The sequence below is a fragment of the Cyclobacterium roseum genome, assembly GCF_010119225.1.
GTDB lineage: Bacteria > Bacteroidota > Bacteroidia > Cytophagales > Cyclobacteriaceae > Cyclobacterium > Cyclobacterium roseum.
Genome location: NZ_WNKF01000008.1, coordinates 57672 through 173014, shown reverse-complemented (window position 1 = coordinate 173014; position 115343 = coordinate 57672). Strand labels below are relative to the sequence as shown.

The following is a 115343-nucleotide window of genomic DNA, read 5'->3' as shown; positions in this document are numbered from 1 at the left end:
ATCCCCTATAATGATCTGACTGCTTTGAAAGCAGCCCTGACTGAAAATCCGGAGACGGTGGCCTTTCTGATCGAACCCATACAGGGCGAGGCGGGCGTCAACACTCCGGATGAAGACTACATGATGCAGGCTAAAAAACTGTGTCAGGAACATCAGACCTTATTGCTGGCGGATGAAATCCAAACCGGCATCGGAAGAACGGGATCCCTGCTGGCGGTCTGCGGTAATTGCAGCTGCGAGGGCCACTGCGAAAAACAGGAAACCTATGTGGAACCGGATATATTGATCCTGGGCAAGGCACTTTCCGGAGGATTTTTCCCGGTTTCAGCCGTTTTGGCCAATAATCCCATCATGGAGGTCATTCACCCTGGACAACACGGGTCTACCTTTGGAGGCAACCCCCTGGGTGCCAAAATAGCCATTACTGCCCTGGAAGTGGTACGGGATGAAAAACTGTCCCAAAACGCCCGGGCCCTGGGCAAGGTATTCCGGGAGCGCATGGAACTGCTTGCCAATAAATCTCCCTGGGTAAGTCTGGTTCGAGGCTGGGGCTTGCTGAATGCCATCGTAATCAATGACAGCCCGGACAGCAGCACGGCCTGGGACATTTGTGTTGCTTTAAAAGACAACGGCTTACTGGCCAAACCCACACACGGTAATATCATTCGTTTTGCTCCTCCGCTGGTTATGAGCATGGAAGAGTTGCACAGCTGCTGCGATATCATCGAAAAGACCATTCTGGCATTTGAAAAAACCGAAGTAGAATGAAGGAGCAGGCCATCATTTTCGATATGGACGGTGTGATCTGTCATACCAATCCTTTCCACTCGGAGGCGTTTCGCGTGTTTTTTGGCAAACGGGGCTTGAATCCCAGCGAGGAAGAATTTGCCCGGCACATGTACGGCAAAAGTAACAAATACATCTTTGCTCATTTTCTGGGCAGAGAGGTGGTCGGGACTGAGTTCACGGCACTGGAGCAAGAGAAAGAAGGTCTATTTCGGGAAATTTATGCCGATAAGGTAGAGACACTACCCGAATTTCTACCGTTTCTCCAGTCATTAAAAAAAGAAGGCTACCGAACCGGAGTCGCTACCTCTGCCCCCCGTGCCAACCTGGATTTAATTATGGGGCATTTGGGTTTCGGGCCCAGCATGGAGTCGGTTATGGCCAGCGAAAATGTAAAAAAACACAAACCCGACCCGGAAGTGTACCTCAGTTCTTCCAGAAACCTGAATGTAGACCCGGCCCGATGCCTGGTCTTTGAGGATTCTCATTCCGGTGTATCCGCCGCCCGAAACGCTGGCATGCGCGTGGTGGGAGTGCTTTCTTCCCATAGCAAGGAGGAATTACCCCCTTGTGATCATTACATCCGGGATTACCGGGACATAGATCTGGAGATGGTTTCCGGATTATTTTCCTGATTGAAAAACCAGCCCTATTAGCCCACCTTCAGTTTACTCCTATAGTATACATCTTTCCAGAACCCTATTCACCATGCTTAGAAGACCCCGAAGAAACCGAAAATCTGCCGCCATTCGCTCTCTGGTAGAAGAAACCAGGCTCTCCGTCAGCGATTTTATTTTTCCGTTGTTTCTGATCGATGGCATCAACCAAAAAGTAGAAGTAAAATCCATGCCGGGTATTTACCGGTATTCGCTGGACCTGATGCTGGAGGAAATTGACTCCTGCCTGAGGCTGGGGATCAATGCCTTTGATATTTTCCCAGCCTATCCGGAAGACAAAAAGGACCGCTTTGCTACGGAAAGTTACCGGGAAGATACCTTTTATTTAAAGGCCTTGCGAACCATCAAGCAGAGCTTTCCCCAGGCCTGCATCATGACCGATGTGGCCATGGACCCTTACAATTCGGACGGTCACGATGGCCTGGTAGAAAACGGTAAAATCCTGAATGATGAGACGCTGGAAATTCTGGGCAAAATGACCCTGGCTCAGGCAAAAGCCGGGGCAGACATCATCGGCCCCTCCGATATGATGGACGGCCGGGTGGGCTATCTTCGTAAATTGCTAGACGAAAACGGCTACAAGGAAGTCTCGATTATGTCCTACACGGCCAAATACGCCAGTGCCTTCTACAATCCCTTCCGGGATGCCCTGGATTCCGCCCCAAAATCCGGAGATAAAAAAACCTATCAGATGGATCCGGCCAACAGCCAGGAGGCCTTGATTGAAGGGCAATTGGATATGGAAGAGGGAGCGGATTTTCTGATGGTCAAGCCTGCCCTGGCCTATCTGGACATCATCAAACTGCTTCATGACCGTTTCCCCCTACCCATTGCCGCCTATAATGTGAGCGGTGAATATGCCATGATCAAGGCTTCGGCAGCCAATGGCTGGCTGGATGGAGAACGAGCCATGCTGGAATCCCTGCTCAGCATCAAGAGGGCCGGTGCGAAAATCATTTTGACCTATTTTGCCAAAGAAGTGGCCCTATTGGAATCCTGATAAGGATTTAATTTTTCAACCCATTCCGGACGTCTATTGGAATCATAACAAGCACCTGATATTTTCCGAAAAGAAATGTTTTTACAATTTTTTTGCTCAACTAAGCAAAAAAATAAATATTAAGAAAGTCCTTTTTATCAAAACCATTCCATCCTGTTTTAAAGCACCAAAAAAAGGTATATAAATCCGTCTTTTTGTGCATTAGTAATTTATTTCACTTATTTTTCAAAAATTTACCTTTTTAAATACGGTAATAAAACCTGTTGCAATCTATTATTTTTATTTGCAACCGGTTTATTTTCAAACCATATAATTTAACTTAATTTGAATTTTATTCAATAGTCCACAATTATTAACCTTTTGTCAGGTACTAAATACATTATTTATGTTATAAGAGGTTATTTTTTTACCCATTATTGATTAGATTTGATTCAGACGCTTAAAATAAAGTAGCATTTCTAACCATAACCCTTTAATAATAGGTTCCTATGAAAAATATTGTCTCGCCTTTAACCCAGGTAAGCACCGATGGAGTCGATCTGGCTGATGCCATTGCACAAAACCTGCTTACTACGAATAACGTTTGGATGATGCTGGCAACAGCACTGGTATTTATCATGCACCTCGGCTTTGCCGGGGTGGAAGCCGGTTTTGGTCAGGCCAAAAATACGGTTAACATCCTTTTTAAAAATACGGTCACGCCCATCTTAGGTATTGTGACTTATGGGCTGACGGGATTTTTTCTGATGTATCCCGGATTTGAGCAGCCGGGTTGGCTTGGTTTTGACGGGCCCGGTTGGAGCATGTTTTGGTTTAGCCCTGCTGATGCAGACGTTACCACAGCTTATGCCGATGGAAATTACACCTATTGGACTGACTTTCTTTTTCAGGCCATGTTTGCAGCCACTGCCGCCACCATTGTATCCGGTGCCATCGCTGAAAGGGTGAAATTATGGTCCTACCTGATGTTTACGGTTGTTTTCGTAGGAATAGTTTACCCCATTATCGGAAGCTGGAAATGGGGTGGCGGAGCACTTGACGACATGGGGTTTTATGACTTTGCCGGATCTACACTGGTGCATTCTGTCGGCGGATGGGGTGCGCTGGCCGGCGTAATTATGGTGGGCCCCAGGATCGGTAAGTATATCAATGGAAAAACGATCGAAAAACCAGGTTCCAGTGTTCCCCTGGCCGTGATAGGGGTATTCCTTCTTTGGTTGGGCTGGTTTGGCTTTAACGGCGGTTCTGTCCTATCTGCTGACCCAGGCCTGGTATCCTTTGTATTGGTTACCACATCGCTTGGAGCCTGTGCGGGAGGCTTGGGAGGATTCTTTGCCGCCTATTTCGCCTTCAAACGATTAGACCTCGGAATGGTTCTAAATGGCATTCTGGCTGGCCTGGTAAGCATTACGGCAGGAGCCGATGTAATCAATCCTATATTTGCACTCTTAGTAGGGTTCGTGGCCGGCATCCTGGTGGTATTGTCTGCCATATTCCTGGATAAATTGAAGCTAGACGATGTAGTAGGGGCCGTATCTGTCCACCTTACCTGCGGGGTCTGGGGAACCCTGGCCGTGGGCATCTTCTCTTCCAATCCGGATCATTCCTTCATTACCCAACTGCTAGGTGTACTTATTTGCGGTGCCGCTGCCTTTATTTCGGCACTGGCCATCTTTTTTGTGCTGAAGAAAACAGTGGGCATCAGGGTATCCGAAGAACACGAACGGTCCGGTTTGGACAGCCATGAACATGGTATTAGAGGATATACCATTGTTTATGACGAATAAATGCACCTGATTTGATATTCAACCAGTTTCACCACCCTTGCCCAACGAAAGGCTTCGAATTCCTTTCGGTTTGGGCAAGGGTTTTTATTAGTCGCCTAGATAATGCCCAATGCAATAGCTAATTCCTGCCCAGGTTATTAAACACACCGCTTTTAACGTCAAATCTCGTATCATTTTTAGCTGCCACTTTTCAAAAGGAAGGGTCTTTAACGCCCTACTTGTACTAAAAAATTTTCAGGCATTGATCCTGTATTCAGGTAGTCACACCCAAATTTTCAGAAAAAAAATCCAGAAGGGTTTACGCCTGAGTATCCCTATACAAGACACTGTATTACGGCGTGTTACCGAAACAAACGCCCCCTAATTCTGATCAGGGCGTTATCAACCCCTATTGGAACCGATTGGAGGAATGGTAGGCATTTGAAGGTTCCATGTTCAATTGGATTCCAGTTTGCACCGCTGACAAAAGGCGCACCATTCAGCAGGCATACACCGACTATAAGTTAGGGGGATTGACGAGCGTCAATAGCAAAAGAAAGTAAAACAGGGTCTGCTTGAAAAAAATTTCTCCCATGCTATTGCTTATACCATACGAGAATGGGAGAATTAGCCCACATGGGAATTTAGATTTACCTGCACCTTCCTGATTATTAAGCCAAATCAAAGTCAGAAATTCCCAATCAAAATCCCATAGCACCGGTCCCTTTACCATATTGGGTAATTACCTGATTGGCTTTTTCTTTACCTATTTCAGTGCGGGGACTGATGGAAAGGGAAAAAAAGCATGCTTCAGGAATCTGCAAACCGGACTCCCAAACGGTCGTTAAACCCAATCTACTACAGAGCATACCTGATGATTCAGATCACCCCGTGCTACACAAAAAAAGGAGACCGTCAAACAGTCTCCTTTTTTAATGCAAATTTAGTATACGTCTTAGAAACTAAGACCTGTAGTAACTTTGAAAAAGGAATCATTTCCCTCCACCAGATCGCCGCCGGCAGATAGTCTGGCAAACGCCTTTCCATTAGGATCGGAAAACTGAATATAGGGGCCAATCCACTGATAAACGTCTGTAGATTCAGACACATTGGAACCTCCAGAGTTAATCAAGTGCTCATAGTGCACTCCCAGGGAAAAGAAATCCGAAGCCTTCACCCCGAAATTAGCCCAGTAGTGAATATACGCCAAGGTAGTACCACCGTCAGGGGCCAGGTCTCTCAATGGGGAGTACAATCCAAAATAGATCTCACCTTCTGTTTTTGCCTTATCCAATCCAATGGTCAGGTTGGGAACCAAACCATCCCCAAAAACACCGGGACCTGCGGTACCAGAAGAAAGCAAGTTCCCGCCGGTCACACCAATCTGCGGATTGATACTCAAACCATCTGCAGCATCGAAGCTATACCCCACACCAAATTCGGTCCAGTTGCCCCAGCCTCCGCCAGAACCCTGGTTACCACCTGTACCACCAGACCATAAGATGCCATAGAATGTAAATGCTGAGGTTTCGCTAACGGCATAGGAACCGGAAAAGAATGGATAAAACCCGAAAAACTGATCAGAATTTACGGTGATGGTATAACTGAATTTCTCATCTGTTTCACTTTGTGCTGACGCAGTACTTACCGCAAAGACAAAAAACAAAGAAAGCGCAATAATGCTTTTCATTAAAGTTGGAATGTTAATTTTTCTCATGATTTTGATAATTAAGGTTAATTTTTAAACTGAAACTTATTCAAAATTTAATTTTAAAATAACTAGGGGTTATTTTCAGATTCAATATTACCCTATATTTATCAATTTTGCAATAAAAAAATTATTATTGGTTACTTTTTTTACCTCATTTAGCTTTTACTACACTAATTTTGAATATTTAAGGTCTATTATTAGATAGTATTAAATGCCATAACATTTTACTAATCCTACATTATTACCGGATTACCGGATAGTTAAAAATATAAATAAGATATTTATACATAGTTTTAGTATAAAAAATAAAATTTTATTCGTTTTAGATACTGATAGAATAAAAATCAATTTATGAGGTAAAATATTAAAACTATGCCGATATGACATTAAAAATTCACGAACCTGCCCAATGAAAAGCTGCAACAGCCATTTGTCAGGGCATATGGACAGGCATGTAGATTAGGTTCAGAGAGCCACTGGTAAGGAATTTCGGTAAATATTGAAATTAAAGAATTCGGTTCGGCACTACTTAAAAAAAAAAACCACAGCAGGAATACCCACTGTGGCTTTAGAATCGAGGATTAAAAAAACTACAAATCCTCCTCCCTCTCCAACATCAAGATGGCATTTTGAGGGACGATGTAATATTTTTCTCCTTCAAACATAACTTCGAAGGCTCCGTTCATCAGGAAAACGGCCAAATCACCTTCTTTTGCTTGCAGGGGAATGTATTTTACGTTCTCTCCGTGATCTTTCCAGGGCTCCTCCTCTTCCACCGGAAGTGGAATGGGGTATCCCGGACCTGCCTTAATTATGTACCCTTGCTGCACTTTCTCCTTTTCCTGGACACCAGGTGGCAGGTACAAACCGCTGGAGGTCTTTTGATCCGGTTTCTTCAATTTGATCAACAAGCGATCCCCCACGATAATAATTTTCCGTAACTTATTTTCAGAGGTCAATTGCATACTTATACATATTTAGGCTAACATTAACTTGTCCTACTTGGACTAAAAATAATGGCATCCCCACCTCGGTGAAGACGCCATTATATCATGTAATCGTAAACGTTGAGGAGGAATTATTTTTTATCTTCCTCATTCACTTCTTCGTAATCTACGTCAGACACCCCATCTCCGGAGGCAGCATCGGCTGACCCACTATCTTCAGGTCCTCCCTGGGCAGCACCACCCTGGGCTCCTTCGGATGCGTTATACATCTCCTGAGATGCGGCAGTCCAAGCGGTGTTTAACGCTTCCATTCCTGCGTCGATTGCCTCAAGATCCTGGCTTTGGTGTGCCGATTTCAATTTTTCCAATGCTTCATTCACTGCGGTTTTATTGCCTTCAGAAAGTTTCTCTCCGAATTCTTTAAGCTGCTTCTCGGTTTGGAAGATTAGGCTATCTGCCTGATTAATCTTATCGATTTTCTCTTTTTCAACCTTATCAGTGGCCGCATTGGCTTCTGCTTCTTTCTTCATTCGGTCAATCTCTTCCTGAGAAAGCCCGGAAGAAGCCTCAATCTTGATCTTCTGCTCTTTACCAGTTCCCTTATCCTTAGCGGACACATTCAGAATACCGTTGGCATCAATATCAAAGGTTACCTCAATTTGCGGAACTCCCCTTGGAGCCGGTGGAATGTCGGTCAACTGAAACCTACCTATGGCTCTATTATCCTTCGCCATGGATCTTTCTCCCTGAAGCACGTGGATATCCACTGCTGGCTGGTTGTCTGCCGCCGTAGAAAAAACCTCCGACTTTTTGGTAGGGATGGTCGTGTTGGATTCAATCAATTTGGTAAAGACACCGCCCATGGTTTCGATACCCAATGAAAGCGGGGTAACGTCCAGAAGCAACACATCTTTTACCTCTCCGGTCAAAACACCGCCCTGAATGGCCGCACCAATGGCAACCACCTCATCCGGGTTTACGCCTTTAGACGGCTTCTTACCGAAATATTTCTCTACTTCTTCCTGAATTTTTGGAATTCGCGTAGAACCTCCTACCAAAATCACTTCATCAATGTCAGATGGCGATAATCCTGCATCCTTGATCGCTTTTCGTACCGGATCCATGGACCTTCGAACCAGGTCATCGGAAAGCTGTTCGAATTTCGCCCTGGAAAGGTTTCTTACCAGGTGCTTGGGTCCGGACTGCGTTGCGGTGATGTACGGAAGGTTGATTTCCGTGCTGGAAGAACTGGAGAGTTCAATCTTGGCTTTTTCGGCAGCTTCTTTCAAGCGCTGAAGTGCCATGGGATCATTCCTTAGGTCTATATCCTCTTCTGCCTTAAATTCATCGGCCAACCAATTAATAATTACCTGGTCAAAATCATCTCCTCCCAGGTGCACATCTCCATTGGTCGATTTCACCTCAAACACACCGTCTCCCAATTCCAAAACCGAAATATCGAAGGTACCACCACCCAGGTCATACACGGCGATTTTCATGTCCTGGTTTTTCTTATCCAGACCGTAGGCCAGTGCGGCGGCGGTTGGTTCGTTAATGATTCTTTTCACGTCCAAGCCAGCAATCTGACCGGCTTCCTTAGTAGCCTGACGCTCTGAGTCATTGAAATAGGCCGGAACGGTGATCACCGCTTCGGTTACCTCTTGTCCCAGAAAATCTTCTGCCGTAGATTTCATTTTCTGAAGTATCATGGCAGAAAGTTCCTGTGGCGTGTAGGACCGATCACCAATTTTTATGGCCACGGTGTCGTTCGGACCCTTATCCACTTTATAAGAAGCATGCTTCCGCTCTTCCGAAATTTCGGTGAATTTTTTCCCCATAAATCGTTTTACAGAAGAAATGGTATTCGCCGGGTTTGTAATGGCCTGCCGCTTGGCAGGATCCCCCACTTTTCTTTCCCCATTTCCGTTGTCCAAAAATGCCACGATAGAAGGTGTCGTCCTTCTACCTTCACTGTTTTGAATGACCACGGGCTCACTACCTTCCATTACTGCGACGCAAGAGTTGGTCGTTCCCAAGTCTATACCAATAATTTTTCCCATAATTATATTTATTTTATCGTTTTCGTTTCGTTTTCATTTTGCTTACGGAAACAAGAACAACAACCAATGTGCCAAGTGGATGAATGCAAAAATAAATGCCACATTGTCATAATTCCTGACAGTTTTCAGATTCGATTTGTCAGCATTTATCCCTACTTTCCGATCTGGTATGCAGCCACCACCAAATTACTATCGTATGAGAATCTCAGAACTCCACATCTATCCCATCAAATCCCTTGGCGGAATCTCTTTATCAGAAAGCCAACTCGGAAAAGCCGGATTGCAATACGACCGGCAATGGATGCTAGTGGATCGCAACGGAAAGTTCCTGAGCCAGCGAAGCCTACCCCAAATGGCCCTGTTTCAGGTGGCACTCAAAGGCGATCAGTTGCAGATCACCCACAAAGGAGAACACTCGGGTAACGGGATTCAGATTCCCGTTTCCGCTGATTCCGGCGAACTAAGAAGGGTTAGCATCTGGGAAGACGAGGTAAATGCATTGGCAGTAGCCCCCCTCGCCGACGAGTGGTTTTCAGACATGCTCCGCTCCCCTTGCAGCCTGGTGAAAATGAGTCCTCAACACAAGCGGTGGTTAAAGAAAAAGTATCAAATCAACCGGGAACATGTGGGGTTTGCCGATAGCATGCCTATTTTACTTATTGGCCAATCCTCTTTGGAAGATTTAAACCAGCGGCTCCAAACACCGGTACCCATGTCTAGATTTCGTCCAAATATCGTATTTACCGGAGGGCCAGCTTATATGGAAGATACCTGGGATCGATTTACCATCGGGTCGGCCTCTTTCAAAATCACTAAACCTTGCGCCCGTTGCGTAATGATCACAGTGGATCAGGAATCAGGAGAAAAAGGCAAGGAACCGCTATTGACGTTAGCTCAATACAGAAAACAAGGAAAGAAGGTGATGTTCGGACAAAACGCCCTTGTCCTTCAGGAATGCCAGGTGAGGGTTGGCGATTCTTTACAGCCTGGATAAGGAATTTATTGTTGTGTAAACCTTATACAAATTGTGGGTTAAATTTACAGATTACCCAGTTTTTTTTCTTTAATGCTACATGGTAATGTATCTGATAAATTTTTTTTATGGATTAGATGATAGTATTTTAAATACATTTTTATTATTATTAGGTGCTGAAAAATAGGTTTGAAACAAGAATCGCTCTTTTTCAGTTATGCTAAGAACCAAGGAGGTTTGGGTTGGGTGGGTGCAATTAAAAACAATTCTTACCTTTGGCATGAATTTTAAAAGCTTGAGGCTGAAGTCTACCAACTTAATTACCCAACTGGCTACTAATGGCTAAATACTCAAGTATTAAATAATCACATTTCGCAGGGGAGATTTTTGATGAAGTTTGATGTGTTATTTCAAACCAACTAAGATAACTATGTTCGTTTCAAACGGATGAAGCATCAAATAAAAACGATATAAAAACCGAATAAATCAACCACCAACTAAATTAAGTTTAAATGAATACAGTTTTATACAAAGTAATCCTGTGTTGCACATTATTATTGGCTGGATCATCTGTTGACGCAGCCAATTATTACTTCTCCAATGAAACTGGAGATGATTCAAGAAGCTTCGCCCAAGCTCAGAATGCAGCCACTCCCTGGAAAACAATCAATAGATTAAATGCAATCATTTCCAGTTTAAAACCCGGTGATAAGGTTTTATTCCGCAGAAGCGAGTCCTTTTATGGTACGATCCGGATACACATATCCGGAACCGCTGGTGCTCCCATCACTTTTGGTGCTTACGGCTCCGGACCGGACCCGATCATTACTTCTATGGTCAGACTTTCCAATTGGCAATCGGTAGGAAATGGTGTATATGAAGCTTCAGATAGCCGTTTGCCCTATAACAGGGTAAACATGGTGGCTATTAACGATAATCCCCAGGAGATGGGAAGGTACCCCAATTCCAACACTTCCAATAAAGGATACCTAAACTATGAATCCCATTCGGGAAACCGTTCGATTACTGATTATCAACTTTCGTCCAGCCCGAACTGGTCTGGTGGGGAAGTGGTGATCCGAAAAGTCTATTGGATCACCGACCGACACCGGATCAGCTCCCATTCCGGCAACACCTTGAATTATGCCTCCAATTCGGATACCTCTTACGAACCAAAAGCTGGGTATGGATACTTTGTCCAAAATCACCCTGGTACATTGGACCGATATGGAGAATGGTTTTACAACCCATCGACGAGAAAAATGCGTGTGTATTTTGGAAGTACGCCAGGCTCAAACCGGGTGGAGGTAAGTACCCATGACTTCATTGTGCAAAAAATTGGTCCGGCCAGACACCTCACTTTCGAAAACCTGCAATTTAAAGGCGCAAATCGAAATGCGTTTCAGTTTGAAGGAGGAAACGACATTAAAATCATCAATTGTAAAGTCCATCTTTCAGGTGAAGACGGTCTTTACCTGGCTGGGATTTCGAATTTAGTGGTGGAAAATTCGGAAATAAACCACTCTAATAATGTAGGAATGAATATCAAAATTTCCGATGGAGCGCTAATTCGAGGAAATACCATACAAAACACCTACGTATTTCCAGGACATGGGAGAAGTGGTGACAATGTAGGGTTAGCGATATTTTCAGACGGAGATGATAATCTCATAGAATACAACGAGATCAAAAAGACTGGCTATATAGGAATTCGTTTTAGTGGAAATAACACCCAGGTCAGCTCCAATTATATTGACGGATTCTGCATCACAAAGAATGATGGGGGAGGAATTTACACCTATCAGGGAAAATACAGCAATTTTAAAAACAGAAAGGTCACGAACAACATCATTATCAACGGTGTGGGGGTAAAAGAAGGCACGACCATCGATAATTATACCTCCAAACCGCAGGCGGAAGGAATTTACCTGGATGACAATACGACAGATGTGGAAGTATCAGGAAATACCATCGCACATATCACCTCTAAAGGCATATACCTACACAATACTGACAATATTCGGGTCATTAATAATACGGTTTATGACGCAGATAACCTGATATTATTAAGGAATGATCTGATGGGAAACCCTCTTGCAAACACAACGATCGAGAACAATAAACTGCTGGCAAAGGATGCTTCCCAGAACTTTGTTTACATATACTCCCTGTTCGATAATGTGGCAGAAATGGCGAAGTTCAATAATAATCAATATTCAGCCCCGTTTTCAGATAATTTTAGATTCAAGGTACGATATAATGCCAACTCAAGTAATGAAGCCAATAAGTTTTTTGACTTGAAAGGTTGGCAGCGTCGATTCAATAATGACTGGAATTCCAAGACAGGACCTCAGGTCGACAACAGGTACCAGATTTCGAAAAAAGTCGGGTCCAACCGCTACTCGAACGGTTCATTTGACCAAAACGCCAATTACATTAATTGCTCAGACTGCAGCAGCTCCTGGGATAGTGGAAAACTGGACGGAGGCTCCTTAAAAATCAGCACCAAAGGCATCAGCCAGACTTCATTAAAGGTTGGGTCTCTTAAAAAAGGTAAATATTACCTCTTAAAATTCAATGCAATTGCAAACAAAACCATTCCTGTTTCATTCTACCTGCGTCAGGATGGTTCCCCCTGGCATACGCTTTCCGCAGAGCATAATGTAGGTATAGACTGGCAGAAAAGCGACAATGAGGTATTGATCCAATCATTGACAGATATGGAAAGCGCACGCCTGGTAATGAAAATTGGCACTGGAGAAAGCGGTGACCTATGGTTAGACAACCTTGAATTTCATGAAGTGGAGGCCAATGTGATTCAGCCGGAGGACAAAGTGCTTTTCGAAAAGAACCCTACCAGGCAAGAAAAAAGTTTTTCTACTTCAGGAGGCTTCGTAGGCCTGGTGAATGAATGGTTATCACCAACGTTGAAGATTGCTCCCTATTCTTCCTTGCTATTGCTTAAAAGCGGAAGTGAGGTAATAGAGCAGGAGCTACCACAGCCCTCTGTGAGCCTTACCAAACCAGAATCCAACCAGAGCAGCGAGGAAGGCCAAACGGTTGTCATTGAAGCAAGTGCCGAAGTTCAGGATGGAGAAATCGCTCAGGTTGATTTTTACAACGGTTCCGAGAAACTAGGTTCTGCAGACTCAGCCCCGTTTACCTTTGCCTGGGAGAAGGCCACTGCGGGAACGTACAACTTGTCTGCCGTTGCGATAGCCGATAATGGACAGCAAGCCAGTTCGCAGACCATTAGTCTTTCGGTCACGCCTACGACTACCTCAACCCAACCCGAAGAAACCTTCTCCACTTATTACATCAATGCGGGAGGCAAAGAGGACACGGATTGGAATTCCATGAGGTTTTCCGGAGAAAATACCACGAATAACTTTTATAATTCTTCTAAGGTATTTGAGGAGGCAACCGCAAGTTCCTACTCTTTATTTCAAACGGAACGCTATGGTGAAAACCTTTCCTATGAGATTCCGGTACCAAACGGCACGTATTACGTCTACACGCTACACAATGAACTTTGGTTTGGAAAACAAGGTCCAAGTGACCAGGAAGGACAACGGGTTTTTGACATCAGCATAGAAAACACCAAGGTAAAAGACGATTTTGATTTGTATAGGGAAAACCGAAATCAACCCATTGCGCTTTCTTTTGAAGGAGTCAAGGTAATGGATGGGATATTAAACATTGATTTCTCCTCATCTGCTGATAACGCCTCCGTTTCAGGTATCGTCATTAGTGAAAAACCAATCAGCATTCCTGATGAACTGGTAACTGACCTTACTCCTTCCGATTCTGAAAAAAGCGGATACAGCGATTACCTCATGATCAATGTCGGGAGCCGGGATGATACAACATATGATGGAAAACAATTCCTATCTGACTACAAAACCAATTATTTTAATAGCTACTCGGCCAATTCCAACTTCACGGTTTCGGGTCAATCCTTATTTCAATCAGAACGGTACGGCCGAAATATGAACATCCGAATTCCTGTAGAAAACGGCACCTATCAGGTCAAAACCTATCATAACGAACTATGGTTCGGTTCTTTTGGCCCAAGTGCAGGAGAGGGTAAACGGGTTTTTGACATCGCTATCGAAGGGATACTGAAAAAAGACAACTTTGACATCTATGCCGAAGAATTCAATTCCCCGACAATCCTAACCTTTAATAATATCGAGGTAACAGATGGTTGGTTAGAGTTGGACTTATCTGCAAGCACGGATAACGTCACCATTTCCGGCTTGTACATCGGAAAAGCTGGCGGAACTACCCCATCAGAATCAGTCAAATCCCAGCAGGAACCCATATTCCTTAATGCAGGCACCTTCGATGAAACCACCTATAATGGGCAGCTTTATGTGGGTGACCGAAATACTGACTATGCAAATAGCTCCAAAGTTAATTTAAACTTTTCGGTCAACGGTTCCGAAATGTTCCGTACCGAAAGGTACTCCAGAACCCTGGATTATAGCATCCCTGTGAAAAATGGGACCTATACCGTCATCACCTATCACAATGAACTTTGGTTTGGATCATACGGTCCTCCGGCTTCCTCTGGCAACCGGGTTTTTGATATCAACATCGAAGGAAATCGCGTTAAGTCAAACTTTGACATCTACCGGGAATCGGGTAACAAACCGACTACCTTGACCTTTAGATCGGTTAAGGTTGGGGATGGAATGCTAGATATCTCCCTGATCGCCACCACTAATAATGCCACCGTGTCAGGTATCGCAGTGATACCAGAAGGAGATTCCTTCGCATCCAACTTGAGAATGGCAACGGATGAATCCGCCCAGGCTCAGTCGGCTATGGAGACCGATACAGGGCAGGGGCCTGGCACAAGCGTCTATCCCAATCCGGCTTCCTATCAAGCTACGGTATCCATAGGTGAGGACGTAAGCGTAAGAGAAATCTACATTCAAAGTACGTCCGGAGCCCTGGTCAAAAGCATTGACCCCAAGTCGGCTTCCGATGGCTTTGGCACCTACGCACTGCCTCTGGAAGGACTTCAATCGGGAATTTACATTGTGACCGTGTCGGATGGCGGCAATTGGACCAAAAAAATGAAACTGATTGTGGAATAGCTTTCCAAATAACAAAGCCAAAAAGCCGGACTTGATCACAGTCCGGCTTTTTTTATTTAACCCGGCCAATATCAAGTCGGAGCATCACTCAAAAGGTTACTTTAGTTTTTTGTTTGCCTGATGCCTATCCTTATCACGTAAATCTTTTTTCTCAAAATTTTTCTCCAGTGCTTTTGTCAGGTCTACGCCGGTTTGATTAGCCAGGCAAATCAATACCCACAATACATCCGCCATTTCATCGGCCAAATCCTTGTCTTTTTCACTTTCCTTAAAGGACTGCTCCCCATATTTTCTTGCCATGATCCGGGCCACCTCTCCTACTTCTTCGGTCAGGATAGCCATGTTGGTAAGCTCGTCAAAATACCGGACCCCTGTGGAATTGATCCATGCATCTACCTTTTCCTGTGCTTCAGATATTGTCATCATTTCGTGGTTAATTCACTAATTTTTCCTTGATTTAAAGCCAAAACCCTATTTACCCCGGCCGGAACATCCTCTTCGTAATGGCTAACAAATAAAAGAGACATTCCCGTTTCTTCACAGAAAAATGAAATGGCTTGCCGAAAACGAATCCGTTGCTCTTCATCCATGCCCTGGGAGGCTTCATCCAGCACCAGAAGCCGGGGGCTTTTGATCATGGCCCTGGCCAGCAAGCAGAATCGCTGCTCCTCCAAACTAATTCGGTGAAAATTTAAATCCGCTACATGAGGCAACCGAAAGGCCTCCAGCCAGGCATCTGCCAGTGCCTCCTGAGATGAAGTTGGTTTTTTGAATAAGCCCATGGTGTCGAATAAACCAGATAACACTACCTTTTTGCAGGTCTGATTAGAAGGGAAATACCTTCCTAACTCCGGAGAAACGAAACCAACCGGCCTCTTGACATCCCATATACTTTCCCCGGTGCCCCTTTTCCTGTCAAATAATACGATATCATTGGCGTAAGACTGGGGATTCTCTCCCAATACCAGGCTAATTAAGGTAGACTTCCCAGCACCATTGTGCCCCCGGATAAGCCATTTTTCACCTGGCAACACCTTCCAGTTGACACCATCCAATAATACGCTGTCCTGGTACCGAATTGTAACGCCCCGCATTTCAATGACAGTAGAAATCCCAGATTCCTGAAACACCTTTTTTAGCAAGCCCCTAAATGCTTCCTGCTGCACCAGCCCTTGCATTAGCGAACGATTCTCCCATTCCATCAGGATATTGGGGTCTTCTACTGCTACCAACTTACCCTGCCCCAACCATCCATAACGGCTGATACACGAAGGTATTTCCCCGGCAGTGCAGGTCATCACCACCTGAATGCCCGATTCAATAATCGCACCTATTAGTTCGTTAAAATGGCTGCGGGTTTGCACATCCAGTCCTGTCATGGGCATGTCCATCAAAAAAAGGCGGGGGTTTTTCAATAGTGCCAGGGCCATGGCTAATCTCCTGGTTTCCCCGTTGGACAATTTAATCAGGGATTTATCTTTGAATTCATGCAGGTTAAATAAAGAAATTACTTTTTCCAGGGTCCAGGGCCCTGGAATGTTGCTCTCTGCCTGTTTTAAGTACCTTGCCACTGTTTCGGTATCTTCCGATTCCGAACTGTTGAACCGCTGTTGGTAATAAAAATTCTGTTGGCTGGATTTATTTCTAAAAGTGTATTTCTGGGAAACAAAAGCGATTAAATCCCTAAAACTGTTAACGATCCCTTTACTACTTTGCTCCTTTTGGTAATCTGCCGCAAAGGGTCTCTTAATGCTTCCCGCCACCAAAGTGGTTCTTCCCATCAGCGTTTCAAGAAATGCGGTCCGCTCCTTTCCTGAAGTACCCAAAATCACCCAGGATTCTCCATTCATTAGCGTAAAATCCAGCTGCTGGAACAGGGTCTTTCCTTGATCGAGCACGGTCGCCTGCTTGATGACTAAAAAATCATCTGCAGGCCGTTGGGTAACTTTCGGTTCTTTATCAATCAATTTTATAACGTGTCTTTTACTTTAGCAGAAACCCTATTAATGGGGGACATACAAGGATTAGACTTTATTTTTAGAATCAAGGAGAATGGTCACCGGACCATCGTTTATCAGGGAAACCTGCATGTCTGCACCGAATTCACCCGTTTCTATAGGTTTACCCAATTGTTGGCTCATTTCTTTGATACATGACTCATACAAGGGAATCGCGATATCCGGTTTGGCTGCTTTGATATAAGAAGGTCTGTTTCCCTTCTTGGTACTGGCATGAAGGGTAAATTGACTGATTAGCAATACCTCTCCATTACAGTCCAGGATACTCCTATTCATTACGCCTTCCGTATCTGCAAAAATCCGCATCTGTATCGTTTTACGGCTGATCCACTCCAGGTCTTCCGTTCCATCAGCTTCTTCGATTCCCAGCAGTACCATCAGACCAGACCCGATGGCAGCACGTTCCCTGCCTTCAATATGTACTGCTGCCTGAGAAACCCTCTGAATAACTGCTATCATACACCCATGCCATGCATTTCGGAAGACGTAATCGTCTCGTTACCTGTAATATCTGCTTCACCATCTTTGACCAGCATGGCCCGGGCTACCTGATGACCGTAAATGGGTTTGTATTTTTTCAATATCCCAAGAAAAGTAATTCCTTTCATCAGTATCTTGCCTACTTCCTCCCCAAGGCGATTTTCGTTTCGCTCTCCCAGCAAAAGGGAGGGTTGAAAAATGCCCAGGTAGGTAAAGTCCATCCGTTTCAGGTCGTTTTCTACTTCTCCCTTTACCTTACTATAGTAAATAGACGATCCTGCATCAGCGCCAAGAGCACTCACGTAGTAAAATCGTCTGGCACCGATTCGCAACACCATGCGTGCATAGCCTATTACGAAGTCATGGTCTATCTGATAAAACTTTTCTTTGGAACCGGCTGCTTTAATGGTCGTCCCCAAGGCACAAAATGCCGAAAGTTGTGCCGACTCCGTTTCCAGACTTTTGATCAAAGGCTGAAAGTCACCTCCACTGTTTTGAATGCGAATTGCTTCTATGACATTTACGCGGTCCAACTCCTTAAAATCTACCTTGATTTGAACCAGTTTTGGGTGCTTGAGAGCTAGGTCCCTTCTACCGAAAGATATGACCCAGTCGTAAGCGGCGTTTTGAAATAACTGATGCAACAATTGCATCCCTACCAATCCGGAAGAACCGGAAACCAGTGCCACCTTGCTCATAATTGCCGGTCGTTTTCCCATTCCAGAAAGCGCTCAACATCTGATTGGATGCTCTTAAAAATGGCTAATAAAACGGTAATGTCATCCACATACCCGATAAATGGAATAAAGTCCGGGACCAAATCTGTAGGAAGGGCAAAATAAAAGAGACCCAAGACCAACAAGCCCAGCGAGCGGCTGGAAAGACCGGTGTATTGTTTATTGAGATGCGCTCGTATCATCCTGATGAATACTTCTACCTGGTATTTCACCTGTGCAAAGGTGGGGTTTTGCGAAAGCTCCTGCCATTTTTGGCTGGCTTTTGCCAGCAACGCACGTAATCTTCGCTCCGTGGTAGCAATATGCATGGCCCGGTTAAGGTAGATTGCTTTTGCCCTTTCAAAGAAGCCTTGCTCTTGAGTGGATTTTTGCATAGTTATGTATACGATTTGTACGAGTATTAGTAATACACTCGGATTTCATCCTTGATTCTTTTTAGTGCCAGGGCAATAATATCCTTTTCCTGCTCTAATGCAAACTGAAATATTTTTTTTGCCAGTTCCAGGCTTTTTTCGTTCCCATCTACTTGCTGGTAAGACCGATTGATGAGGGAAAGCGTCTGCTCCACAGCCGTTCGAACGGACTCCCAGGTGTCGTCCGAAAAGTATACCTGCTGAGATAGGTTATGATTAAATTCATTCCTGACTTCTTCTACCAGTCTGCTGTGCAGCTCTCCGGCGGTGAATCCGGGTTCGTTTATCCTGCGAACCAGATTATTTGGCGAAATGCGCTCCATCAGCAGACACAACCGCTCCCCTGCCTGCAAACGCATGGGAAGCAATAATTCCGTATTTTTTGTTTTTAAATCAAGCCATTTCATTTCTTTTTCCTTCTTCAAAAATGATACCGCAATGATAAACATACCATAAATTACCAATCCGGCAGGAAGGACTATACTCGCTATCTGTATCAGGGATTCCATTCGATGCTGTTTTAAATCACAATATCCAAAATATTGTCAATTTATGCTATGTCCGTCTGCATTTCTCTGGTATTTTTGAACCATTCTCAAAAGTTTGGCATTTTCTGAACATGCGGATACCGATTCACATTACATCCCGGGCACTGAGTGAGATCAAAAACATCATCACCAACAAGAATATCCCTGAAAGTTATGCTTTACGGGTAGGGGTCAAAGGCGGGGGTTGCGGAGGTGTATCCTATGCACTGGGTTTTGACCAGAGCCGGGAAGGAGATCAGCAATTTGACGTGGAGGGGCTCTCTGTATTAATTGAAAAAAAGCACGTCATGTTTTTAATGGGCATGCAGGTAGATTTTCATGAGAGCAATGAGGCCCGGGGCTTTGTATTCACCAATCCTGAGATACCCAAAAGACACGATGCCTAATTTGAATGGCTAGAGACTTTCCGCCTTCAACCTAGTCCTTCAAAGCCATATTGTGCCTGTGACCAAAAGGCATCTAATCCAATGATACGTGGCTTCAAAAAAGAAATGATTTCAGGCCAATCGTTTTTATCCAACACATTCACACCCGGCAAGCATTTTTCCACCTTATAACCAGCATCTAACGTGTCTGCTTCCCTGGAAGGCAGCCAGGTCCAGGATTCATCCAGTTCATTTTCCAGTAATTTCCGTAAAGAAAGAAGCTGTTCAAAAAAGATTTCTCCGATGTCCGGGTCAGGATGCCGTATTTCGATGGCAACACAAGCCCCATCCCTCTCGGCAGACATGCGGAAATAAATGTGGCGTACTCCAGTTTTATAATTTTTCCAATTTACAGGTGTACCTTCAGCAGAGGGCACCGGCTTCATATATCCACCGAATGCGGTCCAGAACTCCTGCTTTAACTTGCTGACCTCGTTTTTGGTGTACATGCAATTTTATTGGTAGTCCTGTGGATAGTTAACTTCTACCACCGAGTAGTTTACCACTCCCCCAAGTGCGGGATTGTGCTTTTTTATGATCACACAGATCTTTGTGGTGTCCGGATACACTTTTAATATATCCTGAATCATCAAGTGGGCCAGGTGCTCCAGTAATTTTACAGGGACCTGCATGTGACCTTTTGCGATCTGATAAAGTTTAAAATAATCCACGGTTTTCTTCAGGTCGTCATGAAGCATTGCCTGACGAAAATCCGTTTCCACATGCACGTCTACTGTGAAACGGTTGCCCAATTTTTTTTCTTCGGAAAAAACACCGTGATAGGCATGAAACTCAATCCCTTCCAACGAAACCTTACCCATCAGTCAAACTGGTCAAAAAAAGATCCTGACTGCTTCTTTTCGGTTTTGTCTTCGGAATCGTTTCTTTCCCGAACGGGATCTTCCTGCTGACCTGGAGATTTGGGCGGTACCTCTGAGGAGTCTATTTCAGAAGGTTCTACATCTTGAGCTGCCGGGGAGGCTGGTTCTTTCTTGGAAGCATCGGCAGGAACGGGTTGCTGCCAGGAGTAAGTTGAAGAAGTTTCCTCGCTGCCTTCAGATGGACTAGCCCTTTTAGACTCCCTGCTCAGGGAGGAATAATAAGAATCTTTCCGTTGCAGATCCTTCACCATCCGCGTGTGGGCTCCGGCATCAATTTCACTAAAATCATCTTGTACCGTTTTCACATTTTCCAGGGTTTCCGCAGCCGTTTTTTTAAGGTTTTTCAATAGATAATCTCTTTGAGATTGCAATTTCTCGTAATTATCCACGAGCAATTGCACATCTTCTTTCAGATCTTCGATGATATTTTTGGCTTGGGACTCCGCCTGATCAACCACGTTTCTCGCTTTATTTTTAGACTCTGCATTGAGTGCATCTGCATTCATTTGGGCCTCTTTCAGGATAAGCTCTGCTGTTTTATTAGCTTGTTCGATGATACTGGCACCAGTATCTTCAGCAGTTTTGAGGGTTTTAAACAGGGACTGCTCCACTTCCCGTAACTTGGACGCTTCCTTTTCTGCCTGTTCGTATTTGGCTTTCAGCGCATTTTTTTCTTCTATCAGTTTTTCCCATTCCTGAGAAAGGTAATTCATAAATGCCGCTACTTCCTCTTTGTCGTATCCTCTGAAATTTTTCTCAAAGGTCTTTTGGCGGATATCCAGGGGTGTTATTTTCATCTCGTTGTTTTTAAATCCGCTGCGTTAACGGCGGAATTCATTGGCTAATGTGTATATCCCAAATCGATATGGTTTTATCATCGCTGATAGCAACCACCTGATCCTTATAGTCCGTCCAGATTACTTTATTTATCGAAGTACCATGCCCTGCATGCCTGGCCTTATCGATTACTTTTAGCAATTTATATTCGGATGCGTCCCAAAGTTTGATCGATTTATCCATGCTACAAGTTACAAAATACCTTCCGTCTTTTCGAAAAGACAGGTAATTGATGGCATACATGTGGGCCGCCACACTGGACAGCTGGCTAAAATCAGTGGTATCCCAGAATTTAAGTGAGGCATCCCTGCCCCCACTTATCAGGGTTTTGCCATTCGGGGCATAATCCAGGGCAAATACCGAATTGCTATGTCCTTCCATTTTGGCAACCGGCTTCCATTCTCTCCATTCAAACACCGTTACCTGATGATCACTGGCCCCCACACTGAACTGCCGGCGAAGCGGATCTACCGATAACACCCGTAATGATTTATCACTGATTTTCAAATGCTTAAGGGGAGAACGGGCCTCAATATCTAAAACCACCAGCACGCCATCCCCAGTGGCAACCAAAAGCATGTCATCTACCACCTTTAAATCAAATATCGCACTGGAGGTGATTTTCAGGGACCAAGCCTCTTTATTATTTGTCAGATCTATCGCATGAACTCCTTCAAAATTATGGCCAATAAAGAGTAAGTTCCGCTTTTTGTCGATGGCAAGTGCGTAAACAGAATGGGGTAGTTTTGCTAATAAAATTCCATCCTTTGGCTCTCGGAGATCCCATCCGACCACCATACCATCCCCCGAACCCGTGTAAAAAAGCTCCGGAGACACCCCCTCGCACAGGGCAAAGACAGAATGGTTATGACCTCGTAATGTGTGGAGTTTATTTACTTGAATTTTTGGCATATATTGCAATCTATCTTTATCACCCAGCTCATTTTGAGTAACCATGCAAACAAAAATAGAAAAAATTAGCCCTTTATCTGCTTTTGCTGTCAACAATATTCAGGAATCCAGTACCCATCCAATGGACTTTTTAAGCTTTCGTGAAAAACTTTCCCTGGCCAATATTAGCCACCTCCAAAAAAAAATGGAATGGAAAGGAGCGAGACTGGCCATAAAGCTTGCCCTGGAAAGCATTCAACTCCCTTATCCGGGCTTTTACAAAGACTCCCATGGAAAATCACACACCATGGACGGATATGGTTTTGTTTCCCTTACACACCATGGCGATCTGGCAGCCGCCATCTTTCACAAGGAAATGCCGGTGGGAATAGATCTCGAAAAGGTGCGGGAAAAAACCGTTCCTCTTGGAAAAAAATACCTGGACCCGAAAGAAATGGATTTTTTAGGTAAGGACCCTTACTTGTATTCGCTGGCCTGGTCGGTGAAAGAAACCATTTTTAAATGCCAGGGCAGGAAGGGCATCAGCCTACGCCAAAACATCTTGCTGCAGCCCTTTACCCGAAACGAATCCGTGATCAAAGGAAAGATATACGGGACCGATTTTGCGGACCACCACTATTCAGTCAAAGTCATCTCCGAAAATGATATCATTCTTACCTATACCATCTGGTGATTTTTTTTATCTTTGTTTAATTAAAAAACTTGTTCCATGCGACGTTTTGGATGTTTTCTGGTTTACTTTTTTTGTGTTTCCCTGGTCTGGGGACAGAGAATGGCTAGCATAGAACTGATAGATGCCTTTTCAGGACAGCCTGTGTCCATATCGGAACAAAGTTCCGCTGCGACCATGGTTTTTATCGTTAACAGCCTTAATTGTCCCTATGCGAAGCTATATGAAGAAAGAATTCTAAACCTGCATCGGCAATATTCAGGGGAAAATGTGTTTTTCGCTCTTGTTAATCCCCATTCCTGGATGGAAGAGGAAAATCAGCAACGCATGCAACAGCTAACCTGGGCCCGAGATGCAGGAATTCCATTTCTAATGGACAGCGAGCAGGAATTTACCCGGCAAACGGGTGTAAGAAAAATTCCCGAAGCCGTGGTCATCTCCTCCGGGCCGACGGGCTATTCTATCGCTTACAAAGGTGCCATTGACAACAACGCGCAGTCCCCGGCTAGCGTTTCCGTTCAATACCTGGATAATGCAATCGAAGCCGTTTTGTCGAGAAAAAGGCCCGGACCGGCCGTTACCCGGGCCGTAGGATGCAACATCCGAAGCATCCTCTAATCCCTATCGAGAATTTCAAGCAATCCCTTAATTTCCTTGCTCTTATCAACCTCGCCAATTTTATCAAAGGCAAACACCAGGTTTCTTAGCATTCTTCGGATGATATCCGTGTTTTCACAGGGCTCATAATAGGCTGGCTGAGGTTCCAGTTTAAGGTGTTCCAGGTAATTATTAATATCCTGCCGGGTAAAAATCAGCCCTTTGTTAAAGGCGTTTATATAAAATTTGAATTTACCGGATTTATACGTTAGCACGAAAAGGTTTGGAAGATTGACACCATAAATGGGTAATCCGAGTTTTCTGGCCACCAATAGATAAACGGAACAGAGACTGATGGGATTTCCCTTCTTGGTTTCCAAAACAGTTTTAATCATGCTGTTTCCAGGACTATGAAAATTCTTGGTGTTCGCTGAAAACTTCAGGTCATTGAACAATACATTGTTGATTAGCTTAATTTTATCATAAACCGAAAGCTCATTTTTGAAATTGGTCCAAACCTGAAAATAAATTTGCTGCATGATGGCATTTAACTGCTCGAACTCCAATTCGGGGTACAAATAGGTGTTGATGATCCAGAGCCCTTCAAGTAGTTCTTTTTCCTCCGAGTTTTTCCATTCTTCCAGGCGTTGCCGAAGCAGGTTTATCTGCAGTTCGTGTACCAGTTCCTCTATTTCTTTTTGCAACTCGGGGTTAAAAGAGCTTTCCCATTTGTTTTCCAAAAAGGGGATCACATCATTCCCCAGTGAAATGATCTTTCCCCTGACGTGATCCTTGATTTCCTGGTCGTTATCATCCAATAAGGAAACCAGCGCGTTTAATTCCTTGTCTGTTAGCTGACTGTCCATCAAATAAAGTACTTCTAAATTTTACTTACCCAAGGTACTATTTTTTCTTAATTTCTCCTTGGGTCTGCCCTTCTGGCCGTCCTGATAGCACTCCCATTTTACAGGGATTCGATCTCTTCTTTGTAAGCTTTGATCGCACGGAAAATGCCGGATGCAACATAGGTTTGGCCGCTTTTACTGTTTAGATAGCGCTCCTCACTATTATTGGAAAGGAAACCCGCCTCGATCAAAACACTGGGCATGCTGGTGGTCCACAACACATAAAAGGGTGCTTGCTTTACCCCCCGGGAATGTCGATTAACACGTGTGGAGAAGTCGGTTTCAATTTTCTCGGCCAGGGATAAACTGTTGGAAAAATAAGCTTTTTGCATCAGGTTAAACATCATATAGGATTCAGGAGACTGGGGGTCAAAACCCTCGTAATTCTCCTGATAATCATCCTCCAGCAAGATCACCGCATTCTCCCGTTTGACAATTTCAAAATTGGCGTTGAAATTTTTGTTTCCCATAACAAACGTTTCCGTGCCATGAACCCGGGAAGAAGAGGTGGCATTGCAATGGATGGAGATGAAAAGATCAGCCCTGTTCCGGTTGGCGATATTGGCCCGCTCCTTCAATTCGATAAACCTGTCTGTGGTACGCGTATAAATCACTTCTACCTCCGGCAATAATTCCTCCACGTAGCCCCCCACTTTAAGTGCCAGGGCCAGGACGACGTCTTTCTCCCGGGAAATAGAACCGATCGTTCCTGGGTCTTTTCCTCCATGCCCCGCATCAATAACGATTCTTCGAAGTTTAAACTCTGTTTTTTTCTCTCCTACCCTGGTAAAAGCGCAAAAAACAAAGGCCACAGAGAGCAATGAAATTAAAAGAATATTTTTCAACCTGGTTCGTTCCATAAACGTTAATAACCTTAACTTTACGCAAAATTTAGAAATTTTTAAAGCAAACAGAAATTATCGGTGCATTATCTTACCCGCGCTTTTCTTTCCATAGGTATCCTTACGCTTTTTGGGCAGGCGGTGTTTGGTCAGGAAACCGAAAAAGGCAGCTCCGGCGAATTGGAACTAGCCGCACCAGATAGCCTGGGACGACCAACAGTGGAATCCGATACCCTGCTTCCTACCCTTCCCGATAGTATCCTTCAGATATCCCCCGAAGAACTGGACGCTGCCATCCAGGAAGAAATCGGAGATATAACTACCACTATCAATTATTACGCCGAAGACAGCATTATTTCTGATTTTGCCCAAAACAAAGTGTTTTTGTATAAAGGAGCCTGGTTTGAATACGGCAATATCCGGCTGGATGCCGATTACATCATCATTGACTGGGAAAATTCAGAGTTGTTTGCCTCCGGTCTGGAAGATAGTACCGGAGTAGCTCAGGGAAACCCTGTCTTTAAAGAAGGCAACAGCACCTACGAGATCCGAAAGCAGATGCGCTATAATTTTAAAAGTCAAAAAGCCATCATATCCGATGTGGTGACCCAACAGGATGAAGGGCTGCTACGTGGAGAAACCGTAAAGAAAACCAAAGATGGATCCGTATACCTGAGCAATGGTTTTTACACAACCTGTGATCTGGTCGAACCGCATTGGCATATCTCCTCTTCCAAAATCAAGTCCGTTCGCGGCAAACACGTGGTTTCAGGACCTTTTAACCTCTATTTCAATAACATTCCGACTCCTTTGGGACTTCCTTTTGGGGTCATTCCGGATACGCCGGAAGAACAAACCTCCGGGATTATCTTCCCCTCCTACGGAGAGGAACAGCGACGTGGCTTTTTCCTTAGGGACTTTGGGTACTACTTTGCGTTCAATGATTACGTGCATACCCGGGTGACGGGAGAAGTCTTCTCTAAAGGAGGCTATGGACTGAAAACAGCCTCCGTTTATAATAAAAGGTACCGATATAGAGGCGGGCTGAACATCGACTACCAGAAATTTCAGAGCCCTGAAACAGCCGAGCAACCACTGGAATACGACGCCTTTTGGTTTCGCTGGAATCACAACCCAGAGACAAGAGGCAATTCCCGCTTCTCGGCATCCGCTAACTTTGGAACCAAATCGTATAACGATAATATTTTGAATCAAGGGAATTTTCAGCAAAACCAGCAATCTGACTTCTCTTCCAATATTTCCTATAGCAAAACCTTTACCGGCACCCCCTTTAGCATGTCTGCTAACCTCCGGCATTCTCAAAATCAGGTAACCGACGAAGTAAACCTACTGCTTCCGGATGTGGCAGTAAATATGAACCGGCAAAACCCCTTTCGAAACATTCGCTTCGAACCCCTGAAAACCTTGAATGTTGCCTGGAATTTTAATGCCCAAAATTCGATTAACAACCGGATTACACCGGAATTGGGAGTGGACCCCAACTTGCAACAACAAATTGAGGAGCTGGGACAACCTACTGCTCCGGATGTACTGCCTTTTACCTTTGCCAATCTCCCGCAATTGCTCCGTGACGCGGACAATGGCTTTCGACATACCGTCCCCATTTCTTCTAATTTCAGTCTCTTCCGCTTTTTCACAGGAACAGCTTCCATGAATTTTACTGAAATCTGGTACCTTGATCGGATAAATTACTACTATAATCCTGCCGAAGAACGGCTGGATCGCATACTCGAAAACGGCTTCAACCGGATTAATTATTACAATTCCTCCTTTAACCTGTCAACCAATGTTTATGGCTTCTACACCTTCAAGCCGGGTTCAAAAATCGAGGCCATCCGTCACCACATGCAGCCTACTTTTGGCTTTACCAGTACGCCGGATTTTTCGGATCCCAAATACGGATATTACCAGGAAGTGCAAACCAACAGCAGCGGCCGCATGCAACGACTTTCCCGCTACCAGGGCTTTATTTACGGAGGAGCCCCCATGGGTGAATCCAAGGCCTTGACTATCAGTATCCGGAATGTGGTGGAAGCCAAGGTGAGAACCGAAAGCGATACGGCAGAAGCCGAAACCAAGAAAGTACCCATCCTTCAAACCTTAAACGTGTCGACCGGGTACAACTTCGCCGTGGATTCCTTCAATCTGGCTCCGTTGAATTTCAACACCCGAACCTCGCTTTTTGACAAGAAATTATCGGTAAACCTGAATGCAAACTTTGACCCTTACGCCACCAGAACTTTCACCAATGGAGAGCAACAGGTGACGCGCCGAGTCAATGAATTTGCCTGGAAAAGAGGACAAGGTCTGGGTACCATCCGCAGTGCCTCCCTGAATATCAATGGCAGCCTCAACCCCAGTAAAACAGAACAATCCCCGGGAGAGGTTCGGGACGAACTTACCAATGAATTTTTAAATCAGGGAGGACAAATGGATGAATTTGTGGAAAACGAAATCAACCGGATCGCCAATGACCCCAGCCAGTATATTGACTGGTCTATCCCCTGGAACATGAACTTCAGTTACAATCTTAGTTACCGCAAAGCTACTACCGGGTCAACAAACATTACACAGGCAGTCAATTTATCCGGAGATCTGAGCATTTCGGAAAAATGGAAAATCAATTTCAACTCCGGCTACGATCTGGCCGCAGCCAAGATCACCCAAACCATGATCGGTATTGCCAGGGATCTGCACTGCTGGCAAATGAATGTCAATTGGGTACCTTTCGGCAGATTTACCTCCTACAATATCGACATACGCGTAAAATCCAATATATTGAGAGATCTAAAAGTATCCAGAAGACGGTCCTTTTTTGATAATTTTTGAGAAATATTCCGCTTTAGTGCCAGAATTGATCCTAAAGATCGCTCCTACCAAAAGCCAATTTTTCCTGTTAACTGAGTTCGATTTTAATATTGGACAATTTGATTCGTTTGAACGGCTTTGTACTTGATTCCGGGCTTTTAGAAAAAAATGTTCAACCCTCCAAGATGGAACTGCCATTCCGTTTTTCAATTCCAATATGGCCTGTCAACCCACAGGATTTCTGCTGATAGGCATACTCATGCACCTGGGGCCTCCCAAACCACGGGATAACTCCGAGGAAGGCATTTCCAGCACCTCCACGCCAAATTCGCGTAGGGCCCTATTCGTATGCTTGTTCCGATTATAAGAGATCACGGTTCCGGGCGCAATGGTAAAAACATTTGCGCCATCAAACCATTGCTCCCGGAGTGCATATTCCTGGTTTACCTTATCTGTTCCAATAATCTCCAGACCATGAATCTCTCTTTTTAAAATTTCCCGTAAGGGTTCTTTGACATGCTGCCGCTTGATATGCACCTTGTTTCCATCGTCTTCCTTTCGGGTATACAATAGTATCTGCTGTACGGATTGAATGGCATCGGGGTAGGTCAACACTTTGTTTTGATCCAGAATGGTAAACACCGTATCCAGATGCATAAAATTCCGTTTTTTGGGAAGGTGGACTTCATAGACGCGCTCCACACTACCGGAAGCAATGAGCTTTTTAGCGACATGGTAAATGGCCTTTTCTTCTGTCCGTTCGGAACATCCTATCGCTACGGCCTTTTCATTTAAAATGATGACATCTCCCCCCTCCAGCGATGCCGGGCTGTTGTGTGTAGTTGGTGGATAGCATTTTTTGATTTTGTCCTTGAACAGGGGGTGATTTTCAAAAATCATGCGAACCATGTTTGCCTCCCGTTGTCGTTCGGGTAGTCTCATCGAAGAAAATAGCACCCCGCCGGGTACGATGGCAGCGGTATCTCGCTGAAAGTACAAATTGGGGCAGGGAGGAATCAGGAATGCTACATCCAGTAAATCTACCAGCGAACGGGAACTCAACTTACCCCTAACTTCATGTACCTTGATACCCGAAATAAGGGCCCGGGTACAGTCGGCCACCGACAAAACGCCCAGCAAATCACTGGCGAGGTGTTCCAATCGTGAGGCGGCCAGGGCCTCCCGCATCAATGTCTGCAAAAGTTCCTTTTGACTCAGAATATCGCCCAACAAATCTTCGAAAAAATAAATCGTTGCCCCACAACTGTCTCGAATCAGTCGGGTAAACACATCGTGCTCCCGCTGCATCTCCTCCAGGTAGGGAACCTCCTCAAACAATAACAATTCTTTGTTATAAGGGGTCAGCCGGTCAATTTCCTTTCCGGGACGGTGCACCAATACCTCCCGAAGGGATTGGAATTCTGAATCAATGTTCAACTGCATATTAATAAAATTACAAAAAAAATCGAGGTAATTTTATCAATCGGAAAAAATAGCGGCTTATTAATCCTTTAAATCTAAAATATCTCTGATTTTGTTTGCTTCGTTCATTTCCGAATTCAATCCGGTTTCGTCTCCATCTGCAATGAGTTGACGAAAGTGAGAGAGGTGTTGAATGTAACTGTCCAAAGCCTCTAATACATTCTTTTTGTTTTCAAAAAAAATGGGTGCCCACATATCCGGGGAACTCTTAGCCAGGCGGACGGTGGAAGCAAAACCACTGCCAGCCATATCAAAGATGTTTTTTTCGTCTTTGGTCTTATCCAATACGGTTTTTCCTAGCACGAAGGAAGAAATATGGGAAAGATGAGAAACGAAAGCCAGGTGCAGATCATGTTCCACCGGATCCATAAACCGAAGTTTCATGTTCACTGCTTCGAAAACTTCATACGCCAGGCCCTTCAGGTGTACATCTGTCTTTTCCATTTCGCAAATGATCAACACCTTGCCATCAAACAAATTGACTTCGGCAGCCTTAGGACCGGAATTTTCAGTCCCAGCAATGGGGTGAACCGCCAGGTACTGCGCCCTTTTGGGATGGCTGCTCATCTTTTGGCAGAGTTCATCCTTGGTAGAACCGAAATCCATTACCAGGGTACCCGGTCCTACCTGAGCCAATGTTTTGTCAATCAGAGAATACAAGGCATCTACCGGAGTAGCGACGACTACCAGTGAGGTATCTGCATCAGGCGTTTCGAGCTTTTTACTGATCAACCCCATTTCGTAAGCGGTATTCAGGTGTTCCGGATTCTGGTCAAATCCTGTCAGTTCCCACCCGGGAAGGGCTTTTTTTATTGCCAGGGCAAAGGATCCTCCTAGTAATCCAAGGCCAATTAGGTGTACTTTTTTCATTTTGCTTCTAATTTGCAAGTCTATTCAATGCTTCCTTTATGTTTTCTTCTTTAACGCAGAGCGAAAATCGAACATAATCCGTTCCCCTGCTTCCAAAAATCTCTCCCGGACTGATGAAAATATCTTTTTCGTACAATAGCCGATCCACCAGCTCGAGTGCGGAAACGGATGTAGGAACTTTCGCCCAAACAAACATGCCGGCACCTCCCGGCTGCACCTCCAAGCGCAAAACGCTTGCCATTTCCAACACCAGCTTCTTTCTTGTTTCGTAAATGACGTTCATAGAAGTAATCCAGGCCTCGTCCAGATTTAAAGCGGCAATGGCCCCTTCCTGAATTCCCAGAAACATACCGGAATCCATATTACTTTTGACACGCAATACGGCCTGCAGGTAATCCCGCCTTCCCGCCAACATGCCTACACGCCAGCCCGGAATATTGAACGTTTTACTGAGAGAATTTAGCTCTATTACCTGGTCTTTAGCCCCGGGTAATTCCAGCATACTTTTCGGTTGATCATTCAGAATAAAACTATACGGATTGTCGTGAACCAGCAGTATGGAATTTCTTTTGGCAAAGTTGAGTAGTTTGCCAAAGAGCTCCCGGCTGCCACTTGCACCGGTGGGCATATGGGGATAATTGACCCACATCAGCTTTACTTTCGTTAAATCCATGTTTTCCAATGCCTCCCAGTCAGGTTCCCATTGATTGTTCTCCAGCAGGTCAAAATATACCGGCGTAGCATTTAGAAGCCTGGTTACGGAAGTATAGGTAGGATAGCCCGGGTTCGGCACCAGCACTTCATCGCCTTCATTCAAAAACGCCAGGGAAACATGCATGATCCCTTCTTTCGAACCCATTAACGGGAGAATCTCAGATTGCGGATCCAGCGAAACACCGTAGTTCCTGGAGTAAAATTCCGCCATGGCCTTTCTCAACCGGGGAATACCCTGATAGGATTGGTATCCGTGGGCTTCCGGTAGATCTGCTGTTTGTTTGAGAGCCTCAATTACCCGAGGGTCGGGCGGTAAATCAGGGCTTCCGATTCCCATATTGATTATAGGCCTGCCTGCTTCCCGAAGCTGCTGTACTTCCTTGAGCTTTTTGGAAAAGTAATATTCCTGAACTTCTCCCAGCCGGTCCGAATATCCCTTCATCATTTTCTGTTTTGGTATTCACCTAAGATTTTAACTGCTCCGTACTTTGCCTCTATCTGCTTCATGGCTTCGCCGAATTGATTTTTATCAGCAATGAGGGTATCTATAAAGAAGGTGTACTCCCAGGGCTTACTCATGACTGGAATTGACTGGATCTTGGTTAGGTCCAGATCGAATTCACTCATCACGGTGAGCAGTTTAGCCAGAACACCTTTTTTATTTCGCACGGTTATTTTCAGGCTTGCCTTGGTAGGAGGCGTTTTCAGTACCGGTTTTTCCTTTGACAAAATTATAAAACGAGTGAAATTGTTGGCAACGGTTTGGATATCCCGGGCCAATATTTCCAATCCATAAAATTCAGCCGCTTTGGTACTGGCCACCGCAGCCAAACCGTTGATTTTTTGTTCGGCGATTACCTTGGCAACATAAGCAGTATCCACATCGTCTACCGCTTTGATGTCAGGATGCAAGGCAAAAAATTGCTTACACTGCAAAAGCGCCATGGGATGTGACCGGGCTTCCCGAATAGCTCCCAATTGCTGGCCGGGAAGTGCCATCAGATTGTGCGAAATGGGCAGGTAATGTTCGTCGATTACAAATAAGGCATGCCTGTCTATAATATCGTAGTTAGGTAGAATAGCTCCTGCAATGGAATTTTCTATGGCCATTACCGCATAGTCTACCGTACCCTCTTCCACGCTGCGGGCAACTTCCTCGAACGTATGAAAACCAGCCACTTCCAATTGCTCGCCAAAATACTGTTGGGCAACCTGATGATGAAAGGAACCCAACACACCCTGAATGGCTACTTTTACTTTTTTCTCCAAAACCTGTTGTTTTTTTTTTGACTGTTTAATAAACTATAATTCCCTAATAAAGAAAGCTTCAGAAAATGCCTAACGCAAAATACTTTCGTTTGGCCCATAAATCCCATGCTACTCTCCGATAAGGGGCTGTATCCCAAGTAGTTCGCAATGTTTCCAAAAACTCGGATAGGATTTGTTAACCACTTCCGGATCTTCAATTTTCAACCGTGTTCGGGTCATCAAAGGCATAAATGCCATGGCCATCCGGTGGTCATCGTAGGTGTGTATGTTCACGGTTTCCGGTATTTCCCGAGCAGGTAGCAGCGTAAACACATCGGATTCCTTTTCTACGAGTTGGGCGCCGATTTTTGCCAGTTCCTGCTGCAAGGCATAAATTCGGTCTGTCTCCTTGATTCTCAAGCTCTCCAATCCCAAAAAATGAGAGGTTTGTCCTGTCAACGCACAGGTCACGGCCACGGTTTGGGCCAAGTCCGGGCAATGGGCAAAATCAAACGACGGTAAGCCCAACACCTCTGTTTTTTGCAGGCGAACGCCTCCATCTTCAAAGGTGCTTTTTACCCCGAGCTGCTCCATAATTTCCACAATCCGGGCATCTCCCTGCAGGCTATCCGCTTTTAATCCTTCCAGAAACAACTCCCCTGACCCGGCAACAGCTAGCAGGCTAAACCAATAGCTGGCTCCCGACCAATCACTTTCCACCGAGAAGGAAGTAGCTTGGTATGACTGAGGGTAGATCTGAATTCGATTTCCTTCAAACGAGTAAGCTACCCCAAAGGCTTTCATCAACTCCAAGGTCATGGTGATGTAGGTAACTGATCCCACTTTACCTGTCAGGTTCAGGGTCAACCCCTGGGGAAGCAAGGGAGCGTTCATGAGCAAAGCCGATATATACTGGCTGCTCACATCTCCCCGAATACTGATTTCAGTAGCTTTTTGCCCTTCAAACCCCTTGACTCGTAAAGGTGGGTATCCTTCCTTCCCAAGGTATTCGATTTCAGCGCCGATTTCCCGCAAAGCATCCACCAGAATTCCAATCGGACGCTCACACATTCTGGGGGTGCCGGTTAGGGTCTTTATTTTGCCGTTCAGCGCTGCATAGGCAGTTAAAAACCGCATGGTGGTACCTGCATCCAACACATCGTATACTTCGGGATCCATATTTAGCAGGCGAATCATGGTCTGGGTATCCCTGGCCTCTGCCAGATTGGAAAGGATATTTTTACCCTTTGTCAGGGCATCAATGATCAATACCCGGTTGCTTTCACTTTTGGATGATGGCAGGGGGATTCGGATTTTTCCGAAAGCGTTTTTTAAGGGTAGTTCTATCGTTTTCATTTATGAAATGCGGTCTGGTAGGAACAATTAAATAACCGGTTACTAAATAGTTAATTATCCAAACTATTGTAATACTCCAATGCTTCTATTACGGCTTCCTTGCCCACCACTATATTGAAGTCACAGGTACCGATTCGTTTTAATAAGGAAAAGTTTAATGATTCACCATCATTCTTCTTATCTTGAAAACAGCGCTTAATGATCGCATCAAAGTCTGCATCTGCAATCGAAATTTTCCCATAAATTGCCAACAACTTCTGCTCTATGCTCTCCAGATCTTCCTTCGGCATGCGTAAGAATTTGTGAGAAAGAAATGCTTCTGTCAGCATGCCTATGGCGATGGCTTCGCCATGCAGCAGATGATAGGGTGAATCCAGGTAATGAGATTCAACGGCATGACCGATGGTGTGCCCAAAATTGAGAATCTTTCTGAGTCCATCCTCCTTGGGATCCTTGTCCACTACCTCCCGTTTGATCCCTACGGACACGGAAATAATGTCTTTCCACTGCTGATTTTGCCAATTTTCAGTTTTCAGGCTTTGAAAGTAGTTTTCATTTCGAATCAGTCCGTGTTTGATCACTTCTGCATATCCCGAACGCAATTCCGCCTCGGGCAGGGTTTCTAAAAACTGATCACTAATCAATACTCCTTCCGGTTGATTGAAAATACCGATGTGGTTTTTAAACCCGTTGAAATCTATGCCGAGTTTTCCTCCCACACTGGCATCCACCTGCGAAAGAAGGGTGGTGGGTATATTGACAAATCGGATCCCTCTTTTATAGGTGCTGGCACAGAAGCCCCCCATGTCACCGGCCACCCCTCCGCCGATATTAACGATCAGGGATTTCCGGTCCAGATTCGTTTCCGTCATCCATTGCCAGATGCCCTGACAGCTGTCCAGATTTTTATACTTCTCTCCCGCCTCAAACGCATACATGGAATGCGTGGGGAGTTCATCAGATAGAATAGGGTAGCAGTGATTGATGGTATGGCTGTCCATAATCAAGCCCAATTTCGAATATTTTTTGGTGCTCAGATAGCGCTGTAAATCTTGCGCAATGTTGGAAGAAAATATAATTGTTTCCAAGGCTGGTTTTTTTGGTAAAGATAAAAAATTAAACCCGTTTTATTTTCCAGAAATTAATACATCAAGCTTGCGGGCTGACACGGATATTCCTATTCGCGTTGCCGAACTACTTTCAAAAGCCAAATGCACCCTTTCTCCTAAAATAAAACGGGTTTAACCGCTAAACAGACTTTCCGGAAGGTTGTTGTTCCCTGAGTTTTTTCTCTTGCCGTTTTACCGATTCTTCGTGAATGCAATAAAGTAACTCCTTCATAAACTTCTCGCTTAGATTTTTGCCCATTCCCTTCTGAGTTCTGGAATCCATCACCTGTTTCCAGCGGTCTGCCTGAAATACGGTCAGGTTATGCTCGCATTTGTGAGCTCCTATCTGGTCAATAATGGAAAAGCGTTCTGCCAACAAGTCCAAAAGCTGATCATCCAAATGGTCAACCGCATTTCTCAGGTCCTGAAGCTTTTCGGTAGGATGTTCCCTTTCAAGGGTATGCTTGAAATCAATCTGGTCAAGAATTTCCCGAAGTTGACGCGGAGTAACTTGCTGCTTGGCATCACTCCAGGCATTGTCCGGATCGTGATGCGTTTCGATCATTAGTCCATCCAGGCCAAAGTTAATCGCTCGTTGTGAGGTTTCCAGAATCCCGGTTCTGTTTCCTACAATATGACTCGGGTCGTTGATTACCTGCATCCCTTTCCATAACCTTTTTAGGTGAATGGGCATGGACCAGTTGGGCTTATTACGAAACTTTTTGTCATAAGCATCACTGAAACCCCTGTGGATCGCCGCCAGTTTGTTGACCCCCACAGCTTGTAGTCTTTCCAACGCCCCTCTCCAAAGCTCCAGATCGGGATTCATGGGGTTTTTAACCATTACCGGAATGTCCACGCCTTTCAAGGCATCGGCGATTTCCTGCACGGCAAAGGGATTAACGGTAGTTCTGGCTCCAATCCAAAGGATGTCAACGCCGTGTTTCAAGGCGGACTCTACATGAGCGGCATTTCCTACTTCTGTGGTGATGGGAATATTGAGCTGATGACGGACAATTTCCATCCATTTCAACCCGTCTTCTCCGATACCTTCAAAACTTCCCGGTCTGGTTCTGGGTTTCCAAATCCCGGCCCGGAATACATCCGGAACAGCGTTGGCTTCTTTCATGTCTACACAAACCTTTTCGATTTGTTCGGGAGTCTCTGCACTACAGGGTCCGGCAATGATCAGGTGCTCTTTGTCCAGGCCCAGGCCCCAGTCTTTCGTTTGTAAGTGATTTTCCATTTTTGATTTTTAGTTAATAAAAAAGCCCGACTCTCTCGAATCGGGCTTTAAGTTTGTTTATCTTTAGTTATATTTTTTCAAGACAATACGCAGCTCCGATTCGGCCTTGGGGTCGAAAGTAAAAGTAAAAAAAGCTAAAATAGGTAGCTGCAAATTTTTTCATGCGTCAAATGTAATCTTTCCCAATTTAAAAATCAAACAGTTATTCTTTTTTTTAACGCCAATAATTGAATTTTACGCCACTTTATTCCATGCCCAAACTTTTGCACTATTTCTATTTCCGTGAAAGCAGGTAATACAAGCTTTTGAAATGGGCCCCAGAAACCTCCACCATCCCTTTTTCGAATATCAGTTGCCTATCAGTAACCCTTCCGTCGTGATCTAAAATCCAAATATCATAATCCTGTCCTTCAGGCAAACCAAGCCTGAGATCTACCGGCTCCAGCAATAAGGGAGAAGTGCCTTTTGCCTCTAATACATCCCCCGACGCGTTGTATTCCATACCGGTATTTCTCGCCCGGGCGACCGTAGTCAGCAAAATACTATCCGCTTCCTGAAGGTCTTTATTTGCTTGCAGGCTGGTAATGAGAATCACGGCAAACTCGTTGGGGGATTCAATGGTCCAACCTCCCAGTGATACGGAGGTATCCGGCATAAATCCAACCAGTCCCTTGCTCCCCGGAGCATCTATCGTAAAATAACCCGTATCGAAATTCCATGCCAATTCCCCCGTTACTGATAACAGCATTTGTTGGAGACTATCCCTATAAAGCGATAAATCAGGAAGCTGCGTATCCTCCGGCACATCCGTAAACTCCAGAGGCACTTTTCCTATGGCAAGTGAAGCAGGTGAAAGGGATCCCGAAAAACGTTTGTCATCATAGCCCTGCGCTACTTTTTCCACAAAACCCGGCATTTCATTTTCAAGTGAACAAATATGCACTTTCCTACTGCCCAGTACCGGACTCTCCTGAAGATCCCCGCGATACACCATCCGGGACAATGCTGGATACAACCCCATGTGAAGCGGGCTGGTTGCGTTGTATACTCCGTGATTGGCTGATTCCAGAAGTAGAGAAAACCGGGGAATATCCACGGCAAAAGAAAAGGATGCATCCCAACCCTGCAACCCCATGCCATAGGCCGCCACAAGGGGTGCTGCTTCTGCTGTCCATTGATTAGGCACCAAACTCATCCATTCGGAAAAGGAAAAAGGCCGGTCGCGGACCTGCTGCATGCCAGTGGACAACAGGCCGGAACCGGGATTTTTCAGCATGGAAGTGTTTTTAACCGGACCGGTTGCTAATTGGTGCCCTCCGGCACCTCCACCAAAATAGTTGTGCCGGTCGATCATCCCAACCAAATAATCCGCATGCACATTATAGAGATGGGAGATTCCGGATCCAGCTTGCCAACAAGAGCCCACAATTACGCCCTTGTAGCCCGTGTCCCTAACCGCCTTTTCAAACTTCCGGTAATAGGCCACTTGCTGTTCATATAAAAACCGCATTTTGTCCATTACATGCACGGGCATTTGTTGTCCACTTTCTAAGGCGGTTTCATATTCCTTGCTGAAAAAACTATGGTTGGGTTGAGGATAAATGTTCTGCTGTTCCAAGGATTCACTTTCGGGAATAGTTACACTCCCCCAGGCTTTTTCCAGTTGCTCCTGAGTACCGTATTTGGCTTGTAGCCATTGGGAAAATTGCCGGCACAGCAAGGCCCTGTAAGTGGGCGCCTGCTCCAGGGATCTTTCAATGGCACTCCAAAAAATATTATCCTCATTCTGAAATTCCACAAAGGCCAAAGCGGGATCCTCCGCATACCGCAGGCCGGTGTAAGGGTTGGTGCGGTTCAGCATGTTTACGGTCAGTGCAATGTTTAACTCCTGAAGATCCGGAGCAAAATTTACCAGGCTGGAAGTGCTCCCATTTAGATGCGACCAGGGGTAGCTCAGGTTTTTTACCTCCTGGTAGGCTAGCAGGCTACTGCTATCTCCGGGCAATACCCGGTGGCCATAAATGGCTGACCATCCCGTGTAGATGCCCTTTTCCTTTAACCGCGCGTGAAAATAATCCAGACGTTCAAATTTCTCAGGCTGAGGAATTACAGAATACTCCTCGTCGGTCGCATTCCAGGTAAATTTGTGAAATCGAACCGCGTTAACACCATATTTGGCAAGGAAATTAGTGAAATCATTTGCGGCTCCCCGGTTTGGAAAAGCATTGCTACCATTAATGTTGGTCCCCCAAAATTTAATAGGCTTACCGTTTTCAAAGACCAGTTGCTCCTTCTCCATCTGAACGAACCCATGTTTTCCCGCCGGAGCATCCAACCAGCTTTCCATGCCAATAACCCCTGATGCATGGGTATTTTCGGGCACAAAAGGAAACCAATCCGTCTCATTACCCACCTGCTTGTATCCCCAGGAAAGGTGAATGAGTGCCCCGATACCCAGCAGGCCTAAAACGAAGATTACTGTTGTCCTACGATGCTTCTTCATCTGTTTATATTTATTTTTCAGATGTCACATGCCCGCCCGGATGACGCCAGTCGGACGGGGAATCTCGCATGCTATAATCATCCCTCTGTGTGTCGATCTCGTCCTGCCTGTCTGCCTCAGGCAGGCTTAATTTCATGTTTCCCTTCTAGTTATAATCAAAGCGAATCCGATCTCACTTTTGGTTTAAAGGCAATTCTAATTCAGAAAACAACCCATCACCTTACTTACCTTCGCGCTTCATTTTCAAAAAAACCGCCAGCGGACTGGCTACCGAGCTAAGGTATACGGGGTTTTGTGAATAACCCTCAGGGTTAAAACACTCGTAAGGGGCTCCAAAAGCAGCTCCTTTTCGGAAATCATTTTCCTTCAACTCGGCTATGTATTCACTCACCAGTTTCCTCGCTGCTTCAGGGTCAACCTGATGAACGGCATGGGCCACCCAACCGACAGGTGTTCCCCAGTAGGCACCGTTTTGGTACTGATTTTTGGGAGCCATCGATTTTTCCCATACCCTATCGGCATCAAAATCATGACTGGTAAGGACATGCCGAATATTCCCCCGGTAACTCAAGGTACCGTTTTCATAAGCCTCCGCCAAAACACGGCAGGCAGTATCCCTGGCTTCCCCCTGCAAGAGTCCTTCGTATACGGCAAGTGCGGTCCCCCAGACATCGGGCTGATTACTGCTCCCCGAAGAAGCTCTTAACAAGCCACTGGGATCCTGAAAAACCGCTGGAACGGCCTCTTGAATGCTTACTGCTATTTGGAAATAGTTGCCGCTCATTGCCTTATTCCCTATTCGGTCGAAAATATCCGACAGTTGCTTTGCAGCCCTGAATTTTAAAACAGAGGGATACAACAAATCTCCTGTAATTTGGATGGCATCTCTGAATCCAAAATCCACCCCTCGCAATGACTCAGTACAGAAAACCAGGTGATTTTCCTCCCGGGCAGGAGAGACATGAAAAGCCATAAGCAGGCGATCCATCAGGCTTTTGCCTTTAACTATTTCCTCAAGTATTCCTTCCTCGTTTTGGGTCCGGATCAGGTAATGAGCCATGTGAATGAAAAGGAAAGCGTCTCCTAAAGGTGGCAGGATTCCCCATTCTTTGGTACCCTGCAATTCATAGCTGTAGGTACCCGGAAAATAGATTGGTAACCCGTCATCGATTCGAATATGGTCAGGTATGGAACCTAAAGGGATCAAACTCCCCCCGCTCGTTATCCAGCTCTGATCTGCCTGCGCTGCGGCGGTAAGGAAAAGCATGTGTTTTTGTTCCTCCAGGGAAATCATTCCCGTCTCCAACGCCATGGCATAATCCCGGACCCAAAAAGAGGGATAGGCATCTCTACCTCCAGGGCGGATCAAGGTGCCTCCGGTTCCATTTGCCCCAAAATTATCTGACACTACCTGGTTGGGGTAAATTCTGGACTGTTCCAGCACATCTCTGGTCATTGCTGTTAAAAAATTCAGATCGGCTGCCGAAATAAGCGAACGATCAGGAGTGGACTGTGCCATTGTACCGACTGAAAATGAAGGATACAGCAATACTATAACAATGAAAATCGTAGCCCTGATAAAAACCGAAGCAAACCATCGTTCCGCTTTCCTCCTGCTGCGGAAAAGTGTCGTATGATTTTCCTGCAAGCCCTTGGGCATTTGTTCCAGATAGGTAGGGAGCAATCCGCAGGGTATTATTTGAAATGGATGTGTTGTCATCTTGATTCAGATCGCTTTATAAACACTTTTAGTAGTAGGATTCCTTTTCCCACAAGTACTCTCTTTCTTCGGTCCACCTCTGCCTAAATGTACGATGTCTTTGTCCGGGCTAAAGGATCGTTACAAATTAGGTCAATTATCTATGAAAATAAAGCGGAAGGCTTAAAGGATTCGATGAATTTGAAAACACAAATTCCTGTTCCTAGCTGTTTTTTTGGTATCTTTGCCGCTTATTATGGATAAAAAACCTGCCTTTTCTTTAGATAACCTGGAGACCGCCTTTGCCCACCTTTCGGACAAAGAACTGAAAAAAACGCAAAACTTGTTTCGATTGATGCATTATCCTGTATGGATAAAAACGGGTCTTTGGTTGAGCAACCTGGCCTTTACGCTGGGCTTGCCGGTGAAAGGGTTTATCAAAAAAATCGTCTTTTATCAGTTTTGCGGGGGAGAGACCATTGCTTCCTGCCGACCGGTCATGGCATCGCTGGATAAGTTTGGAGTGAAGTCCGTACTGGACTACTCGGTAGAAGGAAAAAAGGAGGAAGCAAAACTAATGGCAGCCGCTGAAGAAATCGAACGAACCATATCGGAAGCCGGAAAAAACCCCCACCTTGCCTTTGCCGTTTTCAAGGTTTCGGGAATCGCCGATACAGAACTGCTGCAAAAGGTACAGGAGCAAAAGCAACTATCGGAATCTGAGAAGCAATCCTTCCTTAGTGCCAGGGAAAGGTTCATGCGCCTATGCGATCAAGCTGCTCAACAAAAGGTAAGGCTATTGGTAGACGGAGAAGAAAGCTGGTTTCAGGAAATAATCGACCAGTGGGTACAGGAGGCCATGAGAACGCACAACAAGGAAGGGTCCATCGTATTCAATACCTTCCAGATGTACCGTAAGGACATGTTGCGCAGGCTCAAAGATGCGCGACATGACGCGGTGGCCCAGGGGTATTTCCTGGGAGCCAAACTGGTAAGGGGTGCCTATATGGAAAAAGAAAGGGCGAATGCCGAACAAAGAGGGGAAGAGGATCCCATCCACCCCACCAAAGAGGCCACGGACGACGCGTACAATGAGGCGCTTAAGTTTTGCATCGACAATAAACAACGAGTCTCATTGGTCAGCGGTTCGCATAATGAATGGAGCAATACTTTGCTGGCGGAATTGGTCGACCTACACGGGCTTTCCCGATCCGATGAACGAATCTACTTCTCACAACTGTATGGCATGAGCGATCCCATTTCCTTTAACCTGGCTAAAGCGGGCTTTAATGTGGTTAAATACCTGCCTTACGGCCCTATAAAAGAGGTACTTCCCTACCTGTCTCGAAGAGTGGATGAAAATTCAGGAATCTCCGGACAAGCCAGCAAGGAACTAGAACGAATAAATCAAGAATTGCGGAGGCGAAAAAGCCTGCCCAAACTTCCAACGATAGCATAACCATCTTTACACACATGCAATTACTGAACGAACAGGAGATAGAACGAAGAAAAGACAGAGAGGCGTTATTACAACTGGGCATCGACCCCTACCCCGCCCTTTCCTACCCCATCAATGCCAGCTCGGCTGATATTCATAAAAACTACGAAAACCGTAAAAACGACTATAAGAATATCAGCATCGCCGGAAGGCTCATGAGCAGACGCATTATGGGCTCGGCAAGTTTTGCAGAGATTCAGGATAGCTCCGGCAGGCTGCAGATTTATGTGCGAAGAGACGATATTTGTCCCGAAGAGGACAAAACCCTTTACAATACCGTTTTTAAAAAGCTGTTGGGAATCGGAGATTTTATAGGTCTCAAAGGATTTATTTTCACCACGCAAACGGGGGAAATTTCCCTCCACGTTCAGGAATTTACCTTATTGTCCAAATCCGTAAAACCCCTACCGGTGGTAAAAAGGGATGATGAAGGCAATGTGTACGATGGCTTCACCGATCCGGAACTCCGGTACCGGCAGCGCTATGTAGACCTGATCGTCAATCCGGAGGTAAAAGCTACGTTTTTCACACGGTCCAGGGTAATCTCTTCTATGCGCAGGTTTTTTGATGACCATGGCTGGCTGGAAGTAGAAACGCCTATTCTTCAGCAAGTTCATGGCGGAGCAGCCGCAAAACCCTTTGATACCCATCATAATGCATTGGATATCCCCTTGTTTTTACGAATTGCCAACGAGCTTTACCTAAAGCGTTTGATCGTTGGGGGCTTCGAAGGGGTATACGAAATAGGGAAAATGTTTCGGAACGAGGGGATGGACCGGACCCACAACCCGGAGTTTACTTCCATGGAAATCTACGTGGCCTACAAGGATTACGTATGGATGATGGAAATGGTGGAAGAACTCCTCGGGCAGATTGCTAAAAATGTATTGGGTACCACACAGGCAAAAGTCGGAGATCAGGTCATTGAATTTGCGGGTCCCTACAGACGGCTTTCCATGTTCGAAGCCATCCAGGAATACACGGGCATAGATGTCAGTAGCATGGACGAGACCGGTTTACGAAAAGTCTGCGCTGACCTGGAAATTGAAGTGGATGACAGCATGGGAAAAGGAAAACTCATCGATGAGATTTTTGGTGAAAAAGTGGAAGACCACCTGATACAGCCCACCTACATCACAGACTATCCGATAGAAATGACCCCATTGGCTAAAAAGCATCGGGATAAACCAGGGTTGGTGGAGCGTTTTGAGCTTTTTGTCAACGGAAAGGAAATCGCTAATGCCTATACCGAGCTGAATGACCCGATCGATCAGCGGGAGCGATTCGAAGAACAACTCAAACTGGCTGAAAGAGGTGATGACGAAGCCATGGCCATGGATGAAGATTTTCTCCGGTCATTGGAATACGGCATGCCTCCAACTTCGGGGCTTGGCATCGGTATTGATCGGCTTTGCATGCTCCTGACGAATAAAAGCACCATACAGGAGGTTTTGTTTTTTCCTCAAATGAAGCCTGAAAAGAAAGTGAAGGTCGCTACCGATGAGGACTTCATAAGGGTAGGAATCCCTGTGGAGCTTATTCCGGTTATACGTGAATTGAATATTCACACCATGGAACAGCTCAGGGCACAAAACCCAAACAAGTTTTTTAACGATGTTTGCGGAAAACGGAAAAAACTAAAACTAAACGCGTCAAACCCCACCAAGGAAGAGGTGGAAAACTGGATCAATGCAGAATAAGAAAAAGCCCGAAGCTTTGAAAACTTCGGGCTTTTTCTTGCCCAGGTTCACTACTGCTAAAACCGACCTGGTGATTCACTGAACCCCGGATTACCGTTCCCAAAAATTAGGAGGAACGATCCCCAGCGCACGCAGGTACACATACCCTTGGCCCCGGTGATGAATTTCATTATCGATAAAATAAAACAAGGTGCAGTAGGCTTTGTCCTCATACTGATCAAAAGCAATTACTTTTTCTTGAAATTTCTCCGGATCAATTTGGGGAAACCAACGCTCAATTTCCTCCGTAGTCTGATCCCAAACCTCCAGGAGTTTCTCTTTATCCTCTCCCATATTGAGGTTTTCATCCAGTTTGTTCCATTCTCCCGTTGCCAGGCCTTTTACTCCCGGTCCGGCGATGGCGATTAATTCCTCGACCATCGGGCCAAAGGGGCGCATTTCTCCAAGGGTGAAATGAAATAACTGCTTCTCAGGAAAAGCGTCGATTACCCTGCGGGTTAGTTTACGGTGACCTTGCCAATGCTCCTTCAATTGGACCGGATTGATAACGATGGCTTCAGTTTTGGTGTTCATGGTGCTTTTTTTTAGAGGTTATTCATGCTTGTTTGGTTCAAAGGTAAAAGCAGGCAGTGACAACCCTATGTCAGTAGCTAGTGGAGAATTTAGCCTAAATCAATAAAAAATTTTATCTTTAATTTGCCTATTTTTACTACTTCCCTAAAGCAAATGAACCGACTAGACAGACTTACGGCTATTCTCACTCAGTTGCAAAGTAAGCGGCAGGTACGGGCGCAGGAGATTGCCGATCGGTTTTGCATTAGTCTACGAACGGTATACCGAGACATCAAATCGCTGGAGGTAGCCGGAATCCCCATTTCGGGTGAGGCGGGCCGGGGTTATACGCTGGTGGAGGGATACCGGTTACCCCCCGTAAGTTTTTCCAGGGAAGAAGCGCTTTCTCTGCTGGTTGCAGAGAAAATTCTGGCCAAGCATACAGACAAAGAGAGTGGCAATCATTTCCAATCGGCGCTTGTCAAAATCAAGGCGGTCTTAAAGGAAAATGAAAAGACTTTGATGGAAAACCTCGATGAACAAATCGCCGTGTTTCGAAATAACAACTTACATGCCGACGGAAAAGAAGGGGTCATGCAGTCCATTTTAGACGGACTTTCTACGCAACAGGCCCTGCAACTTGACTACACCACTTTTATAAAGGAGGAAACCAGTTCCCGGGAAGTGGAACCTATCGGTTTGTATAACTCCTTCGAACAATGGTACCTCATTGCCTTTTGCAAATGGAGGCAGGATTACCGAACATTCAGGCTCGACCGAATCAATTCCATCCGGATAACGGATCAAACGTTTACGATGCACCACCCTTCCCTGAAGCGTTTTTTAGAAAAAATGGCGGAAAAAGAAGACCTAACTCAGGTTGTTATTCGAATCGCTTCCCGTAATTTGAAATTCCTACGAACCCAAAAATACAATTATGGATTTGTCCTACAGGAAGAAAAAGGCGACAAGGTAGAACTAACCTTTATGACGGGAAGTCTGGAAGGTTTTGCCCGCTGGATCATCTGCATGGCCGATCTGGTAGTGATTCTCAAACCGAAAACACTTCGGACCAGGGTGAGAAACCTGCTTAAGTGCATGCTGGAAAATAATACTTCTGAACCCAAACTAAATCCTACGAAATGAAAGCCACCCTTCCGACACTAGCCCTTACCTTTCTTTTGACGCATTTATCCCTCTCACAGGATTTATCGGTGCTGGTACTGACGGGTGGACATGGTTTTAATCGACCTGCCTTTTTCGAAATGATGGATGCCCTGCCAGGGATTCGCTATACCGAAATGGCTCATCCCGAAGCACGCCAATACTTTTTAGAGAAGCACCATGGGGAATTCGACGTACTGGTATTTTACGACATGATCCAGGACATTTCTCCGGAAGAAAAAGAAGGCTTTGAAAAATTGGTCCAAAAGGGTATTGGACTCGTTTTTCTTCACCATGCGATTGTATCTTACCAGAATTGGGACTTCTATCGAGACATCCTGGGCGGGCGCTATATAGAAAATGAAGGCGATCCGGCCATTCAATCCAATTATAAGCATGAAGTTGGCTTTAAAGCCCGCATTGTAAACAGAAGGAACGACATTCTAAATGGGATCAAGGATTTTGACATTTATGACGAAATCTATGGTAACGTATGGATTTCAGAAACGGTCAATCCGCTGCTTTCCACCAAGCATCCAGGTAGCATGCCCATTTTAGCCTGGACCCAACAGCCCTCCCGTCACACCCGTTCCGTCTATATTCAGCCGGGGCACGGGCCAGAGGTGTTTTCTCATCCCATGTACCGAAAACTACTGGCACAAAGCATTTACTGGGCATCCGGCAAATGAATACCGGAAATAGAATGATCGCTTATAATAAAAAAAGTGATCCAAGGGTAGGCTGCCATTATCCCTGGGCAACTTACACCAATAATTTGCGACAATGTTCCAGGCAATTTTGCACTTCTTTCACCGCATCGGAACCTTCCGGAACCTGATACTCCAATTCAATGGTTGCGGGAAAACGAAACTTCTCATCCCTGATCAGATGTAAAATTTCCTTGAGCGGCGTGTCCCCTTGGCCCCAGGGCAGGTTTCCCTTTCCATTGGCAGGGGTCTGCCGGTCTTTGGTATGCATGCTCAGGATTCGCTTGTGCTGTTTTTTGAGCAATTCCATGATATCCGTATGGCCGGCGGCAATGTAGTGGCCGGCATCAAAATTCAACCCGTTCGCCGGGCTTTGGGCGAGCGCAGTATCCCAAAAATCGAAGGTTTGCTGTTCGTGCCCATGATAGCCTACAGACATCCGATGTGTTTCTCCCATCTTTCCTAACTTCTGGGTATGCGCATCATCGGAGGGATGTTCCAGCGTCACATGCGAAGCCCCCAGGGCTTTGGCAGCTTTCATTCCATAAGCGATTTCAGCGTCGGAATTCCCTTTTCCGAAGGCAGCAGGCTTAAACGCATAAATGCTGACACCGGCATCTTTATACATTTTCCTAAATTGCTCGAAGGCCTTAAAATCAGTCTTGGACCGCCAATCGGACACCAGTTTCCCATAAGCCTCCGATTCCTTTTGCAGTTCCTCCAATTCCTTGTTTTCATCCGTGCTTAACGTTTCGCCCCTGCGTTGCTTGCCCATAAGCTGGTAAAACTTCCTTCTGTCAATCGTGGACTCCGGCATGCCCGCAAAGCTCTCGGCGGGTCCACCCATGAGCTCAATGGCGTTGATCCCACTTTCGGTAACATAATTAAGCGTAGCTTCTGCACTTTGATCAGCCATCGAACGGAACGAATAGGTAATACAGCCAACCTGTACCCCGTTAATTTTTGAATTCGGCTTATTGTAATTCCTGATGATCGCCGGCGCACCCTGAAGCCAGGCTGGTGAAACACCTACTCCTACGATTCCTAGAGCAGTTTTGATTAAAAAAGATCTTCTGTTATTCATGGGTCTTTGTTTTTGAATTGGTAAGATAGTTTGGCGTAATCAAAAAAGGAATTTTTTTTCGATTATTCTGAGCAATAGAAAACCAGGATCAAATAAAAAACACTGCTGCCTCATCAGGCCCATACTCATTTTAAGAACGGATCCATACACCCCCTGCCATTTACATTTTAGGCTGATAGGTTTTTACAAGCGCATGGGCATAGTTATCGATGGAAGCTTCTAGTGAAGATTTTCATTTTTTTTGCTTTTTACGGACCTCGTCGAAAATCCCTTGCAATGTTTCCCGGTTAGCTTCCAGATCCAGCCCAACCTGGGCGGCAAGGGCTTCCAAATCCGGTTCCTTACCCGAATTCATATCGGGCATTGCCAAAGCTAAAAATTGATTGATTTTATCCAATTCTTCCTCCGTTTGCGGATCCACCTCTTTTTCAAAGAGCAGTTCCAACGGTAGGAGTTCAATAGGCCTTTTCAGGATCTCTCTGGCTGCCGTCAGCATGGATGGACGTACGTAGATATCTGCGAAGTCGGATACCTGTATACCCTGTTTTTGAAAAGCAGCGACCAATTTGGCATATCCCTTTTGAGTCATGGCTGTTACTTGCAAAAACTGCTCCTTGCTATCATAATAAGCCACGGCAAAATGGGGCTTATTTTCCCAATTTTTCAACCGCAATTGATAAACAGACTGTACTTGGTCCATTTCAAAATCCTCATCCAGCTTATCCAAAGCCAAATCCAAGTCGTCGATCTCGGTAATTATTAATTCAAGCACTTCTTCGTCGTGTACCGTCAAGGGGTAGTTTGAACGGCAATATAACATCATGTAGGGGACCGGGTTTTTAGAAACATCGGCCATCAATTCCTCATCAGAAGTAATGCGGGGATTTAATTCCGTAGCAAAGAAAAAGATATCGTCCATGGCAAAACTCCTATAAGCGGAGATGGGACCAAAAGCCTGCCAACAGTCCCCATTATACCCGATCAGGTTAAACCAGGACACGACCTCTCCTTGTTGCAAAATGCGGGAAACTCCGGTTGAATAAAGTAAATACTGCTCTCCGGTAAAAAGATCTTCCATGGTATAAAAATCAGCATCCGGGCTTTCTACTATTCTGGAAAAACTGAATTTCCAAGGCTCGGCTGCTTGTTCTTCGAGCCACTTTCGGCCCTGCTCAGGTAGGCGGGCAAGGGCGGCATGTTTTAGATATTTATGGATCAGGCCGCCTTTTTTGAATACCCGGTGCATGATATACTGGGACTTAATCAAATTAACCCAGGCTTTGTCCATACCTTGAATGACATGACGGTAGGTTTTCAACCTTTGATCTACTTCTTTCCCCAGTTTATCTTTATCTGCTGCATAATGCAGTAAAAAATCATCCAGTATTTCGGAAGTGAAATCTGAATTTGACTGGCAGGCAGTCTTAATTTCGGCATAGTTTTTCATAGTCAGAAAGATAGTAGATTCGAAAGATTTGGCCAAGGAATTTCTGAGGGCTGGCCGTTTTCGAGTTGCTTACCCTTCCGATTACCAGAATTTAGCGGTAACCTATAAATAAATCCTTCATTGACGGGTTTTAGCCAAATAAATCTGAGCTCAGATACCGGTCTCCCCGGTCACAGGTAATGCAAACAATCACTCCTTCCTTTAGTGTTTGAGACAGCTTTATGGCAGCGTGTAGTGCTCCCCCACTGCTCATCCCGGCAAGGATGCCTTCTTCCCTGGCCATTCGCCTGGTCATCTCAGTAGCTTGATCCTGACTCACATCGATCACCTGATCTACCCGGTCCGGTTCAAAAATTTTCGGTAAAAATTCAGGTGACCATCTCCGTATTCCGGGAATACTGGACCCATCTGTGGGTTGGGTACCCACGATCTGAATTTCCGGATTTTTTTCCTTAAGATACCTCGAGACTCCCATGATGGTTCCGGTAGTACCCATTGCGGAGACAAAATGCGTGATTTTTCCATTCGTATCCTGATAGATTTCCGGACCGGTGGTTTGATAATGTGCCCGGTAATTGTCCGGGTTTGAAAATTGGTTTAACATAAAATATCCCTCCTTGGCTGCCATTTCTTCCGCTAAGGTCCGGGCATATTCAATGGTTTTCTCAGCAGGGGTAAGTATCAGTTCTGCCCCATAGGCCTTCATAGAAAGTATTCGCTCTTTTGTGGAATTATCCGGCATCACTAAGGTCATTTTGACCCCCAACAGGTTGGCTACCATGGCCAGGGCTATACCCGTATTTCCAGATGTGGCTTCGACGAGTTTGGAGCCACTGCTGATCTCTCCCCTGTCCAGGGCGGCCCGGATCATAAAATAGGCCGCACGGTCTTTAACAGAACCGCCGGGGTTTTGCCCTTCAAGTTTACAGTAAATCGTTACCCCTGGATTCACCGGGATGTTTTCTAATTTTATTAATGGTGTGTTCCCGATTAGCTCAAATAACTTCATAAATAGGATGTTCAGGCATCACTTTTCAATACATAAAAATCTGTAAGATTGGAAGACCCGTCGTATATCTTAGTTTGGTAATAAATCTTACTTTTTGGCGGAATGCTCTTGGTAAGCCACACATTGCCTCCGACCACACTTCCTTTTCCAATGACCGTATCTCCTCCCAGGATGGTGGCCCCGGCATAAATAACCACATCGTCTTCAATGGTTGGGTGGCGCTTTTTATCTGCATCTTCCTTATTGACACTTAATGCGCCCAGGGTTACTCCCTGATAGATCTTAACCCGATCTCCCACCAGGGTGGTTTCCCCGATGACAATACCCGTCGCATGGTCTATGCAGAAAAACCTGCCAATTTTGGCTCCGGGATGTATGTCGACTCCGGTTTTGCCATGCGCATATTCGGTAATCATTCTTGGAATCAAAGCGATGCCTAACCGATGTAGCAAGTGAGCAACTCGATAGGCAGCAATCGCATAAAAGCCGGGATAGCAGCGGATGATTTCTGTTTTGGACTTGGCTGCAGGGTCGCCCTCAAACATCGCATGAAGGTCTTCATGTACCCTTTCAAACACTTCTCCCTCTAATCGATCAAAAAATAAGTCGGCAAGTTTTTCACCATCTCCACCGTGAAGTTCCACATTATTTTTCAGAATTTTTCGAAGTTGTACCTTCAAATCAAGAAATTTCGATTCCAGATTTCCCCGCTCCCGATAGACTTCATGAGCATGCTCTGGAAAAAGCATTCCCAGTATTTCATCAAAGAACCGGTTGATTACTTTGGGGGAGGGGCATTCCGGACAGTGGTTATGGGCTTGGTGTAAGCGGTCTATAAATGAATCCATGCTTCAGATAGCTTTAGAATACAAAACCCACTCTTATAACATATGGTTCATTATATGGCGATCTTCTGTTGTCGTAGGTAAAATTATACAATAACATAAAGTTCATCCCGCCTCTATCTCCAAAAGGCGTGAAATAACCTACTCCTCCCATCATACCGGGCACCCAATCGCGGGTAATAAACACTTCGTTGGTGTTGGGATTTACATTTTCCACTTCCACATTGAGTGCCTCGTATTCGGCATGCAGGAAAAATTTTGGGAGTACATTAAACCTGTTGAATATCCTTCCTCCATAAATATGGGCCTGACCATTCTGATAAAACCGATTATTCAAATACTGATAGGTCGCTCCCAGGCCCACCGAATACCTTTCCGTTATCATCACACCTGCCAGGGGAGAAACTTCAACGAAAGTAACGGTACCAAACTGAAGACTTCCATTGCCCCCAAAATACATCCGTTCTTCCAGGGGTGGGTTATCTTCGGGGTAGATAACGCGTTGTGCAAGAACGGTTCCTATCGTAGATGAAGAAAAATAAGTCAGGCAAAAAATGACACCCAGTAATAACAAACGTTTACTCTTCCACAATAACATAGAGGTCTTCTGTTTTCCGTTTCATCAAATAGCGCTCCCGAGCAAACTTTTCCAGCAGTTCGAAATTGCTCAGCAACGCTTCTCTCTCTGCCTGAATTTTTTCTTTTCGCTCCTGGTAATAGGCCTTTTGATCTTTCAAATCGCTAAGCTTGGAACGTAACTTGAAATGGCTGATGATGTCGTTGCTGTCAATCAAAACCATCCAGACAATGAATAAAACGGTAAAAACGAAGTAGAAGTTTTTGGTGTACTTAAGGTATTTCGCCATTGTCTTCCTGTATGTTTCTCCAAATATAGGAAAACTAATACCAACCTTCCAAAAACGGCTAATCGGTTAACCTTTTTATTTGATAAATTCATAATCAATGGGTAATGCATCACCCATTTTCTGCCAGCTCCAATACCCTTCCAGATACAGGGAAAGTGGATTGGACTCCAAACCGGTAGGATAGATCAAAACTGGGGCTGTTTGGCTCATTATTGAAATTGGGTATGGGGACTTCGGAGCTTGTCCTGGTACAAACGAATTGATGTACTCCCGGCTTACCTTCCCTTTGGCATATGTGATTTCCAAAAAATCTTCAAACTCCAAGGTAACCTCTCCATCAACGACCTGGCTGTAATCGTTTTCCTTCAAAAGCACTGTATCTACTTTAGGGATTATTTTCGGGAGTGATTCTTTTTCTACAATCCGTGAAAGAGAGTCCCTAAAAATGCTGAATGCTAAATCTTTGGTGATTTCCAGTTGCTGTTTTGCCTCGAGTAGTACCCTTTCGGAAGGCCGATCCGGGTTGGGTACCAGCTTCATTTTTCTGACTTCAAAACCAGCCTCACTAGTAGTGCCGTCTCTGATACTTCGCTTAAAATGCAACCAGGAACCCTGGTAGACCGAAGCCCTGTTTTTTTCCCACCTTCGTTTTTTCATTCTTCCGCCTTCCATTTCCGTGTACCTGGGATAGCCAAGGTAATGGAATTTTTTCTCGTCGGTGTCCAATTCAAAGGAAGTCAACAGGTAATCGATGCGGTATCCCAGTTGGTGGTTTTCTATAGTTAAAAAATCAGTACTGTGAACTTTTAATACAGACTCGTCAAAGTCAATCACCAAAACCTCCGGATTGATAATTTTGCAGCTCAAGGCATACCTGCTATTCCCTAAAAAATGGTATTCAAAAATCCTTAAATTTTCATACCATTCGCTGCTTCTTTCGCCATCCACCTGTAACTCATTCAGGTCGATTGGACTTTGGGCCATCTGAAAAACAAACCGGGGAAGATCGCCGGAGAAATTATCCGCAAAAACCAGGTTTTCATATCCCACTAAAGAAAGAACCAGTTCATGCTGTCCGGCAGCCATGCTGAGTTCAAACTGTCCCTCTTCATTGGCCACCGTACCTTCTGCCGTATTATTAACAAATATCGTAACAAAGGGCAGGGGTACCTTTGATTCCTTATCCACCACCCTTCCTTTTACGGTAATCTCTTGGGCCATTAGAGGAAAGGCCATCGGTAATCCAGCCATAAACAGCCCTAATAAAAAGATGGCAACCCGTTTCTTTATTCCCATACTGTAATAAACCTAAGTATTTGGGAATTAAAAACCAATAACTTTTTCAAAAAACCAAGTAGAAGTAATTCCCCTGCTAAAATGCTGAAGAAAAACGAATGCGCTTTCGTTAAATAAAAAAACCCTTTTAAAGCCAGGGCCTCAAAAGGGTTTTTTTTACGAATGGTATTTTAGACATTACCAACTAAAGGTCTTGCCTTAAAATTTCAACCCTGGGTAATAGGCTGAATCACCAAGTTGTTCTTCAATTCTAAGTAATTGATTGTATTTGGCCATCCTGTCGGAACGGGAAGCCGAACCGGTTTTGATCTGTCCGGTATTCAATGCTACCGCCAGATCCGCAATGGTGGAATCTTCTGTCTCTCCGGACCGGTGAGACATGACTGACTTATACTTATTTCGGTGACATAAATCCACCGCATTGATAGTTTCGGTAAGCGACCCGATCTGGTTTACTTTTACAAGCAAGGCATTGGCAATATTCTCGTCAATTCCTTTTTGCAATCGTTCTACGTTGGTCACAAACAGATCGTCTCCTACAATCTGGATTTTATCTCCTACGGCCTCGGTCATCATTTTCCAACCCTTCCAATCGTCTTCCTGCATGCCATCTTCTATGGATTTGATCGGATATTTATTTACCCATTCGGTCCAGTAGTTGGCCATTTGTTCGGAAGTCAGTTCATCACCGGTAGATTTTTTAAATACATACAATCCCTTTTCCTCGTCATAGAATTCAGAAGAGGCTGGATCCATGGCAATGAACACATCTTCACCCGGACGGAAACCGGCTTTTTCAATGGCCTGCAAGACCACTTCAATGGCCTCTACGTTATTCTTAAGATCCGGAGCAAAACCTCCTTCATCGCCCACATTGGTAGAGAGTCCTTTGCTCTTTAGGACAGCCTTCAATTCATGAAAGATCTGTGCTCCCATCCGAAGGGACTCAGAAAACGTAGGAGCGCCAGCGGGCATTACCATAAACTCCTGAAAATCGATGCCATTATCTGCATGCGAACCACCATTCAGAATGTTCATCATCGGTACGGGCAGGGTATTGGCATTAACGCCTCCGATGTAGCGGTATAAAGGTTGTCCTGACTCCATGGCTGCCGCTTTAGCCACGGCAAGGGAAACCCCAAGAATGGCATTTGCTCCCAGTTTGGATTTATTTTTGGTACCATCCAGGCTAAGCATGATCTGGTCAATTTGGTTTTGTTCAAAGACGTCAAAACCAATTAATTCGGGAGCGATTAGGTCGTTTACATTGGCAACGGCCTTAAGCACTCCTTTGCCCATGTATACACTTTTGTCCCCATCTCTCAGCTCTACTGCTTCGTGAACACCGGTAGATGCACCGCTGGGAACAGCCGCCCTACCAAAAGCACCGTTATCAGTAAATACATCTACTTCTACCGTGGGATTGCCCCGGGAATCTAAAATTTGTCTTGCGTGAATGGATTGTATCAATGTCATAACAAAATAAGGTTAATGATTTAGTTCTGAATTAGGGAAATAAATTGTTCAAATAAATACCGGGAATCGTGCGGTCCGGGAGCACTCTCCGGATGGTACTGTACAGAAAAAGCCCTTTTATGTTTCAACTTAATGCCGGCTACCGTCCCGTCATTTAGGTGCAAGTGAGTAATTTCTAGTTGATCGTTTTTGTCGATATCTTCCCGAGTCACCACAAAACCATGATTCTGAGAGGTGATTTCACTCTTTCCAGTCAGCAGGTTTTTGATGGGATGGTTAAGCCCTCTATGCCCGTGGTGCATTTTATAGGTGGAAATATCACAGGCTCTCGCCAAAATTTGGTGTCCCAGGCAAATTCCAAATAGGGGCTTGTCCTGTTTCAAGATTTCCTTGGTGGTAGTGACGGCATACTCCATTACCGCCGGATCTCCGGGGCCATTGGAAAGAAAATAAGCATCCGGATTCCATGTTTCCATGTCGGAAAAAGTAGTCTTTGCTGGAAATACTTTGCAATAGACCCCCCGATCAGCCAGGCATCGTAGAATGTTCCTTTTGATACCATAATCCACACAGGCCACCCTGATGGAGGCGTTTTCATCTCCGTAATAATAGGGTTCGCTAGTAGAAACGGTTGAGGACAATTCCAGGCCGTTCATGTCCGGTACTTTGTCCAGCTCGGCTTTTAACTGATCCAGATCGTCAAATTCAGAACTGATAATGGCATTCATGGCTCCTTTGGAACGGATGTGCCGTACAAGTTTCCGGGTATCCACATCCGCTATCCCGGTAATGCCATGCCTTTCCAGGTACTCCTGAAGGGACTCCGAAGCATCCAACCGGCTATAAATTTCGGAAAAATCATTGACGACAATCCCGGAAATCAAGGGACGCTCGGACTGCTGATCCTCCTCCACCACTCCGTAATTTCCAATATGAGGAGTGGTGTTGACGATGATTTGTCCGGTATAGGAAGGATCCGTGTATATCTCCTGATACCCGGTCATTCCGGTATTGAAGCAGATTTCCCCGCCGTTGGTGCCATGGCTACCTACCAGGCTTCCCGTGAAGGCCGTTCCATCTGCTAAAAGAAGGGTGGCTTTTTTTCTGTTCATAGCTATTTTTGATAGGCAAATTTAAGAATTTTCTAAGTAGTAGAAAGCATTCAAAGAAAAGGATATAAAAAAAGGGATTGAACCAAACGGCCAATCCCTGATTTTATCTTTACAAAAGCGACATACCTTACTCAGACTTTTTATCGCCATCCTTTTTGTCATCCTCTTTTTCTGCTGCGTCCTCTTGCTCAGTGGAAGCCTTCGGCTCTTCTGCGGAGGTCTCAGCAGTGGCATCAGAAGAATCAGATTCTTCATCTGTTGCTGCCTTGGGGCTTTCCTTCGTTTCTGTTGCCTCGTTTTCCGCTTTATCGGATGCCTGCACATTACTGGCAGATTCTTCGGATTCACTGCTCTTTCCAGAACCCCTTCTACTTCTCCTTCTACCGGATTTTTTAGCAGGTTTATCGTCTTTCAACAGCAATTCGTTGTAGTCTACCAATTCGATGATACACATTTCCGCATTATCTCCCAGTCGATAGCCGGTTTTGATAATTCGTGTATATCCTCCCGGACGATTTCCTACTTTTTCTACCACCTCTCCAAAAAGAAGTTTAATCGCTTCTTTATTTTTCAGGTAACCAAAAGCAACCCTTCGGTTGTGAGTGGTATCCATTTTGGCTTTGGTGATCAGGGGTTCTATGTATTTCCTCAGCTCCTTGGCTTTGGCAAGTGTGGTACTGATCCGCTTGTGTTCCAAGAGAGACTGCGCCATATTCGAAAGCATGGCCTTCCTATGCGAGGCGGTTCTACCTAGATGGTTAAATTTCTTACCGTGTCTCATTATTAATTATTCTTCATCAAGTTTATACTTAGACAGGTCCATGCCAAATGTCAGACCTTTTTCCTGAATCAATTGCTCTAATTCAGCCAGGGATTTTTTACCGAAATTGCGGAACTTCATCATATCTGAAATTTCCAGCTTGGCCAGGTCACCAAGGGTTTTGACATCTGCTGCTTTCAGGCAATTAAAAGCCCGGACAGACAGGTCCAAATCACTCAGTGAAGTTTTCAGCAACTTCCGCATGTGCAGGTATTCTTCATCAATTGGCTCAATAGCACCACTTCCAGGGGCATCAATAACCATGGTTTGATCAGAAAACAACATGAAATGCTGAATCAAAATCTTAGCCGACTCCTGAAGTGCTTTTTCCGGGTGAATGGATCCATCCGTAGACACCTCCATTATGAGTTGCTCATAATCAGTCTTTTGTTCCACCCGGGTATTTTCAATCCGGTATTTTACATTTTTGATAGGCGTGAAAATCGCGTCTACTGAAATGGTACCGTAAATTTGCTCTTTGGGCTTGGACTCCTCTGCGGGCAAGTATCCCCTGCCTTTATCGACACTAAGCTCAATCTCCAGACTCTTGGAATCATCAAGGTGACAAATCACCAATTCAGGGTTCAACACCTCAAAAGAAGTGGTGAATTTAGCAATATCGCCAGCCGTAAAAACATCCTGATTTTTAACCTCTACCGTGATTTTATTATCAATGGCATCGTGGATCTTTTTAAACCTGACCTGCTTTAGATTAAGTATGATGTCAGTAACATCTTCTACCACTCCCTCTATGCTGGAAAACTCATGAACTACCCCTGGTAATTTGACAGCAGTAATGGCATACCCTTCCAGCGAAGACAAAAGAATCCTTCTTAGGGCATTGCCAATGGTTACCCCGTATCCTTTTTCAAGTGGTTTGAAGGTAAACAGACCATGAAAATCATCTGCTTTTTCCATTACCACTTTCTCTGGCATTTGAAATGCTAATATGGACATATCTTTAATTCTTTTTTTGGAATGTTAATGATTACTTAGAGTACAATTCAACGATCAGCTGCTCCTTGATGTTCTCCGGAATATCTTCCCTTAGTGGAATACTGACAAATTTCCCGCTGAGGGATCCATTATCCCATTCCAACCAGCTATACCTGGTCGTTCCTCTTCCTCTAAGGCTTTCGGTAATAGCTTCCAGGGATTTAGATTTCTCCCGAACAGACACTACGTCTCCGGGTTTCAATAAAAATGATGGAATATTTACCAGGTTACCATTGACAAGGATGTGCTTGTGGGATACCAATTGACGAGCACCTCTTCTGGTGGGAGCGATTCCCAAACGGTAAACGGTATTATCCAATCGGGCTTCCAAAAGTTGGAGGAGATTTTCACCGGTTACCCCTTTTTTTCTGGAGGCAATATTAAACATACGTGCAAATTGCCTTTCCAATACACCGTAAATGTATTTGGCTTTTTGCTTCTCCATCAACTGAATGGCAAATTCGGACTGCTTCTTTCTTCTTCCTCTTCCGTGCATTCCGGGAGGATAGTTTTTCTTCTGAAGCACTTTGCTTTGTCCTTCAATGGGCTCGCCAAATTTTCTGGCAATTTTTGCTTTTGGACCTCTATATCTAGCCATGCGTATTTTTTCTTTAAATTAAACTCTTCTGCGTTTTGGAGGGCGACAACCATTGTGTGGCAATGGAGTCACATCGGTAATGGTAGTCACATCCAACCCCACGTTTTGCAAGGTTCTAATGGCAGATTCCCTGCCCGCTCCCGGACCCTTTACAAATACCTCAATCTTTCTCAAACCGAGATCGTAGGCAACCTGTCCGCAGTTTTGAGCAGCCATTTGAGCCGCATAAGGCGTATTCTTTTTAGAACCTCTGAATCCCATTTTACCAGCAGATGCCCAGGAAATCACTTGTCCTGAATTATTGGTAATGGAAATGATAATATTATTAAACGAAGCTTTGATATGGGCCTGACCCACTGCTTCTACTTTAACAACCCGCTTTTTAGCTTTGGTCTTTTCGTTTCTTTTCTGAGCCATAATCTATGTCAGGATTTATTTAGTCGCTTTCTTCTTGTTGGCAACAGTTTTCCTCTTACCTTTTCTGGTCCTGGCGTTGTTCTTGGTTTTTTGTCCACGGACGGGTAACCCCTTCCGGTGACGCAAGCCCCTGTAACAACCAATGTCCATTAACCGCTTAATACTTAACTGCACTTCAGATTTAAGTACACCTTCTGTCTTGTACTCCTCAGCAATAATATTCCTGATGGCAGTAGATTCGTCATCATCCCACTCCCCTGCTTTCTTATCTAAAGAAATGCCAGCTTTGATAAGGATGGCCCTTGCTGTACTCCTGCCGATACCAAATATATAGGTAAGGCCTATTTCGCCACGTTTATTGTCGGGTATATCGACACCTGCAATTCTAGCCATAGTAATTAACCTTGTCTTTGTTTAAACTTTGGATTCTTCTTGTTGATCACATAGAGCTTCCCGTTTCTCCGGATTACTTTACAGTCAACGCTCCTTTTTTTAATTGATGCTTTAACTTTCATATCACTAATTATTTTCTTTAAATTCTAATCCCAATGGAAACCATACCACTATTTTACTTATAACGGTAAACAATCCTTCCTTTGGAAAGATCATAAGGCGACATTTCCAATTTCACTTTGTCCCCCGGTAAAATCTTGATATAATTCATCCTCATTTTACCGGAAATATGTGCAATTAATTGATGTCCATTTTCAAGCTCCACCTTAAACATTGCATTAGACAATGCTTCAACGATGGTGCCGTCCTGTTCTATTGATGCCTGCTTAGCCATAGTTAACTTTTAAAATTCTCTTTTATGTACCTATGTGTGGTCAATATCTCTGTTTTATCCTCAAAAATAGCGACCGTATGCTCAAAATGAGCCGAGGGCTTCCGATCCGCTGTGCGGATGGTCCAGCCATCCCTTTCTTGAACCACATTGCGCGTACCCAGATTTACCATGGGCTCAATTGCAATCACCATTCCTTCTCGCAGCTTGGCCCCGCTGCCCCTTTTTCCCCAGTTCGGTACTTCGGGAGCCTCGTGTAGTTGCCGGCCCAAACCATGACCTACCAACTCTCTTACTACAGTATACCCTTTTGCTTCGATAAACTTTTGAATGGAATTGCCTATATCACCTACACGCTTACCAAAAACAGCGTTCTCTATCCCCTGATAGAGCGATTCTTCAGTAGCTTTTAAAAGGGCTTGAATTTTTGGGGAGACTTCACCAACAGGGTAAGTATAAGCGGAATCGCTATGAAAACCTTGGTGAAAGACTCCACAATCTATCGAGATTATATCGCCATCTTTCAATTGATACTGACTGGGAAATCCATGAACAACTACTTCATTCACAGATATACACAGGGAAGAAGGAAATCCATTGTATCCTTTAAAGGAAGGAACTCCATCATGATCCCGTATAAACTCCTCAGCAATTTTATCTAAAAAAGAGGTCTTTACCCCTTCTTTCACATGTCTGGCAACTTCTCCGTGGGCTTTTCCCAGGATTTGCGCACTTTCTTTGATTATTTCAATTTCTTCTTCAGACTTGAACTGTATCATCGTTAAGCTACAGCGAAACTGGAAGGGTCATTTTTCATATTTCCACTTTTCATCATCCCCTCGTAATGCCTCATCAGCAAATAACTCTCAATCTGACGAAGTGTATCCAAAATAACTCCTACCATGATCAACAAGGAAGTTCCCCCATAAAATTGAGCAAACTCACCACTTACACCGGCAATAATGGCAAAGGCAGGCATGATCGCTACCAGTGCTAATAAAATAGATCCGGGAAGGGTGATCCTTGAAATGATATTATCAATAAACTCAGAGGTAGGCGCACCAGGTTTGATACCAGGTACAAATCCCCCGTTCCTTTTCATATCTTCAGCTATCTGTTCCGGGTTGACGGTAATGGCTGTATAGAAAAAGGTGAACAAAATGATCATAAGGGCAAACACCAGATTATACTGCCAGGAAGTAAAATCACTAAAAGTGGTTCCAATATAGGCAGCGATATCGCTGTTATCCGCCCAAATCTGAGCGATCAATGCTGGCAAAAACATTAAAGATTGTGCAAATATTATCGGCATTACTCCGGAGGCGTTAACCTTAATCGGAATATATTGCCGTTGTCCACCGTATACTTTTCCGCCTACTACCTGCTTGGCATATTGCACCGGTATTCTCCTAACAGCTTCCGTCAGGGCTACTACCCCTACTACCACAAAGAATAAGATCACGGCTTCCAGGATAAGCAATAGAATACCGCCACCACCTTTGGATAAACTTTCAGAAATAATGGCTCCTGGTAAGGCGGAAATAATTCCGATCATAATCAACATAGAAATACCATTTCCAATACCTTTTTCGGTGATTTTCTCACCGATCCACATACAAAACATGGTACCGGATGTCAACAGAATCAATCCGGAAGTCATGAAAAGGGTCTTATTGATGACAATGGCCTCATCAGGAATAGTGGCTGTGATATAGCCAATACCCTGGGCAAAGGTGATCACAATGGTCAACACCCGGGTGATTTGATTAATCCGTTTGCGACCTGATTCCCCTTCTTTTTGTAATTTCTGAAAATAAGGTACACCAACAGTCAACAATTGTAGTACAATTGAGGCAGATATATAGGGCATAATACCCAAGCCAAATATGGAAGCCCTACTGAAAGAACCACCCAAAAAGGTATCAATCAATCCGAAAATACCCGTTGCCGCTTCTCCAAGAAGACTCGGATCCACGCCAGGAAGGACTACAAAGGACCCAATCCTGAACACAATAAGCAAGCCTACGGTATTCAGGATTCTGATTCTTAAATCCTCTATCGAAAAGATGTTCTTTACTGTTGTAATAAACTTTTTCATGAATTAAATCTTATTAACAGATCCTCCGGCCTTTTCAATCGCAGCAATCGCGGAGGCAGAGAAACTGTGGGCACTTACGTTAATTTTGGAAGTAAGTTCGCCCCTTCCGAGGACTTTTACAAGATCTTTTTTAGAAACCAGCCCATTTTGGTGCAGCAAATCAAAATCAATGCTGTCCACCTTTAGATTGGTCACCAGTTCCTGCAGGGTATCCAGGTTGATCGCCTGGTATTCCACCCGGTTATGACTCGTAAAACCGAATTTAGGAACCCTTCGTTGCAAGGGCATTTGACCGCCTTCAAAACCCAATTTGGATTTGTAGCCAGACCTGGATTTGGCACCTTTATGCCCTCTTGTAGACGTTCCACCTCTGCCGGATCCCTGACCTCGGCCAATCCTTTTTCGGGACTTAATGGAACCCTCAGCTGGTTTTAATGTATGTAATTTCATTTTGAATTTATTTTCGAATGGTCTAACAAATGGAAAGCCGTAACCACCATTGATTAAACGTCCTGTACCTTTACTAAATGGCTTACTTTACTTATCATCCCCTGAAGCTGTGGGGTGTTTTCCTTTTCCACAGTCTTGTTGATTTTTCCTAATCCAAGGGCCGTAATGGTCGCCTTCTGGTTTTTAGGTCGCTTGATGATACTTCTGATCTGGGTAATTTTGATCTTAGCCATGTGATTATCCATTAAATACTTTCGATAATTTTACTCTCCTCTGCTGAGACACAGCTATGGCATCTCTCAAGTGGACCAATGCGTCAATGGTAGCTTTCACCACATTGTGCGGATTGGAAGAACCTTTGGATTTGGCAAGAATATCGGTATACCCTGCGCTTTCCAAAACGGCACGCATGGCTCCTCCCGCTAACACACCGGTACCTGGAGCTGCAGGTTTGACCAACACCAAACCGCCACCGTATTTCCCTAACTGCTCGTGAGGGATTGTCCCCTTAAGCATGGGAACCTTGATCAGGTTTTTCTTGGCATCTTCGATTCCTTTAGTAATGGCATCCGTTACTTCATTTGCCTTTCCTAAACCAAATCCAACGACACCTTTACCATCACCAACTACCACGATTGCTGAGAAAGAAAATCGACGACCTCCTTTAACTACTTTCGCGACCCGGTTAATGGCAACGACTTTTTCGCTTAGTTCTGTATCTGTAGCCCGAATGGGTTTTTTACTAATTTGGGACATAATGATTAAAATTTAAGGCCTCCTTCTCTGGCTCCTTCGGCCAAAGCTTTTACATTTCCATGGTAAAGGTATCCGCTTCTGTCGAAAACAACTTCATTATGGCCATTACCTACGGCTTTTTCAGCGAGCTTCTTTCCTACTTCTTTCGAAACAGACACGTTTACATTTTTGCTGGAACCCAGTTCTTTAGAGGAAGCAGCTGCAAGGGTTTGACCTTTTAAATCGTCAATCAATTGTGCATAAATCCCTGTATTACTTTTGAACACAGAAAGTCTGGGTCGGGCATCGGTACCGGAAATTTTCCTTCGAATACCTTTTTTTATTCTTAGTCTTCTGATTTTTTTCTTGAAAGCCATCGTTTAATTATTTTTTAGCAGCAGTTTTACCAGCTTTACGTCTAACATACTCGCCTACAAATCGTACCCCTTTGCCTTTAAATGGCTCTACTTTACGTAAAGATTTGATTTTTGCAGCAACCTGACCAATCAACTCCTTATCAATACTTTCCAGTGAGATCAAGGGGTTTTTTCCTTTGGGGGTTTCTGTTTTGATAGCTACTTCCTGTGGGACCATTAAAAAGATATTATGGGAATAGCCCAGGGAAAGTTCAAGAACCTGACCTTGGTTAGTGGCCTTATAACCCACACCTACCAGCTCTAATTCTTTCTTATATCCTTCATTTACACCAATGATCATATTGTTCACTAGCGAACGGAACAGTCCGTGCAATGATTTGTGCCGTTTCGAATCGGTAGGTCTTTCCAGAACCACCTGATTGTCGGCTACTTTTACTGAAATATCAGGATTAACTTCCTGAACCAGTGTACCTTTGGGACCTTTAACAGTTACCTGATTGTGATCAGAAACGTCTACAGTCACACCCGCGGGTATATTTATCGGTTTTTTACCTATTCTAGACATATCTATGCATTAATAAACGTAACAAAGCACTTCTCCACCCACTCCTTCGACGCGGGCTTCTTTGTCAGTCATTACTCCTCTGGAGGTGGATAAAATGGCAATTCCCAATCCATTAATTACTCTGGGAAGGGAATCTTTATTTACATACTTTCTTAAACCAGGCTTACTAATTCGAGAAAGGTTAACGATCGCATTTTCTTTGGTTTGAGGATTGTATTTCAAGGCAATCTTGATGGTTCCCTGAGGACCCTCTTCCACAAATTTATAATTCTGGATGTAACCCTTATCAAAAAGAACCTTTGTCAGTTCTTTTTTCATATTAGAAGCAGGCATTTCTACTATCCGGTGAGAGGCCTTGATGGCATTTCTCAACCTGGTGAGATAATCAGCTATTGGATCAGTCATATTTGTATTAGTCTAACTGCAAAACCCGAACGGGCCTGCAAAGTTACACAATGAAATTTAGAATAAAAACTATTATATAATTTTTACCAGCTAGACTTGGTCACTCCCGGGATTTTACCTGCTGAAGCCATTTCTCTGAAAGTCACCCGATTAATACCGAATTTTCTCATGTACCCTTTAGGGCGGCCTGTAAGCTTGCACCGGTTATGAAGTCGAACTGGAGAAGCATTCTTTGGAAGCTTATCCAATGCTTCATAATCGCCGGCAGCTTTAAGTTCAGCACGCTTTTTGGCATATTTTGCCACCAAGCGCTCTCTTTTTCGTTCGCGGGCTTTGATCGATTCTCTTGCCATGTTTATTCTTCTTTATTTTTATTAACGAAAGGCATCCCAAGGGATTTCAACAACGCATACGCTTCTTCGTCGCTGTTCGTACTGGTTACCAAGGTGATGTCCATTCCGGAAATCCGATTTACCTTTTCTATACTGATCTCAGGAAAGATAATTTGCTCGGTCACGCCCAAGGTATAATTACCACGACCGTCAAATCCCTTGTCGGAGATTCCTTTAAAATCCCGAACCCGGGGAAGCGCAATGCTTACCAGACGATCCAGAAATTCAAACATGCGGTCACCTCTCAAGGTCACTTTTGCTCCAATAGGCATCCCATCCCTTAACTTAAAGTTGGAGATTGAAACCTTTGCCTTTGTCGCCACTGCACGTTGACCGGTGATTAATGAAAGCTCTTCCACTCCCTGATCAACCAATTTCTTATCAGCCACAGCGGCACCGATTCCTTTGTTCAAAACAATTTTGACCAATTTAGGAACCTGCATCACACTTGAAAACTGAAACTTATCCTTAAGATCCGACGTGATTTCACTATCGAATTTTTCTTTTAATCTAGGTTTAGCCATTGATCACCTCCCCGGTTTTCTTAGAGTACCTTACTAATTTTCCGTCTTCATTTCTCTTTCTCCCAATTCGGGTAGCATCGCCCGTTTTGGGATCCACTAGTTGCAAATTGCTAATGTGGATAGGTGCTTCTTTCTTTTCAATACCGCCCTGAGGAGTGTTTGCGGTTGGCTTGATATGTTTGGTTACCATATTCAATCCCTCCACTATAGCTCTTCTTTTGGTCTGATCGACAGAAAGGATTTTACCTTTTTTGCCCTTTTCATCTCCGGAGAGTACCAATACGGTATCTCCTGATTTGATGTGCAATTTGGGTTGTTTATTGAATTTTCTTTCCATTTTTACAATACTTCGGGGGCCAAAGATACAATTTTCATAAACTGCTTTTCCCTGAGTTCCCGGGCTACAGGGCCGAATATACGGGTCCCCCTGGGTTCGTCATTGTTATTGAGAAGCACGGCAGCATTATCTTCAAATCGGATATAAGACCCGTCTTTTCTTCGGACTTCTTTTCGTGTCCTTACAATTACCGCTCTGGAAACGGTACCTTTTTTCATATTACTGGACGATAGGGCTGATTTTACAGTCACCACAACCTTGTCTCCAATAGAGGCGTACCTTCTTTTGGTTCCTCCCAATACGCGAATGACAAGTACTTCTTTGGCACCTGAATTATCCGCTACACTTAATCTGGATTCCTGTTGTATCATGATTTATAAAGCCCTTTCAATTATTTCGACCAATCTCCATCGTTTATTTTTACTCAGCGGACGCGTTTCGCTGATTTTAACCAGGTCTCCCGGATTGCAATCATTGTTTTCGTCATGAGCTGTGAATTTGGTGGTTTTACCAACAAATTTACCGTACATAGGATGTTTTACTCTCCTCTCCACAGCTACAGTGATGGATTTATCCATTTTGTTGCTAACCACCTTACCTATTCTTTCCTTGCGTAGGTTTCTTTCTATAGTAGCCATTTTGTTTCTTATTTAGCTAGTTGTTTGGCTCGTAAAAAAGTATTCAATCTTGCGACCAAACGCCTAGATTCTCTGATTCTATTAGGATTCTCTATCGGAGAAATGGCATGAGCAAAACGTAGTTTTGTCAAGTTCTCCTTTTCTGCGGTAATCCGCTCCGTGATTTCGCTCTCTGTCAGAGCATTGATTTCAGAATTTTTCATCATCTTATGATCCAGCGTAATCTCTTCGTACCACAAATTTCGTGCTTACCGGTAGCTTTTGTTGGGCTAATCTCAAGGCCTCCTGGGCCACTGCTATCGGAACTCCGGTTGCTTCAAAAAGGATCGTCCCGGGACGGATTACTGCCACCCAGTATTCGGGAGCTCCTTTACCTTTACCCATCCTCACCTCTGCAGGCTTCTTGGTGATGGGCTTATCTGGAAAAATTCGAATCCAAACCTGTCCTTCCCGCTTCATAGCACGTGTCATCGCTATACGGGCAGCTTCTATTTGTCTTGAAGTGATCCATCCAGGCTCAAGGGATTTGATGCCGAAATTGCCAAAAGCCAATGTATGACCTCTCTGGGCAATCCCCTTGATCCTCCCTTTATGCATTTTTCTAAATTTCGTTCTTCTTGGCTGTAACATGATTGCTCAGTTAAAGATGTTTAGTTATTTCTTTTTCTTCTCTTCGGGCCACCCTCTCTTCTTCTCCTGTTTCCTGCAGGCGCATTGCCTTTAGGATCGTTGCCCGCGCTTAGGTTAGGGGAAAGATCTCTCTTTCCATACACTTCACCTTTGAAGATCCATACTTTAATTCCGATTTTACCATATACGGTTTGTGCTTCTGAAATAGCATAATCCACATCTGCCCGAATGGTGTGAAGGGGAATTCTACCTTCTTTATACATCTCTGATCTGGCCATCTCAGCACCACCCAATCTTCCGGAAAGCTTTACTTTAATCCCTTCTGCACCTACCCTCATGGTAGCGGCTATGGATTGTTTCATTGCCCTACGGAACGAAATTCTGGCTTCCAACTGCTGGGCAATGGACTCTCCCACCAATTTAGCATCCAGTTCCGGTCGCTTGATCTCAAAAATATTGATCTGAACATCCTTGTTGGTTAGCTTCTTAAGCTCCTCTCGTAACTTGTCTACCTCAGATCCGCCTTTACCAATAACCACCCCAGGTCGGGCAGTCTGTATCGTCAGCGTAATTCTCTTCAGGGTGCGCTCGATAATTACCTTTGAAATTCCTCCTTTAGGAATTCTCGCAAAAACGTAATTCCTGATACTCTGGTCTTCGAAAAGCTTTTCGGCGAAATCACGTCCACCATACCAGTTAGAGTCCCACCCCTTAATGATACCAAGCCTTAAACCAATTGGGTTAACTTTTTGTCCCATATTTTAGTCTTCATTTTCATTTGATTCAACAATATCAGCGGTAACGTCTCCTTCGTAGGAGTCTACTATTAGCGTTACATGATTTGATCTTTTACGGATTCTATGGGCCCTACCCTGAGGAGCAGGTCGAAGCCTTTTCAGCATTCTACCGCTATCTACTGCGATGGTCTTTACATACAGCTCTGCGTCTTCCAGTTTCTCATCCGGGTTTTTTGCCTGCCAGTTTGCAATTGCTGACAATAACAGCTTTTCCAACCTTATCGCACCATGATTAGGTGTAAATTTCAGGATACTCAATGCCTGACCTACTTTCTTTCCCCGGACCAAATCCGCTACCAAACGCATTTTTCTGGGAGAGGTAGGAACATTATTTAATTTTGCTATTGCTTCCATGATTATCTCTTTCCTTTATCTTTTTTGGCAATGTGTCCACGGAAATTTCTGGTAGGTGCAAACTCCCCCAGTTTGTGCCCAACCATATTGTCAGTCACGAACACGGGGATAAACTTGTTTCCATTATGCACGGCAAAGGTATGCCCTACAAAATCCGGAGATATCATGGAACGCCTTGACCAGGTTTTGATCACAGACTTCTTCCCGGAATCGTTCATGACATCCACCTTTTTTGCCAAATGATGCTCTATATATGGGCCTTTTTTTAATGAACGTGCCATGTTTATTTAGATCTTCTGCTAATGATAAATTTATTAGAATATTTTTTGTCCGAACGGGTCTTTTTACCCTTCGCCAATAAGCCGGTTCTCGAACGAGGATGCCCTCCTGAAGATCGGCCTTCACCACCACCCATAGGGTGATCAACAGGGTTCATCGCCACGCCTCTGGTTCGGGGTCTTCTACCCAACCATCGCTTTCGACCCGCTTTTCCAAGCACCACGTTCATGTGATCTCCATTAGAAACAGTACCAATGGTAGCTTTACAGCTTGCAAGCACCATTCTCATTTCTCCAGAAGGAAGCTTTACAGTAACGTATTTCCCCTCTCTGGCCAATAACTGCGCATAACCACCCGCACTTCGGGCCATCGCACCACCTTTACCAGGCTTCAATTCAATGTTATGAATAATCGTACCCAATGGAATATCCTTCATAAACAAGGTATTACCCACTTCCGGGCTGGCTTTCTCGCCACATAAAACCGTCTGTCCTACCTCAAGGCCCTCAGGTGCCAGCATATATGCTTTGGCTCCATCAGCGTAGAATAATAAAGCAATCCTTGCGGTTCTGTTTGGGTCGTACTCAATACTCTTGACCACTGCAGGGATGCCTTCCTTTGTTCTCTTGAAGTCTACAACTCTTAGTTTTCTTTTATGTCCACCTCCCAGGTATCGGGAAGTCATTTTACCAGTATGATTTCTCCCACCGGACTTCTTTAGAGGAGCCAAAAGACTCTTTTCCGGTGTGGATTTAGTAATCTCATCAAAAGAAGGAGCTACTCTAAATCGGGTACCGGGGGTTACAGGTTTTAATTTCTTAACTGCCATTGCTTTGATTCAATTAAATTTCTCCGTAAAAATCAATGATTTCACCCTCTGCCACCTGCACGATTGCCTTCTTGAATGTATTGGTATATCCGGAAACAATCTTAGCTTTTGTGTATCGGGTCTTTTTCTTGGCAGCATAGCGCATCGTCCGCACATCCACTACCTTGACCCCGTACATTTTTTCAACAGCAGCCTTGATCTGTGGCTTTTTTGCAGTTTTTTCAACCACAAAACCATAGACACCACGCTCGTTCATGGCCGAGATCTTTTCTGTAATCAAAGGTCTTTTTAATATATCCATGATTTTACTTCGATAAAAGGGTTTCTAATTTACTCACTGCACCTTCACAAAGGACCAGACGATCAGCGTCCAGCAACTCGTACGTGTTCAATTCATTCACCATCCGAACTTTTGTTTTTTGCAAATTCCGGGCAGACAAATACAGGTTTTTGTTATTCTCCGCTACGACCAGTAGTGTTTTCTTATCCGATAAGGATAGGTTGGCCAGCAGCTTAATATATTCCTTGGTTCTCGGTGCATCAAAAACCAGGTCTTCGCAAATTACCAGTCCGTTTTCTTTCGCTTTATAGGAAAGGGCAGACTTTCTGGCTACTTGCTTCAGCTTTTTATTCAACTTAAAGGAGTAATCTCTGGGTCTCGGTCCGAATACCCTACCCCCTCCCCTGAAAATGGGAGACTTGATAGATCCGGCACGCGCACCGCCAGTACCTTTTTGTTTCTTGATTTTCTTGGTAGAACCAGTGATTTCAGCTCGTTCCTTTGATTTATGCGTTCCCTGTCTCTTGTTTGCCAAGTATTGCTTGACATCCAGGTATATGGCATGATCATTAGGCTCCAGAGCGAAAACATCCTCCGAAAGCGTTTTCCTTCCGGTGTCTTCACCGGTTTGTTTTAATATTGCTAATTCCATCTTCTTACTTCTCTAGAATCACAAAAGAATTTTTGGCTCCCGGTATGGACCCACTAACTAAAAGCAGGTTCTTTTCAGGATAAATTTTAAGTACTTTCAAATTGAGTACTTTGACCCTGTTTCCTCCGGTTCTTCCGGCCATTCGCATGCCCTTGAAAACCCTGGAGGGCCAGGAACAGGCACCTATGGAGCCGGGGTGTCTTTGCCGGTTATGCTGTCCGTGAGTCGCACCGCCCACACCGCCGAAGCCGTGTCGCTTTACCACCCCCTGAAAACCTTTTCCTTTGGAAGTTCCGATGGCATCCACAAAGTCTCCTTCTATAAAAACCTGGTCGGATATCACGGTCTTACCCATGTCCACCTGGCCTTCGAATTCCACTCTGAAATCCCTGAATTCAACAACTTTCTGCTTTGGCGTGGTGCCGGCCTTTTTAAAGTGACCGATCAATGGTTTGGGCGTGTTTTTCTCTTTACGCTCCCCATACGCCAATTGTACAGCGTTGTACCCGTCTGATTCAACATTTTTTACTTGCGTTACTACGCAAGGACCAGCTTCTATTAACGTGCATGCGACATTACGTCCATCGGCACTAAAAATACTAGTCATTCCGATTTTCTTACCTATTATTCCAGACATCTTTGGATATATAATATACGATGATACACAAGCATTTACACACCTGTGCCCTTTTAAAGGATTGCAAAGTTAGTAATTTAATTTCAGCCTGCAAATCGCAACCTGAATATTTTCAAACAATTAGCTACTACGAGCCCTGTTTACAAGAGATTATTTTCCGGCGATCAAAATCATAGCAAATCTGACGAACCGAAAAAAGCCCGTACCATTTTTGGTACGGGCTTTCAAAGGACATGCTTCGAGAAGGTCAGACCTTGATCTCTACATCCACTCCACTGGGAAGTTCAATTTTCATCAAGGCATCCACGGTTTTGGAGCTGTTGGAATAAATATCCACAAGTCTCTTATACGTACAAAGCTGAAATTGCTCTCTGGCCTTTTTATTCACGTGCGGAGATTTCAATACGGTGAATTTCTCTTTCTTGGTAGGTAGGGGAATGGGACCTACCACCACGGCACCTGTAGATTTGACAGCTTTGACGATTTTCTCCGATGACTTATCCACCAGACTGTGATCGTATGACTTTAACTTTATTCTGATTTTCTGATTCATTTTAGATAAATTTATGCCTTCTCTCCTTTTACTTTGGCAATAATGCCCTCAGCAATATTATTTGGAACGGGATCATAATGTGAAAAGGTAAGCGAAGCAGAAGCCCTTCCTGAGGAGATGGTCCTAAGATCAGTAACATATCCAAATAATTCGGATAATGGAACAGAAGCCTTGATTACCGTGGCGGCACCTTTGGTGTCCATGCCTTTCATAAGGCCTCTCCTACGGTTAAGATCACCTGTAACAGGTCCTGTGTATTCATCAGGGGAAACTACTTCCACTGCCATAATCGGCTCCAATAATTGAGGCTTACATTTTTTGGCAGCTTCCTTGAAACCTATTCTGGCCGCCATCTCAAAAGAAATCGCATCCGAATCCACATCGTGGAAAGAACCGTGGAACAAGCGTACCTTCATGGCCTCGATCGGATAGCCAGCCAACGGACCGTTTTTCATCGCATCCGCAAATCCTTTTTGAATAGCAGGAATAAATTCTTTCGGAATCACCCCGCCAACAATACCATTGACGAAATCCAAGCCCGGCTTAATCTCATTGGTTTCTGGTTCCGGCTCTCTTGGCCCCATTTCAAAGACGATATCGGCAAATTTACCTTTACCACCCGTCTGCTTTTTATAAACTTCCTTATGCTCTACGCTGGTAAACAAGGCTTCCTTATAGGCAACTTGAGGAGCACCCTGATTGATCTCCACTTTAAATTCCCGCTTCAAGCGGTCAATAATGATCTCCAGGTGAAGCTCTCCCATTCCCCGAAGAATTACCTGACCGGTTTCATGGTCAGTATTCACATGCAAGGTGGGATCTTCTTCTACCAATTTGGAAATGGCCATACCCAATTTATCCACATCAGCCTGTGTTTTGGCTTCAATGGCGTAGCCGATCACCGGCTCAGGGAATGTCATCTCCTCCAGGACCACCTTATGCTTCTCATCACAAAGGGTATCTCCGGTCTTAATGTCTTTAAAGCCCACACCGGCACAAATATCACCTGCTTCAACCCGATCGATCGGGTTTTGCTTATTGGAGTGCATTTGAAGCAGTCTGGAAATCCTTTCCTTTTTATCTGTTCTGGTGTTGAACACATAGGAACCGGCTTCCAGTTTGCCCGAATACACCCTCATAAAAGCCAACCGGCCTACGAAAGGATCTGTGGCAATTTTAAATGCCAACGCAGCAAAATGATCATCACTATCGGGATGCCTCAGTACGGCTTCTTCGGTGTCAGGATCCGTTCCCTTTACCGCTGGCAAATCCAACGGACAAGGCAAGTAAGCTATAACCGCATCCAACAAGGCCTGTACTCCTTTATTTTTAAAAGCAGAACCACAAAGTACAGGAGAGAAATCCATGTTGATCACCGCTTTCCGAATGGCAGTCATCATTTCTTCTTTGGTGATGGAGTTTTCATCCTCAAAGAATTTTTCCATCAATGCCTCATCGTAAGAAGCAACCTGCTCTACCAGACTCTGTCTGTATTCCGCAACGGTTTCTTTTAGATCTTCGGGAACATCGATCACTTTATAAGTCATGCCCTGGTCTTCCTCATTCCAAACGACAGCTTGGTTTGTAATCAGATCCACCACTCCCTTGAAAGTATCCTCCGCTCCGATCGGAATCTGAAGGGGAACGGGGTTGGCACCTAGTTTTTCTTTAATTTCAGTAACCGCATTAAAAAAATCCGCTCCTGCCCTGTCCATCTTGTTGACAAAACAGATTCTTGGAACGTGGTATTTATCAGCTTGTCTCCAAACGGTTTCAGATTGAGGTTCCACACCCGATACGGCACAGAACAAGGCCACCGCCCCATCCAATACTCTTAGCGAACGTTCTACTTCTACCGTAAAATCCACGTGACCGGGCGTGTCAATCAGGTTGATCTGATAATCTTTGGTATCATCATTGGCCAGTCCCTGGATGGTAGGATACTTCCACTTAGTGGTTGTCGCAGCAGAGGTAATGGTGATCCCCCTCTCTTGCTCTTGCTCCATCCAGTCCATGGTAGCCGCTCCATCATGTACTTCACCGATCTTATGAGATAACCCGGTGTAATACAAAATACGCTCGGAAGTGGTCGTCTTTCCGGCGTCAATGTGAGCCATGATACCAATGTTTCTTAAATATTTTAAGTCTTTTTTTGCCATTATCTATTAAAATCTAAAATGCGAGAATGCTTTATTGGCTTCTGCCATCCTGTGCGTATCGTCTTTTTTCTTGACTGCAGCTCCTTCACCTTTAGATGCTGAAATGACTTCTCCAGCCAATCGATCCATCATCGTCTTTTCTCCTCTTTTTCTTGCAAAGGTTATCATCCACTTGATTCCCAGGGATATTTTTCGCTCTGGTCTTACTTCCAAAGGTACCTGGAAAGTAGCTCCACCAACCCTACGACTCTTCACTTCTACAGCTGGAGTAATATTGTTAAGCGCCTTTTTCCAAACCTCAAGACCATTCTCACCTACTTTCTCTTCTACTTTTTCTATGGCATCGTAAAAGATCCTGTAAGCAATACTTTTCTTACCATCTACCATCAAACAATTGACAAACCTGGTGACCAAAGTGTCATTGAATTTGGGATCAGGAAGAATATACCTCTTTTTTGGTTTCGCTTTTCTCATTTTATGCTATCATTTTTTAATTACTTTTTGGCGGCCTTTGGTCGCTTCGCTCCGTATTTGGAACGCCCTTGTTTACGGTCTTTCACTCCTGCAGTATCCAGCGCACCACGGATGATGTGATACCGAACCCCTGGCAAATCTTTAACCCTTCCTCCTCTGATCAGTACAATGGAGTGTTCTTGAAGGTTATGCCCTTCTCCGGGGATGTAGGCATTGACTTCCTTACCGTTGGTCAATCTAACCCTGGCCACTTTTCTCATGGCAGAATTAGGCTTCTTTGGCGTGGTGGTGTACACCCTTGTGCACACGCCCCTCCGTTGAGGGCAGGCATCCAAAGCTCTTGACTTGGATTTGCTCTCAAGAGTGGTTCTACCTTTTCTAACTAGCTGTTGTATAGTAGGCATTAATAGATAAATTAATTATTCTGCTTTTAAACTTATAAATTTCGGATTGCAAAGGTAACCAAATCAATAAAACAAACAAAATTAAGGAGTTATATTTTAATCCACTCCGGCCAACCCTTGTTCGGACAACGGGAAGCGGATAAAATAGAACCCTCTCTTAAGCTTCTCCTGCTGTACCACCAAAATTAAGTGGGAATTTAGGAGCCTCGTTTCCCCCTTGGATTTTTCCAAAGGCTTTTTCATACTTCTCTATGTTATCCTTCAAGGCTAATAGTAAGCGTTTGGCATGATCCGGGGTCATGATGATCCTGGATTTAACCTTGGCCTTTGGTATACCCGGCATTAGCCTGATAAAATCCACTACAAACTCCGAATTAGAATGGGCAATCATCGCCAGATTGGAGTAAATCCCTTCTGCTACCTCATCACTCAACTCCACATTGATCTGCTGTTGCTCTTTATCAGGTGTCTTATCGTCTTCCATAAGTGTTTGTTACCCGGTTAGAAATAAAAAAAGGCCTGCCGTCTGGTGCAGGCCTTTTTACGCTGTACTTTTATTTTACTTGATGGTTTCCCGAACCTTCTTGCTGCTGCTCTCTTTTTCAGCCACTAGCATTTCGTATTCTTCCTTGGATCCCACGATCAAATTATTGAATTTCCGCTGTCCGGTACCTGCTGGTATCAAGTGACCAACGATCACGTTTTCTTTCAAGCCCAACAGCTCGTCTCGCTTGCCGCGAATAGCTGCTTCACTCAAAACTTTGGTAGTTTCCTGAAAGGAAGCGGCGGAAATAAAGCTTTCCGTACCCAAAGAAGATGCCGTAATACCTTGCAGGGTAGGCTGCGAAACTGCCGTTTGCGCATCCCGAACCTGAACCAGCTTCATATCCTTCCGCTTCAGACTTGAATTTTCATCCCGTAGCCTTCTGGCAGTGATGATCATTCCCGGCTTCAACGTAGCAGAATCACCTGATTCCATGACCACCTTCTTGTCAAGGATCATGTCGTTTTCCTCACGGAACGCCCATTTGTCTACAATCTGGTTTTGCAAAAACCCGGTGTCCCCCGCATCCAGAATTTCTACTTTTTGCATCATCTGGCTCACGATCACTTCAATGTGCTTATCATTGATCTTCACGCCCTGCAATCGGTATACTTCCTGGATTTCATTTACCAGATATTCCTGAACAGCCGTAGGGCCTTTGATTGAAAGGATGTCGTTTGGCGTAATGGCACCATCTGACAAGGGCTCTCCGGCACGGATAAAGTCATTTTCCTGAACCAAAATATGCTTGGAAAGCGAAACCATGTACCGCTTTTTAACGCCGTCTTTGGATTCAATGAAGATCTCCCGGTTTCCTCTCTTAATACCGCCGTAAATTACCACGCCATCTATTTCGGATACTACCGCAGGATTGGAAGGATTTCTGGCTTCAAATAACTCCGTTACCCGGGGCAGACCTCCGGTGATATCCCGGGTCTTACCTACCGATCGAGGTATTTTTACCAGAATCTGACCGGCCTTAACCTCTTCCCCTTTTTCTACCGAAAGGTGGGCTCCCACCGGGATGTTATACGATTTGGATTCCTCACCATGATCCACCACTACTGCAGGGTTCTTGGTTTTATCCTTGGTGTCGATAATTACCTTTTCCCGGTATCCGGTTTGATCATCCGCTACTTCTTTGTAAGTAACTCCTTCAATAATCGCCTCAAAATCAACTTTACCATCAAACTCGGAAAGAATTACCGCATTATAAGGATCCCAGGTACACAAAGATTCACCTTTGCCGATTTTCTGTCCATCCGTTACATTCAGGACGGCACCATAAGGAACATGGTTGGAAACCAGGGTCTTGCCTGATTTCACATCATTTACTTTTATCTCACCAGATCTTCCCATTACGATGGAAACTTCTTCTCCATCCTTGTTGGTTGTCTTGATCCATCTTAACTCTTCTTCAAACTCAATGACACCATCGAATTTAGAATTAATACTGGCTTCTACGGAAATATTCGAAGCGGTACCACCTACGTGGAAGGTTCGCAAGGTTAGCTGAGTTCCCGGTTCCCCGATCGACTGAGCGGCAATTACCCCTACGGACTCGCCCACCTGCACCTTTTTACCAGTGGCAAGGTTACGACCGTAACACTTTGAACATACTCCTCTGCGCGTTTCACAGGTAAGTACCGAACGGATTTCCACTTCCTCAACAGCGGATTCATCAATGGCTTTTGCCACCACATCCGTGATTTCCTCATCTGATTCGATGATTACCTCTTCTGTAATGGGATCGATCACATCGTGAACAGCGATCCTTCCTACTACCCGCTCAGATAGCGGCTCAACGATTTCATCGTTGTCTTTCAATGCCTGAACGACCAACCCTCTGAGGGTTCCGCAGTCTTCTTCTGAAATGATCATGTCCTGAGCCACATCCACCAATCGTCGGGTCAGGTACCCTGCATCGGCAGTTTTTAGTGCCGTATCCGCAAGACCTTTTCGGGCTCCGTGTGTAGAGATAAAGTACTCCAATACGTCCAACCCTTCTTTAAAGTTAGACAAAATGGGGTTTTCGATGATCTCTCCCACAGAACCTTGCAGGTTTTTCTGTGGCTTGGCCATCAGACCTCTCATTCCTCCCAACTGTCGAATCTGCTCTCTCGAACCTCTGGCTCCCGAGTGCATCATCATATAGATGGCATTAAAACCCTGATTATCTTCCTCCATCTGACGCATAAGTATATTCGTCAGGTTTGAATTGGTTCGGGTCCAGATATCAATTACCTGATTGTACCGCTCATTGTCTGTAATCAGACCCATGAGGTAGTTGTTCCATACCTGGTCCACCTCACTTTTGGCTTTTTCTATCAGTGGTTCCTTGTCTTCAGGGATGATCACATCGTCCAATCCCATGGACAGACCGCCCTGATAAGCCATCTGGAATCCCAAATGTTTGATATCATCCAGAAACTGAGCGGAACGGGCAATGCCGCAAATCTTTACGACCTCTGCAATGATCTGCTGCAATTTCTTTTTGGTCAGCAATTCATTCACATAACCTACCTGCTCTGGCACAAATTGATTAAAAATCAATCTGCCAGCTACGGTATCTTCAATTTTTTCAGAAAGCGTTCCATCCTCGTTCCGTACCTTCACTTTACACTTTATGTGCGCATGTTTGGATATGGCTCCCTCATTCAAGGCTATCAACACCTCTTCCTGACCGTAGAAGGTCATGCCTTCTCCTTCTACCGGAAACTGCTCGGTAGATTTCATTCCCTTGGTCACATAGTACAATCCAAGCACCATGTCCTGAGAAGGAACGGTGATAGGAGCTCCATTAGCGGGATTAAGAATATTATGGGAAGAAAGCATCAGCGTGGATGCCTCCAATATGGCTTCGTGTCCCAACGGAACGTGTACCGCCATTTGATCTCCGTCAAAGTCAGCGTTAAAGGCAGTACATACCAATGGGTGCAACTGTATGGCTTTACCCTCAATCAACTTGGGCTGGAATGCCTGTATTCCCAAACGGTGCAAGGTTGGTGCCCGGTTAAGCAAAACAGGGTGTCCCTTCAATACATTTTCCAGGATGTCCCAAACCACCGGGTCTTTCCTATCTACTATTTTCTTAGCAGACTTTACCGTTTTTACGATCCCTCTTTCAATAAGTTTTCGGATAATAAAAGGCTTGAACAATTCCGCTGCCATATTTTTGGGCAGCCCACATTCGTGCAACTTCAACTCAGGACCGACGACAATTACGGATCGGCCGGAATAATCCACCCGCTTACCCAAAAGGTTCTGACGGAACCGGCCTTGCTTTCCTTTCAACATATCAGAAAGGGATTTTAAGGCCCTGTTTCCATCGGATCTTACGGCATTTACTTTCCGGGAATTATCGAATAAAGAGTCCACCGCTTCCTGAAGCATCCTTTTTTCATTTCTAAGGATTACTTCCGGAGCTTTGATGTCTATCAGTCGCTTCAATCGGTTGTTTCGAATGATTACCCTCCGGTACAAATCATTCAAATCAGAAGTGGCAAACCTTCCTCCATCCAAGGGAACCAAAGGACGAAGTTCTGGCGGAATCACCGGAACCATTCGTACGACCATCCATTCCGGACGATTTTCGATTCTGGTCCTGGCGTCTCGAAATGCTTCTACTACCTTCAATCGCTTCAACGCCTCTGCTTTTCGCTGCTGAGAAGTATCGGTCGCTGCCTGATGTCGCAAACTGTAGGACAAATCATCCAAATCCAATCTTGCCAAAAGCATCTCCAACGCCTCAGCGCCCATCTTGGCAATAAATTTATTGGGATCATCATCGTCCATCATTTGGTTTTCCTTAGGAAGCTTATCCATGATGTCCAGGTATTCATCTTCCGTAAGGAAATCCAGGTATTGTAAGCCATCATCCGCTTTAATACCGGCCTGAATGACTACATACCGTTCGTAATATACGATCTGATCGAGCTTTTTAGTAGGCAAACCCAACAGGTAACCAATCTTATTGGGTAGGGATTTAAAATACCAGATATGCGCCACAGGAACCACCAATTCGATGTGCCCCATTCGCTCTCTTCTTACCTTCTTCTCAGTGACTTCCACACCGCAGCGGTCACAAATAATCCCTTTATATCGTATGCGCTTGTATTTTCCACAATGACACTCCCAGTCCTTAACCGGCCCAAATATCCGCTCACAGAACAATCCACCCATCTCGGGTTTGTAAGTTCTGTAATTGATCGTTTCTGGCTGTGTAACTTCCCCATGCGAACTGTCCAGGATGGACTCAGGTGAAGCCAAACTAATGGTGACTCTGGAAAAGTCGTTGTTTAGTTTCTTATTTTTTCTGAACGCCATAGTTTTTTTGTGTATTTGATGGCCCCGAAAGGCCTATTGGTTTCTAAGTTAGTCAAGCGTAATTTCCAATGCAAGTCCCCTGAGTTCATGTACCAATACATTGAAAGACTCAGGTATGTTTGCTTTTGGTAAATTTTCCCCCTTAACAATGGATTCATAGGCCTTGGCCCTGCCAATGACATCATCGGATTTTACCGTTAAGATTTCTCTCAACACGTGCGATGCACCAAAAGCCTCCAGTGCCCACACTTCCATCTCTCCGAAACGCTGACCACCAAATTGGGCTTTTCCACCCAATGGCTGCTGGGTAATCAACGAATACGGTCCGATGGACCGGGCGTGCATCTTATCGTCCACCAGGTGACCGAGTTTCAGCATGTAGGAAACGCCCACGGTGACGGGTTGATCAAATTTCTTACCGGTCAGTCCGTCGAACAGGTAGGTCCTACCAAAAGAAGGCAGCCCAGCTTTATCCAACTCGGCAGCTACCTCATCGGTAGTCGCTCCGTCAAATATTGGAGTGGCATAGGTCTTTCCTAATTCCTTGCCTGCCCAAGCCAAAACCGTTTCGAATATCTGACCAATATTCATCCGCGACGGTACACCAAGCGGGTTAAGTACAATGTCCATAGGAGAACCGTCCTCCAGGAAGGGCATGTCCTCATCCCGAACGATACGAGCCACAATCCCTTTGTTACCGTGCCTACCGGCCATCTTATCGCCAACTTTTAGCTTTCGCTTTTTAGCTACGTAAACTTTCGCCAACTGAACAATCCCCGCAGGTAATTCATCTCCTACTTCAAGGGTAAACTTATCCCGCTTGAAAATTCCTGAAATTTCATTGCGGGTATTGGTATAGTTCTTAACCAACTTCTGAACAAGTGCATTCGCATGGGCATCATCGGTCCAGTCATCCAAGATAATATCGGATATCAGGTTTACCTCCTCAGCCACGTTGTAATTACTCTCGTCCCTGTAAGGGTTTTTTGCTGGGAATAGGTTGTTTTCAATGTTCTGGTAATTGAACTTCATTCCCTTACTGATGATCTCATCTCCAAACTTATGACGAACGCCATTGGAAACTTTCCCTTCAAGAATCTGCACCAGTTTATCAATCATTCGCGCCCGAACAGCGAGTAAATCCTTACTGTAAGATTGCTTTAACCTTTCTACTTCCGCTTTCGCTTTCGCTCGAAGGTCCTTGTCCTTTTTAGGCCGTGAAAACAACTTCGTCTCAATCACCACTCCGTTTAAGGAAGGGGAGGCTTTCAAAGAGGCATCCTTTACGTCACCCGCCTTGTCACCGAATATGGCCCGTAGCAGTTTCTCTTCCGGAGTAGGATCCGTTTCACCCTTGGGAGTAATCTTTCCGATGATGATGTCTCCTTCTTTTATTTCCGATCCGACCCTGATAATACCGTTTTCGTCCAGGTTTTTAACAGCATCTTCCGATACATTTGGGATCTCTGAAGTAAGCTCTTCTTCTCCGCGTTTCGTGTCCCGGACTTCCAACTGAAATTCCTCGATATGGATGGAAGTAAAGACATCTTCTCGCACCACCCGCTCGGATATTACAATAGCATCCTCAAAGTTGTAACCCTGCCAGGGCATGTAGGCGACCAACAGGTTTTTGCCTAAAGCAAGTTCTCCTTTATTGGTAGAATACCCTTCCACGAGCACCTGTCCTTTTTTAACCTTTTGTCCTTTTAAGACAATTGGGGTAAGGTTAATCGTCGTGTCCTGATTGGTCCGTCGGAACTTAATCAGGTCATAGGTTTTATACTCATCACTGAAATTTACCAGCAATTCATCGCTGGAAAGCTCGTACTTGGTGACGATCTTTTCGGCATCCACGTAGTCTACGACTCCGTCTGCTTCTGCAAGAATCAGCGAACGTGAATCGATTGCTGCCTTTCCTTCCAGTCCGGTACCGACGATCGGTGCCTCTGCTTTTAACAAGGGAACGGCTTGCCGCTGCATGTTGGAACCCATCAGGGCCCGGTTAGCATCATCATGCTCCAGAAACGGAATCAGGGAAGCCGCCACCGAAACAATCTGGTTGGGTGCCACATCCATATAGGATATTTCTTTCGGTTCCAAGACCGGGAAATCACCTTCAAACCTGGCTTTCACCTTATCATTTACAAAGTTTCCTTTTCCATCCAGAGGCGCATTGGCCTGCGCAATATTATTGTCGTCCTCTTCTTCCGCCGTAAGGAATACGATGTCTTCAGCATTCATACTTACTTTACCCTCACTAACCTTTCGGTAGGGAGTTTCCAGAAAGCCCATGCTATTAACCTTTGCGTGTACACAAAGAGAAGAAATCAACCCAATATTGGGCCCTTCCGGGGTTTCGATGGTACACAAACGACCGTAGTGCGTGTAGTGCACGTCTCGTACCTCAAATCCAGCACGTTCCCGGGAAAGTCCACCAGGACCCAGCGCAGATAACCTTCTTTTGTGGGTTAGCTCGGCCAAGGGATTGGTCTGGTCCATAAACTGACTCAACTGGTTGGTACCAAAGAAGGAGTTAATCACAGAAGACAGCGTTCTGGCATTAATCAGATCAACCGGTTTAAAATCTTCGTTGTCCCGAACATTCATCCGCTCACGGATCGTTCGGGCCATTCGTGCCAACCCGACACCAAACTGACTGTAAAGCTGCTCACCTACGGTTCTTACCCGACGATTGCTCAAGTGGTCAATATCATCGACCACAGCTTTGGAGTTGATAAGCCCGATCAGGTATTTTACAATGGAAATAATATCCTCGGTAGTCAATACGATTTTCTCAGAATCGATATCCAGTCCGAGTTTTTTATTTATCCTGTACCTGCCTACTTCTCCCAGGTCGTAACGCTTATCAGAGAAAAACAACCCGTGGATTACCTCCCTTGCGGTCGCTTCATCCGGAGCTTCTGTATTCCGCAGTTGCCGGTAAATTACTTCTACTGCCTCTTTTTCAGAATTGGAGTTATCTTTCTGTAGCGTATTATAAATAATGGAATAATCGGCAATATTAACGTCCTCCCTGTGGAGAATAACGCTTTTGGTGCCCGATTCCAAAATCAACTCAATATCTTCATCCGTAAGGATGCTATCTCTTTCCAATAAGACTTCATTCCTATCAATAGAAACCACCTCTCCGGTATCTTCGTCCACAAAGTCTTCTACCCAGGTCCGTAAAACACGCGCCGCTAGCTTTCTGCCAATGATTTTCTTTAGGTTAGACTTATTGGATTCCACTTCTTCGGAAAGACCAAATAAGTCCAGAATCTGCTTATCAGATCCATATCCGATGGCCCGTAAAAGGGTGGTAACCGGGAATTTCTTTTTCCGGTCAATGTAGGCATACATGACATTATTGATATCAGTAGCAAATTCTATCCAGGAACCTTTAAAAGGAATGATCCGGGCAGAATAAAGCTTGGTACCATTGGTGTGTTTACTTTGGGCAAAGAAAACACCAGGTGACCGGTGGAGCTGAGATACAATAACGCGCTCTGCTCCATTGATTACAAAAGATCCCTTTTCGGTCATGTAGGGGAGGTTTCCTAGAAATACCTCCTGCTCAATCGTTTCGAAATCCTCATTGTCTTCATCAGAGCAGAGCAATCGCAATTTTGCTTTTAGGGGAACTGAATAAGTCAGACCCCGGTCGATACTTTCGGAAACATTGTATTTGGGAGGATCTACGGTATAGTCGATAAATTCAAGGGTGAAATTTTCCCGGGAATCACTGATGGGAAAATTTTCAGAGAACACCTTGAAAAGACCATCCTGCCTTCTTTTCTCTGCAGGAGTATCCAACTGGAAGAAATCTTTAAAAGATTGCAGCTGAATATCTAAGAAATCCGGATAGTCTTTGACTACCTTTATGGATGAGAAACTTTTCCTTTCGGTTTGATTCTGGATAGCCAAGGCAGTATATAATTTTAGTGAAAGTTTTTATAAATATAGGACAATTTACACTTAAAAAAGTGCAATTTATTTACTGTCCATAAACAGGAAAAGACCTGACTGATAAGTCAGGTCTAATGCTGATTAACCAAATCCAATCGGAGTTGGCTATTCAATTCTATTTAAGCTCAACTTCAGCTCCAGCTTCTTCAAGTTGCTTTTTAAGAGCTTCCGCTTCTTCTTTACTTACTCCTTCTTTAACAGCTTTAGGAGCACTGTCTACGACTTCTTTGGCTTCTTTTAGTCCCAAACCTGTCAATTCCTTAACAAGTTTAACTACCGCCAATTTTTGTCCACCTGCAGCTTTTAAGACAACATCAAAAGAAGACTTCTCTTCTTCAGCAGCACCTTCGCCAGCGGCTCCACCTCCAGCTACTACAGTAGCGGCAGCAGCGGCAGGTTCGATACCATATTCATCTTTTAAAATTGCGGCTAACTCATTTACCTCTTTTACAGTTAAATTAACTAACTGCTCAGCGAATGCTTTAAGATCTGCCATTGTATTAACTATTTAAATTGATTGTTTTTACTAATTTGAATGATTTTTTTAAGCTTCTTTTTCGGCCAGTGTTTTCACCAGACCTGCAAGCGTGTTCTTTCCGCTCTGAAGTGCTGACAGCACATTGGTAGCAGGAGATTGGAGTAAACCAATAACTTCTCCTACCAGTTCTTCTTTGGATTTCAGTTTGGAAAGCACTTCCAGGTTGTTTTCACCTAAAAATTGATCTCCATCAACGGAGGCTCCTTTGAACAAGGGACGCTTGTTTTTAGGGCCCAGTTTCTTTCTGAAATCTAGAATTACCTTCGCAGGAAGGTTACCAATCTCCTGAGAAAACAGGATACCGGAAAAGCCTTTCAGCGTTTGTTCGGCGAAGTCAGCATAATCTGCCTCCATATTTTCAAGGGCTTTCTTGATCAGGGTATTTTTATAAACCCGGTACTCAAGCCCTTTATCGAAACACATCTTCCTGAAACTGTTTACCTGAGCAACACTGAATCCCGAAGCATCGGCAATGTAAAAATGCGGAGTAGTCTTCAGTTTGTCGGTAAGTTCTTCAATTATGGTTTTTTTGTCTTCTCTCGTCATAATTATATACCTTGAATACTACTTTTATCGATCACGATACCCGGAGACATGGTGCTGGATAAATGAATGCTTCTGAAATAAGTGCCCTTTGCGGCAGATGGTTTCAACTTTGAGATGGTCAAAATCAGCTCGCGTGCATTTTCCTGAATTTTTTCAGGACTGAAAGAAACCTTTCCTACGCTTGCATGAATAATACCAAACTTATCTACTTTAAAGTCGATTTTACCAGCTTTTACTTCTTTAACCGCTTTCCCTACATCAAGGGTCACCGTACCGGATTTGGGATTTGGCATCAATCCTCTCGGACCCAAAACCCTACCCAATCTACCTACTTTAGCCATTACATTCGGAGTGGTAATGATGACATCCATGTCAGTCCATCCCCCTTCGATTTTAGCAATGTACTCGTCCAAACCAACATAATCGGCTCCAGCCTCTTTGGCTTCTTCTTCTTTGTCAGGACTGCAAAGTACCAATACTTTCAATTCCTTGCCTGTTCCATGAGGAAGGGCCACTACACCTCTGACCATCTGATCAGCTTTTCGTGGATCCACTCCCAGACGAATATCCAGGTCTATTGAGGAATCAAATTTGGTCTTTGATATTTCCTTAACAATTGAAGAAGCCTCTGCCAGGGAATAGTGTTGGCTAGGGTCGTATTTAGAAAGAGCTTCTTTTTTACTTTTTGTTAACTTAGCCATTTTTTACGTATTATTCCTCCCAAGGAGCTTTTCCTGAAACTGTGAGGCCCATACTTCTGGCAGTACCCGCGATCATTTTCATGGCGGAGTCTACCTTAAAAGCATTTAAATCAGGCATTTTCACTTCTGCAATTTCTTTTACCTGATCCCAGGACACTGAGCCAACCTTTTTCCTGTTGGGTTCCGAAGAACCACTTTTCAATTTTGCCGCTTCCAGCAACATGACAGCTGCCGGTGGTGTTTTTACAACAAAATCAAACGACTTGTCCGAATAAATCGTCACAAGTACAGGAAGAACCTGGCCCATTTTATCCTGAGTTCTGGCATTGTATTGCTTACAGAACTCCATGATGTTCAACCCTTTTGAACCAAGGGCCGGACCAACTGGAGGAGATGGGTTTGCCTGGCCACCTTTAACCTGTAGTTTTAGATAACCAGAGATTTCTTTAGCCATTTCCTAATCTTGTTTTTCTACTTGTATAAAGTTTAACTCAACGGGAGTGTTTCGACCGAAAATCTTAACCATAACATTAAGCTTTTTCTTGTCTTCAAACACTTCCTCAATCACACCCGAGAAACCACTAAAGGGACCGTCCATTACTTTCACGGTCTCTCCGACTATAAATGGTGTATCTAGTTTTTCTGCAAACTCATCAATCTCTTCAACCCGACCTAAAATCCGATTGATCTCTGACTGACGTAATGGCTCAGGGGTTTTGGAAGCCCCCCCTTGGTTTGACCCTAAAAAACCGATAACTCCCGGTATGCTCGTAATTACGTGATTGGCTTCTCCATGACTGAGATCCGCATTAACCAGAACATAGCCAGGAAAGAAATTCCTCTCCCTAACACGTTTCTTGCCGTTTCGCATCTCATATACTTTCTCAGAGGGTATCAAAACCTCGGGGATAAATTCCTCCAGCTTTTGACGGGCAATTTCATTGTCCAGATAAGTCTTCGCTTTTTTCTCCTGACCTGCCACTACCCTGAGCACGTACCATTTGTGATCTGCCATCCCGTTTTTTAAAATTCTTTAGAATAAATCATAAAACCATGTCATGATATTTTCGAATGTCAGGTCTATCAAACCGATGACTAAAGCGAAAATCAAGGAAGCCACCAGCACTAGCACCGCACTGTTTTGTAGAGACGAATACTTAGGCCAGGTGACCTTGTTTTTCATCTCATCGATGGATTCGACTACAAAATTTTTAACATTCATCCTTGTAAAATTGGTTAACAATGAACCCCTATCCGTTCCCTCAGGCCCTGAAGATGGGTTCGTACTTTTAACTTGCTTCCAAAAACATTGATCCCAACGCTTCTGACATGGTTTTACCCTTAGTTGATTGCACGGGCGGAGAGATTCGAACTCCCATCAACGGTTTTGGAGACCGCTATTCTGCCATTGAACTACGCCCGTATATTACGACCCTCAAATAAGGAACGCAAAAGTAGTGATAAAAGGCCAAAGAAACAAATGCGATCCCAATTAATATCAGGATCGCATTCGTACTATGGTCAGTAAATCAAGATTAGTCCAAGATTTCAGTTACCTGTCCGGCTCCTACCGTTCTGCCACCCTCTCGGATCGCAAATCGAAGTCCTTTTTCCAAGGCCACTGGATTGATCAGTGATACTTCAATCGTAACGTTGTCACCAGGCATCACCATCTCAACGTTTTCAGGAAGTTTTATCTCTCCTGTCACGTCAGTGGTTCTTAGATAGAACTGAGGACGGTATTTGTTGAAGAAAGGTGTATGTCTACCACCCTCTTCTTTAGAAAGTACATAAACTTCCGCTTTGAAATGAGCGTGAGGCGTAACAGATCCGGGCTTACAAATAATCATCCCTCTTTTGATCTGCGCTTTTTCAATACCTCTCAACAACAATCCTACGTTGTCACCTGCTTCACCTCGATCAAGGATCTTACGGAACATCTCTACTCCCGTAACGGTAGACTTAAGTCCTTCCGCTCCCATACCGATAATATCAACTCCTTCTCCTGAGTTAACGACTCCTCTTTCAATTCTTCCGGTAGCAACGGTACCCCTACCAGTGATAGAAAATACGTCCTCTACTGGCATCAGGAAATCTTTATCGATGGCTCGCTCAGGAAGTGGGATGTGCTCATCCACTGCTTTCATCAATTCCATTACGGCATCTTCCCATTTGGCTTCCCCGTTAAGGGCTCCCAGGGCTGATCCTGCAATTACAGGAATGTTGTCTCCATCAAACTCATAGAAAGAAAGCAATTCTCTTACTTCCATTTCCACCAATTCAAGCAGTTCGGGATCATCTACCAAATCTACTTTGTTCATGAATACCACCAAAGCGGGTACACCTACCTGACGAGCAAGCAAAATGTGTTCTCTGGTTTGTGGCATTGGACCATCCGTGGCTGCAACTACAAGAATTGCACCGTCCATCTGGGCAGCACCAGTAACCATGTTTTTTACGTAGTCAGCGTGACCGGGACAGTCAACGTGGGCATAGTGCCTTAACTCCGTTTGATACTCTACGTGTGAGGTATTGATCGTAATACCTCTTTCCTTTTCTTCCGGCGCGTTGTCGATGGAAGCAAAGTCTCTTAATTCAGAAAGACCCTTTCTGGCCAATACAGTGGTAATGGCAGCAGTCAAAGTAGTCTTGCCATGATCGACGTGACCAATCGTACCTATATTAACGTGGGGTTTGGAACGGTCAAAGGTTGCTTTTGCCATGCGTGAAAATCCTCTGTTTAGTTAAAGATTAAATTTCATTAAGTGTTTGAAATGTTCAGAGCCAACGACGGGATTTGAACCCGTGACCTCTTCCTTACCAAGGAAGCACTCTACCACTGAGCTACGTCGGCTTTTTACATCCAGTTTTATGCCCTATATAAAGCATAGAGCGGGAGACGAGGCTCGAACCCGCGACCTGCAGCTTGGAAGGCTGCCGCTCTACCAACTGAGCTACTCCCGCTTATTATAAATGCGCCAATCGAATCAGATTTCTCCTATCTTTAGCGGCATCCAAATTCCTTATTTTATTTTTAGAATCCAAAAATATCAAGCTATTATTAATAAAACAATAACTCTTCTCCTTCGTATTCCGGTCCTACCCTTTTGAAGAACCTTTGCTTTAATTCGTGGGGGAAACAGGATTCGAACCTGTGAAGACATAAGTCAACGGATTTACAGTCCGTCCCAGTTGGCCGCTTTGGTATTCCCCCAAATAACAACAATCCGTCTTAAGCAAAACTTCATAAGATTTCCGTTGTTGTCTTAACGGATGGCAAAATTATACCCTTTTACCAAACATTCAAAATATTATAAAAAAAAATCTCCTGTTTTTTACGAATTCAAAAGCATCTCATTCACCATCAGTAATTTACTCCTCATTTAGGTAGGGCGCCAGGTAATATTCCTGGTACCGTCTTACCATCTCATCTTTTTCTGAGGCAAACAGCGATTCGGCAAGTGCTGCCACTCCTTCCTGATCGATAAAGCCAAACAAAGATTGAAAAGCCGCTAGCCGCACATAATTTAGTGGATGCTCGCGGCCAAGTGTTGCGAGGCGGTGGATGGCATCCGAATCGGGGGCACCTTCCACAGACGCATAATAATCTCCGTAATACCCAATAAAATAATACAACGACTCACCCGTAAGGATATCCAGTTTTTCATCCATCCAGGAGGCCTTCTCCACCTGGCCTGTTTGCGTCAGGTAATCTGCCAAAGGTGCTATTATACGAATATTTTCCTCAGCCCTAAATTGTTCAAACAGTTCTTTTTTCTTGTCGGCTTCCCCATCCAACTCCATGACCGCTACCAATGCCGTTCCAGATACCTGATAGGAGGAGTCGTTTACCGTGCGGTAAAGCAAAGGCCGGTATTTTTCAGCATCAAATCCGGCCAGGACTTCCAGCGCTACCGATCTTACAGCATTATTTGGATCATTTTCAACGATATCCGAAATGCTGGTTTCCCACTGAGAAATAAATTTTCGCTTGTCTTCCATGCGAAGCATCCGTTGAAGTGCCAGTTCGCGCACCACCGCAAAAGAATCATTCAGTGCTTTCTGAAAAGTCTCTTCCTTTACTCCCTCTCCTTCGTAAAGAGAAGTAAGGCTGTCCAGGGCCTCTACGCGTGCCAGACCAGAACGCGAGGTAAAAAACTGCTTTTCCAAAAATTCCTTGCCCCGCTGATGCACTTTTTCAGCCAGCAAGGTGTGGTGCTCGTCGAAAACAACCCATTCCGTACCACTGCCATTCTCCAAGGCAAATTGTTGGGAGGCCCGATTCAGCGTGAATTGCTTTTCAGTTCGTTCGCCATCTTTATACACACTGACGGTGAAAGGAATCTTATAAAGCGGGTTTTCTGACAGGTCTTGCCGCTGCTCTACGGTCAATTGAATGTTGTCTTTTTGAGAAAAGTCCCAGCTTATGGCTAGCTCAGGATGTCCGGGGTTAAGAAACCATTGGTTGAAAAACCAATTCAGGTCCATGCCGGAAGCCTTTTCAAATGCCAGTCGAAGCTGGTGAATTTCTACGCTTCCGAAGGCATTTTCTTCCAGGTAATCATGTAATGCCTGAAAAAACACTTCGTCTCCCAGATACCTCCGCAGCATGTGCAACACCCGTCCCCCTTTGGCATAGGTATGACTGTCAAACAGGTCTTCGCTATCTTCATAAAAATACCGAATCAGGGGTTCTTGCTTTTCTTCGGCCTCATCCAGATATTGTTCCAGTGCATTGAAATGGTGCATGTCGGCCTGGTCTCTGCCTTCTTTGTGTTCCATCCACAGGTATTCGGAATAGTCCGCAAACCCTTCGTTTAAGGTTAAGTTTGCCCAGGACTCCGTGGTGACGAGATTCCCAAACCACTGGTGGAACAGTTCGTGCGCAATGATATAATCCCATTCGCTGTCCAGGGCTTCCCTTTCATTCAATTGCAGGCCTTCCATAAAAATCGACAGGGTCGTATTTTCCATGGCTCCGGAAACAAAATCCCTGACCACTACCTGATCGTATTTTTGCCAGGGGAAGGGGGTATCCAGGATTTCTGAAAAAAAGCGCATCATTTCAGGTGTATGGGCAAATACTTTTTTGGCTCCTGCTTCATATTTCGGCTCTACAAAATACCGAATAGGAACCCCTGCCACTGTATCTGCCTCTATGACCGCAAATTCACCAATCACCAGGGCTGATAAGTAAGGCGCGTGGGGTTGATCCATTCGCCAATGGTCCGTCCGGTACCCATCTTCGTGTTTTTCACGGCTCAGTAACTTACCGTTGCTAAGGCTGCTATACCCCTCCGGAACCCGCAGGTAAAAGTCATGCGTTTGCCGCTCATTGGGATGATCGATGGTAGGGTACCACTTAGAAGAATACTCCGTTTCTCCCTGTGTCCAGATTTGTACGGGCTTTGCTGAATCGGAACTGTCGGGGTTAATGAAATAAAGCCCCTTGGAGTCCGCTATGGCAGCGGATGTTTCGGAGGTCCCTTTTTCGGGATAGGCCGTGTACTTGATTCCAATGTGCAAGGTATCCTCTCTGGTAAATTCCCTGGGAAGCGACAGCCGGATGGTTTCCTGATCGTAAGTGAAGGGCAACGGCATGGGTTGTCCCCCTTCTTCCAGCATTGTTTCGTGTATTTCAAAATCTTTGGCATCCAAAACCAATTCACGCTGCGGATAATTATAGGGTGTCAAGGTAAGCAGGGCTTCCCCGAGAACCGCTTGCCGGGCATAATCGAAGGACAATCTGAGTTCGGTATGTAACAAGTCAAAGGCTCGGGTTGCGCTGGGATGGTATTGCTGAAGTGCTATTTCCTTCTCCCTGATCAAGTCAGCAGACAGGCTGTTTTGGGTTGGTACAACCGTATCGGTTGGGGTAAGCTCCTGGGGTGCCCTCTCAACCAGGGTCTGGGCAGCAGGTTTACAGGAAAAAAAGCAAAGAAGTACTCCCAGCAAGGTAAACAGGCGATCAGTCTTGAAATTCACAGGTACTTTATTTTATAATTTATAAAAGTGACAAACCGGAACATGTCGAAGGGAGGTTTACCCTATCTCCTACCGTCCAGCCCTATCGATGGATTAAAATTAGGGAAATGCCGGCACAAAACTAAACAAACAAATGATAATCCGTACCAAGAGCAAAGGAACCGGTACAAACAAGATTGATTTCGAAAGATGAAGCCCGGTATTTGATAGCAATTCGGATGGAGCGGGGCGATTTGCGAGCGAGTGCTGCGATTAAAGAACCTGGAAAAAAACCATTCATCCTTTCAATTTTAGGAATAAGATTTAGTATTCTAAAAACAAGGATTTATATTTGTCGGGCTATAAATTAAAAAAAAGTAATCTAAGCATGCAATTTAAGCCTTGATCGGTCATCAACTGAAAAACTATTCCAAGATGAAATACAAACGAATTCTCCTGAAATTAAGTGGAGAAGCGCTAATGGGCGATAACAGTTATGGTATAGATTCCAAACGCCTGCAAGAATACGCAACAGAAATAAAAAATGTGCATGACCTGGGTGTGGAAATAGCCATCGTCATCGGAGGGGGGAATATCTTCAGAGGCGTGCAGGCGGGCAAGGTAGGCATCGATCGTGTACAGGGAGATTACATGGGCATGTTGGCCACCTTGATAAACGCCATGGCCCTTCAAAGTTCCCTGGAGCAGAATGGCATGTACACACGCTTAATGTCGGGGATAAAGGTAGAAAGTGTCTGCGAGCCCTTTATCCGAAGAAGAGCGATCCGGCATTTGGAAAAAGGAAGAATTGTCATTTTTGGGGCAGGAATTGGCAATCCTTATTTTACGACCGATTCGACGGCCAGTCTGCGTGCGATTGAAATCGAAGCAGAGGTGGTCCTAAAAGGAACCCGCGTAGACGGAGTCTACACGGCTGATCCGGAAAAAGACAAAAATGCAACCCGGTATGCTAACATAACTTTTCAGGAGGTATACGAAAAAAACCTGAATGTCATGGACATGACGGCCTTTACGCTCTGTCAGGAAAACAACCTGCCAATTATCGTTTTTGATATGAACAAAACCGATAATCTGCTGCACCTGATACAGGGAAATGAAGTAGGAACATTGATTACATCAAACTAAAAAGTCCAATGGAAGAGATTCAGTTACAATTAGAGGAAGCGAAATCATTGATGGAAAAGGCGGTTCAGCATACCTCAGCGGAGCTGCTCAAGATCCGGGCAGGAAAAGCCATGCCTAATTTTGTGGATGGAATCATGGTGATGTATTACGGAAACCCTACCCCGATTCAGCAGGTAGCTTCCATCACCACACCGGATGCCAGAACACTTGCTATCAAACCCTGGGAAAAGAACCTGATCCAGGAAATAGAGAAAGCCATTATCAACTCCGATCTGGGGCTGAATCCGCAGAATAATGGCGAAATGGTTTTGCTAACCGTTCCACCACTTACGGAAGAACGTAGAAAGAACCTTGTCAAACAGGTTAAAAATGAGTGCGAGAATGGAAAAATCAGTATTCGAACGATTCGCAAAGACACCAACGATGAACTCAAAAAGCTGTTGAAGGATGGCGTATCCGAGGATGAGGTAAAGCGTGGAGAGGACACCGTCCAAAAATACACAGATGCCTACTCTTCTAAAATTGACGACCTTTTTGAAAAGAAGGAAGCCGAAATCATGAAAGTCTAATGCCTGGCTAACTATACCTGCGTGCAGAAAAAAATAAAGAACAGACAGCTAGAAGCTGACTATTCTTTCCTGTATTAAACCTTACCTGCCAAAGTTAAGGAATTTGAGGAATAAAAAAAATCAGATTTTTCCTGTGTTACGGGTTTAACGAAAGCCCCTTGATTTTTTTGTGTTAACCTTACACTTTCGTCTAAGACCCTGGGCAATTGGTTCTAAACCATCGATTTTTCAAACGAGCTATAAGAGAGTTATCGAAGAGCTATAGCTTATATTTTAGTAGAGAAATAGGCTAAATCTAGCTTGAATTACTGCATTTTATTGAGATTCTTAATTTTTTTTTGTGGGAAATGAAGATTTATTGACTTCAATTTCTATTAATCAACTCACTCTTTTTTTGATGAGTAGATAGCTAAAGTAGCTATTCATTGAAAAATTAATTATATTTTTCGCTTTTTTTAAAATTACCCTTTCATCCGAAATTAACGTCTTTTAACAGCCTATTGCATATACCAAAAAATACCTTCACTTTTAAAGTGTTATTTTAACAATAACTTTATCTATTATTAACCTAATTAATTAAAGAATGCAAAATTATTTACCCAAAACAAAACTGTTTTTGTTGGGTTTGGCCTTGCTTTTAGCGAGCAGCCTGACAGTACATGCGCAGTCCAGAGAGGTGACCGGAACGGTCATTTCGTCCGAGGACGACCTGTCCCTACCGGGGGTTTCGGTATTGGTGAAAGGCACCACTCGTGGTGCGGTGACCGATATTGACGGAAACTACCGGATAGCCTTACAACCCGGGGATGAAACGCTGGTTTTTTCCTTTGTGGGTTTTATTAAGCAGGAAGTTGCGATTGGAAACCAGAGTACCATTGACGTTACCCTTGCGCCGGACATGCAGTCCCTGAATGAGGTGGTGGTAGTCGGCTACGGAGAGCAAAAGAAGGAAACCATCACGGGTTCCGTGGCTACGGTAGAAGGTGCTGATTTGGTGAAATCTCCTGCGATGAACCTTACCAACTCCATTGCTGGTCGAATGGCCGGAGTAATTGCCGTAAACCGAAGCGGGGAGCCAGGCTATGATGGTGCTGGAATTCGTATTCGGGGTTCAAATACCCTTGGTAATAACGATGCCCTAATCGTAATTGACGGTATCCCTGCCCGAGCAGGTGGTATTGACAGACTTAATCCAAATGACATCGAGACCATCTCCGTATTGAAAGATGCTTCTGCCGCTATTTATGGAGCCAGAGCAGCAAACGGGGTAATTCTCGTTACTACCAAAAGAGGAAAAGAAGGCAAACCTGAATTAACCTATCAGTTCAACCAGGGCTTTGCCCAGCCTACCGTTATCCCCGAACTGGCAGATGCGGCTCAGTATGGAGAAATGTTGAATGACCTGAGTGTGTACGAACTACCTGTCAGTGAATGGCGATCAGCTACCGATGCCTTTCGTTCTACAGGTACCTACACCCGGCCAGACGGTCAAGAAAGAACAGCTCCTTTCAGTCCTGAGGCGTTAGCTTTGCACAGAGCGGGAACAGATCCCTGGAATTATCCCAACACGGACTGGTACGGAGAAACCTTGAAAACATGGTCGCCGCAGGTACGGCATAACTTACAATTGAATGGTGGATCGGAAAATCTACGATACATGGCCTCTCTGGGATATCAAAACCAGGATGCTTATTACAAAAATTCCGCCACCGGTTACAAGCAGTACGACATGCGGATCAACCTGGATGCAAAAATCAATGAATACATCGATTTGCAATTGGGGGTTTTAGCCCGTCAGGAATATCGATTCTTCCCTACCCGGGGTGCCGGAGCCATCTTTAGAATGCAGATGCGAGGAAAACCCCATGAGCCAGCTTTCTGGCCTGATGGCCGACCCGGACCGGACATTGAAAACGGAGAAAATCCGGTAGTCATCACTACCAACGCCACCGGTTACGATCGGGATACCCGAAACTATTTCCAAACCAACGGTGCCCTGAACATCAAAATTCCTGGGGTGGAAGGTTTGAAATTTCAGGGAACTGCGGCCGTGGATAACCTGAGCAGGTTTCAAAAAAGATGGGAAACTCCCTGGATTTTGTATCAGCGAGGTAATGGGTTTGAAGAGGATGGCGTTACTCCTGTCCTGGTGCCCAGCGAAAGAGGGCCTGCAGAGCCCCGGTTAAGACAAACCAATATCAACCAATTGAACATCCTCCTGGGAGGTGTGTTTAGTTACGAGAAGCAAATCGGGGACCATGTAATAAATGCCTTGGCCGGTGTAAACCAGGAAACCGTGGAGGGAGACGATTTCTTTGCCTATAGAAGGTACTTTATTTCTCCTGCCATTGATCAGATGTTTGCCGGTGGCGATGCTGAAAAAGACAATGGTGGTGGTGCCTTTGAGCGTGCTCGTCTCAATTACTTTGGTCGGGTAGCCTATAATTACCAGGAAAAATACCTGTTTGAATTCCTTTGGAGATACGATGGTTCCTATATTTTCCCGGAGCCTACCCGATTCGGTTTCTTTCCGGGTGTGATGGCAGGATGGGTGATTTCGGAAGAAAATTTCTGGAAAAACAACGTCCCTGTGATGGACTTCTTGAAGTTGAGAGGTTCCTGGGGTCAAATGGGTAACGACCAGATTTTCTTCGGTGGTTCCTTACAAGAGTATCAGTTTTTATCTACCTATGGATTCAGAAGTCAAATTCTGGAAAACACCGAGGCAAAGACCTTGTTTGAAACAAGAGTACCTAACACGGCCATTACCTGGGAAGTGGCCAACAACTCCAACATTGGATTGGAAGGGCAGCTGCTTCAGGGACAAATATTCTTCGAGTTAGATTACTTCTATAATAAACGAACCAATATCCTTTGGAGAAAAAATGCTTCTGTTCCCCAATCAAGTGGGCTTTCAGCACTACTTCCGGCAGAAAACATTGGAGAAGTTGAAAACAAAGGTTTTGATTTCAACCTCGGATACCGCGGTCAAGCTGGAGACCTGTCCTACAGCATCAGTGCTAATGGGGGTTATGCAAAAAACAAAATCCTTTTCTGGGACGAGCCTCCGGGAGCACCGGATTGGCAACGATCCACTGGCAAGCCTATGAATACTCCTGCCCCGGTTTACCTTTACGACGGTGTTTTCGCTAATGAAGATGCCATTGAAGCCGAAACACTGGATTACACGGACATTACCAACCAACTACGTCCGGGAGATATGCGGTTTAAAGATTACGATGGTGACGGTGCCATTACGCCTTTGGATCGGGTACGGTTAGACCGAAACAGTATTCCCCGTCTTCAGGGAGGTGTCAATATGAATGCCACCTTTAGGAATTGGGACATGTCTGTACTTTTCCAGGGAGCGGCTGGTGCCATTGCACTGGTTAGTCTGGGAGAATCCGGTAACATCGGTAACTACCTGTTGGAGTTTTATGAAAACAGATGGACCATTGATAACGAAAGCACGGAGTATCCAAGAATTGCTAACCGAAGCGACCAGTATTACTCCGGAGGAAACGATTTCTGGTACAGAAGTTCCGACTACATTCGTTTGAAAAACCTGGAAGTTGGGTATACCGTACCTCAGCAGGTTGGAGAAAGGTTTGGTATCAGCAACCTGAGATTTTATGCCAACGGGCTAAACCTGCTCACCTGGGATAAGTTAAAGGTATACGATCCGGAATCTGATAACGCTACCGGTCAGTACTATCCACAGGCCAGGGTAATCAATGCAGGTTTGTCTGTTACATTCTAAATCCAAAAACGTTGAATATGATGAAAAATATAAAATATTTAGGGTTGGGTCTCGCCATTTCTTTTCTCAATTTCTCTTGTGATGAGGAGTTTTTGAATACCCAGCCATTAGGAGAAGTATCTGAATCTGCCGTATGGACAGATGCAGGGCTTGCAGAAGCCTTTGTAACCGACCTCTACACCGGTTTGGGACAAGGCGGATTCAATGAACAGGCCTTGGCATCCCTGACGGATGAGGCCATCTTTACCCATCCGGGCAGAAATATCACCACCGTCACGGAAGCACGTTCCAACCCTCAAAATCCCGGTTGGATCGACGGAACCCGAAATTGGCCAAACATGTACAATAGCCTTCGGGCTACGAACATTGCGATCGAAAACCTTACCGACCCGGACTTCTCTAATGACGGAGGTATAGCCGATCGCTTATTGGGAGAGGCTACCTTTATGCGTGCTTATTTCCACCATCAGTTATTGAGGAATTTCGGAGCTGTTCCAATTGCAGATCGTACCTTTACTCTGGATGAGGAGACCTATGCGCTTCCCCGCAATACGTTTGAGGAGGTAGTAAATTTCATCGTTTCCGACCTGGACATGGCTGCGGATTTGTTGAGTGATCACAATCCCATCCGCGGAAGGGCCAATGAGATCGCAGCACTGGCCTTGAAGTCAAGGGTATTGATTTACGCCGCATCCGATTTACATGACATGCCTACCGCCTCTGCTAACTCGGATGTAATTAGCGGGTATCAATACAAGGAACTGATCGGATATACCTCTGGTAACCAAGATCAAAGATACCAAAATGCACTGGATGCAGCGAAGGAAGTGCTGGACAAGGCAAGTGGAAACATGCTTGACCTGACCGAGCCCTTATCTCCGGAGGAAGCCACCCAAACCTACATCAACAATTCCCTTTCCAGAAATGGAGGAGAACAAGAGATGATTTTTGGAAGGTACTTCCTTTCACAGAAACCAGAATGGGGTGGTCGTCACGGCTTGCACAACGGTCCTAACGGTTACAACAACTGGGCGGGAAATACCCCTGTTCAATTATTGATCGATGACTACCAAATGATGGATGGCAGCGATTTTGACTGGGATAATGAAGAACACGCCGGTGCACCCTATGAAGGTCGTGAGCCTCGGTTTTATGCTACTTTCCTTTACGAAGGAGCGCCATGGAAGCCACGTTCTTCTGCCAACCAGGCAAGAGATCCACTGGGACAAATACAGACCGGCACCTATGAGGTGGTAAATAGTCAAGGTGAAAAAGTAACGCATTTTGGATTAGATACCCGAAATAGCCCCATTGAAGATTGGAACGGTAGTTATACCGGCTATTACCTACGGAAATTCATTGAGCCGGATCCAAATTTTGTAGACCAGAATACCTGGCAGGAAATCCCATGGCCCCACATCCGATTCACAGAAGTGATCTTTAATTACGTGGAAGCCAATATTGCCCTGGGTAACGATGAAGAAGCCAGAAATTGGCTGAACAAAATCCGATTCAGAGCCGGATTGCCAGCAGTAACCGCCTCAGGTGAAGAATTGTGGAACATTTTCATCAACGAAAAACGTAAGGAAATGGTCCACGAGGAACAGCGTTATTACGATGCCAGACGTTGGATGATCGCTCCTGAAACACAGGGACGACAGCCCAATGGCATCAGTATCGTGGGTACCCTCAAGCCGGGCAGGGAGCTTTCCATTTACCGTTACGATCCTGAATTTTACGATTACTCCTATGAGGTGATCGAGATTGATCCGGGTAAGGAAAACAGGTTATGGTTGGATAAGATGTACTGGATGCCCATCAGTTTTGATGAATCCCAGCGAAACGAAAACCTTATTCAAAATCCGGGTTACGAGGATTAATACATTTCGATAGACTCATTTATTTTAAAAGGCGATCCATGGATCGCCTTTTTTTTGCGCTAATAGCTGCCATCTGCTACCCTTTCTACTATAAACCCCGGAACATGCTACATCCCAGGCACAAAACCCCAGGAAGCTCCCCAATTATTTCTATATTTGCATGATCATCTAGTCATCCCTATGTACAATAAAGTCCTTTATAAAATACAGCTTTTTGGATTCCTCATTATTTCTTTTTCCTGCCAGGAGGAAGTAGAAAAAACATCTGAAATAAAGCAATTTACGCTCTTATCGAGGGAAGCCACCGGTGTGGATTTTGAAAACACCCTTACCGAAGGATTGAACACGAACATACTGGTGTATGAATATTTTTATAATGGCGGAGGTGTGGCTATCGGCGACCTGAATGGAGATGGGTTTGATGACGTGTATTTCTCGGGAAATATGGTGGAAAACCGCCTCTACCTGAATCGGGGAAATATGAAATTCGAAGATATTACCCAGACTGCCGGCGTACAAACGCGGCAGGGACCCTGGAAAACAGGCGTGACTTTTGCCGATGTGGACGGAGACGGCCTACTGGACATTTACGTCTGCTATTCCGGAAGCTTACCTCCTGAAAAACGGAAGAACGAATTGTATATCAATCAAGGTCCAAACGAACAGGGAATCCCTGTTTTCAAAGAAATGGCAGCCCAATTTGGTGTCGATAGCGAGGCTACCAGCACCCAAGCCAGCTTTTTTGATTTTGACAATGATGGCGATCTGGATTTGTTTTTACTTAATCATAATCCAAAATCCCTGCCGGTACTAGACGAATCCAGCACGGCCGAAATCCTGAAAAACACCGATCCGGCAGGGCCGCAACTTTTCAGAAACGATGGAGGAACTTTTACGGAAATTACCCAGGAAGCGGGTATACAGCAGGTAGCCTTGTCCTACGGATTAGGCGCCGGAATCGCCGATGTTAATGGTGATGGGTGGATGGATATCTACGTCAGTAATGATTATACGGCACCGGATTACCTCTACCTGAATAATGGCGATGGTACCTTTACCGACGTGATTGGCGATGCCATGGGCCATACCTCTCATTTTTCCATGGGCAATGATATCGCCGACATCAACAATGACGGGTATCCGGATATTTTTACACTTGACATGCTGCCGGAAGGTAACAAACGGCAAAAATTATTGATGGCTCCGGACAATTATGAAAAATTTGAATATAAAGTGAATGTTGGTTTTCACCATCAGTACATGCGGAACATGCTCCATATAAACCACGGAAATGGCTTGTATAGTGAAATAGGACAGGTAGCCGGGGTTTCCAACACCGATTGGAGCTGGGCTGCCTTGCTGGCAGATTTTGACAATGACGGGCATAAAGACTTATATGTTACAAACGGATATTTCCGGGACTACACCAATCAGGATTTCTTAAAATACATGGCCGACTACCTAAAGAACAATCAAAATGGGTTGCGGAGAGAGAACATCCTGGAATTGGTGCAAAGCATGCCGTCTTCGGATTTAGCGAATTATATTTTCAAGAATAAAGACGGATTGCAATTCGAAAAAAAATCGGAAGAATGGGGGGTCGACCAAAATGCCAATAGCAATGGTGCAGCCTACGCCGACCTGGATAATGATGGTGACCTGGACCTAATCATCAATAACATCAACCAGCCCGCTTTTATCTACCAAAACAATTCGGATTCGCTGGCCAAAAATAACCGCTATTTAAAGGTTAAGTTAAATGGAACGGCAGGAAATAGTCAGGGCGTGGGCGCAAAGGTAAGGCTCTACCATGGAGATCAGCTGCAGACGCTAGAACAAATGCCAACCAGAGGATACCAGTCGAGTGTATCTCCTACGCTGCATTTTGGTCTGGGAGAAGTAGCGCAGATTGATTCACTGGTGGTTACCTGGCCTGGGGGATTGTCTGAAAAAATATTCGATATTCAAAGCAACCAGACCCTAAGCCTGATGCAGGAAAACGCCGTGGACAGGTTGCCGGTGTCTGAAGAGCCCCCTGCACTTTTTGTAGAAATCCCCTCTCCAATCGAACATCAGTCACCTGCTAACACCATCAATGATTTTAAGCGGCAGCCGCTCCTGGTCAATCCCCTTTCTTTCTCAGGTCCGGTGATGAAACGAGCCGATCTAAATGGAGACGGTCTGGACGATCTTTTTGTAGGAGGAGAAAAGGGACAGGCAGGAAAAATCTACCTTCAACAAACCGATGGAAGCTTCCGGATAAAAAGCAATCCCGACTTGGATAATGATCGGGATTTCCAGGATACAGATGCACTTTTGGTAGATTTTACCGGGGACGGCCATGCCGACCTGTACGTGGGGAGTGGTGGATACGGTTCCCTGTTACCGGAAGACCCTTTATTACAAGACAGGCTCTATGTAAATGACGGGCGGGGAAATTTCTCCCGGTCAACCGATTTGCTACCGAAAATGCTGACAAGCACCGGTGCCCTCGCTGCACATGATATCAACAATGACGGGTTTCAAGACATTTTTGTCGGCGGCAGGCTGATTCCGGGAAGGTACCCGGAAATTCCTCAAAGCTACCTGCTCCTTAACGAAGGACTTGGAAAAATGGCAGACAAAACAGCCGATTGGTGCCCGGAACTTTCCAGTCTTGGGTTAGTCACCGATGCCGCTTGGGTGGACCTCCACAACGACGGAACTACCGAGCTGGTCGTGGTGGGAGAATGGATGCCTATTTCCGTTTTTGAAAACCAAGGGGGTAGACTTCTTCGTTCTTCTGAAAAGTATATTGCGGAACCCCAGCACGGTTGGTGGAACCACCTGCATATAAGTGATGTGAATGCCGATGGGAAACCGGATTTGGTGCTGGGAAACCATGGGCTAAACAGCCAGGTAAAGGCCAGTAAAGCCGAACCAGCAGAAATGTATTATAAGGATTTTGATAATAATGGTGCAATTGATCCGATTCTGAGCTTTTACATTGAGGGGGAACCCTATCCATACCTTACCCGGGACGAACTTCTGGACCAGGTTTCCATGATGAGAACCCGGTTTACGGATTATGAAAGCTTTTCCGAGGCAAAGTTGGAAAATATTTTTTCTGAAAAAGAACTTGAAAATGCTGGATACCTTAAGGCTACGACATTAGAAACCTGTTTGTTTGTCAGCACTGGGAATCAATTGTTGGAAAAAATATCCCTGCCAGTAGAAGCCCAGTTTTCACCGGTTTTTTCGATAGAAAGCGGGGACCTGAATAAGGATGGTCATATGGATTTAATTCTGGGAGGGAACATTGATAGGGCTCGATTACGTTTTGGTAAATACGATGCCAGTTACGGCACCATTCTGATGGGAGACGGCAAGGGTAACTTTCGGTATTTACCTCAAAAAAGATCCGGTCTTACCATCAAGGGAGATGTGCGAAGTATGGAAATAATCAATGGGAATCTATTGGTCGGAATCAATCAGGGTCCCGTGGTTGCCTATCGCTTACAGAACCAGTAAATTGAACGATAAATGAACCTAATAGGCAAGTCACAGATAAAACGAAATATGGGCACCCGGCTCGTCTTGGGCATCATGTTGGTTTCGGTCTTTTTTTCTTGTCAGCCGACGGGAGAAAAAAAACCTTTGCCAGCGGAAAGCATTGGATGGGTCACCGAAAAAATGACAGATTTAATGGTGCATGACATCACCAATCCTCCACTTGCGGGGCGATTCTACGCCTATGCCTGCCTGTCAGGCTACGAGGTATTGGCCACCAATAGTGAGAGAAACCCCTCTTTTTCGGGATTTCTAAACGGGCTGGATTCCATCGCTCAACCGGATTGGGAAAGCCCTTCGCTTGCTATGAGTGCTATCTTTGCTATGACCCACACCGCAGGAGCCATGCAGCCTTCCGGTACCGAAATGGAGGCCTTTGAGCAATCCTTTGCAGACTCTTGCAGCAGTTGGGGCTATGGTGAACAGGAGATTTCACGGGCAAAAGCCTACGGGAAATTCATAAGCAGCCAAATACTGGAATATGCGAACGCCGATCGGTACCGGGAGATCAGTAACTACCCACGCTACCAGCCCTCTCCCGGAGAAGGCAAATGGTATCCCACTCCTCCTGGATATTTTGCGCCTGTCGAACCCTATTTTAATACGGTAAGGCCCTTTTTGCTTAGTAGTTCGGATCAGTTTAAGCCCAAACCGCCGGTTCCTTTTTCATCTAACTCTGATTCGGAGTTTTATAAATTAATGCAGGAAGTGTACGAATTGGAAATGAATAAGGAGCAGCGGGAAATAGCTGCATTCTGGGATTGCAATCCGTTTGCCCTGGAGGAGACTGGCCACTTGATGGTAGGAGTCAAACAAATTTCTCCAGGAGGACACTGGATGGGCATCACGGATATTGCTTGTCAAAAAGCCGGTTTGGAATTTGAAGAAGCGATGAAAGTCAATAGTATTGTTGCTTTGGGATTAATGGATGGTTTCATTAGTTGTTGGGATGAAAAATACAGGAGTGATCGCATCCGACCCGAAACGGCCATCCGTAAATACCTGGACCCGTCATATAAGCCCATGCTACAGACGCCGCCATTTCCGGAATACCTTAGCGGCCATTCCACTATTTCCACCACTTCTGCCGTCATACTTAGCCATTTCTTTGGCGAGCAATTTTCCTACACGGACACGGTGGAAGAGAAATATGGCCTGGGAACCAGAGATTACGAATCCTTTCTTCAGGCCTCTGAGGAAGCCAGTATTTCCAGGCTTTATGGAGGGATTCACTATATGGATGCCATTACCCGTGGCCAGGATCAGGGGAAAAAAGTGGGGGAATGGATCCTGGCAAAACACCAGGCGCACCTGGACAAACGAAATGCACTCGTGGTAAATGACTGATTCACTTGCTATCTTAAGGTTAATTTCAAAGAAATGACACTAGTGACAAAAAGCCTTCGAATACACCTGGTTACGGCCATTTTTAGTTGGTCAATGCTATTTTCTGCCTGTGCTCCAAACGAGGAATACAAAGCGTTACTGCAGGAGAACCAATTGCTGATTAATGCCAATGGACAACTGACTGATGTCATCGTTCACGACATTTTTTCTCCTCCGGTTGCCAGCCGGATTTACGCCTACCCGGCAATAGCCGCCTATGAAGCTGCGGTATTGGCAGCACCGGAAACCTATATTTCCTTAATGGGCCAATTGAAGGGATCCAATCCCCTTTTGGTTCAGATGGACGGCGATCCCGAAGCGATCAATTTCCACCTGGCGGCCTTGGCGGCTTATTATAAGGTCGCCTCTCAATTGGTTTTTTCTGAGGATGACATGATGGCATACAGGGATGCTGCCTTTGAGAAAATTCAGGAAGCAGGCATGCCCGATGCCGACTTTGAAGCGGCCGTTGATTTGGGTGAGTCCATCGGTGAACAGATCCTGGTTTATGCATCGCAGGATAACTACCACCAAAGCCGGTCATTTGAAAAATACACCATTCGAAATGATCCGGGAAGCTGGCGGCCCACGCCCCCGGCCTATATGGAAGGTATCGAACCCCATTGGAATAAAATTAGAACCTTCTTTTTGGATTCTGCAGACCAATTCATCCCTCCTCCTCCCCCTCCATTTGACACCGTTCCGGATAGTCGCTTTTATCAGGATGCTTTTGAGGTAATGGAAGCCGGAAATCAGATGGATGACCATCAGGAGGAAATCGCCTATTTTTGGGACTGCAATCCCTATAAAATGAATGTCAAAGGACATGTGATGTACGCGGAGAAGAAAATCACGCCGGGGGGCCATTGGATGGGCATAGCAGGAATTGCCTCGAAAGCCAAAAATCTCAATTGGAAACAAACAGCAGAGACCATGGCCGTCACTTCCATTTACCTGTTTGATGCCTTTATTTCCTGTTGGGACGAAAAATACCGAAGTGTGCTGATAAGGCCTGAAACCTACATCAATCAATACATGGATGAGAGCTGGACTCCTTTGTTGCAAACGCCCCCCTTTCCGGAGTATACCAGTGGACACAGTGTGATTTCCACGGCAGCCTCGCTGGCCCTAACAGACCTACTGGGAGAACCCTTCACTTTCCTGGATTCTACGGAGGTAAAGTATGGACTGGGTACGCGCGAATTTAACTCCTTTCGGGAAGCTGCTGAAGAAGCTGCCATCAGCCGGTTTTATGGAGGCATCCATTATTTACCGGCAATCGAGCACGGGGTAGATCAGGGAAAAGCGGTGGCATCCTGGATTGACCGGCACATTCAGACCAGAAAAATTTCTCTGGCTGAAAATGCCCCACAGGACAAGTGATCAGATAAAAAAATTCTTATCCCGAATGTAATCCAGTACGTGCGGATGAAGTAGGTACCTCACCGATCCTCCCCGCTGTAACGTTTTACGAATAAATGTGGCGGAAATATCTAACAAAGGGGCTTCGACGTAGCGAATGTTTTCGTGTTCCAGCGTCTTATTTTTTCCTGGCCTGGGGTACACATACATCCCGTACTGCTTCAGGATTTCTTCGCTGTTTTTCCACTTATGAAAGTGGGTTAGGTTATCTCCCCCTAAAATCAACGAAAACTCATGGTTGGGAAATTTTTCAGAAAGGTAGGTCAGTGTGTCGATGGTATAGCTTGGCCTGGGCATGTGAAACTCCACATCCACTACCTTGAAGCTAAAATGATCAGCGGTGGCAAGTTCTACCATTCGTAAGCGATCAAACTCATGCAGCAGGGAGCGTCTAGATTTGTGAGGGTTTTGTGGGGAAACCACAAACCAAACTTCTTCTAAATCGGTCTGGTCCTGAAGGGTATCGGCAATGATCAGATGACCGATATGGATGGGGTTGAATGAGCCGAAAAACAGTCCTACTTTCAAACCGACTGATCATCAATAAATTCCCTAACAAGCTTTTCGGCCTCCTGAAATGAAACTTGCAAATCCTCGTTGATTAAGGTAATATCAAATCGATCTTCAAACCCCATTTCAAATTTGGCTTTATAAATCCTTCTGGAGAGGCTTTCTTCCGACTCGGTGCCCCTTCCTCGCAGCCGCTCTGCCAGGTCTTCCATGGAAGGCACTTTCACGAATACCGCCAGTGCTTTACTTCCGAAGTAGTTTTTTAAATTCAGTCCACCTTTGACATCCACATCAAAAATGACGTGTTTACCTGCATCCCAAATGCGTTGGATTTCTTCTTTCAGGGTCCCGTAAAAATTGCCTTCGTACACTTCTTCCCATTCAATGAATGCATTTTGATCAATTTTGGCACGAAACGCCTCTGGTGTAAGAAAATAATAATCCTTTCCGTTCTCTTCGGCTCGCCCTCTCCTATCTCGTGTGCATGCAGAAATGGAAAAACCAAGTTGCGGTATTTGTTGAAGGAGATGTTTGACGATGGTTGTCTTCCCTGATCCGGAGGGGGCTGAAAAAATAATCGCTTTTCCCTGAGCCATAAAAGTTTACTTGATTTCCTGTATTTTTTGCCGAATGGTATCTGCTAATTCCGCAGGGACCATGTGCTTGGTACATTTGTTTTTCAACACTTCCCGAATAACTTTTTCCAGATGATAATGCTCAAAACAAGGTTGACATTTCGCTAATTTTTCATCCAAAATTTCTTTTGATGCCGTGGTCTCTTCCCCATCCAGAATGCTTTCCAATAGCTCGAAGCATTTGCTTTCATCACTACAGTTCAATTTTCTCTTGTTGGATGTGTTTAGATTTTTGTCCATTTCAACTAGTTTTTCGATTATTCTTCATCCGTATCATAGCCCATATTTTCAGCATAGGAACGGAGTTTATCCTTCAAAAGGTTCCTGGCACGGTGAAGCCTTGACCGTACCGTACCGATGGGGATATCCAGGATCTTTGCCATTTCTTCATACGTAAACCCTTCCAGATCACAAAGAATTATCACCGTCCTGAAATCCACAGCCAAGCTATTGAGTGCATTGGAAATTTCGTCTCCCAACATGTCTTTGACCGCATCGACCCTCAAATCTGAGGTCATACTATAGTCAACATTATCGGAGTTGTAATAAGTTTCAACTTCTTGATAATCTACTTTTGACGGTTGCTTGCTTTTCTTCCGGTACTCGTTGATAAAACTGTTTTTCAAAATCCTGAAAAGCCAGGCTTTGGCATTGGTACCTTGTTCAAATGAGTTGATAAACCGATACGCTTTTAGGTAAGTATCCTGAACCAGATCTTTCGCATCGTCCTCATCAAATGTCAACCTGTACGCAAAATTATACATGGAATCAATATGAGGCATGAACTCATGATCAAAGATGCTGTTTTTTTCTTTATCGGAATATTTTTTTCGCTGCACTTCGGACATAGATTATAAAATTACAAATTGACTTTATTTATAACTAATTTAAACCAAGAAAGTCGACAATTTTTCATTATTTTGAACTTCCTTAACGCCTGACCAACCCAGCATTTTATCGCATGATCATTATTCGCCTCCTTTCTAAATTGCCATTGAGGGTTTTATTTGTGCTGTCAGATTTAATTTACTTCCTGGCCTATTACCTCATAGGCTACCGAAAAAATATCGTCCGTAATAACCTGAAACAAGCCTTTCCAGAAAAACCCAGCAAAGAAAGACGGCAAATCGAAAAAAAATTCTACCGGAATTTCACCGATTCACTGGTCGAAACGATCAAACTGCTTACCATTGGCAAAAAAGAACTGAACAAACGGTTTCTGGTAAAAAACCCCGCTCTGATTTTTGATAAAGTGGACCAGGGAGAGATTATCATCGGGATGTGTGGACATCTTTTCAATTGGGAAGGCCATTTGCTTACGGTGTCTTCGGAAGTACATGAGAAATGCGAGACCATTTATACCCGCGTTAACCAGCCATTTTTCGAAGATCTCATGCACAAAATCAGGGGAAGAATGGGAGCTGACCTGACCGAGCGAAAATCATTTCAGCGAGCATTTTTAAAAAAAAGACATACGCCGAGACTGATCGTTCTGGCAGCAGACCAAAGGCCCAATAGGGTGGATATCCGCTATCGCAGGCCTTTTTTGAACCGCGAAACCACTTTTTTTGAGGGAGGAGAAAAATTATCCAAAAAATTCAACCTGACGGTAATCTATGCCTACATTACCAAACCCAGACGTGGATATTATGAATATGAATACCGTATTCTGGCCAAACCGCCGTATGATAGCGAGCAGCCTCATAGCATAACGGACACCTTCGTCAAATTATTAGAGGAGAACATCCGGGATCAACCCGCTCTTTACTTATGGTCCCATAACCGATGGAAGGAAAACTGGTCCCAACGCTGATTATTGGAGAAAAATGGTTCAATCGCTTGTTGCCTTTGGAAAAGGCTTTTCCGCTTTATATACAACGGCAGGTTTAACCGCTCAGGTAAATCCAGAGATGGCATGACATTTCAAATCTCAAAAAGGATAACCTAAAAAAGAATTGGTAACTTTGATCTGGCTAATTACCATCCTCTGAATAAAGAAAATCGAATAAGCCCTATGGATTACTTATCAAGCCTCAATCCCCCCCAACGAGAAGCAGTAGAGCGGACGGAGGGGCCGGTGATGATCATTGCCGGTGCCGGATCCGGCAAGACCAGGGTATTGACCTACCGAATTGCGCATCTGATCCATGCCCGGAAAGTAGATCCCTTTCAGATATTATCCCTGACCTTTACTAATAAAGCTGCCAGTGAAATGAAGCAGCGCATAGAAAAACTGATTGGATTGGAAGCCAGAAATACCTGGATGGGAACCTTCCACTCCGTATTTGCCAAAATCCTTCGGGTAGAAGCCCAGAAGCTTGGCTACCCCTCAAATTTCACCATTTACGATACCGATGACAGTAAATCGCTGATTCGTTCGATTGTCCGGGAGATGAAACTGGACGATAAGGTGTACAAGGCCAATACGGTTTTATCCCGCATTTCGGGTGCCAAAAACCGGCTTATTTCCTGGGAGACCTACCTGAATGACCCCTACATTACCGCTGATGATGAAGCGGCTATGAAGCCTAAAGTCGGCGAGATTTACAAAAATTATCAAAAACGGTTGTTTCGCTCCGGAGCTATGGATTTTGACGATTTACTGTTTAATACCAACGTTCTTTTCAGGGACCATCCGGATGTATTGAATAAATACCAGCAACGTTTCCGATACGTGATGGTGGACGAGTTTCAGGACACCAACCTTTCCCAATACCTGATCACCAAAAAACTGGCTGCGGTACACCAAAATATTTGCGTGGTAGGCGACGATGCGCAAAGCATTTATGCCTTCAGAGGTGCCGATATTCAGAACATCCTCAATTATGAGAAAGACTACCCGGACCTGTTTATCGTCAAACTGGAACAGAATTACCGATCTACCAAAAATATTGTAGAAACGGCTAACTCCATCATCGCCAAAAATAAATCCCAGCTTCAAAAAAACGTGTGGACGCAAAATGATCAAGGGGATTTGATTGAATTGATGAAAGCTTCCTCTGATAACGAGGAAGGGAGAATGGTGGCAACGACCATCTTTGAGGAAAAAAACAACAAAAAATTGCGAAATAGTGATTTCGCCATTCTCTACCGCACCAATTCCCAGTCCCGATCCATGGAGGAAGCGCTGCGGAAGTTGGGTATTTCATACCGAATCGTAGGGGGACTTTCCTTTTACCAGCGAAGAGAAATAAAAGACCTGATGGGTTATTTCAGGTACGTGGTCAACCAGGAAGATGAAGAAGCCTTCAAGCGGGTCATCAATTATCCCAAAAGAGGAATTGGGGCCAGTAGTGTGGAAAAAATGATGGTGGCCGCTTACGAGCATGACATTGGGCTGTGGGAAGTGATTTCCAACAGCAGCAGTTTCTTATCCGGTCGCGCGGCAAATGCCGTAGGAGATTTCTGCACCATGATCCGTAGCTTTAAAATCGAAGCTGAGCGAAAAGATGCTTTCGAAGCAGCCACGAGCATTGCGAAACAATCCGGTTTGTTGCGGGAATTGTACGAGGACAAGACCATTGAAGGGCTGAATCGCTATGAAAACGTGCAGGAATTGCTGAATGCCATGAAGGAGTACGTGGACAATCCCGAAAATGAGGACAAATCCCTGGGTGCTTTTTTACAGGAAATTGCGCTGTTGACGGATGAGGACCAAAATAAAGAAAACCAGGATACGGTCACATTGATGACCATTCATGCCTCCAAGGGGCTGGAATTCAAGTACGTATTTGTGGTAGGCATGGAGGAGGACCTCTTTCCCTCCCAAATGATGATGCAAAGCCGGGAAGACCTGGAGGAAGAGCGGCGGCTTTTTTATGTGGCCTCCACCCGGGCAATGGAAAGATTATACCTGAGCTATGCCCTGACCCGGTATCGGTACGGGAGATTGCTCAACTGTGAGCCCAGCCGGTTTTTAGAGGAAATTGACCCTACCTTTGTTAAAGTAAATAAAAAAATCAGCAGCACCCTTTCCAGCAGTTTTAGGGATTCCGAAGGCAGTCAGGGATTTGTCGGATTAAAAAAACCGGCCATGCGAAACGCCACAGCGAAGATACATACCCCCAGCCCGGATTTCAAACCTTCCAACACCCATAATTTGACAGAAGGAATGAAAGTAGAACATCCCAAGTTTGGATTTGGCCTGGTGAAAGCAATTGAAACGGAAGGTGTGAATCGAAAGGCTCATATTCACTTCGACCATTTTGGAGATAAAACTTTATTACTTAGCTTTGCAAAACTTCGCATCGTAGATTAAGACCGAAGGCGGATACCCAAAACAAAGCGTACTGACAAATGCCTATTTTTTAGTATATTGACAAAAGTTCAGGAAACTTAAATGCAGGTATCATGACCAATAATGAAAAGCCTAAAAACAAAGTTATTTTGAAAGAATACGGAAAAAACATCCAAAAATTAGTGGATTACATCAAGACGGTTCCAGAGGATGAAAAAAGGACGGAATACGCCTACGCCCTGGTGGAGTTGATGAAACAGCTTAATCCACTATTAAAAACCGAAAGCGACCAGAAGCTTTGGGACGACATGTACATCATGTCTGATTTTGAACTGGAGGTGAATGGTCCTTTTCCCATGCCTCCAAAGGAACTCCTGGGAAAAAAACCCCAGCCAATTGGCTACCCGGAAGGTGAAGTGAGGTTCAAGCATTATGGAAGAAACATCGAAAAACTTATCGAAAAAGCCATCGAGATAGAAGATGACGATGAGCAGGAAACCGCTTTGATTTATATTGGCCAATTAATGAGAAGTTTTCACTCCACCTGGAACAGGGAAAACTTTGATGATGCCATTATCATTGATGATATCAAAACACTTTCCAAGGGAAAACTACACATAGACCTGGATAAAGTGAAGGAGAACGGACTTTTTGAAACCAGTATGCGAAGGGATTTTAAAACCAACGTAGCCACTCCGCAAAACAGCTCTTCGAACAGTGGTGGACGAAGGAATTACGGCGGAGGTAAGCGACGAAACAACAGTTCCAATAGCAAAAAAAGAAGAAATTAATGGCATCATTCCGGGTAAAGGGTGGGACGCAGCTCAAAGGAGAGATCGTTCCCCAGGGTGCAAAAAACGAGGCACTGCAGATTCTTTGTGCCGTTTTGTTAACCTCCGAAGAGGTAATCGTCGAAAAAATCCCAAACATTCGCGATGTCAATAAACTAATGGACCTGCTTTCGGATATGGGGGTCCTGATTGAAAAAAAAGGCCCGGAAAGTTACTCCTTTACAGCAAAAAATATCAAACTTTCCTATTTGGACTCGGAGGAATACCTTCAAAAAGCTTCCGGACTCCGTGGGTCCGTGATGCTACTGGGCCCCTTGCTTGCCCGGTTTGGGAGAGGAAGAATTTCCAAACCCGGAGGCGATAAGATCGGCAGGAGAAGGATGGATACCCATTTCACTGGTTTTCAAAAACTCGGAGCCAAATTTCATTACGACGGAAAAAAAGGAATCTATAAAATTGATGGGAGCAAGCTCACCGGCACCTACATGCTCCTGGACGAAGCTTCCGTTACCGGCACGGCTAATATCATTATGGCCGCCTGCATGGCCAGTGGAAAAACCACCATCTACAATGCCGCCTGCGAACCTTACCTTCAGCAACTGTGCCTGATGATCAATCGCATGGGAGGTAAAATAACCGGTATCGGTTCCAACCTCCTGCACATTGAAGGCGTAGACAAGCTGAAAGGCACCAGCCATACCTTGCTACCAGACATGATTGAAATTGGTTCATTCATAGGCCTGGCCGCCATGACCCAATCCGAAATCACCATCAAAAACGCTCGGGTCGATAAACTTGGCCTGATTCCGGAAACGTTTCAGCGATTGGGAATAAAAATGGAAATCAGAGACGATGATATTTTCATCCCCTCCCAGAAGTTATACGAAATTGAAACCTTTATCGATGGTTCCATTCTTACGGTTTCCGATGCCATCTGGCCCGGTTTCACTCCCGACCTGCTAAGCATTGTGTTGGTTATCGCCACGCAAGCCAAAGGCACCGTTCTAGTCCATCAGAAAATGTTTGAAAGCCGCTTGTTTTTTGTGGATAAATTGATAGACATGGGTGCGCAAATTATTTTATGCGATCCACACCGGGCTACCGTTATCGGACTGGCGCGCAAATACCCTCTAAAAGCCATCCGTATGACTTCACCGGACATCCGGGCAGGTGTGGCTTTATTAATTGCCGCCATGTCTTCAGATGGCACTTCTGTTATCGATAATGTGGAGCAAATTGACCGGGGCTATCAATACATCGACCAACGTCTCAACGCCCTGGGAGCGGATATCGTGCGATTTGATTAAAACCGGAAGCAGGGAATGATCGTGCTCCTCTTATTACGCTCTTTCGGATCCCCGTATAAAAAAGAATACCGGATAGAAAATTCGTGAGCGCCTGCAGAACTCCCCAGGCTTAGCTTGGAAGCGGTAAAGTCAAAACTATACCCAATGTCTATCCCATTGTTCAGTACCACTCCCAGCAAGCCTACAATGGACTCGTTATTGGGCAAATCGTATTTGACGGGAAAACCTCTGTACCAGACCCCCAGGATCAACGGTTCTATAAACAACTGGGCACCCAGATCCAGTTGATTAAATGGATCCTGATGCTTATAATTAAAAGCAAAAAATGCAGAGCGTTCCTGACGCGTATTGCTATAGTAATTATTAATCATTCCCTCTCCCAGATTAAATTTGATGCCGCCATGGGCTGAAAGCCTCATGGGCAACTCACTGATATTGCCATCCACAAAAGAAGTATTGGGTTCGGAAAGGTGATGACCCGATACCCCTACCCACATCATCTGCGTATGAAACACCATACCGAAATTATAATCCACAAAGCTGTGCTTATAGTCAGCCGCCATCAGCTCACCGCTAAAATCATCAATATACCCACGTTCGATATCCAACTGAGAGCCGAATACCAAATCACCAAAATAGGCATCCCTGGTTACAAAACTGGCCTGTCCACCAAATCTGAGGTAGGAGTCCAGTCCTAAATGCACTTTATAGGAATAGACCAGACCCACCTCATTGGTGCTGAGTTGTGATTGGCTTTCCCTAGTGGAATTGATGATCAGACCTGCTCCCGAATTGATGTCAAACATGTAATGATCTATGTAAGCCGAATAGGAGACAAAAGAATGGTCCAGTCCTGGCCACTGGTTTCTGTAGTTGGCCCCGATCCGGGTCAGTTCCGTTGCCCCCGCAAATGCCGGATTCAGATACAATGGTGCTGCATAAAATTGAGAATACTGCATGTCCTGGGCCTGTACAAAATTGCAGGTCAACATAAAAATAAGTAGGGTATATATCGTTTTCATCACTCCATCCGTTTATTCATCCTATCCTTTTGTTCTCTTTGGTATGGTTCCCCTCAAAATATCAGGGTAAAAACCCCCGTTTGCGTCCCGGATTCCCCTGCTACCGAAGTATAATTGATCTTGTACACGTAATTCCCATTGGGGCTCAATTGGCCATTGAGGGTTCCATCCCAACCTGAATCCTCCTGACTAAAGGAGGAGTAAACCAATTCTCCCCACTTATTGAAAATGTGCATCTCAAAATCTTCGATACCCCGCAACTTGGGCAAAAACTTGTCGTTCAAGCCGTCTCCATTCGGGGAAAAGGCATTGGGTATTAAAATCCGGTAAGAGGAAACTACCTCCACTACCCTTTCGGTCTCAGAAACACAACCCAGAACGTCGAAAGTAGTCAGGCGAATGGAATAGGTTCCGGGTTTGTTGTAACTGTGCATGGGGTGTTGTTCATTGCTTTTGGTTCCATCTCCAAAATCCCATTCCCAGGTAAAGACATTCCCCAAGGTCTCGTCGCGAAACTGCACCGGATCGTTCACCAGAATTTCGCCTTCAACGCCGGTGGAAATGACGGTATATAAAAACGCGGCTTCTGTAAAGGCCAAAGGAAGGGTCACTACCCTTGAGACCTCTACAGCGCAACCGTTTTGATCGGTAACCCTTACTTCCACAACCCCATCTTCAAAAAACTGGGTTTCCAAGACATCTTGGTCACCCGTGTTCCAAGCTATATCGTACTCCCCTGTTCCACCCTGTATCTCGATCCAGGCTTCTCCAGTCAATAGCTGTTGTTCGCAGTCCGCATCAAAACGGGTAAACAATTCCACTTCCAAGGGTTCCGGTTGGGCAATAACCAGGGTATTTACCTGCGTGCAATTGTTGGCATCCGTTACCAGAACCGTGTAGCTACCCGCTTCCAGGCCGCTCCTGTTTTGTGTACCCAATTCGGGTGCATCCGACCAGGTAATCCGGTAGGGTTGTACCCCGCCGGTAATATCCAAATTGATAAATCCATTCGCATCTCCATAACAGGCCAGCGTATCGGTTTGATCAATCTCCACGGTCAAGAGTTCGGGCTCAGCCACAGTGTAGGAAGCTCCGGTGGAGCAGCCCATTCGGTCGGTAACGATCACCGAATAGGTACCCGGACCTAGGTTCCGAAGGTCCTTACTTTTGGCGCCGTTGGACCACTCGAAGGCATAAGGGGCCGTTCCACCCCTTACCTCAAGCAACAGGCTTCCGTTTTCGTTGCCATAGCAATCCACATCGTTTATCGTTTCATACACCGCCAATATCTCCGGCTCCCGGATCTGATAAGCCACCGTAGTGACACAGCCTGCTTCATCGGTGATTTCGGCCGTGTATATGCCAGGTCCCAGCCCTGTGATGGACAATTGATCGCTCACCCCGTTGCTCCAGAACACCTGAAAAGGACCACTGTTTTGATCTACCTGAATGGTGATTGCTCCATCATTCGCCCCAAAACAAGACACACTCTGAATGTCTTCCAGGCTCACATGTAGGTCCCGGGATCGTATTATCTCCACCTGCTCCCGGACGGAACAGCCTTTGGAATCTGTCACTTCCACCGAATACTGACCGGGGCCAAGATTGGATACAGTGGCAGTGGTTGCGCCATTGGACCACAAATAGGTGTAGGGTGCCAAGCCTCCACTCACTGACACGGAAGCCTCCCCACGCTCATCGTTGTTACAAATGCCTAAATTTCCACTGATGGATACATCCATCGGTAGGGACGGCTCAGGTACTTCAAAGGATTCGACCACCGAACATCCTTTTGCATCGCTGACGACCACTTCATACAGACCCGATTCGAGATCGTAGATATCTTTATCGGTGGACCCGTTAGACCAGGAGTAGGTATAGGGAGCCGTTCCGCCGCTAACTTCCAACTCAATGCTCATGACATCCTCCACGAAACAAAGCTCAAATGATCCCGATCCCTCCACGGCAAGGGCTGCTTCGGGCTCGGTTACCTGAAAGGTATAGCTATCAAAGCAGGATTGAGCATCCAAAATAAAGGCGGTGTAGGTCCCAGCTCTTAAGCCCGAGATCGAGGTACCTGTCATCCCGTTGCTCCATTGCACCCGGGGTTCCCCACTGCCTCCGGTAATGGTAAGGTCAATGGTGCCGTCTGTCCCCATCTTACAGGAAACGTCGGTGATGGCGGCCTCTACCTCAACCGGGTCTGGCTCTTCGATGGTAATGTCCTCCACCCACAAGCATCCATTGGCATCGGAAACCTGTACCTGATAATTTCCTGAAGGTTTATTGGAAACCACACTACTGGTTTCTCCCGAAGACCAATTAAATGAATACGGAGCAGTACCTCCGGAGACCACCAGACTGATGCTGCCGCTATCCTCTCCAAAACAGCGGATATCCGATACCAAGGGTTGCACCGACAAAGGAGAACCCGGCTCCCTTACCTCGTATTCCCTGCTAAGGGCACAGCCATTTTCATCTTGAATCAATGCCCGGTACCTGCCGGCTGCAAGTCCGGTCACTTCTGTTCCGGCCCCCACATTTGTACCGGTCACTACTTCCTCCCACTGCACGGAAAAAGGACCATTGCCGCCAGAGATATCCAGCCTGATCTCCCCGTCACTGCCTGCATGGCAACTTACAGGAATCACATCAGCCGCTACCAATATAGATTCCGGTTGCTGGATCAATACACGATCCCGGATAGAACAACCGTTGGCATCGGTGACCACGATTTCGTAATTTCCAGGAGCCATTCCGGTCCTTGCAGGAAGGGAATTACCATCCGACCAGCGGAAACTGTAAGGAGCGGTTCCTCCCTGGAGGGTTATTGAAACAGAGCCATCATTAGCTGCATAGCAACTCACATCCGAGGCATCTACCTCCATTTGCAGGGGAAGAGGTTCCTCCACGATTATCTCCTGAGGAGGCGAGGCACAGCCAAAAGCATCAACCACCATTACCTGGTAGGCATTGGCGGACAAACCCGTGGCCTGCATTCCAGGAAGGTGAATTCCGTTGACTACCAAGTGGTAATCGGGTCTTCCTCCTGAACCCTGGGCAGTGATTTGACCATTTTGGGAACCCGCACAGGTTACATTTTGCACCGAAAAAGTAAAATTCACCGCTGTGGGCTCTTCAATCTCATATTCCCGGATCAGGCTACATCCGTTTTCATCAATAACTTCAACCAGGTAAAGACCCGCTTGTAAACCGGAAATGTAGCGACCGGTACCGATATCCACGCCGTCATCGTCT

110 protein-coding genes and 4 tRNA genes (2 of these 114 cut by a window edge) are annotated in these 115343 nt (G+C 44.9%); 26 read left to right on the top strand and 88 right to left on the bottom strand.

What is annotated here, in order from left to right; translation table 11 throughout:
* From rocD to GJQ68_RS13125, 4 genes are all read left to right on the top strand, one after another.
* Nucleotides 1–768: the 3' portion of an ornithine--oxo-acid transaminase gene (rocD, locus tag GJQ68_RS13140; RefSeq protein WP_317174434.1), read on the top strand. It extends 522 nt beyond the left edge of the window; only the last 768 of its 1290 coding nucleotides appear in the window; its start codon lies off the left edge, out of view; the stop codon is at nt 766–768.
* Entirely contained in the window at nt 765–1421 is a 657-nt protein-coding gene (locus tag GJQ68_RS13135) for an HAD family hydrolase (RefSeq protein ID WP_162417715.1), read from the top strand. Before rocD ends, GJQ68_RS13135 begins: the two co-directional genes overlap by 4 nt.
* Before the next feature lie 73 nt (nt 1422–1494).
* Nucleotides 1495–2463 (top strand): porphobilinogen synthase, encoded by a 969-nt coding sequence (gene hemB, locus GJQ68_RS13130; RefSeq protein WP_162417714.1) that lies wholly within the window; start codon nt 1495–1497, stop codon nt 2461–2463.
* 488 nt (nt 2464–2951) lie between these two features.
* Complete coding sequence (locus GJQ68_RS13125) at nt 2952–4250, top strand: ammonium transporter (protein WP_162417713.1); 1299 nt, start codon at nt 2952–2954, stop codon at nt 4248–4250.
* Between the two features lie 934 nt (nt 4251–5184).
* On the opposite strand, the gene GJQ68_RS13120 is transcribed toward GJQ68_RS13125, so the two are convergent.
* From GJQ68_RS13120 to dnaK, 3 genes are all read right to left on the bottom strand, one after another.
* Nucleotides 5185–5946: a DUF6733 family protein gene (locus tag GJQ68_RS13120; RefSeq protein ID WP_162417712.1), complete on the bottom strand. Its 762-nt coding sequence runs from the start codon at nt 5944–5946 to the stop codon at nt 5185–5187.
* A gap of 584 nt (nt 5947–6530) precedes the next feature.
* Nucleotides 6531–6905: a co-chaperone GroES gene (locus tag GJQ68_RS13115; RefSeq protein WP_162417711.1), complete on the bottom strand. Its 375-nt coding sequence runs from the start codon at nt 6903–6905 to the stop codon at nt 6531–6533.
* Nucleotides 6906–7018: 113 nt separating this feature from the next.
* A complete protein-coding gene (gene dnaK, locus GJQ68_RS13110; protein WP_162417710.1) occupies nt 7019–8947 on the bottom strand; it encodes a molecular chaperone DnaK in 1929 nt (642 codons plus the stop codon).
* Between the two features lie 196 nt (nt 8948–9143).
* Here dnaK and GJQ68_RS13105 point away from each other — a divergent pair, with 196 nt between their 5' ends.
* Both GJQ68_RS13105 and GJQ68_RS13100 read left to right on the top strand, forming a co-directional pair.
* Nucleotides 9144–9941, top strand: a complete 798-nt coding sequence (locus tag GJQ68_RS13105) for an MOSC domain-containing protein (protein ID WP_162417709.1) — start codon at nt 9144–9146, stop codon at nt 9939–9941.
* Nucleotides 9942–10432: 491 nt separating this feature from the next.
* Nucleotides 10433–15025 (top strand): malectin domain-containing carbohydrate-binding protein, encoded by a 4593-nt coding sequence (locus GJQ68_RS13100; RefSeq protein ID WP_162417708.1) that lies wholly within the window; start codon nt 10433–10435, stop codon nt 15023–15025.
* Nucleotides 15026–15121: 96 nt separating this feature from the next.
* Here GJQ68_RS13100 and GJQ68_RS13095 read toward each other — a convergent pair whose 3' ends face one another.
* From GJQ68_RS13095 to GJQ68_RS13070, 6 genes are read right to left on the bottom strand one after another with little or no spacing between them, the layout of a single operon-like run.
* Nucleotides 15122–15448, bottom strand: a complete 327-nt coding sequence (locus GJQ68_RS13095; protein WP_162417776.1) for a nucleotide pyrophosphohydrolase — start codon at nt 15446–15448, stop codon at nt 15122–15124.
* The gene (locus GJQ68_RS13090; RefSeq protein WP_317174433.1) at nt 15448–16992 is read right to left on the bottom strand and encodes an ATP-binding cassette domain-containing protein; all 1545 of its coding nucleotides are present in this window, start codon (nt 16990–16992) and stop codon (nt 15448–15450) included. Before GJQ68_RS13090 ends, GJQ68_RS13095 begins: the two co-directional genes overlap by 1 nt.
* A gap of 57 nt (nt 16993–17049) precedes the next feature.
* On the bottom strand, nt 17050–17502 hold the full coding sequence (gene dtd, locus GJQ68_RS13085; protein ID WP_162417707.1) for a D-aminoacyl-tRNA deacylase: 453 nt from the start codon (nt 17500–17502) through the stop codon (nt 17050–17052).
* A complete protein-coding gene (locus GJQ68_RS13080) occupies nt 17499–18221 on the bottom strand; it encodes a Rossmann-fold NAD(P)-binding domain-containing protein (RefSeq protein WP_162417706.1) in 723 nt (240 codons plus the stop codon). The genes dtd and GJQ68_RS13080 overlap by 4 nt, the downstream gene beginning before the upstream one ends.
* Complete coding sequence (locus GJQ68_RS13075; RefSeq protein WP_162417705.1) at nt 18218–18634, bottom strand: YkvA family protein; 417 nt, start codon at nt 18632–18634, stop codon at nt 18218–18220. Before GJQ68_RS13075 ends, GJQ68_RS13080 begins: the two co-directional genes overlap by 4 nt.
* 26 nt (nt 18635–18660) lie before the next feature.
* Nucleotides 18661–19182, bottom strand: a complete 522-nt coding sequence (locus GJQ68_RS13070; protein WP_162417704.1) for a DUF7935 family protein — start codon at nt 19180–19182, stop codon at nt 18661–18663.
* 110 nt (nt 19183–19292) lie between these two features.
* On the opposite strand from GJQ68_RS13070, the gene GJQ68_RS13065 reads away from it, so the two are divergent.
* Nucleotides 19293–19607, top strand: coding sequence for a HesB/IscA family protein (locus GJQ68_RS13065; RefSeq protein WP_162417703.1), 315 nt, complete (start codon nt 19293–19295; stop codon nt 19605–19607).
* Nucleotides 19608–19633: 26 nt separating this feature from the next.
* Here GJQ68_RS13065 and GJQ68_RS13060 read toward each other — a convergent pair whose 3' ends face one another.
* From GJQ68_RS13060 to GJQ68_RS13045, 4 genes are read right to left on the bottom strand one after another with little or no spacing between them, the layout of a single operon-like run.
* Nucleotides 19634–20095 carry a DUF4268 domain-containing protein gene (locus GJQ68_RS13060; protein ID WP_162417702.1) on the bottom strand — a complete coding sequence of 154 codons (462 nt, stop codon included), beginning with the start codon at nt 20093–20095 and terminating at the stop codon, nt 19634–19636.
* 6 nt (nt 20096–20101) lie between these two features.
* Nucleotides 20102–20467 carry a dihydroneopterin aldolase gene (folB, locus tag GJQ68_RS13055; RefSeq protein ID WP_162417701.1) on the bottom strand — a complete coding sequence of 122 codons (366 nt, stop codon included), beginning with the start codon at nt 20465–20467 and terminating at the stop codon, nt 20102–20104.
* On the bottom strand, nt 20467–21324 hold the full coding sequence (locus GJQ68_RS13050) for a DivIVA domain-containing protein (RefSeq protein WP_162417700.1): 858 nt from the start codon (nt 21322–21324) through the stop codon (nt 20467–20469). Before GJQ68_RS13050 ends, folB begins: the two co-directional genes overlap by 1 nt.
* A 37-nt stretch (nt 21325–21361) precedes the next feature.
* A complete protein-coding gene (locus GJQ68_RS13045) occupies nt 21362–22276 on the bottom strand; it encodes a WD40 repeat domain-containing protein (protein WP_162417699.1) in 915 nt (304 codons plus the stop codon).
* Nucleotides 22277–22319: 43 nt separating this feature from the next.
* Between GJQ68_RS13045 and GJQ68_RS13040 the strand changes: the two genes are divergently transcribed.
* Entirely contained in the window at nt 22320–22949 is a 630-nt protein-coding gene (locus tag GJQ68_RS13040) for a 4'-phosphopantetheinyl transferase family protein (RefSeq protein WP_162417698.1), read from the top strand.
* Nucleotides 22950–22985: 36 nt separating this feature from the next.
* Nucleotides 22986–23564, top strand: coding sequence for a redoxin family protein (locus tag GJQ68_RS13035; protein WP_162417697.1), 579 nt, complete (start codon nt 22986–22988; stop codon nt 23562–23564).
* On the opposite strand, the gene GJQ68_RS13030 is transcribed toward GJQ68_RS13035, so the two are convergent.
* Together GJQ68_RS13030 and GJQ68_RS13025 are read right to left on the bottom strand one after the other, a co-directional pair.
* Nucleotides 23561–24409, bottom strand: a complete 849-nt coding sequence (locus GJQ68_RS13030; protein WP_162341862.1) for a transglutaminase-like domain-containing protein — start codon at nt 24407–24409, stop codon at nt 23561–23563. The two genes, GJQ68_RS13035 and GJQ68_RS13030, sit on opposite strands and share 4 nt — an antisense overlap.
* 98 nt (nt 24410–24507) lie before the next feature.
* Nucleotides 24508–25308: an N-acetylmuramoyl-L-alanine amidase family protein gene (locus tag GJQ68_RS13025; RefSeq protein ID WP_162417696.1), complete on the bottom strand. Its 801-nt coding sequence runs from the start codon at nt 25306–25308 to the stop codon at nt 24508–24510.
* Between the two features lie 63 nt (nt 25309–25371).
* Here GJQ68_RS13025 and GJQ68_RS13020 point away from each other — a divergent pair, with 63 nt between their 5' ends.
* Complete coding sequence (locus GJQ68_RS13020; protein WP_394351312.1) at nt 25372–28140, top strand: putative LPS assembly protein LptD; 2769 nt, start codon at nt 25372–25374, stop codon at nt 28138–28140.
* 204 nt (nt 28141–28344) lie between these two features.
* Here the strand turns inward: GJQ68_RS13020 and GJQ68_RS13015 are convergent, their stop codons facing one another.
* The 6 genes from GJQ68_RS13015 to aroB all read right to left on the bottom strand — a co-directional run bounded on the left by GJQ68_RS13015 (nt 28345) and on the right by aroB (nt 34877).
* Complete coding sequence (locus tag GJQ68_RS13015; protein WP_162417695.1) at nt 28345–29562, bottom strand: arginine deiminase; 1218 nt, start codon at nt 29560–29562, stop codon at nt 28345–28347.
* Nucleotides 29563–29622: 60 nt separating this feature from the next.
* The gene (locus GJQ68_RS13010) at nt 29623–30471 is read right to left on the bottom strand and encodes a prephenate dehydrogenase (protein WP_162417694.1); all 849 of its coding nucleotides are present in this window, start codon (nt 30469–30471) and stop codon (nt 29623–29625) included.
* A gap of 7 nt (nt 30472–30478) precedes the next feature.
* Entirely contained in the window at nt 30479–31627 is a 1149-nt protein-coding gene (locus GJQ68_RS13005) for a pyridoxal phosphate-dependent aminotransferase (protein ID WP_162417773.1), read from the bottom strand.
* The gene (locus GJQ68_RS13000) at nt 31627–32454 is read right to left on the bottom strand and encodes a prephenate dehydratase (RefSeq protein ID WP_162417693.1); all 828 of its coding nucleotides are present in this window, start codon (nt 32452–32454) and stop codon (nt 31627–31629) included. The genes GJQ68_RS13005 and GJQ68_RS13000 overlap by 1 nt, the downstream gene beginning before the upstream one ends.
* 108 nt (nt 32455–32562) lie before the next feature.
* Nucleotides 32563–33789: a 3-phosphoshikimate 1-carboxyvinyltransferase gene (locus GJQ68_RS12995; protein WP_162417692.1), complete on the bottom strand. Its 1227-nt coding sequence runs from the start codon at nt 33787–33789 to the stop codon at nt 32563–32565.
* A 50-nt stretch (nt 33790–33839) separates the two neighbouring features.
* Entirely contained in the window at nt 33840–34877 is a 1038-nt protein-coding gene (gene aroB / locus GJQ68_RS12990) for a 3-dehydroquinate synthase (RefSeq protein WP_162417691.1), read from the bottom strand.
* On the opposite strand from aroB, the gene GJQ68_RS12985 reads away from it, so the two are divergent.
* Nucleotides 34849–35034, top strand: coding sequence for a hypothetical protein (locus GJQ68_RS12985; protein WP_162417690.1), 186 nt, complete (start codon nt 34849–34851; stop codon nt 35032–35034). The genes aroB and GJQ68_RS12985 overlap by 29 nt on opposite strands.
* Nucleotides 35035–35037: 3 nt before the next feature.
* Here the strand turns inward: GJQ68_RS12985 and GJQ68_RS12980 are convergent, their stop codons facing one another.
* The 3 genes from GJQ68_RS12980 to GJQ68_RS12970 all read right to left on the bottom strand — a co-directional run bounded on the left by GJQ68_RS12980 (nt 35038) and on the right by GJQ68_RS12970 (nt 40367).
* The gene (locus GJQ68_RS12980) at nt 35038–36144 is read right to left on the bottom strand and encodes a chorismate mutase (RefSeq protein ID WP_162417689.1); all 1107 of its coding nucleotides are present in this window, start codon (nt 36142–36144) and stop codon (nt 35038–35040) included.
* A gap of 274 nt (nt 36145–36418) precedes the next feature.
* Nucleotides 36419–38647 (bottom strand): beta-galactosidase, encoded by a 2229-nt coding sequence (locus GJQ68_RS12975; protein ID WP_162417688.1) that lies wholly within the window; start codon nt 38645–38647, stop codon nt 36419–36421.
* Between the two features lie 220 nt (nt 38648–38867).
* Complete coding sequence (locus GJQ68_RS12970) at nt 38868–40367, bottom strand: hypothetical protein (RefSeq protein ID WP_162417687.1); 1500 nt, start codon at nt 40365–40367, stop codon at nt 38868–38870.
* Nucleotides 40368–40602: 235 nt separating this feature from the next.
* On the opposite strand from GJQ68_RS12970, the gene GJQ68_RS12965 reads away from it, so the two are divergent.
* Nucleotides 40603–41805, top strand: coding sequence for a proline dehydrogenase family protein (locus GJQ68_RS12965; RefSeq protein ID WP_162417686.1), 1203 nt, complete (start codon nt 40603–40605; stop codon nt 41803–41805).
* Nucleotides 41806–41819: 14 nt separating this feature from the next.
* Nucleotides 41820–43544 carry a lysine--tRNA ligase gene (gene lysS, locus GJQ68_RS12960; protein ID WP_162417685.1) on the top strand — a complete coding sequence of 575 codons (1725 nt, stop codon included), beginning with the start codon at nt 41820–41822 and terminating at the stop codon, nt 43542–43544.
* A gap of 90 nt (nt 43545–43634) precedes the next feature.
* On the opposite strand, the gene GJQ68_RS12955 is transcribed toward lysS, so the two are convergent.
* Nucleotides 43635–44117: a DinB family protein gene (locus GJQ68_RS12955; RefSeq protein ID WP_162417684.1), complete on the bottom strand. Its 483-nt coding sequence runs from the start codon at nt 44115–44117 to the stop codon at nt 43635–43637.
* 153 nt (nt 44118–44270) lie between these two features.
* Between GJQ68_RS12955 and GJQ68_RS12950 the strand changes: the two genes are divergently transcribed.
* Entirely contained in the window at nt 44271–45242 is a 972-nt protein-coding gene (locus GJQ68_RS12950; RefSeq protein ID WP_162417683.1) for a helix-turn-helix transcriptional regulator, read from the top strand.
* Nucleotides 45239–45949, top strand: a complete 711-nt coding sequence (locus GJQ68_RS12945; protein ID WP_162417682.1) for a ThuA domain-containing protein — start codon at nt 45239–45241, stop codon at nt 45947–45949. Before GJQ68_RS12950 ends, GJQ68_RS12945 begins: the two co-directional genes overlap by 4 nt.
* Nucleotides 45950–46022: 73 nt before the next feature.
* Here GJQ68_RS12945 and GJQ68_RS12940 read toward each other — a convergent pair whose 3' ends face one another.
* The 57 genes from GJQ68_RS12940 to GJQ68_RS12660 all read right to left on the bottom strand — a co-directional run bounded on the left by GJQ68_RS12940 (nt 46023) and on the right by GJQ68_RS12660 (nt 89892).
* Nucleotides 46023–47051 carry a sugar phosphate isomerase/epimerase family protein gene (locus GJQ68_RS12940; RefSeq protein ID WP_162417681.1) on the bottom strand — a complete coding sequence of 343 codons (1029 nt, stop codon included), beginning with the start codon at nt 47049–47051 and terminating at the stop codon, nt 46023–46025.
* Between the two features lie 232 nt (nt 47052–47283).
* Nucleotides 47284–48498: a hypothetical protein gene (locus tag GJQ68_RS12935; RefSeq protein WP_162417680.1), complete on the bottom strand. Its 1215-nt coding sequence runs from the start codon at nt 48496–48498 to the stop codon at nt 47284–47286.
* Nucleotides 48499–48628: 130 nt separating this feature from the next.
* Nucleotides 48629–49507 carry a cysteine synthase CysM gene (cysM, locus tag GJQ68_RS12930; protein ID WP_162417679.1) on the bottom strand — a complete coding sequence of 293 codons (879 nt, stop codon included), beginning with the start codon at nt 49505–49507 and terminating at the stop codon, nt 48629–48631.
* Nucleotides 49508–49518: 11 nt separating this feature from the next.
* Nucleotides 49519–50355 (bottom strand): serine O-acetyltransferase, encoded by an 837-nt coding sequence (locus GJQ68_RS12925; protein ID WP_162417678.1) that lies wholly within the window; start codon nt 50353–50355, stop codon nt 49519–49521.
* A 13-nt stretch (nt 50356–50368) separates the two neighbouring features.
* Complete coding sequence (locus GJQ68_RS12920; RefSeq protein ID WP_162417677.1) at nt 50369–50950, bottom strand: hypothetical protein; 582 nt, start codon at nt 50948–50950, stop codon at nt 50369–50371.
* The gene (locus GJQ68_RS12915) at nt 50931–51218 is read right to left on the bottom strand and encodes an FtsB family cell division protein (protein ID WP_162417676.1); all 288 of its coding nucleotides are present in this window, start codon (nt 51216–51218) and stop codon (nt 50931–50933) included. The genes GJQ68_RS12920 and GJQ68_RS12915 overlap by 20 nt, the downstream gene beginning before the upstream one ends.
* A 75-nt stretch (nt 51219–51293) precedes the next feature.
* On the bottom strand, nt 51294–52469 hold the full coding sequence (locus GJQ68_RS12910; protein ID WP_162417675.1) for a carboxypeptidase-like regulatory domain-containing protein: 1176 nt from the start codon (nt 52467–52469) through the stop codon (nt 51294–51296).
* A gap of 243 nt (nt 52470–52712) precedes the next feature.
* Entirely contained in the window at nt 52713–53990 is a 1278-nt protein-coding gene (gene eno, locus GJQ68_RS12905) for a phosphopyruvate hydratase (RefSeq protein WP_162417674.1), read from the bottom strand.
* 20 nt (nt 53991–54010) lie between these two features.
* Nucleotides 54011–55102 (bottom strand): glutamine-hydrolyzing carbamoyl-phosphate synthase small subunit, encoded by a 1092-nt coding sequence (gene carA / locus GJQ68_RS12900; RefSeq protein WP_162417673.1) that lies wholly within the window; start codon nt 55100–55102, stop codon nt 54011–54013.
* A 127-nt stretch (nt 55103–55229) separates the two neighbouring features.
* Nucleotides 55230–55883, bottom strand: a complete 654-nt coding sequence (gene rplQ, locus GJQ68_RS12895; RefSeq protein ID WP_162417672.1) for a 50S ribosomal protein L17 — start codon at nt 55881–55883, stop codon at nt 55230–55232.
* A gap of 6 nt (nt 55884–55889) precedes the next feature.
* Nucleotides 55890–56879, bottom strand: a complete 990-nt coding sequence (locus GJQ68_RS12890; RefSeq protein ID WP_162341818.1) for a DNA-directed RNA polymerase subunit alpha — start codon at nt 56877–56879, stop codon at nt 55890–55892.
* Between the two features lie 31 nt (nt 56880–56910).
* Nucleotides 56911–57516 (bottom strand): 30S ribosomal protein S4, encoded by a 606-nt coding sequence (gene rpsD / locus GJQ68_RS12885; protein ID WP_162417671.1) that lies wholly within the window; start codon nt 57514–57516, stop codon nt 56911–56913.
* Nucleotides 57517–57534: 18 nt separating this feature from the next.
* Nucleotides 57535–57933, bottom strand: a complete 399-nt coding sequence (rpsK, locus tag GJQ68_RS12880) for a 30S ribosomal protein S11 (protein ID WP_014020645.1) — start codon at nt 57931–57933, stop codon at nt 57535–57537.
* Between the two features lie 15 nt (nt 57934–57948).
* A complete protein-coding gene (rpsM, locus tag GJQ68_RS12875; protein ID WP_162341814.1) occupies nt 57949–58326 on the bottom strand; it encodes a 30S ribosomal protein S13 in 378 nt (125 codons plus the stop codon).
* A 5-nt stretch (nt 58327–58331) separates the two neighbouring features.
* The gene (gene rpmJ / locus GJQ68_RS12870; protein WP_014772314.1) at nt 58332–58448 is read right to left on the bottom strand and encodes a 50S ribosomal protein L36; all 117 of its coding nucleotides are present in this window, start codon (nt 58446–58448) and stop codon (nt 58332–58334) included.
* A gap of 53 nt (nt 58449–58501) precedes the next feature.
* A complete protein-coding gene (gene infA, locus GJQ68_RS12865) occupies nt 58502–58720 on the bottom strand; it encodes a translation initiation factor IF-1 (protein ID WP_073095415.1) in 219 nt (72 codons plus the stop codon).
* A 2-nt stretch (nt 58721–58722) separates the two neighbouring features.
* Nucleotides 58723–59496: a type I methionyl aminopeptidase gene (map, locus tag GJQ68_RS12860; RefSeq protein ID WP_162417670.1), complete on the bottom strand. Its 774-nt coding sequence runs from the start codon at nt 59494–59496 to the stop codon at nt 58723–58725.
* A gap of 2 nt (nt 59497–59498) precedes the next feature.
* Nucleotides 59499–60815, bottom strand: a complete 1317-nt coding sequence (gene secY, locus GJQ68_RS12855) for a preprotein translocase subunit SecY (protein WP_162417669.1) — start codon at nt 60813–60815, stop codon at nt 59499–59501.
* A gap of 3 nt (nt 60816–60818) precedes the next feature.
* Complete coding sequence (gene rplO, locus GJQ68_RS12850; protein ID WP_162417668.1) at nt 60819–61265, bottom strand: 50S ribosomal protein L15; 447 nt, start codon at nt 61263–61265, stop codon at nt 60819–60821.
* A 53-nt stretch (nt 61266–61318) separates the two neighbouring features.
* A complete protein-coding gene (gene rpmD, locus GJQ68_RS12845) occupies nt 61319–61498 on the bottom strand; it encodes a 50S ribosomal protein L30 (protein WP_235941480.1) in 180 nt (59 codons plus the stop codon).
* 4 nt (nt 61499–61502) lie between these two features.
* Entirely contained in the window at nt 61503–62021 is a 519-nt protein-coding gene (rpsE, locus tag GJQ68_RS12840) for a 30S ribosomal protein S5 (RefSeq protein WP_162341804.1), read from the bottom strand.
* Between the two features lie 5 nt (nt 62022–62026).
* Nucleotides 62027–62377 (bottom strand): 50S ribosomal protein L18, encoded by a 351-nt coding sequence (gene rplR, locus GJQ68_RS12835; RefSeq protein WP_162341802.1) that lies wholly within the window; start codon nt 62375–62377, stop codon nt 62027–62029.
* A gap of 7 nt (nt 62378–62384) precedes the next feature.
* Nucleotides 62385–62942, bottom strand: a complete 558-nt coding sequence (rplF, locus tag GJQ68_RS12830) for a 50S ribosomal protein L6 (protein ID WP_162417667.1) — start codon at nt 62940–62942, stop codon at nt 62385–62387.
* Between the two features lie 9 nt (nt 62943–62951).
* Nucleotides 62952–63347 (bottom strand): 30S ribosomal protein S8, encoded by a 396-nt coding sequence (gene rpsH, locus GJQ68_RS12825; protein WP_162417666.1) that lies wholly within the window; start codon nt 63345–63347, stop codon nt 62952–62954.
* Between the two features lie 83 nt (nt 63348–63430).
* Nucleotides 63431–63700, bottom strand: a complete 270-nt coding sequence (rpsN, locus tag GJQ68_RS12820) for a 30S ribosomal protein S14 (protein WP_026956459.1) — start codon at nt 63698–63700, stop codon at nt 63431–63433.
* Between the two features lie 2 nt (nt 63701–63702).
* Nucleotides 63703–64263: a 50S ribosomal protein L5 gene (rplE, locus tag GJQ68_RS12815; RefSeq protein ID WP_162341796.1), complete on the bottom strand. Its 561-nt coding sequence runs from the start codon at nt 64261–64263 to the stop codon at nt 63703–63705.
* Nucleotides 64256–64600 carry a 50S ribosomal protein L24 gene (gene rplX, locus GJQ68_RS12810; protein ID WP_162417665.1) on the bottom strand — a complete coding sequence of 115 codons (345 nt, stop codon included), beginning with the start codon at nt 64598–64600 and terminating at the stop codon, nt 64256–64258. Before rplX ends, rplE begins: the two co-directional genes overlap by 8 nt.
* 2 nt (nt 64601–64602) lie before the next feature.
* A complete protein-coding gene (gene rplN, locus GJQ68_RS12805; RefSeq protein ID WP_162341792.1) occupies nt 64603–64971 on the bottom strand; it encodes a 50S ribosomal protein L14 in 369 nt (122 codons plus the stop codon).
* A gap of 3 nt (nt 64972–64974) precedes the next feature.
* The gene (rpsQ, locus tag GJQ68_RS12800) at nt 64975–65238 is read right to left on the bottom strand and encodes a 30S ribosomal protein S17 (RefSeq protein ID WP_162341790.1); all 264 of its coding nucleotides are present in this window, start codon (nt 65236–65238) and stop codon (nt 64975–64977) included.
* Between the two features lie 8 nt (nt 65239–65246).
* The gene (rpmC, locus tag GJQ68_RS12795) at nt 65247–65441 is read right to left on the bottom strand and encodes a 50S ribosomal protein L29 (protein WP_162341788.1); all 195 of its coding nucleotides are present in this window, start codon (nt 65439–65441) and stop codon (nt 65247–65249) included.
* Between the two features lie 4 nt (nt 65442–65445).
* Nucleotides 65446–65868, bottom strand: a complete 423-nt coding sequence (gene rplP, locus GJQ68_RS12790; protein WP_162417664.1) for a 50S ribosomal protein L16 — start codon at nt 65866–65868, stop codon at nt 65446–65448.
* 20 nt (nt 65869–65888) lie between these two features.
* Nucleotides 65889–66626 carry a 30S ribosomal protein S3 gene (gene rpsC, locus GJQ68_RS12785; protein ID WP_162417663.1) on the bottom strand — a complete coding sequence of 246 codons (738 nt, stop codon included), beginning with the start codon at nt 66624–66626 and terminating at the stop codon, nt 65889–65891.
* 3 nt (nt 66627–66629) lie between these two features.
* Entirely contained in the window at nt 66630–67019 is a 390-nt protein-coding gene (gene rplV / locus GJQ68_RS12780) for a 50S ribosomal protein L22 (RefSeq protein ID WP_162341782.1), read from the bottom strand.
* A gap of 2 nt (nt 67020–67021) precedes the next feature.
* Nucleotides 67022–67300: a 30S ribosomal protein S19 gene (gene rpsS, locus GJQ68_RS12775; protein WP_073095400.1), complete on the bottom strand. Its 279-nt coding sequence runs from the start codon at nt 67298–67300 to the stop codon at nt 67022–67024.
* Between the two features lie 2 nt (nt 67301–67302).
* Nucleotides 67303–68127, bottom strand: a complete 825-nt coding sequence (rplB, locus tag GJQ68_RS12770) for a 50S ribosomal protein L2 (protein WP_162417662.1) — start codon at nt 68125–68127, stop codon at nt 67303–67305.
* A gap of 13 nt (nt 68128–68140) precedes the next feature.
* Complete coding sequence (gene rplW / locus GJQ68_RS12765; RefSeq protein ID WP_162417661.1) at nt 68141–68428, bottom strand: 50S ribosomal protein L23; 288 nt, start codon at nt 68426–68428, stop codon at nt 68141–68143.
* Between the two features lie 4 nt (nt 68429–68432).
* Nucleotides 68433–69059, bottom strand: a complete 627-nt coding sequence (gene rplD, locus GJQ68_RS12760; RefSeq protein WP_162417660.1) for a 50S ribosomal protein L4 — start codon at nt 69057–69059, stop codon at nt 68433–68435.
* A 4-nt stretch (nt 69060–69063) separates the two neighbouring features.
* Nucleotides 69064–69696, bottom strand: a complete 633-nt coding sequence (gene rplC, locus GJQ68_RS12755; protein ID WP_162341774.1) for a 50S ribosomal protein L3 — start codon at nt 69694–69696, stop codon at nt 69064–69066.
* A gap of 247 nt (nt 69697–69943) precedes the next feature.
* Complete coding sequence (gene rpsJ / locus GJQ68_RS12750) at nt 69944–70249, bottom strand: 30S ribosomal protein S10 (protein ID WP_014020620.1); 306 nt, start codon at nt 70247–70249, stop codon at nt 69944–69946.
* An 11-nt stretch (nt 70250–70260) separates the two neighbouring features.
* On the bottom strand, nt 70261–72366 hold the full coding sequence (gene fusA / locus GJQ68_RS12745) for an elongation factor G (RefSeq protein WP_394351311.1): 2106 nt from the start codon (nt 72364–72366) through the stop codon (nt 70261–70263).
* A 48-nt stretch (nt 72367–72414) separates the two neighbouring features.
* The gene (gene rpsG / locus GJQ68_RS12740; protein WP_162341770.1) at nt 72415–72882 is read right to left on the bottom strand and encodes a 30S ribosomal protein S7; all 468 of its coding nucleotides are present in this window, start codon (nt 72880–72882) and stop codon (nt 72415–72417) included.
* 20 nt (nt 72883–72902) lie between these two features.
* A complete protein-coding gene (rpsL, locus tag GJQ68_RS12735) occupies nt 72903–73286 on the bottom strand; it encodes a 30S ribosomal protein S12 (protein ID WP_009053171.1) in 384 nt (127 codons plus the stop codon).
* A 157-nt stretch (nt 73287–73443) separates the two neighbouring features.
* Complete coding sequence (locus GJQ68_RS12730) at nt 73444–73770, bottom strand: DUF3467 domain-containing protein (protein WP_162341768.1); 327 nt, start codon at nt 73768–73770, stop codon at nt 73444–73446.
* A gap of 75 nt (nt 73771–73845) precedes the next feature.
* On the bottom strand, nt 73846–78156 hold the full coding sequence (rpoC, locus tag GJQ68_RS12725; RefSeq protein WP_162417658.1) for a DNA-directed RNA polymerase subunit beta': 4311 nt from the start codon (nt 78154–78156) through the stop codon (nt 73846–73848).
* A 48-nt stretch (nt 78157–78204) separates the two neighbouring features.
* A complete protein-coding gene (gene rpoB, locus GJQ68_RS12720) occupies nt 78205–82080 on the bottom strand; it encodes a DNA-directed RNA polymerase subunit beta (RefSeq protein WP_162417657.1) in 3876 nt (1291 codons plus the stop codon).
* 157 nt (nt 82081–82237) lie between these two features.
* Complete coding sequence (rplL, locus tag GJQ68_RS12715; protein ID WP_162341762.1) at nt 82238–82618, bottom strand: 50S ribosomal protein L7/L12; 381 nt, start codon at nt 82616–82618, stop codon at nt 82238–82240.
* Nucleotides 82619–82666: 48 nt separating this feature from the next.
* Nucleotides 82667–83206 (bottom strand): 50S ribosomal protein L10, encoded by a 540-nt coding sequence (gene rplJ, locus GJQ68_RS12710; protein ID WP_162417656.1) that lies wholly within the window; start codon nt 83204–83206, stop codon nt 82667–82669.
* Between the two features lie 2 nt (nt 83207–83208).
* Nucleotides 83209–83907, bottom strand: coding sequence for a 50S ribosomal protein L1 (rplA, locus tag GJQ68_RS12705; protein ID WP_162417655.1), 699 nt, complete (start codon nt 83905–83907; stop codon nt 83209–83211).
* 10 nt (nt 83908–83917) lie between these two features.
* On the bottom strand, nt 83918–84361 hold the full coding sequence (rplK, locus tag GJQ68_RS12700; RefSeq protein ID WP_162341756.1) for a 50S ribosomal protein L11: 444 nt from the start codon (nt 84359–84361) through the stop codon (nt 83918–83920).
* 3 nt (nt 84362–84364) lie between these two features.
* On the bottom strand, nt 84365–84922 hold the full coding sequence (gene nusG / locus GJQ68_RS12695) for a transcription termination/antitermination protein NusG (RefSeq protein WP_092174265.1): 558 nt from the start codon (nt 84920–84922) through the stop codon (nt 84365–84367).
* Between the two features lie 18 nt (nt 84923–84940).
* Nucleotides 84941–85129, bottom strand: a complete 189-nt coding sequence (gene secE / locus GJQ68_RS12690) for a preprotein translocase subunit SecE (protein WP_162341754.1) — start codon at nt 85127–85129, stop codon at nt 84941–84943.
* 130 nt (nt 85130–85259) lie between these two features.
* Nucleotides 85260–85330 (bottom strand) — tRNA-Trp (locus tag GJQ68_RS12685).
* A gap of 112 nt (nt 85331–85442) precedes the next feature.
* Nucleotides 85443–86630 (bottom strand): elongation factor Tu, encoded by a 1188-nt coding sequence (gene tuf / locus GJQ68_RS12680; RefSeq protein WP_162417654.1) that lies wholly within the window; start codon nt 86628–86630, stop codon nt 85443–85445.
* A 59-nt stretch (nt 86631–86689) separates the two neighbouring features.
* Nucleotides 86690–86761, bottom strand: a tRNA-Thr gene (locus GJQ68_RS12675).
* Nucleotides 86762–86798: 37 nt separating this feature from the next.
* Nucleotides 86799–86871: transfer RNA gene (locus tag GJQ68_RS12670), tRNA-Gly, on the bottom strand.
* A gap of 167 nt (nt 86872–87038) precedes the next feature.
* A tRNA-Tyr gene (locus GJQ68_RS12665) sits at nt 87039–87121 on the bottom strand.
* Between the two features lie 158 nt (nt 87122–87279).
* Entirely contained in the window at nt 87280–89892 is a 2613-nt protein-coding gene (locus tag GJQ68_RS12660; RefSeq protein WP_162417653.1) for a M1 family aminopeptidase, read from the bottom strand.
* Between the two features lie 414 nt (nt 89893–90306).
* Here GJQ68_RS12660 and pyrH point away from each other — a divergent pair, with 414 nt between their 5' ends.
* The 7 genes from pyrH (at nt 90307) to GJQ68_RS12625 (ending at nt 103544) form a co-directional block, all read left to right on the top strand.
* A complete protein-coding gene (gene pyrH / locus GJQ68_RS12655; protein WP_162341748.1) occupies nt 90307–91017 on the top strand; it encodes a UMP kinase in 711 nt (236 codons plus the stop codon).
* 8 nt (nt 91018–91025) lie between these two features.
* Complete coding sequence (gene frr, locus GJQ68_RS12650; RefSeq protein WP_162341746.1) at nt 91026–91586, top strand: ribosome recycling factor; 561 nt, start codon at nt 91026–91028, stop codon at nt 91584–91586.
* 583 nt (nt 91587–92169) lie between these two features.
* Nucleotides 92170–95346, top strand: a complete 3177-nt coding sequence (locus tag GJQ68_RS12645; protein WP_162341744.1) for a SusC/RagA family TonB-linked outer membrane protein — start codon at nt 92170–92172, stop codon at nt 95344–95346.
* A 20-nt stretch (nt 95347–95366) separates the two neighbouring features.
* The gene (locus GJQ68_RS12640; protein WP_162341945.1) at nt 95367–97226 is read left to right on the top strand and encodes a RagB/SusD family nutrient uptake outer membrane protein; all 1860 of its coding nucleotides are present in this window, start codon (nt 95367–95369) and stop codon (nt 97224–97226) included.
* A 180-nt stretch (nt 97227–97406) separates the two neighbouring features.
* Complete coding sequence (locus GJQ68_RS12635) at nt 97407–100736, top strand: VCBS repeat-containing protein (protein WP_162417652.1); 3330 nt, start codon at nt 97407–97409, stop codon at nt 100734–100736.
* A 12-nt stretch (nt 100737–100748) separates the two neighbouring features.
* Nucleotides 100749–102122: a vanadium-dependent haloperoxidase gene (locus GJQ68_RS12630; RefSeq protein ID WP_235941478.1), complete on the top strand. Its 1374-nt coding sequence runs from the start codon at nt 100749–100751 to the stop codon at nt 102120–102122.
* Between the two features lie 33 nt (nt 102123–102155).
* Nucleotides 102156–103544 (top strand): vanadium-dependent haloperoxidase, encoded by a 1389-nt coding sequence (locus tag GJQ68_RS12625; protein ID WP_235941476.1) that lies wholly within the window; start codon nt 102156–102158, stop codon nt 103542–103544.
* Here the strand turns inward: GJQ68_RS12625 and nadD are convergent, their stop codons facing one another.
* From nadD to GJQ68_RS12605, 4 genes are read right to left on the bottom strand one after another with little or no spacing between them, the layout of a single operon-like run.
* Nucleotides 103545–104111, bottom strand: coding sequence for a nicotinate (nicotinamide) nucleotide adenylyltransferase (gene nadD / locus GJQ68_RS12620; RefSeq protein ID WP_162417651.1), 567 nt, complete (start codon nt 104109–104111; stop codon nt 103545–103547).
* On the bottom strand, nt 104108–104689 hold the full coding sequence (gmk, locus tag GJQ68_RS12615; protein ID WP_162417650.1) for a guanylate kinase: 582 nt from the start codon (nt 104687–104689) through the stop codon (nt 104108–104110). The genes nadD and gmk overlap by 4 nt, the downstream gene beginning before the upstream one ends.
* Nucleotides 104690–104695: 6 nt before the next feature.
* A complete protein-coding gene (locus GJQ68_RS12610) occupies nt 104696–104968 on the bottom strand; it encodes an anti-sigma factor (RefSeq protein ID WP_162417649.1) in 273 nt (90 codons plus the stop codon).
* Between the two features lie 17 nt (nt 104969–104985).
* Nucleotides 104986–105576, bottom strand: coding sequence for a sigma-70 family RNA polymerase sigma factor (locus GJQ68_RS12605; RefSeq protein WP_162341732.1), 591 nt, complete (start codon nt 105574–105576; stop codon nt 104986–104988).
* A 113-nt stretch (nt 105577–105689) separates the two neighbouring features.
* Here GJQ68_RS12605 and GJQ68_RS12600 point away from each other — a divergent pair, with 113 nt between their 5' ends.
* The 4 genes from GJQ68_RS12600 (at nt 105690) to murA (ending at nt 111063) form a co-directional block, all read left to right on the top strand.
* On the top strand, nt 105690–106541 hold the full coding sequence (locus GJQ68_RS12600) for a lysophospholipid acyltransferase family protein (protein WP_162417648.1): 852 nt from the start codon (nt 105690–105692) through the stop codon (nt 106539–106541).
* A gap of 201 nt (nt 106542–106742) precedes the next feature.
* On the top strand, nt 106743–108986 hold the full coding sequence (locus GJQ68_RS12595) for an ATP-dependent helicase (protein ID WP_162417647.1): 2244 nt from the start codon (nt 106743–106745) through the stop codon (nt 108984–108986).
* Between the two features lie 92 nt (nt 108987–109078).
* Nucleotides 109079–109756: a DUF4290 domain-containing protein gene (locus GJQ68_RS12590; RefSeq protein ID WP_162341726.1), complete on the top strand. Its 678-nt coding sequence runs from the start codon at nt 109079–109081 to the stop codon at nt 109754–109756.
* Nucleotides 109756–111063, top strand: coding sequence for a UDP-N-acetylglucosamine 1-carboxyvinyltransferase (gene murA, locus GJQ68_RS12585; protein ID WP_162417646.1), 1308 nt, complete (start codon nt 109756–109758; stop codon nt 111061–111063). The genes GJQ68_RS12590 and murA overlap by 1 nt, the downstream gene beginning before the upstream one ends.
* On the opposite strand, the gene GJQ68_RS12580 is transcribed toward murA, so the two are convergent.
* Nucleotides 111060–112085 carry a PorP/SprF family type IX secretion system membrane protein gene (locus tag GJQ68_RS12580; protein WP_162417645.1) on the bottom strand — a complete coding sequence of 342 codons (1026 nt, stop codon included), beginning with the start codon at nt 112083–112085 and terminating at the stop codon, nt 111060–111062. The genes murA and GJQ68_RS12580 overlap by 4 nt on opposite strands.
* Nucleotides 112086–112138: 53 nt before the next feature.
* A protein-coding gene (locus GJQ68_RS12575; protein ID WP_162417644.1) for a T9SS type B sorting domain-containing protein crosses the window boundary here: on the bottom strand, nt 112139–115343 show its end. It continues 6482 nt past the right edge of the window; 3205 of the gene's 9687 nt are visible here — the last part of the coding sequence; the start codon falls outside the window, past its right edge — the gene reads right to left on this strand; the stop codon is at nt 112139–112141.

Coding starts and splice junctions, on each gene's coding strand:
- GJQ68_RS13135 (WP_162417715.1), top strand. CDS start 765: ATGAAGGAGCAGGCCATCATTTTCGATATGGACGGTGTGATCTGTCAT.
- hemB (WP_162417714.1), top strand. CDS start 1,495: ATGCTTAGAAGACCCCGAAGAAACCGAAAATCTGCCGCCATTCGCTCT.
- GJQ68_RS13125 (WP_162417713.1), top strand. CDS start 2,952: ATGAAAAATATTGTCTCGCCTTTAACCCAGGTAAGCACCGATGGAGTC.
- GJQ68_RS13120 (WP_162417712.1), bottom strand. CDS start 5,946: ATGAGAAAAATTAACATTCCAACTTTAATGAAAAGCATTATTGCGCTT.
- GJQ68_RS13115 (WP_162417711.1), bottom strand. CDS start 6,905: ATGCAATTGACCTCTGAAAATAAGTTACGGAAAATTATTATCGTGGGG.
- dnaK (WP_162417710.1), bottom strand. CDS start 8,947: ATGGGAAAAATTATTGGTATAGACTTGGGAACGACCAACTCTTGCGTC.
- GJQ68_RS13105 (WP_162417709.1), top strand. CDS start 9,144: ATGAGAATCTCAGAACTCCACATCTATCCCATCAAATCCCTTGGCGGA.
- GJQ68_RS13100 (WP_162417708.1), top strand. CDS start 10,433: ATGAATACAGTTTTATACAAAGTAATCCTGTGTTGCACATTATTATTG.
- GJQ68_RS13095 (WP_162417776.1), bottom strand. CDS start 15,448: ATGACAATATCTGAAGCACAGGAAAAGGTAGATGCATGGATCAATTCC.
- dtd (WP_162417707.1), bottom strand. CDS start 17,502: ATGATAGCAGTTATTCAGAGGGTTTCTCAGGCAGCAGTACATATTGAA.
- GJQ68_RS13080 (WP_162417706.1), bottom strand. CDS start 18,221: ATGAGCAAGGTGGCACTGGTTTCCGGTTCTTCCGGATTGGTAGGGATG.
- GJQ68_RS13075 (WP_162417705.1), bottom strand. CDS start 18,634: ATGCAAAAATCCACTCAAGAGCAAGGCTTCTTTGAAAGGGCAAAAGCA.
- GJQ68_RS13070 (WP_162417704.1), bottom strand. CDS start 19,182: ATGGAATCCCTGATACAGATAGCGAGTATAGTCCTTCCTGCCGGATTG.
- GJQ68_RS13065 (WP_162417703.1), top strand. CDS start 19,293: ATGCGGATACCGATTCACATTACATCCCGGGCACTGAGTGAGATCAAA.
- GJQ68_RS13060 (WP_162417702.1), bottom strand. CDS start 20,095: ATGTACACCAAAAACGAGGTCAGCAAGTTAAAGCAGGAGTTCTGGACC.
- folB (WP_162417701.1), bottom strand. CDS start 20,467: ATGGGTAAGGTTTCGTTGGAAGGGATTGAGTTTCATGCCTATCACGGT.
- GJQ68_RS13050 (WP_162417700.1), bottom strand. CDS start 21,324: ATGAAAATAACACCCCTGGATATCCGCCAAAAGACCTTTGAGAAAAAT.
- GJQ68_RS13045 (WP_162417699.1), bottom strand. CDS start 22,276: ATGCCAAAAATTCAAGTAAATAAACTCCACACATTACGAGGTCATAAC.
- GJQ68_RS13040 (WP_162417698.1), top strand. CDS start 22,320: ATGCAAACAAAAATAGAAAAAATTAGCCCTTTATCTGCTTTTGCTGTC.
- GJQ68_RS13035 (WP_162417697.1), top strand. CDS start 22,986: ATGCGACGTTTTGGATGTTTTCTGGTTTACTTTTTTTGTGTTTCCCTG.
- GJQ68_RS13030 (WP_162341862.1), bottom strand. CDS start 24,409: ATGGACAGTCAGCTAACAGACAAGGAATTAAACGCGCTGGTTTCCTTA.
- GJQ68_RS13025 (WP_162417696.1), bottom strand. CDS start 25,308: ATGGAACGAACCAGGTTGAAAAATATTCTTTTAATTTCATTGCTCTCT.
- GJQ68_RS13015 (WP_162417695.1), bottom strand. CDS start 29,562: ATGCAGTTGAACATTGATTCAGAATTCCAATCCCTTCGGGAGGTATTG.
- GJQ68_RS13010 (WP_162417694.1), bottom strand. CDS start 30,471: ATGAAAAAAGTACACCTAATTGGCCTTGGATTACTAGGAGGATCCTTT.
- GJQ68_RS13005 (WP_162417773.1), bottom strand. CDS start 31,627: ATGAAGGGATATTCGGACCGGCTGGGAGAAGTTCAGGAATATTACTTT.
- GJQ68_RS12995 (WP_162417692.1), bottom strand. CDS start 33,789: ATGAAAACGATAGAACTACCCTTAAAAAACGCTTTCGGAAAAATCCGA.
- GJQ68_RS12985 (WP_162417690.1), top strand. CDS start 34,849: ATGTTGGAAGAAAATATAATTGTTTCCAAGGCTGGTTTTTTTGGTAAA.
- GJQ68_RS12980 (WP_162417689.1), bottom strand. CDS start 36,144: ATGGAAAATCACTTACAAACGAAAGACTGGGGCCTGGGCCTGGACAAA.
- GJQ68_RS12975 (WP_162417688.1), bottom strand. CDS start 38,647: ATGAAGAAGCATCGTAGGACAACAGTAATCTTCGTTTTAGGCCTGCTG.
- GJQ68_RS12970 (WP_162417687.1), bottom strand. CDS start 40,367: ATGACAACACATCCATTTCAAATAATACCCTGCGGATTGCTCCCTACC.
- GJQ68_RS12965 (WP_162417686.1), top strand. CDS start 40,603: ATGGATAAAAAACCTGCCTTTTCTTTAGATAACCTGGAGACCGCCTTT.
- lysS (WP_162417685.1), top strand. CDS start 41,820: ATGCAATTACTGAACGAACAGGAGATAGAACGAAGAAAAGACAGAGAG.
- GJQ68_RS12955 (WP_162417684.1), bottom strand. CDS start 44,117: ATGAACACCAAAACTGAAGCCATCGTTATCAATCCGGTCCAATTGAAG.
- GJQ68_RS12950 (WP_162417683.1), top strand. CDS start 44,271: ATGAACCGACTAGACAGACTTACGGCTATTCTCACTCAGTTGCAAAGT.
- GJQ68_RS12945 (WP_162417682.1), top strand. CDS start 45,239: ATGAAAGCCACCCTTCCGACACTAGCCCTTACCTTTCTTTTGACGCAT.
- GJQ68_RS12940 (WP_162417681.1), bottom strand. CDS start 47,051: ATGAATAACAGAAGATCTTTTTTAATCAAAACTGCTCTAGGAATCGTA.
- GJQ68_RS12935 (WP_162417680.1), bottom strand. CDS start 48,498: ATGAAAAACTATGCCGAAATTAAGACTGCCTGCCAGTCAAATTCAGAT.
- cysM (WP_162417679.1), bottom strand. CDS start 49,507: ATGAAGTTATTTGAGCTAATCGGGAACACACCATTAATAAAATTAGAA.
- GJQ68_RS12925 (WP_162417678.1), bottom strand. CDS start 50,355: ATGGATTCATTTATAGACCGCTTACACCAAGCCCATAACCACTGTCCG.
- GJQ68_RS12920 (WP_162417677.1), bottom strand. CDS start 50,950: ATGTTATTGTGGAAGAGTAAACGTTTGTTATTACTGGGTGTCATTTTT.
- GJQ68_RS12915 (WP_162417676.1), bottom strand. CDS start 51,218: ATGGCGAAATACCTTAAGTACACCAAAAACTTCTACTTCGTTTTTACC.
- GJQ68_RS12910 (WP_162417675.1), bottom strand. CDS start 52,469: ATGGCTGGATTACCGATGGCCTTTCCTCTAATGGCCCAAGAGATTACC.
- eno (WP_162417674.1), bottom strand. CDS start 53,990: ATGACATTGATACAATCCATTCACGCAAGACAAATTTTAGATTCCCGG.
- carA (WP_162417673.1), bottom strand. CDS start 55,102: ATGAACAGAAAAAAAGCCACCCTTCTTTTAGCAGATGGAACGGCCTTC.
- rplQ (WP_162417672.1), bottom strand. CDS start 55,883: ATGAGACACGGTAAGAAATTTAACCATCTAGGTAGAACCGCCTCGCAT.
- GJQ68_RS12890 (WP_162341818.1), bottom strand. CDS start 56,879: ATGTCCATATTAGCATTTCAAATGCCAGAGAAAGTGGTAATGGAAAAA.
- rpsD (WP_162417671.1), bottom strand. CDS start 57,516: ATGGCTAGATATAGAGGTCCAAAAGCAAAAATTGCCAGAAAATTTGGC.
- rpsK (WP_014020645.1), bottom strand. CDS start 57,933: ATGGCTCAGAAAAGAAACGAAAAGACCAAAGCTAAAAAGCGGGTTGTT.
- rpsM (WP_162341814.1), bottom strand. CDS start 58,326: ATGGCTAGAATTGCAGGTGTCGATATACCCGACAATAAACGTGGCGAA.
- rpmJ (WP_014772314.1), bottom strand. CDS start 58,448: ATGAAAGTTAAAGCATCAATTAAAAAAAGGAGCGTTGACTGTAAAGTA.
- infA (WP_073095415.1), bottom strand. CDS start 58,720: ATGGCTAAGCAGGCATCAATAGAACAGGACGGCACCATCGTTGAAGCA.
- map (WP_162417670.1), bottom strand. CDS start 59,496: ATGATACAGTTCAAGTCTGAAGAAGAAATTGAAATAATCAAAGAAAGT.
- secY (WP_162417669.1), bottom strand. CDS start 60,815: ATGAAAAAGTTTATTACAACAGTAAAGAACATCTTTTCGATAGAGGAT.
- rplO (WP_162417668.1), bottom strand. CDS start 61,265: ATGAAATTACATACATTAAAACCAGCTGAGGGTTCCATTAAGTCCCGA.
- rpmD (WP_235941480.1), bottom strand. CDS start 61,498: ATGGCTAAGATCAAAATTACCCAGATCAGAAGTATCATCAAGCGACCT.
- rpsE (WP_162341804.1), bottom strand. CDS start 62,021: ATGTCCCAAATTAGTAAAAAACCCATTCGGGCTACAGATACAGAACTA.
- rplR (WP_162341802.1), bottom strand. CDS start 62,377: ATGGCTTTCAAGAAAAAAATCAGAAGACTAAGAATAAAAAAAGGTATT.
- rplF (WP_162417667.1), bottom strand. CDS start 62,942: ATGTCTAGAATAGGTAAAAAACCGATAAATATACCCGCGGGTGTGACT.
- rpsH (WP_162417666.1), bottom strand. CDS start 63,347: ATGACTGATCCAATAGCTGATTATCTCACCAGGTTGAGAAATGCCATC.
- rpsN (WP_026956459.1), bottom strand. CDS start 63,700: ATGGCAAGAGAATCGATCAAAGCCCGCGAACGAAAAAGAGAGCGCTTG.
- rplE (WP_162341796.1), bottom strand. CDS start 64,263: ATGGCTAAACCTAGATTAAAAGAAAAATTCGATAGTGAAATCACGTCG.
- rplX (WP_162417665.1), bottom strand. CDS start 64,600: ATGGAAAGAAAATTCAATAAACAACCCAAATTGCACATCAAATCAGGA.
- rplN (WP_162341792.1), bottom strand. CDS start 64,971: ATGATACAACAGGAATCCAGATTAAGTGTAGCGGATAATTCAGGTGCC.
- rpsQ (WP_162341790.1), bottom strand. CDS start 65,238: ATGGCTACTATAGAAAGAAACCTACGCAAGGAAAGAATAGGTAAGGTG.
- rpmC (WP_162341788.1), bottom strand. CDS start 65,441: ATGAAAAATTCTGAAATCAATGCTCTGACAGAGAGCGAAATCACGGAG.
- rplP (WP_162417664.1), bottom strand. CDS start 65,868: ATGTTACAGCCAAGAAGAACGAAATTTAGAAAAATGCATAAAGGGAGG.
- rpsC (WP_162417663.1), bottom strand. CDS start 66,626: ATGGGACAAAAAGTTAACCCAATTGGTTTAAGGCTTGGTATCATTAAG.
- rplV (WP_162341782.1), bottom strand. CDS start 67,019: ATGGAAGCAATAGCAAAATTAAATAATGTTCCTACCTCTCCCAGAAAA.
- rpsS (WP_073095400.1), bottom strand. CDS start 67,300: ATGGCACGTTCATTAAAAAAAGGCCCATATATAGAGCATCATTTGGCA.
- rplB (WP_162417662.1), bottom strand. CDS start 68,127: ATGGCAGTTAAGAAATTAAAACCTGTAACCCCCGGTACCCGATTTAGA.
- rplW (WP_162417661.1), bottom strand. CDS start 68,428: ATGGATATATTAAAAAGACCTTTGATTACAGAAAAGATCTCGGCCATG.
- rplD (WP_162417660.1), bottom strand. CDS start 69,059: ATGGAATTAGCAATATTAAAACAAACCGGTGAAGACACCGGAAGGAAA.
- rplC (WP_162341774.1), bottom strand. CDS start 69,696: ATGTCTGGAATAATAGGTAAGAAAATCGGAATGACTAGTATTTTTAGT.
- rpsJ (WP_014020620.1), bottom strand. CDS start 70,249: ATGAATCAGAAAATCAGAATAAAGTTAAAGTCATACGATCACAGTCTG.
- fusA (WP_394351311.1), bottom strand. CDS start 72,366: ATGGCTCACATTGACGCCGGAAAGACGACCACTTCCGAGCGTATTTTG.
- rpsG (WP_162341770.1), bottom strand. CDS start 72,882: ATGAGAAAAGCGAAACCAAAAAAGAGGTATATTCTTCCTGATCCCAAA.
- rpsL (WP_009053171.1), bottom strand. CDS start 73,286: ATGCCTACTATACAACAGCTAGTTAGAAAAGGTAGAACCACTCTTGAG.
- GJQ68_RS12730 (WP_162341768.1), bottom strand. CDS start 73,770: ATGGAAGACGATAAGACACCTGATAAAGAGCAACAGCAGATCAATGTG.
- rpoC (WP_162417658.1), bottom strand. CDS start 78,156: ATGGCGTTCAGAAAAAATAAGAAACTAAACAACGACTTTTCCAGAGTC.
- rplL (WP_162341762.1), bottom strand. CDS start 82,618: ATGGCAGATCTTAAAGCATTCGCTGAGCAGTTAGTTAATTTAACTGTA.
- rplJ (WP_162417656.1), bottom strand. CDS start 83,206: ATGACGAGAGAAGACAAAAAAACCATAATTGAAGAACTTACCGACAAA.
- rplA (WP_162417655.1), bottom strand. CDS start 83,907: ATGGCTAAGTTAACAAAAAGTAAAAAAGAAGCTCTTTCTAAATACGAC.
- rplK (WP_162341756.1), bottom strand. CDS start 84,361: ATGGCTAAAGAAATCTCTGGTTATCTAAAACTACAGGTTAAAGGTGGC.
- nusG (WP_092174265.1), bottom strand. CDS start 84,922: ATGGCAGATCACAAATGGTACGTGCTCAGGGTAGTGGCAGGTCAGGAG.
- secE (WP_162341754.1), bottom strand. CDS start 85,129: ATGAATGTTAAAAATTTTGTAGTCGAATCCATCGATGAGATGAAAAAC.
- tuf (WP_162417654.1), bottom strand. CDS start 86,630: ATGGCAAAAGCAACCTTTGACCGTTCCAAACCCCACGTTAATATAGGT.
- pyrH (WP_162341748.1), top strand. CDS start 90,307: ATGAAATACAAACGAATTCTCCTGAAATTAAGTGGAGAAGCGCTAATG.
- frr (WP_162341746.1), top strand. CDS start 91,026: ATGGAAGAGATTCAGTTACAATTAGAGGAAGCGAAATCATTGATGGAA.
- GJQ68_RS12645 (WP_162341744.1), top strand. CDS start 92,170: ATGCAAAATTATTTACCCAAAACAAAACTGTTTTTGTTGGGTTTGGCC.
- GJQ68_RS12640 (WP_162341945.1), top strand. CDS start 95,367: ATGAAAAATATAAAATATTTAGGGTTGGGTCTCGCCATTTCTTTTCTC.
- GJQ68_RS12635 (WP_162417652.1), top strand. CDS start 97,407: ATGTACAATAAAGTCCTTTATAAAATACAGCTTTTTGGATTCCTCATT.
- GJQ68_RS12630 (WP_235941478.1), top strand. CDS start 100,749: ATGAACCTAATAGGCAAGTCACAGATAAAACGAAATATGGGCACCCGG.
- GJQ68_RS12625 (WP_235941476.1), top strand. CDS start 102,156: ATGACACTAGTGACAAAAAGCCTTCGAATACACCTGGTTACGGCCATT.
- gmk (WP_162417650.1), bottom strand. CDS start 104,689: ATGGCTCAGGGAAAAGCGATTATTTTTTCAGCCCCCTCCGGATCAGGG.
- GJQ68_RS12610 (WP_162417649.1), bottom strand. CDS start 104,968: ATGGACAAAAATCTAAACACATCCAACAAGAGAAAATTGAACTGTAGT.
- GJQ68_RS12605 (WP_162341732.1), bottom strand. CDS start 105,576: ATGTCCGAAGTGCAGCGAAAAAAATATTCCGATAAAGAAAAAAACAGC.
- GJQ68_RS12600 (WP_162417648.1), top strand. CDS start 105,690: ATGATCATTATTCGCCTCCTTTCTAAATTGCCATTGAGGGTTTTATTT.
- GJQ68_RS12595 (WP_162417647.1), top strand. CDS start 106,743: ATGGATTACTTATCAAGCCTCAATCCCCCCCAACGAGAAGCAGTAGAG.
- GJQ68_RS12590 (WP_162341726.1), top strand. CDS start 109,079: ATGACCAATAATGAAAAGCCTAAAAACAAAGTTATTTTGAAAGAATAC.
- murA (WP_162417646.1), top strand. CDS start 109,756: ATGGCATCATTCCGGGTAAAGGGTGGGACGCAGCTCAAAGGAGAGATC.
- GJQ68_RS12580 (WP_162417645.1), bottom strand. CDS start 112,085: ATGAAAACGATATATACCCTACTTATTTTTATGTTGACCTGCAATTTT.